The following is a 114,222-nucleotide window of genomic DNA, read 5'->3' on the forward strand; positions in this document are numbered from 1 at the left end:
CCGGGACGCGAACGGCTACATCACCTACATCGGCCGCACCGACGACGTGTTCAAATCCTCCGACTACAAGGTCTCGCCGTTCGAGTTGGAGAGCGTGCTCATCGAGCATCCGGCCGTGGTGGAGGCCGCCGTGGTCCCGCAACCGGACGACACGCGGCTTGCCGTGCCGAAGGCATACGTTTCGCTGGCGGCGGGATGGGAACCCAACGCCGAAACCGCCCGCGCCATCCTCGAATACGCCCGCGACCACCTGGCCCCCTACCTGCGTGTCCGCCGGGTGGAGTTCACCGAACTGCCGAAGACCATCTCCGGCAAGATCCGCCGCGTGGACCTGCGCCACCGCGAGGAACAGGCGCACGCGGAAGGCTTCACCATCCCCACCGAGTACCGCTACGAGGACGTACTGACCGACACCACCCGCTGAACCCGCTCCACCCCGACCACCCGCCCTGCCCCTGCGACAGATCGGAACACCCGTGTCCCACACCGTGGAATCCGCGACCGCCTACGTCATCGCCGCCCTGGAGGCCAAGGGAACCGCCTCCCGTGACGACTTCGACGTGTCCGGGATCGTCAGCGCCACCCACAACATCACGCAGACATGGGATTTCCGCGCGGTCGCCCGCGAGCGCTTCTGGGGCATCGCCGCCACCTTCATCAGAGCCTGACGAGCGGGCTGCCTCACAGTTCCGCGAATTCCGGGTTTCCGGCCCGGAATTGCCCTCACCATTGGCACGTGCACACCTCCGACTCCGTGTTGCTGCCCCGCTTCGTGTTGTCGCGCGCCCGCACCGCGGGCGTGGATCCGGCCCGCCTGGCGCGGGCCGCGGGCATTCCGGGCTGGCTGCTGGCCGACGATGCCGCGAGGGTGCCGAGCCACTACTTCCCCCGGTTGTGGGAGCTGCTCGAACGCGAGCTGGACAACCCCGACGCGACCCTGCGCGCCACCGGCAGCTACCGGCTGGGCGAGTTCGGGCTGATCGACTATCTGATCTCCACCGCGGACACCGTCGGGGCCGGCCTGACCGTGCTGGGCCCGTTCATCGGGTCCATCTCCACCAACTTCCGGATCGATCCCGGCGAGCAGACCGAGACCGAGTCGACCTTCGACGTGCACACCGTCAACGCCGAGGGCCGCGGCCGCGAGCTGTCGGTGCAGATGGCGCTGTCCTCCCTGGTCTCGCGCATGCGCCAGATGACCGGGCAGCCGATGGATCCGGTGAGCATCGAGTTCCGCGAGCGCGCGCCGCGGGATCTGGACGCGTTCACCGAGCAGTTCGGCACGGCCCGCCTGGAATTCGGCGCGCCGGTCGACCGCATCACCTACCGCAACACCGACTTCGAGCGGCCGCAGATCACCGCGGACCCCATGCTGGCTGCGGTGCTGCGCCGCCATGCCGCCACCATGCCGCCGCCGCCCCCGCGCGCCACCGAATGGCCCGACCGGGTGGCCACGGCGCTGGCCGAGGTGCTCGACGGCACCGACGCGCTGCTCGAACACGTCGCGCGGCGGCTCTACACCAGCCCCCGCACCCTCCAGCGCCGCCTCGCCGAATCCGGCACCACCTGGCGGCTGGAGGTGGACCGGGCCCGCAAGCGGCACTTCGAAGGCCCCGAACCTGAGACGCCGCCCCCGGACGACGCGCTATGACGCCCGGGATCGGCTGCGGTGCAGGATCTCCAGGCTCCGAGGTGGATGGGTGACCGGACCGGACAGCGTGCTGCTGGCGCGCTTCGTACTCACCCGGGCTCGGGCCGTGGGTGTGGATCCGGTGGCGTTGGCGCGGGCGGCGGGGATCGGGCCGAGCGCGCTGGACGCTTCGACGGGAAGTGTTCCGGGTCAGTGTTATCCCCGCTTGTGGGAGTTGTTCGAGCGCAGGGTGGATGTGCCGCACGTGGGACTGCGGGCGGCCGAACGACATGGAATGGGGGAACTGGGGATGATGGATTACCTGCTCGCGACCGCGCCGACGGTCGGTGAAGGCTTCCGGGCCGTAGGGGAATTCGGGTCGCGGCTGTCGGGCAGCCGGCGGGTGGCCGTGGTCGCCGAGACCGATCGGCAGGTCACGTTCGCGGCGGAGACGGCGGCGCGGGGCCGGGGCACGGAGGTCGCCGCACAGGCGAGTTTCGCCTTCCTCACCGGCCGGGCCCGGCTGGCCACGCGGGCGCGGATCACGCCGGTGGCGGTCACCCTGCGGGAACGCGCGCCCCGACGGCACGGTCCCTACCGGGAGTTCTTCGGCACGGCGGCAGTGGATTTCGGGGCCGAGGTCGACAGCCTGACGCTGCGCCGCACGGACCTCGACCGGCCTCAGCATTCCGCCGATCCGGGCCTGGCCGCCGTCCTACGGCGCGGCGCGGCGGTCGCCACCCTGTCCACGCCGCCCGCGCGGGCCTGGGTCGATCTGCTTGCGGCCGAACTCGATTCACTGAGCGATCCGGCCCCACCCGGTCCGGACAGCGACACCGCGGACTTCCGCGCGACGGTATCCCTCGACACCGTCTCACTATCCGATATCGCGCGACGGCTGGATACCAGCCCGCGCACCGTGCAGCGGCGGCTGGCCGCGGCCGGAACCAGTTGGAGTCGGGAGCTGGCGAACGCTCGCCGCCGGGCCACGTGGTGACGGTCGGCCGTGAACACTCGATCCGATTGTCACGACAGCATTCTCATGGCCCGGTTCGCGTTGCAGCGGGCGGCGCGGGCCGGACTCGACGCCGACCGGATCGCCCGGACGGCGGGCGTACCCGCCTGGCGCGAAGGCGGTGAGGGCACCCGGGTGTCGTCCCGGTACTGCCTGCGGGTGTGGGAGCTGATCGAGCGCGAGACCGGGGATCCCGATATCGCGCTGCGCGTGTCCGACGAGAGCACCACCGGCGAGTTCGGGCTGCTCGAATATCTGTTCCTGTCCGCGGCCACGCTCGGCGACGCGCTCGAGGCGTGCGTGCGCCATACCGGCAGTCTCAGCACGAGTTACGGCTTCCGCGTCGCGCGCCGCGACGAACAGGAGGTCTGCTACGAGGTGCGGTCGGCCATGGAGGACTGCCGGGGCCGGGAACTGTTGATACAGGCCACTTTCGCGCTGCTCGTGGGGCGGGCCCGCGCAGCCACCCGCAGCCCGGTGGTGCCGGCGCGGGTGAGTTTCCGGCAGTCCGCGCCCGCCGATCTCGCCACCTTCACCGAGCTGTTCGGTACCCGCGCAATCGATTTCGACGCCCCGGCGGATGCGCTGACGCTGCGGGCCGCGGATCTGGCGCTGCCGATGAAGTCGGCCGATCCGGAACTGACGGCGGTGCTGCTGACCTACGCGGCCACCCTGCCCGCCACCCCGGAGGTCGGGGTGACCTGGCTCGAGCAGCTCGGCGACGCCATCGATCTGGCTCTCGCCAATGGCGCGGCGACCCTGGAAGTGGTTGCGCGGCGGCTGCTGACATCGCCGAGATCACTCCAACGCCGGCTCGCCGAGGCCGGAACCACTTGGCGGCGTGAGGTGGATCACGCGCGTCGCCGCAGATTGCAACGCGCCGAACACCTTCCACGCGCCCAGCAGGCGGAACTCCTGGGATACGCGGATCCGGCGAGCCTGCGGCGGGCGGTGCAACGGTGGCGGGACCGGGCCGATCCGGGACCCGAAGACCCGTGTTGAGGAGCCGAAATCGCACCTACCGTACGGTATTCCGGCTACCTCACAGCAAGGTTGGCGTGTCCCGGACCGGTTTGGCGCTTTCGGAACTCCCGCGCGGGGCGGACGGAAATCAGACTGGTCGGAAACGCCAGGACACTGTCACGCGTTCCCCCGGACCGGTACTCGATTGGAGCTTCCTCGTGCCCCACACCGCAGAAACCGCCACCGCCTACGTCGTCACCGCCGTAGAGGCCAAGGGCACCGCCACCCGGCACGACTTCGATATCAAGTCCATCGTGAGCACCACCCACAGCCTCACCGAGAGCTGGGATTTCCACACCGTGGACCCGAACATGTTCTGGAACATCGTCGCCACGTTCCTCGAGCACTGAGGCCGGTTCCCGCGCGCGTCAGATGCCGTCGACCGAGAGCGTCGCGTTCATCAGATTCATGGCCGCCGCGCACGGATCGGGCCGCGCGGTGTGATCGCGGTTTCGCACCCACCAGGTGACGGTACCGGTGTCGGCCACCGTCACCGCGCAACCACCCGGGTCCGCCGGATCCCGCCAGTACATGCCGCCGAAGTTCCGCACCACGAGCCGCTCCACGCGGTATCCGAACCGGTCGGCGATCCGCACCTCCCGCGCGAGCGTGTCGTCCCGCAGCCAGGCATAGGTGATGTCGACCGCGCCGCCACCGGGATTCGTGGCGGTCCAGTCGCACACCGTGGGCTCGCTCTGCCGCCGCATCCCGGTGACGCCGATGGCGGCGGCCAGCTTCTGATCCTCCAGTGGGCCACAGCCCGCCAGCAGGTTCGGATCGGCCGCCGGGCGGGCGTCGGCCTGCCGATCGCTGTGCGAACACCCGGACAGGGCGGCGATCAGCAAGGCCGCCACCGTGATTCGCACCCCCGGGCGCGCCATCAGCCCTGTCCCGCCTGCGTCAGGGTGGCCGCGGCCAGCTGCTCGATGCCCTGGCAGGCGCGTGCGCTCGACCGTTCGGACCAGTCGATGAAGTCGGTGTCGCCGAATGCCACTGCGACCTCGCAGGATTGCGCGCCCCGCCATTCGATGCCCGGCTGCCCGGCGATCCGGACGGTGGCGGGACTGCCGGTGGTGACCTGGTCGCGGCGGTCCTGCAGCGAGCTGCCCCGGAACCAGTGGAAGGTGACGGCGTAGTCGCCGCCCGTGGCGGGCTGCCAGGCGCAGCCGATCGGATTGGCCGAAATCCGTTGCACACCGGCCGATCCCGTGGCATCGACCACCTCGGCGTCGGACACGCCGCCGCACAGGCCGATGGTGTCGGGAGACGGTGCGGCCGCCTTGGGCGCGGCCGTCGGGGTCGCCGCGGCCCGCTGGTCCGAGGAGTTCCCGCACCCCGCGACCGCGAGCCCGATCAAGGCGATCCCCACCGCCGCGCGCATCGCTCTCGTCACGCGGACCAGACTAGGCGAATCGGCCCGATCGTGCGCGGACACACTTTGACAATTCATCGGGGCCTTACTACGTTCGATAACGCACCTCGATAGGCGAGGCTCCTGCACGAACACAGGCCACTGATCTCACGACGTCGAGAGACGCCCAAGGTTAGGACAGATTTCCCCGGATTAAGGGGTAATCCAAAGTGGCTTTCCGATTCGGAACACGTCGTGCAGTGCCGAAGCTCTGACGAGAGGGGTGTGCGTCCTCCCCGGATTCCCCGGGTCGATCTCCCTCGTGTGCGCTGATGAATCCGCGTATGAGCTGTATGAGGAGGTGCCGGTCGGATGACAGCTGATGACGACCCCGGACCTCCTGTCGCGCACTCGTAATTCCCCGATATTCGGCGACGCCACCATCACCCTTTCGCGTGATTCGGCGTGCGCCTATTTCCGCGCGCCCTTTTTCGATTAGATGCGGATTCATCCAATGACGCTCCAGATCACCATTCCCAACCGTCCCGAAACAGGGCAGCCGATGCCGCGTCCGCGAAATCGGCTGCGCGCCGTCGACTTTCTGGTACTCGGCATGGCCGTGTTCCTGATCGCCGTGGCGCTGCGGCTGTTCCGCGATATGTCGGTGCCGTGGACGCCGGGCTCCGGACCGGAAGCGGTGTCGACCGATCCCCGGGAACTGCCGTACTACGCGGCGCGCACCACGCTGCGGATGTTCCTGGGGCTGGCGGCCTCGATCCTGTTCACGATGGTCGTCGGCCAGTGGGCAGCGCATTCGCGGCGGGCGGAGAAGGTGCTGGTCCCGATGGTGGACGTACTGCAATCGGTGCCGGTGCTGGCGCTGGTCTCCATCACGGTGACCGCGTTCGTGGCGCTGTTCCGCGGCTCCTTCCTGGGCGCGGAGGCGGTGTGCGTGTTCGCCATCTTCACCGCGATGGCCTGGAACATGACCTTCGCCTACTACCAGGCCGTGCGCACCCTGCCGCGGGAGCTCGACGACGCAGCCCGCATGCTGCGGCTCACCCGCTGGCAGCGGTTGTGGCAGCTGGAGGTGCCGGCCGCCATGGTGCCGTTGATCTGGAACGGGATGATGAGCTTCGGCGGCGCGTGGTTCATGCTCGCCGCGTCCGAGGTCATCACCGTGTCCGGGCGGGAAGAGGCGCTGCCGGGCATGGGCAGCTTCATCGCGGCGGCCACCTCGCAGGGGCAGATGTCGCGACTGCTGCTGGGCGCGCTGGTCATGGTGGCCACCATCGTCGTCGTGAACGTGCTGTTCTGGCGGCCGCTCACGGCGTGGTCGGAGCGGTTCCGGGTGGAGCACACCGAAAGCGCCGAAGTACCACGCAGTCTCGTGCTGGACCTGCTGCGGCGCAGCACCGTGCCCGGGCGGCTGGCTCGCGTGAGCCGACCGGTCGGCGAGGGGATCGATCGCGTCATGCGAGTCTTCGGGCGCAGCACCCGGTCCGCCTACGACGACCGTCCCGGCAGCCGGGCCGGGGACGTGGTCTTCTTCGCGCTGCTGCTGGCGGCGCTGGCCTGGGGCACCTGGACCCTGGCCGCCTACTTCGAAAGGACCGTCGGGCTGGCCGAATTCGGGCCCGCCACGCTCATGGGCCTGGCGAGTCTGAGCCGGGTGATCGTGCTGCTAGTGGTATCCACCGTGGTGTGGGTGCCGGTCGGGGTGTGGATCGGGCTGAACCCGCGCGTGTGCCGGTTCGCGCAGCCGGTGGTGCAGGTGCTGGCCAGTTTCCCAGCACAGTTCCTGTTCATCTTCGTGATCGCGGCGCTCACCTGGACCGGCGTCTCGCTGAATATCGGCGGCATCGTGCTGATGGCGCTGGGCGCGCAGTGGTACGTGCTGTTCAACGTGATCGCCGCGGCCGGGCAGATCCCGACCGATCTGCGTGAGGCCATGGACGATCTCGGCGTGCACGGGTGGCTGCGGTGGAAGTCGTTGATCCTGCCCGCGATCGCCCCCGGCTATGTGGTCGGCGCGATCACCGCGTTCGGCGGGGCCTGGAACGCCACGCTGGTCGGCGAGGTGGTCGAGGCGGGCGGCACCCATCTGGAGGCGTACGGGCTGGGCGCGTACATCACCAATGCCACCGCGACGGACCTGTTTCCGAAGGTGCTGCTGGGCACCGTGGTGATGAGCGTCGTCACCGTGACCATCAACCGGCTGGTGTGGCGGCGACTGCAGCGCCGGGCCGAACAGCGTTTCTCGTTGAGCTGAAACAGTTTTCGAAAGGAGGACAGTCATGTCCGCCCCCATCATCATAGGACTCGATCAGTCCGCGCGGCGGGCGCGGGCGCGGCGTTTGCCTTCGTGCATGGCCTGCACCCGCGCCACCGGGATGGTGTGGCCCTCGGCGATGAGATCCGCCGGGAGCGTTTGCGGTTCGGGCATGGCCTCGGCCCACGGATCGCGGTCGCCGAGGATGGCGGCGGCGGTGCGCACGGTGAAATCGCGCGGATCGATCTCCGGCAGGTCGGCCCAGCTGACCGGGAACGACACCGTCGCGCCCGGCCGCACCCGCGGGCTGTACACCGACACCACCGTCGCCCCGCCCGCCTGGGTGGAGTCCAGGAAAACCCTGCCGCCCCGGTCTTCTCGAATGAAGGCCGTGGTGGCCAGGTCCGGGTCGAGCCGTTCGGCGCGCGCCGCGATGGCCCGGGTGGCGGCCGCCGCGTCCTCGATATCGACCCCCGCCCGCACCGGCACGAAGATGTGCACCCCCTTGGACCCGCTGGTCTTCACCGCCCCCGCCAGCCCGTCGTCGGCCAGCGCCCGCCGGATCAGCTCGGCCGCGGCCACCGCCTGCGAGAACGGCTGTCCCGGTTCGGGATCGATATCCAGCACGAGATGGGTTGGCCCACCGGAATAGTCGACCAGGTCCTCCGCGAGCAGCAGTGTCACGTGGTACTCCACCGCCCGCTGGTTCCCGAACCACAACAGTGTCCGCACGTCATCGCACAAGGCGTACGACACTTCCCGTTTCGAGCTCCCCGCCCACAAGGTCTTCCGCCGCACCCACTCCGGCGTGTACTTCGGCAGGTTCTTCTGCATGAACGGCTCCTGCCCCGGCCGCACCCGCACCACCGACAACGGCCGCTCCCGCAGCGCCCCCACCATCCGCTCCCCCACCGCCTCGAGATAGTCGATCAGCTCCCCCTTGGTGGCCCCCGCCCCGTCGAACAGGGGACTGTCCAGACTGGAGAACTTCAGACCGGCCCGCGCGTCTTCGCCCATCGGCCCACCATGCGCCCCCACCGCACCCCCGTCAACCACCCCGGCCGTGTCCGCGGTCACCGGCGGCGGGAGACCGAACCTAACACCGTGCGGATTCACCGGCGAGAGCAACAATCTGTCACCCTCGCGACGGTCTGCGGAAGGAGGCTCGTTCACTAGGGTCGGAAGCACCAGGCAGCGTCGCCGACTGAATCACCGGTCTGGCCGCACGTCGTCCACCCGAGCTCCGACACAGGAACGGTGGAGAATGCCCGAATCCCGTCGCAGTCCCCTCCTGATCGGACGGGCATCACAGCTTGCCGACCTTCGCGAGCTCGTCTTCGACCAGCGAATCCGGTTGCTCACCGTGACCGGGGGCGCTGGTGTCGGCAAGAGCCGGCTGGCCACCACCGCTCTGCAGGACGCCGAGAGTCGGGTCGTATCGGTCGATTTGGCCGAGGTGAGCGGCGGCGAACAGGCTTGGCGGACTATCCTGGACGCACTGGGTGGCACCGCGGAGCCGCACACCACCCCGCTCGGACCGGACACGGTGGCGACGCGAATCGGCCCGGAACCACTGATCATGCTGGCCGACAATTGCGATCTCGTCACCCGCGATCTCGCGGCCGGACTGTCCTCCGTGCTGGCCCGGTGCCCGGGACTGACCGTGGTCGCGACCAGCCGCCACGCGCTCGACCTGTATCAAGAGGTGCTCTACCTGGTTCCGCCGCTGTCCGTCGTATCCGACGGGTCCGCGCTCAGTCCCGCCGCGCAGCTGTTGTCGAACTGCATCGAAACCCGGTTCCGCGACGCGGCGACCGCCGCGGACCGGTCACAGCTCGAGCAGATCGCGGCCGAATTGAATGGCGTTCCAGTGGGATTGGAGCTCGCCGCGACCTCTCTCGGCCGGCTCGGCGTCGAACGAACACTGGAGCGAATCCGCTCCGGGCAACCGCTGCCGCCGTCCCCCTTCGTCGATATCCCGGTGCGGCACCGCAGTATTCGCGCGTGCGTGACATGGGGGCTCAGCGATCTCGACGAGATGAGCCTCTTCGTGCTGCTGCACGTCGCCGCTTCCGAGGTCCTCACCGATCTGGAGGAGGTACTGCTGCTCAGCGGCGAGCGGGGTGATCCGATCGCTGGCAAGCTGGCCGAGCTGGTGGACCGCAGCCTGCTCGATCACTCGGTCGCCGAGAACGGTCACTACACCTATGCGATCTCGGGCTTCACCCGGTCGTTCTGCCGTCAGTTGCTGTACGCGGATCGGGTACTCGCGGAACGAATACGCTTCCGACGCGCCGAAGGGCTCCGCCTGCTGGCCCGGGAGATCACTCGGCTGCTCGCCGAGCCGGACGGCCGCGCCGAGGGGCTACGCCTGGTCGACCGCTGGCTGCCGGACCTCTTCGCCACCGTCCGGTACCTGATCGACCACGACGCGTACCGGGACGCCATCGAGCTGCTGTCCGAGCTGGAGGACGTCTGGATCCAGCGGGCACTGCTCGCCGATGCCGAGGCCATCGTCGCCACCCTGCTGGCGGCGGTCGATTCCGGCGCCCACCCGCCCGCGGTGATGGCCGCGGGCCGCGAGCTCCTGGGCCGCTGGGCACTGCGATCCGGGCGTTTCCAGGACGCGAAACGACTGCTCGCGCCGGTCGCCTCCGTCCGGAACACCGAGACCCGCCGCACCGACCCCGTCCTGGTCCACCGGGCGGGCCGCGCCCTGGCCCAGGCCCACCACGAGACCGGAAAGCCCCAGCGGGCGCGCGCACTGCTCGCCCGATTCCCCGCGGCCACCGCCCCACCCGCCGAGCAGCCGGTCGCCGCGCTCATGGCAGCGGTGATCGAACTCGGCGACGGGCCGTTCGAGGACGACGAAACCTGGTCCGCCCTCCGTGATCACGCGGCCGCCCTGCCACGCCGTCGTGATCGGCTGACGGTCCTCAACGCGCTCGGCCGGACCCTGCTGCGCGCCCGGGCACCGCATCGCGCGCTGGAAGTCTTCCACCTCGTTCTGCGGACAACAGAACCGACGATGAGCCCGCTGGAAATGGTGACTGCGCTGGAGGGCTGTGCTCGGGCCTACGATGCCGCGGGCGGGGAGTATTCCGAACAGGTACACCGTCTTTCAGCGGCTTCGCATTGGATCCGGGCCGGCTGTTCGTTGCCCCGGCCCGCCGAGCATTCCGCCGATCCGGCGGTGAGCACGATCGGCTCGGTATCGGACATCGACGAGGCCGTCGCCTACGCACTGTCCATACCAGTGCTGTCGCGCGCTGATCTGGCGTCTCCGCTACTTTCCCGGCTGACCAGGCGGCAGCTGGAGACGGCGTTACTGGTCGCCGAGGGTATGACCAACCGCATGATCGCGAATCGCCTCGGGATCGCCGAGTGGACGGTGGTGAACCATCTGCGGCAAGTCATGACGAAGCTGGACTGCCCCAGCCGATTACATGTCGCCCTCGTCATCGAACGGGAGACCCAGCAGCCCGCGTGACGCGGCCACGGGTGGCGTTCGCGCGGGCCGCCGGCCGGAACATGGTGTTCTCCTCGATCACCGCAGCGTGCGGAACGTCGCCCGAATGTCCTCGATGACAGCGTCGGGGTTCTCCCACGGGGTGAAGTGGCCGCCGTGTTCGTGCGCGCCGATGTGGACCGGGTTGTACCAACCCTGGTGGCGCGCATCGTCGAGGAAGACCCGGGCGCGATTGCCCGTGGTCACACCGGGCGGATTCTCGAAGCCGAGGAAGGTGAATCCCGTGGGCGCTTCGATGATCGGCGTGCGGTCGTGGGCGGGCGTCCACGGGTAGCGGTTCGAATTGATGTAGGCGCGGATCGACGTGGTGATGGTGTTGCCGACCCACCACATGGTGGCATTGGCGAGCAGATGATCACGGGGGAAGACGCTTTCGACATCCCCGCCCGATTCACTCCATTCGGTCCAGCGCCGCAGGATCCACGACAGCATGCCGACCGGCGAGTCCGCCAAGCCGAACGACAGATTCTGGGAATCGAGGATGTGGACCGCGCTGTGGGAGGCGTAGCGGTACTGGAACGCGAGGATGCCGTCCCGGATCTCGTCGGAGACGCCCGGCGGAACCATGAACCCGCCGGTGCCGTCCCAGGGCCGTTCACCCTGGAACACGTCCAGGTGGACCGGATGCCCGAGCCAGATGCCGTGCAGGTCGGCGGCCCGCGCGTGGCCGAGCTGTGCGGTCACCAGCGCCCCATAGTCCGCGCCGCCGGCCGCGTACTTCCCGAACCCGAGATGCTCGGTCATCAGGCTGTGCCAGAGTTCGGACATCTTCCAGAAGTTCAGATCAGTCCGCCCGGTGGGCGCGGAGAACCCGAAGCCGGGCAGCGAGGGCACGATCACCTCGAACGCGTCGGCCGGATCGCCCCCGTAGGAACCGGGATCGGCCAGCTGCTTGACGACCCGCGTCCATTCGCGGAAGCTCCAGGGCCAGCCGTGCGTCACGATCAGCGGGATCGGTGCGGGGCCCCGGCCCGGTTCCCGGAGATAGTGGATCGGGACACCGTCGACGATCGCGCGGTAGTTGTCGTAGCTGTTGATCTCGGCTTCGGCCGCCCGCCAATTGAATTCGTCGATCCAGTAGGCGACGAGCTCCTTCATGTACGCGACGCTGGTGCCGTAGTAGGTCTCGTCCTCGGGGATATCGGTGGGCCAGCGGGTCGCGAGCAGGCGGGCCCTCAGGTCATCGAGCGTCTCCTGCGGAACCGAGACGACGAACTTCTCCGGCGCGGCCGCGATCACGGAAGCGGCCGTCCTGTCATCGGTTACGGTCACTTCACTCGCCGCCTGATGGTCATCGGCATGCCGCCCTCGGGCCCGAGCACCCCGCGCATCCGCCATTTCGGGGCGTAGCCGGGAACCCGCTCGGGAGCGAACAACCGGGCCAGCGTGACCAGCAGGATCTGCGCCTCCAGATAGGCGAAGCTCTTGCCGATGCACACCCGGGGTCCGGCCGAGAACGGGTGGAAGGCGAAGGGGTGCATGCTCTTCTCGGCATTGTCGGCCCAGCGATCCGGATCGAACCGCTCCGGGTCGGTCCAGAAATCGGGATGCCGATGGGTGAGATAGGGCGCGACCACCACGATCGAACCCGGTTGCGCCACATAGGGTCCGATGCGCACCGGCTCCACCACATCACGCAGGTACAGCGGCGCGGGGGGATGCAGACGCAGCGCCTCCTTGATCACACACAGCGAGTACGGCGCGCGGTCGAGGTCGTCGACGGTGAAATCGTCGGGCAGAGCGTCCACCTCGGCGCGCAGCCGGACGGCGGATTCGGGGTTGTTGGCCAGCAGGTACCACACGAAAGCCAGGGTGCGCGCGGTGGTTTCGTACCCGGCGATGAACATCGTGACGCACTGGTCGCGCAGGACCATATCGGCCCGATCCGCCGGGCCGAGCTTCGACTCGTTGGCGATCATCTTGGTGAGCAGGTCGTCGGGGCGGTCCTCGGCCGGCATCCGCCGACGTTCCGTGATCACCCCGAGAATGAACTCGTCGACCCGCTGCCGCGCCTGGTCGTAGCTGCGACGGCCCGACGTCGGAACCCATTCGGGCGCTTTGAACTTGTCGGTATTGCGCCCGGAGGTGTACGTGATCATGGTTTCCACCGCGCCCTTCAACTGGGCGATCACATCCCGGCCCGCGGTGCTGAACAGCGTCTTGAGCAGGATGGAGGCGGTCAGCGTCGCCATCTCCGGCACCATGTCCACCGGTTCGGCGCCCGCGGACTCCGGGGTCCAGCGGGTGCTGAACCACTGCACGTCCTCGAAGAACAACGGCACGTACTCACGCACCGACTTCGGGGTGAAGAAGGGCGCCAGCACCTGACGCTGCGACTTCCATTGCGCGCCGACACTGGTCGCGACGCCGTCGCCCATCCAGTACTTGCGCACCGGGTCGTAGCTTGCGCCCTTGGTGTACTTGTCCATCTGCTCGAGCGTCACCATCCGGACGTGATCGGGATGGGCCAACACGACCAGTCGGCGCGGACCGACCCGCAGCTCGGAGACATCGCCGTGTTCGCGCCAGAGCTGCTCGACCACCCCCAGCAGACCGTTCTTCTTGGTGTTCACCGCGGTGGCGAAGCCGTACTTGTCGCGGGTACCGGGCATGGGGAGTGTCTCGCCGTCGCCGCCCAGGACATTCAGTTGTGAATGATCCACAGGGCAGCCCTTGACCTCGGTCATGTGCTTTTCACCTCGATTGGCATAGAAGATTTCGAATGATCGGGAACTCAGGCAACGGCCCGAGTTTCTTTCTCCGGCTTGTCCGCCGACAGTTCGCGGATGAATTCCGCGGCAATCTCGGCGACCGGCTGCGGCGATTTCAACCACGACATGTGCCCCAGCCCCGCGTCGACGACCTCCCGCCGCAGCGGCGCCCGGCCGAATTTGCCCACGAGCAGATCCGTTTCACGAATCGAGACGCGCCGGTCGGCCGCGAAATTTATCGCGAGGAGCGGCGTCGCACTGCGGCTCATGGCAGCTTCGTAATCGAACTCCGCCCCGCGCGGCTCGAACTTCCCGGACAACACCATGTTCGCGATGTCGACAGTCAGGCCACGGGTCGGCCGCCCCAGTATCTTGGTGGCGGGCAGCCAGCCGATCCGGGCGATAGCGCCGAACAGCGCGCGGGCGCCCAGCCAGCGCCGCATCGACACCGCCCGCAGCTCCGACACCGGCGCCAACCCCGAGGCCACCAGGATCAGCCCGGCAATGCGCTGATCACGGGCGATATGACAGACAGCGAGCTGGCCACCGAAGCTGTGCGCCAAGACGTAGACCGGACGTCCGGCGGCGAGGCCACGCGCGTACTCGGTGGTCAGGTGGTAGTCGTAGATGACCTGGTCGTGCATGCCGTAGCGGCTCGAACGCCGCGGCCGGGGAAACGAATTCCCCTGACCGTGCAATTCGCCGACCACGACGGTGAAGCCTTGACGGCTGAGTTCCGTCGCCAATCCGGAATACAGTGCACCGGGCGCCGCGATACCGGGCCAGACGACGACAACCGGTGCTTCACTTGTGTGTTCGGCAGGGAATGTATTGACCACGGCGACAGTGCCGTCCGGAAAATCTATGGATCTTGTTGATTGCGTGTCGGACATAATCGGCAGCCCTTTCCGTTCTGGCATCCACTCGAATCCAGTTCTCGCGGATCGATGGCCAGAGATTAGAGGGATTCACTTTTCCCGGGCAATGCCGTGTTCAACCGCGTTCAACTGCGATTCGGTCGTCGGTTGCACGCGGGCTCGCAGCCAGTTCATCGGCGAATTTGCGCCAGCCCGCGGCACATTCGAGCGCGACCTGGGCGACCAGATCGGCGCAGTGTGGCGGTACGGTCATGACCAGTCGTTCGCGGGTGCGCTCGTCGAGCAGCGGCGAACTGAGCAGCCGCAGCAGTGAGCGGCCGGAGCCGGACATCCGCAGGGAGGGGTCGCGATACATCGCACGGAGCAGATCACCGGCGGTCTGCCCACGCACCTGGACCGGCTTCGGGGTGCGCCGGGCGCGCGACGGCACCGGGTCCTCACCGCGGTCCAGCCGAGCCCGGACATCCCGGACCGTGGCCGGGGATATCCCGGCGGCACTGGCGATCTCGCGCAGCGAGGCATCCGGTCGCGCGGCGAGCAATCGGCTGGCCCTGGCCCGGCCGGCGGCGGTGTCGACCGGCCTGACCTTGCCGTCGCGCCCGAGCCTGGCCTCCACCCGCGGGACGGCACCGCGGGAATCGGACCGCATCGCCGCGATCGTCTTCGCCGCGAGGCCGGTGACCGAGGCGAGCACGCGATCCGACCACTGCGGATGAGTCCGCAACAGGCGCAGCGCCGCCGCCGCACGGTCGGCCGACGACAGCGGCAGGCCGTGGTGGACGTTCGCCCGCACCGCCAGCGCGAAGGCGTCCGCCTCACCGCCGTCGAAATACACGATGTCGATCTGCGCATCGCCGCGCAGCTCGGCCGCCCGCAGCCGATGCGCCCCATCGATCACCCGCATGGTCGGGCGGTGCACCAGGATCGGCGGCAGCCGGTGCTGTGATTCCGCCAGCCGCTCGACATGTTCGGCATCGATACCGCCGATTCGCGGGTGATCCCCGATCCGCAGCGACGCCGTCGCGGCTCGGACCACCTCGCCGTGCCCCGTTCCCCCGATTGCCTGAACTTCCGTACCCGACATGGAACCGGCCGACAGCCGCACCAGAGGTCGATCGCTCGAGTTCATGGTTCCCCTTGTCTCTTAACGGATTTGATGGATGTCGAACACTGCCATCGGAGCCGAGATTAGAACTCGTTCACTCGCGGCGGCCACTGCTGTCACCCGCCGCCACCGGGTACGAACCGATCGGAAACCCATGCCTATTGTGTGCAAGATCTGTTGTGTAACAACAGCTTTCAATATTCATGAAGAACGGGCGTCCACTCTTCCCCGGATCGCACGTAGCAAGACCTTGCTGCAATAGAACTCGTTACAGTTTCGTTTCGGCGCTTCGCTCCGCGCTCCCGGGGACACTGCGCGGTGCCTCGAAACACCGCCGCGCCGGGATGGTTACTGCGTGTTTGGTTTTCCTCGAGGACCGCTCGAGCCGGGATTCACATACTCGGGACGCGAACAGCGACGTTCGGGATCTGACCCCGAGTAGCCACCGGCTACCTGCACGATTCGGAAGACACCATGAACGCCAATCTGATCGCGGCGGCCCAGCAGTTGGCCGCGCCGGGGGCACCGGACGGGCAACGACGGGTACTGGCCATGTTTCCCGGGCAGGGATCGCAGCGGGAGGGGATGGCCGCGCATTTGATCCGTGAGCATCCGGAGACCGCGGGGGCCGTGTTCGAGCGGGCCGACGAGTGCCTGGGGCTGCCGATGCGGGCGCTGTGCACGGAGGCGGACGCGGAGCAGTTGCGGGCCACCGAGGTGGCGCAGCCGGCGATTCTGGCCACGGCGCTGGCCACCTTCGAGGTGCTGCGGGCCGAGGGGTTCGCGCCCGATCTGGTCGCCGGGCACAGTCTCGGGGAGTTCGCGGCGCTGGCCGCGGCCGGGGTGCTCGATCTCGCCGACGCGTTGACGCTGGTGCGGTTGCGGGGTGAGCTGATGGCCGAGATCGCGGCGGCGGTGCCGGGCGCGATGACGGCCGTGTCCGGGGTGGACGCGGGGCGGATCGAGGAGATCTGCGCGGGCGTGGACGGGGTCGTCGAGCTCGCCAACTACAACGCGCCGGACCAGTCGGTCATCTCGGGGACGGCGGAGGCGGTCGCGGCCGCCACCGAGCTGCTGCGCGAAGCCGGGGCGGGCTCATTGGTCGCGCTGCGGGTCGGCGCGCCGTTCCACTGCTCGCTCATGGCGTCGCTCGAGGAGCGATTCGCCGCCGGGCTGCACCTGGCCGACTTCCGCGATCCCACCACCGCCGTCATCAGTTCCGTGACCGCACAACCGATTTCGAGCGGCAAAGAGGCGCGGGAACTGTTGCGCCGCCAGCTCACCGCCCCGGTCCGCTGGATCGAAGTGATCGGCACCGCCGCCGAACTCGGCTGCACCGACTACCTCGAGATCGGGCCCGGACGCGTGCTGTCGGGGCTCGCCAACCGCATGGTCGGCGACGCCACCGTGCGCAGCACCCAGGACGCTCGCCGCATCGCCGCGGCCGTCGCCGAATACGCCTGAGCCAGGCCGGATCCGGCCCGACTCCCCCCACCGATCACACCCCTGCGGCAGGCGCCGCAGGGGTCCCCGACCAACCCCTCACCCAGAAAGAAGGAATCACCATGCCCGAAACCACCACCGACTTCGCGCCTGCCGTCACCGACGCGATCGCCGACGCCCTCGGCATCGACCAGTCCGAGGTGACCCTCGACGCCACCCTGATCGACGAGCTCGGCGCGGAATCCATCGACCTGCTCGACATCCTGTTCCGCATCCACCGCGACACCGGCGTCAAGATCGCCGTCGCCGACGTGCAGGAACTGCTGCAGGGCGGTATCCCCGACGACGAGTTCGGCGACGAGAACGAGATCGTCTCCGAGATCGGGCTCGCCCACCTGGAGAAGGTGCTGCCGCAGTTCGACCGCAGCAAGCTCAACGGCCCGCTGCGCGGCGAGCAGGTGCTCGGCTTGGTCACCGTGCGCAACCTGGTCGACCTGGTCGCCCAGCGCGCCGCCGCACCGGCCGAGGCCGAAGAGGTCGCCTGATGCCGGAACAGGATTTCGCCGGCAAGGTCGCGCTGGTCACCGGCGCGTCCCGCGGCATCGGCCGGGCCGTCGCACTGACCCTGGCCCGGCGCGGCGCGGCGGTCGCGGTGAACTACCGCTCCCACAAGGACGAAGCCCTCGAGGTGGTCGCCGAGATCGCGGAGTTCGGCGGCCGCGCGGTCGCCATCGGCGCGGACGTGTCCGAGCTGGCGGCGGCCAAGGATCTGGTGGAGCAGACCCGGGATCAATTGGGCGGCTTGCACATTCTGGTCAACAACGCGGGCATCACCCGCGACGGTCTGCTGCACGACATGGATCCGGCCGAATGGTGGAAGGTCATCCAGGTCAACCTGGGCGGCGCCTTCAACTGCACGCACGCCGCGGCCGGGCACCTGATGTCCCAGGGCGAGGGGGCGATCGTGAACGTCTCGTCGATCATGGGCGAGAAGGGCCTCACCGGGCAGTCGAACTACTCCACCTCCAAGGGCGCGATGAACGCGCTCACCCTGGCCTGCGCGGTGGAGATGGCCCGGTTCGGGGTGCGGGTGAACGCCGTGCTGGGCGGCGTCATCCCCACCGATCTCATCGGCGACCTGCTGCAACGCGACAACGGGAAGGGCCGCACCCATGTCCCGATGCGCCGCTACGGCGATGTGGGACAGGTCGCGGAGGCGGTGGCCTGGCTTGCCAGTCCGGCCGCCGACTACGTCACCGGAGAACTGCTGCGCGTCGACGGCGGCCTCGCGGTGCAGCTCAGCAACGGCCGCCTGGTCTCCCGCTGAACACCCCGGCATCCCGCTGAATCGGAAAGGACGTGACTGCCATGCGATTTCATCTCATCGACCGAATCGAGTCCTGGGAACCGTTGCAGCACATCACGGCTCGCAAACTCACCTCGGTCTACGAGAACGTCTGGCAGCCGTCCGCCACCGGCCCCGTGCTGCCCTTCGGCCTGGCCCTCGAGGCGCTGTGCCAGGCCGGGGCCTGGCTCGTGCTGCTCAGCTCGGCGCACACCAAACGCGCCGCGCTGCTCACCGTCGGCGAAGTCACCATGCACCGCGACGCGGTACCCGGTGACGTGCTGCGGATGACGGCCCGGGTGGTGCACGCGACGCCGGAGGCGGCGGTGGTGGACGGCTGGATCGAGGTCGACGGCGAGCGGATCATGGACGCCCGCAACATCATGTGCGCCCTCATCGACGCCGACCGGCTCGACGACCCGGCCGACACCGAACGGATGGCGCGCCACCTGCTCGGCGAGGAGCTGGTCGGATGAGCACCCCGGCCGGACGCCGGCGGGTGGTGGTGACCGGCGTCGGCGCGGTCACGCCGCTCGGCGTGGACGCGCCGTCCACCTGGGACGGACTGGTGGCCGGGCGCAATGCCATCGGCCCGCTGACCACCTTCGACTGCACCACCTTCCCGGTCCGGATCGCCGGGCTGGTCCCGGACTCCTTCGATCCGGTCACCGCGATCCCGGCCGCCGCCGACCGGCGCTGGGTGTCCCGGCCCGGCCTGTTCGGGCTGGCGGCGGTCGGCGAGGCCCTGCGTTCCGCGGGCCTGGCCGACGAGCAGCCCTACCCGTCCTCGGATCGCGGGGTGGCCATGGGCGCGAGCGTGGGCCGGCCCGACCTGGAGATGGTGCTACGGGTCTCCGAATTGCGTTCCCGCACCGGGAAACCCGACGCGTTCGTGCGCCCCGCGCCGTCGGCCACCCTGACCGGCAATCAGAACCTGGCCCTCAACGCCATGGTCCGGCTGATCGGTGCGACCGGTCCGATGGTGGGCATCCACACCGCCTGCGCCGGATCCGGGCACGCCCTCGGCGAGGCCTTCCGGCTGATCCAGGAGGGCGACGCCCGCATGATGGTGGCCGGCGGCTACGACTCGCTCACCACCTGGGCCGACATCCTCGGCTTCGGGCTGCTGGGCGCGATGACCGACCGCTACAACGACAATCCCGCCGCCGCCTCCCGTCCCTTCGACGCCGACCGCAGCGGATTCGTGATCGGCGAGGGCGCGGTGTCCTTCGTCCTCGAGGACCACGACTCCGCGGTCGAGCGCGGCGCGCCGATCCTGGGCGAGCTGCTCGGCTACGGGTCCACCATGAACGCCTGGCGGATCACCGACTCGCCGCCGGACGGGGCGGGCGCGATCGAGGCGATGGAATCCGCGCTGACCGAATCCGATTTGGGCACCGCAGATATCGACTACATCGCGGCGCACGGCACCAGCACGCCCGGCAATGACGTCTCCGAGACCCGGGCCATCAAGAAGGTGTTCGGCGACGACGCCTACCGGTTGGTGGTGTCCTCGCCCAAATCCATGGCCGGGCATCTCACCGCCGGGGCCGCGGCCTTGAACCTGCTGGCGGCGCTGGGCGCGATCCGGGACGCGGTGGTGCCGCCCACCCTCAATCTCGATACCCCGGACCGGGCCCTGGATCTCGACTACGTCCCCCATCGCGCGCGCCGGATGCCGGTGCGCGCGGCCATGATCAACGCCCTCGCGTTCGGCGGTTCCAATACCTGCCTCGTGGTGGGCGCACCCCCGAACACCCCCGAACTCAGGGAGCAGCCATGACCGCGTCCCACCCCGCGCCCGCCGACCTCCCGGCGGCGGGCATCGGCACCCCGAGATTCGATCGAATCCTGTTGGTGGACCCCGGCGTTCGCGCCGAGGCCCTGCTGAACGTGACCGGCACCCTGCCGTTCTTCGACAGCCACTTCCCGCGCCGCCCCATCCTGCCCGGCGTACTGCTGACCGAGAGCCTGATCGCGCTGGCCGTCATGGCCGCCGGTGATCCGCTGCTGCGGCTGCGCGCCGCCGACGGGCTGCGCTTCCGGCGCTTCATCACGCCGGGCGATCAGGTGCACCTGACCGTCGAAAGCGTCAGCACCGGAACCGATCCGGACGAGTCGGTGTGGCGGGCGACCGCCACGGTGGACGGCAAGACCGCCGCCGCCATCAAGAACCTGCGCCTGGCGCGTCGGCCGATCGCCGCGGTGACCGGCGATTCCGCCGCGGCGATCGGCGACCCCGCCCAATCGACGCCGGTCGCGAACGGCCTTGCCGCCGAGGTGCAGTCGTGACCGCGCGCCGCGTGGTGATCACCGGCGTCGGCCTGGTCACGGCGCTCGGTGAGGGCGCCCGCGAGACCTGGGACGCGCTGGTGGCGGGCCGCACCGGCATCGCACCGCTGCGCGCCTACGACCCGTCGCCGCTGCGCACCCGGCTCGGTGCGGAGATCCCCGACTTCGATCCGGGCAAGTTCCTGTCGCTGCGCTCCATGCGCACCTCCACCCGCGGCGACCAGTACGGCGTCGCGGCCGCCACCCTCGCGCTGCGCGACGCCGGGCTCGAGCGCAGCGACCTCGGCCACCGCACCGGGCTGTATCTCGGTGGCAACAAGGACATCTGCCAGCGCGACGACTCCATCGCCGACATGGAGGCCATCCGCGGCGCGGACGGCGCGCCGGACATGCGCAAGCTGGGCGAACTGGCCCGGTCCATCGTGCCGCCGCTGGCGTACGTGGAGGGTTTGCAGAACGGCGGGACCTACCACATCTCCTCGCTGTTCGGCCTGCGCGGACCCAATGCCTTCTACGCGGGCGCGGCCGATTCCGGTGCGACCGCGATCGGGCGGGCCATGCGCGCCATCCGGCGCGGGGAGGCCGATCTGGCCGTGGCGGGCGGCTACGACGACGCCACCAACTGGTGGGCCATGGCCAAGCTCGACGGGCTCGGCGTGCTGTCACCGCGAAACGACCTGGACGCCAAGGCGTTCCGGCCGTTCGATCGCGAGCACACCGGCTCCGTGATCGGCGACGGCGCGGCCATCCTGGTGCTCGAGGACCGCGATCGGGCGCTGGGGCGCGGCGCGCACATCTACGCCGAACTCGCGGGCTACGGCATGGGCAACGACTGCGTGCGCCCGCCCGCCTCCGACCCCGACGGCCGCGGCCTGGTCCGGGCCATCACGGCGGCGCTGTCGGATGCCGATGCGGCGGGCCCGGATTGCGTGTTCTCCCACGGCTGCGCCACCACGCTCGGCGACACCAGCGAGGTGCGGGCGCTGCGCACCGCCCTCGGCGGGGCCGCCGACCGGGCGGCCGTGACCAGTGTCAAACCCCAGACCGGGCATCTGGTCGGCGGCGCGGGCGCGCTCAATGCCGCCCTGGCGGCGCTGGCCCTGGACTCCGGCGTGGTGCCCGCGACCGCCAATCACGAGAACCCGGCCCCCGGATGCGATCTCGACATCGTCACCGGTGCGGCCCGGCACGCACGACCGAGGGTCGCGCTGGCCCTGGCCCGCGGCCTGGAGGGCCAGGCCGTGGCGCTCACCCTCACCCAATCGAACTGATCGACAGGACTTTCGGCCATGCACGAAACCCATCGTCCGGCGCCCCGGCGCATCGTGATCACCTCGCTCGGCGCGATCACCGCCCACGGCGCCGGCGCGGAGGAACTGTGGCAGCGGGTGCGCGGCGGCGAGGTCGCCATCCGGCCGCTGCGCGACTTCGCCGTCGCCGGACTGCCCGCGGCCATCGGCGGCGAGATCCTCGACCCGCCGCGCCCCAAATACGACTACCTGGCCCCGCTCGGTCTCACCGACCCCGAACCGGCCATCGACTACGCGCTCATCGCCGCCGAGGAAGCCATGGCGGGCGCGGGATTGGGCGTGCTGGAGGCAGGTGCGGCGCCCCGCCCGGACGCGCTGCCCGCGCACCGGTGGGGTGTGGCCTTCGGCAGCTGCAACAGCGGGATCCGCAGCGCCGAGAAGGCGGTCCGCCGCGCGGTCGACGCCGGGCGCACGGTCGGCGCGGACGAACTGGGGCTCGGCGACGACCGGCACCTGCTGCTGGTGTCACCGCAGTTCTGCGCGGAAGCCCTCAGCGCGGCGTTCGGCTTGAAAGGCCCGGTGCTGTCGGTCAATACGGCCTGCGCGTCCAGTGCCCACGCCCTGGCCCACGCCGTCGAGCAGATCCGCGCCGGACGCGCGGACGCCATGCTGGTCGGCGGCAGCGACGCGCTCAGCGAGATGGCGTACTACGGCTTCAACAGCGTCGAATCGCTGTCCTCGCGACCGGCGCGGCCGTATTCCCGTGACCGCGACGGCCTCTCGCTCGGCGCGGGCGCGGGCATGATGGTGCTGACCTCCGCCGAGGTGGCCCTCGCGGCCGGGGCCCCGATCGTCGCCGAGGTGCTCGGCTACGGCATGTCCGCCGACGGCTACCACGCCACCGCACCGCATCCCCAGGGCGCGGGCGCGGCGCGGGCCATCCGCGCCGCCATCGACACCGCCGGGCTCACCCCCGCCGACGTGCCGTACATCAACGGGCACGGCACCGGGACCCCGAAGAACGACTCGGCCGAGAGCAACGCGGTCCGCGCCGCCCTCGGCGACGCCGCCCAGGACGTGGTGCTGAGCAGCACCAAATCCATGATCGGCCACCTGCTCGGCGCGGCCGGGGCCGTCGAAGCCATCGTCACCATCCTCGGCCTGCGCGACGAGATGATCCCGCCGACAGCCGGTTTCGCCGAGACCGACCCGGCGTGCGGACTGGATCCCGCGCCGAACCAGGCCCGGGCCCTGCCCATGCGGGTCGCCGCCTCGAACAATTTCGCCTTCGCCGGGGCCAACGCCTGTGTGGTGTACGGGCGGCCCGCCGAAACCCACGGCGAACTCATACCCGGCGCGGCCGGCGAGGTCGACGAGGTCGTCGTGACCGGGATCGGCGTGCTCATCGGTGAGGCGGCGGACGCCGAACAGCTCTGGGCCGCATGGCGGGCCGGGGCCGGAGTCGCCGAGTCGCACAACGGGTTGCGGGTGGTGCGAGTGGGCACCGATCCGGGGGCGACCATTCCGGCGAAGGCGCGGCGGCGGATGGACCGCCTCGGTCAATTGGCCGTGGCGACCAGCGAGCAGGCGCTCACGGCGGCCGGGCTCACCGCCGACGAGAGCGTGGGCGTGGTCCTCGGCACCGGTGTCGGGCCGATGAGCAGCATCTCCCGGTTCTTCGAGCCGACAGTGCTGGGCGGTCCGCTGCAAGGCAATCCGGCCATCTTCCCCAATACCGTCTTCAATGCCGCCGCCGGGCAGGTCGCGATGGCGCTGGGCGCGAAGGGACCGACCTCGACGCTCACCTCGGGTCACGCCGCCGGCGCCGCCGCGCTCGGCACCGCCTTCGACCTGCTGCGGGCCGGACGCGCCGACGCCGTCCTGTGCACCGGCGCGGACGAGCTCTCGCCCTACGCGCTCGACGCCTACCGGGGCGCGGGAGTGTTCACCGGTCGTCACGGCCGCGAATTCCAGCTCGCCGAGGGCAGCGTCACCCTGCTGCTGGAACGGGCCTCGACGGCGCGGGCCCGCGGGGCCACACCGCTGGCCGTGCTCGCGGGCTACGCCACCACCTGCGATGCGCTCGGCATCGCGCGCTGGGATCCACGCGGGCACGGGGTGGAGCGGGCCATGCGCGACGCCCTCGCCGCGTCCGGGGTGAAACCGGAAGACGTGACCGCGGTCTGGACCGGCGCGGCGGGGCTGCCCGCGGTGGACGGTCCCGAGCGCCGGGCCGTCGATCGGCTCGGCCTGAACCCGGCCTGTGCCCGGCACGAGCCGAAGCGGGTGCTCGGCGATCCCATCGGCGCGGGCGCGCAACTGGCCGCGGCGCTGGCCATCACCTCGTGGGCGCACGGCGCGAACCAGGGCCCGGTGCTGGTCAACGGCTCGTCGCTGGGCGGCACCCACACCAGCTTCGTGCTGACCCACCCCGCGGCCACACCGCGGTGACCCCACGCACCCACCCACTCGTGAACGCACACCTCGAATCGTGAACGGAGACAACATGCCGAACCTCGACACCCGCCACGTGTCGATCCTGTCCACCGGCTCCTACCTGCCCGGGGACCCGATCGACAATGCCACCCTCGAGCGCCTGTGCGGGCCCATGCCCGCCGAGGTGCTCGACAACATCCAAGTACGGCAACGGCATTGGATCATCGACCCCGCCACCGGCCGCCACACCACCGGCACCTCCGCCATGGCCACCACGGCGGCGCGGCGCGCGCTGGCCCGCGCCGACATCGACCCGGCGGAGGTGGACCTGCTGGTCATGTCCTCGGCCAGCCCGGAATACCAGCTGCCCGCCGTGGTCACCTACGTGCAGGAGCAGCTCGGACTCGCGCACTGCGCGTCCATCGAATTCCGCGCCGCCTGCACCGGTTTCGTACAGGGCCTCGACTACGCGCGCCGCCTGCTCGCGGACGGCACCTACAAGACAGCCGTGGTGATCGGCGCGGAATCCATTTCGCCGCTGCTGGTTCCGATGTACCTCGGCATGGACCCCGAACTGGTGCGCATGCGCGACCGGCTGGTCGTCAACTCCTTCGGCGACGGGGCCGGCGCGGTCGTGCTGCGCGCCGGCGAACCCGGCAGCGCCGACCCGAACGGCGAATTCCATTTCGCCACCGCCTGTCTCGGCGGCGACCGCAAGCCCGGCATGCAGATCGTCGGCGGCGGCACCCACGAGCCGGTGTTCGATCAGGCCAAGCGCAAGCGCCTGGTGGAGATGAAGCTCGACGTGAACGGGACCGCCACCTTCGGGCCGCAGGTGTTCGTGGCGGGCATGAAGGACATGCTGGCGCGCACCGGGCTCACCGTCGCCGAGATCGACGCCTGCGTGCTGCCCGAGGGCAATGCCGACTACTTCACCGCCGAATTCGACGCCGCCGGAGTCTCTCCCGAGGACCAGGCGGTGCTGGCCAAGAACATCGTCGAGAACCTCGCCACCGTCGGCGCGACCGGCTCGGCGGCGGTGCCGCTGGCCCTCGACGACGGCTGGGTCCAGGGCCGGGTCCGACCCGGCGACCAGGTGCTGCTGCTCGCCGTGGAGGCCAGCCGCTACCTCTACGCCGGTCTGTCGCTGCGCTGGGAAGCCCCGTTCGCCGAATCCGCCGAGGTGATCGACCATGTCGCCTGATCACGTGTTCACGGCCGAGGAGAACGCGCGCATCATCCGCCGCGTCTTCGACGAATTCGTCAACCAGGGCGACTTCTCGGTGGTCGACGAGATCTACTCCCCCGACATGGTCGACCACCAGCCGCTGCCCGGCGCGCCCGACGGCACCGCGGGGGTCAAGTACACCATCGCCGGTCTGCGCGATGGCTTTCCGGACCTGCACGTCACCATCGAGGCACTCAGCGCGCACGCCGACTACGTGGTCATCCACAACACCTGGCGCGGCACCTTCACCGGCGAATTCCTCGGCATGGACCCCACCGGGGAGGCCATCGAGTTCAAGGGCGTGGTGGTGTGGCGGCTGGCCGACGGCCTCATCCACGAACGCTGGGGCATCGGCGTGGAATCCGCCATGCTCGAGGCGCTCGGCCTGGGCTGGCTGATGTCGGGCGCGCTGGGACGCAAGGGCCGGCGCCGCAAGGGCGGCGGCATGGACCTCGCGGACCTGGCGGCCACCGTGTCGTCCTTGACGGAAGCGGCGGCCACGACCGAAGCGGGCCGGCCGTGACGCAGCGGCCACTGACGGTTCTCATCTCGGGCGGCGGCATCGGCGGCCTGGCCGCGGCCCTCGCGCTGCGACAGCGCGGCCTCCGCGTGCGGGTCTTCGAACGGGCCACCGAACTGCGCGACGGCGGTGCGGGACTGCACATCTGGACCAACGGCACCATCGCGCTGCAACGCCTCGGCGTGCTGCGCGAGGTGCTCGAGACCGCCCCCGTGCAGCAGATCACCCACTTCGGGACCTGGCGCGGGGACCTGTTCGGCGCGTGGCCGGTCGGCGGGTTCATCGAGAAGTACGGTTGCCCGACCATCGCGGTCGAGCGGTCGGTGCTGCACCGGATCCTCAGCGCGGCGGTCACCGCCACCGGCGAGGACGCCGAGATCCGCACGGGCGCAGCGGTCGTCGGCTTCGAACAGGACGACACCGGGGTCACCGTCGAACTGTCCGACGGCGAGCGGGTCCGCGGTGATGTCCTCATCGGCGCGGACGGCATCAACGGCATGGTCCGCAACGGACTGCTCGGCATGTCCCGGCCGCGCTACACCGGCTACATCGCCTGGCGCGGCAAAGCCGAACTGCGACACGAGAAGATCCCGACCGGCACCTTCTACGCGCTGTTCGGCCCCGGCACCCGATTCACCTTCTACGACGTCGCCCCCGGCGTCGTGCACTGGATGAGCGTGGCCAACGGCCAACCCGGCGGCCACGACGACGGCGACCCCAGAGAGATACTGGCGCAACGACATCGGGGCTGGATGGCCCCGGTCGAGGAGATCCTGGCCGCCACCCCGCCCGAGGCCATCATCCGCGGCGACGTCCTGGACCGGGCCCCCGACAAGCGCTGGGGCGCCGGCCGGGTCACGCTGCTCGGCGACGCCGCCCACCCGATCACCTTCAATATCGGCCAGGGCGCGTGCCAAGCCCTCGAGGACGCCCTCGTCCTGGCCGAGGAACTCGACACCACCGACCCCGCGACCGCGTTGCGCCGCTACGAGAAACAGCGCCGCGCCCGCACCGCCGGACTCCAGAAGGTGGCCTGGCGCATCGGCCGCCTCGGCGCGGTGGAGAACCCGCTGCTCATCCGGCTGCGCGAATTCGGCATGCGGCTGGTGTGGCCGTGGCTCGTCTTCCGCATCGCCGAACGCGACCAGATCGCCTACGCCACCCGCTGGCGCACCCCCGAACCGACCGCATCACTGCAGAAAGACGGTGTCTGACATGAAGCAATCCCAGACCGAGGCCGACTTCTTCGGCGACTTCGCCGAATCCTGGTGGGACGACGACTCCGCCATGAAGGGGCTCACCTCCTTCCAGCGCCCGCGCTTCGAGTACTTCGACAAGTACGTCCAGGACTGGGCGGGCAAGAAGGTGCTCGACGTCGGCTGCGGCGGCGGCTTCACCACCGAATACCTGGCCGGGCGCGGCGCCGAGGTGAGCGGGATGGACCCCTCCGCCCGGCTGGTCGCCGCTGCCCGCGCGCACGCCGAGTCGACCGGCAAGAACATCGAGTACTCCGTCGGACGGGCCGAGGCGCTGCCCTACGCGGACCACACCTTCGACGTCGTCACCTGCGTGGACGTGCTCGAGCACGTGGACGACCCGGCCATGGCGGTGCGGGAGATCGCGCGGGTGCTCGAGCCCGGCGGAATCTTCTGCTACGACACCATCAATCGGACCCTGCTGGCCCGCATCGTGATGATCTGGATCCCGGAGTACCTCACCGGCATGGTCGCCCGCGGCACCCACCATCACCACCAGTTCATCAAACCCGCCGAGCTGGCCCGCCACCTCGACGCCGCCGGGCTGAAGCCGCTGGCCAAGCAGCGCGGGCTGACCATCCTCGGCAAGAAGCGCGACGGCAACCTGATCATGTTCACCACCGCGGACCTGTCCTCCACCTATATCGGCGCGGCGGTGCGCTCGTGAAGGCGGTCTTCTACCGGCGCTACGGCGACGCGTCGGTCCTCGAATACGGTGAGCTGCCCATCCCGAAGATGGCGCTCGACGGGGTGCTGCTCGACGTGAAGGCCGCCGCGGTCAACCCGATCGACTGGAAGGCCCGCGAGGGCTACCTGGATCCGTTCGCCGACACCGTCTTCCCCATCGTCCCGGGCGCGGACGTGTCGGGCGTGGTGCGCGAGATCGGCATCGGCGTCAACGAATTCGCGGTCGGCGACGAGGTTGTGGGCTGCGTGCGCGAGGACTACCTGAGCCGCGGCAGCTTCGCCCAGGTGATGCCCGCGCCGGTGCGGGCGCTGGCGATCAAACCGCCGAACATGGGCTGGGCCGAGGCCGCCGCCATGCCGCTGGCCGCGCTCACCTCCTACCAGGCCCTGGTGCGGGTGCTCGACGTGCAGCGCGGGGAGACCGTGCTGGTGCACGGCGCGGCCGGTGGCGTCGGCAGCGTGGCTGTGCAGATCGCGGTGCACCTGGGCGCGCGGGTGATCGGCACCGCCAGCGAGCGCAATCACGACTTCCTGCGCGAACTGGGCGCGGAACCGGTGAATTACACGGTGGGGCTGGCCGATTCGGTCCGCGCACTCGCCCCCGACGGGATCGATGTGCTGCTCGACGCGGTCGGCAAACGTATCCAGCGCACCGTGCTGCCGCTGCTGGCCCCGCACGGCCGGTTCGCCTCCGTGGTCGATCCGAAGGCCCGCGAGCTCGGCGGCTCCTACGTCTTCACCCGGCCCGACACCGGCGACCTGCCTGTGGTCGCCGCGCTCGCCGCCAAGGGCGTGTTCCGGGTGCCGGTCGGCGCGGTCTTCCCACTGCCCGAGGCCGCCGGCGCGCATCTGCTCAGTCAGGGCGGACACGCCCGCGGAAAGGTCGTGGTCGCCGTGGACGAGGCCGCCTGCCGGGAGGAAAACCCTAACGATGAACGGTAATTCGATGCTAGCCCACCGCCGTGTGCAGGGCATGGTCCGGCAGATGGCCTGGTCGCAGGCGCTGGCCCGGATCGCCATCGGCACCGGCATGCTCACCCAGCCCGCCACGGTCTCCAAATCGTGGTCGGGCGAATACGACGACAACGCCTCCTCGCTGCCCACCCGCGCGTTCGGCACCCGCGACGTGGTGATCGGGCTGGGAACCGTGTGGTCACTGCGGCGCGGGCACCCCGTTCGCCACTGGTTCGTGCTCGGCGTCGCACTCGAACTGGTGGACGCCACGGTGACGCTGAACAAGCGCGGGCGCCTCGGCGTGACCGGGCCGCCCGACACCTGGGAGTTGCTCACAGCAGCGGGATTGGCCGGCGGAATTCTGGTAGCCGCGGCGTTGCGGGAGTAGCGAACCCCCTATCGCCCCATAACCGATCACAACGCACGCCGGGCGAGAACTGGCCATCGCCACAATCACATTTCGGTGAAATGTCTTGCACCACACGGTGCAACATAATGTTCACGACAATTTGCGACGATCACCACTACCGACGCCGAGGTGGAGAATCGGCGGTAGCCGTTCTCGCCCTTGGCCATTCGCCGAGGATTTGCTAATGGAAATTCTGTTCCAGTCAGCCATAGGTATTTCAATTCTGACGACCGCGGTCGTCTACGGCACCGATTTTTTCTGCGCCCTGGTGCTGCGGACGGCCTTCGCCCGCATCGACGACCGCGCCCTGGCCGCCGTCACCGGCCGGATCCACGAGGTCGCCGACAAGCGCATGCCGATCCCGGGCGCGGTCGGCGTGGTCGCCGCGGTCGTGGCCACCGGCCTGGCGTTTCTCGACGGCAAGACCGCCGCGGGGGGCTTCGCGGCACTGGCCGTCGCCGTGCTGGCCGTCTGGCTGGGCATCTACGCCCGGATCAGCGCGCCGGTCAACAAGCAGCTCACCGCCGCGGTCATCGCCGACCGCGTCCCCGCCGACGTCCGCGAGATGCAGCGCACCTGGGACAGCGTCATCGTCGTCCGCGTCGTCCTGCAGGGAATCGCCCTGGTCGCACTCTTTCTCGCGGCGCTGTCCATGTAATGGGCTGCGCCGCAACCAAACCAGGGGGGGAAGTTAGGCGTGACAATGATCCAGTTCAAGCTCCTGGGCCCGGTACAGCTCCACGTCCACGGCAAACCCGTCGACCTCGGGCCGCCCCGGCAGACCAGCCTGCTGGCGGCGCTGCTGGTGGATTCGGGCCGGCCGCTCTCCATCGACACGCTCATCGACCGCGTGTGGGGTGATTCCCCGCCGGTCGCAGCCCGCGACGCCGTCTACACCTACGTCGCGCGGCTGCGGGGGGTGCTCACCGAGGCCACCGCCGGGCACGGCGGCCCGCCCGTCCAGGTCAACCGCGGCTCGGGCGGCTACACCCTGTCCACCCCACCGGATTCCGTCGACCTGCGGCACTTCATGGACCTGGTGGACCGGGCCCGCGCCACCGACATCGACGACCCCGGCCGCGTCGAACAACTCGCCGCGGGGCTGAACCTGTGGAACGGCAGCGCCATGACCGGACTGGACAGCGAATGGGCCCGGCGACTCAGCGACTCGCTGCACCGGCTCAAGCACGAGGTCACCGCCGACTGGGCCGACGCCGAGATCCGGCGCGGCAACCATTCGCTGGTGATCAACCGGCTGCACACCGCCCTGCTCGAGGAACCACTCGTGGAAGGGTTGCAGGAGCGGCTGATCCGCGCCTACTTCCTCAATGGCGAGACCGCCCAGGCGCTGCGGCAGTACGAACTGGCGCGACGGCTCATCGCCGACGAGCTCGGCGCCGACCCCAGCCCCGGCATGCGGGACCTGCACTGCCAGATCCTGCGCGGCGACCCGCCCACCGTCACCCTCGGCATCGCGCCCGACATGGTGCCGCTGGCCCCGCTCGGATTCAGCGGGCGCGACGCCGAACTGGCCACCCTCACCGGCATGCTCACCGACGATCCCTCCCCGCGTCCCGTCCTGGTCACCGGCGGCGCGGGCGTCGGCAAGACCGCGCTCGTGCTGCAGGCCGCCGACTGCCTGCGCGACCGCTTCCCCGACGGGATGCTGTTCGCCGACCTGGCCGAAGGACCGAACACCACCCCGGAGACGGTGCTCGGCCGACTGCTCACCGCGCTCGGCATCCCCGCCGACGCCCTGCCCCCCACCCTCGCCGAACGCGCCAACCTCTACCGGGCGCGGCTGGCGCGGCGACGTGTCCTGGTGATCCTCGACAATGCCGTCACCGAATCGCAGATCATCCCGCTGCTGCCCGCGGGCGGATCCAGCACCGCGCTGATCACCAGCCGATTCGCCCTGGGGCTCACCACCGTCCGCACCTACGTCCTGCACGAGCTGTCCCGCACCCAGGGCCTGCAGATGCTGGTCGCCACCGTCGGGCGGGCCCGGGTGCTGCCCGAATGGGAGGACGCGGGCAGCGTCGCCGACCACTGCTCGGGCATCCCGCTGGCCCTGCGCGCCGTGGCCTGCCGCATGTCGGCGCGACCGCACTGGACCTTCGCCCGCATGCTGGCCCGGATCAGCGACGAACAACGCCGCCTCGAAGTCGTGTCCTACCAATCCCTCGACATCCGCGCCAGCCTCGACCTCACCTTCGACCGGCTCGACAGCACCGCCGCCGGCGTCTTCCGCGACCTCGGCCACCACACTTCCGCCGGAACCGAATTCATCGCCCCCGACCACCCCGAACTCAGCGCCGACGAGGTCGAGGACGCCCTGGACCGGCTCGTCGACGCCTACCTGCTCTCCGAGGTCGGCCGCGACGACGCCGACCGCGCCCTCTACCGAATGCTCGACATCCACCGCATCTACGCCAAGCACCTGGGAGACTGACCATGCCGCGTTCCGTGCAGCACACCACCCCGTACCCGTACAGCGACATCCAGTTCCACCGCGCCCTCGGCTCCCGCGACTACTGGGAACAGCGCATTCGCGAAATCGACGGCGCCGACGCCGAATTGGCCGCCTTCGAGGTCACCCCGAACCGCACCCTGGTCACCGTCAACACCGTCATCCCGGCCTCGTCCCTGCCCGGCCCGGCCGCCAGGTTCCGACCCGATGGCGTGCGCTACACCTACAGCGAAGCCTGGTCCGAGCCCGCCGACGGCCTCGCCCGCGGGCGAATGGACGGGCAGGTCGAGGGCATGACCATCAAGCTCGGGGCCGATCTGCTGCTGCGGCGCACCGACATCGGGTGCGAGTTCACCATGTCCGGCCAGATCGAGGCCCGGGTTCCCCTGATCGGCAGACTGATCGAGGCCGACATGGGCAAGACGTTCACCAGCACCGCGGCCGCCATCGACGAGTTCACGATGAAGTGGCTGGAGAACGCGGCATGAGCCTTCCCGTTCTCATCACCGGCGCGACCTCGGGGCTCGGCCTCGAAACCGCGAAAATCCTCGCCGCCAAGGGTGTTCCCCTGATCCTCGGATGCCGTGACACCGAGCGGGCGGAGGCCGCTCGGCAGCGGATCCGGGAACACGCGCCCACGGCGCGGGTGGAACTGCTGGAACTGGAACTGGCGTCCCTGGATTCGGTCGGGGCGGCGGTGGAAACCCTGCACCGCCGGGAACAGCCGCGACTCGGCGCGATCGTGTGCAATGCCGGACTCCAGATCGTGGACAAGGTGCGCAGCTCCGAGGACGGCTACGAATTGACCTTCGCCGTCAATCATCTCGGGCATTTCGCGCTCGTCACCGGATGCGCGGACCTGCTCGACACGGGGTCGCGGGTCCTCGTGGTGTCCAGCGACGTGCATCAGGGGCCGCGCAAATCGATGGGGTTCCCCGCGCCGCAGTGGCGCGCACCCCGCGAACTCGCCACTCCCGGTGACGGTTCCGGACGCGACGGGCGGGTCGCCTACGCGACCAGCAAGCTCGCCAATGTGTACTTCGCCTACGAGCTGGCCAACCGGTGGGGCGACCGCGGGATCACCGTCAACGCCTTCGATCCCGGGCTGATGCCGGAAACCGCTCTCTCCCGGGGCTATTCGGCACCCGCCCGCATCGGGTTCCGGCTGCTCGCGCCGGTGCTCATCCGGGTCATGCCCATCGCCCGCACCGTCGCCCGCTCGGCCGCCGACCTGGCCTGGCTGATCACCGGACCCGACCTCGCCGACACCACCGGCAAATACTTCACCGGCGCGACCGAAGTGCCCAGCGCGCCCGAGTCCTACGACCCCGAGCGGGCGGCGGAACTGTGGCAGGTCTCCGAGGACCTGGTCCGGACCGCGCGGCGGGTGCCGCCCGCCGAACGGCGGTGAGCCCGCGTGCTGCTCGCCATCGCCCACTTCGCCCAGCGTCGCGCGCGTGCCGTCCTGATGCTCGCGGGGCTCGCCGCCATCCTGTGCTACGCCATCGGATGGTCGGCGCCGATGCACCTGAAATCCGGCGGGTTCCAGGCACCGGACTCCGAATCCACCTGGGTCGACCGGTATCTCGAAGACCACTTCCCCGGCGCGGCGCCGAATGTCGTGCTGGTGCTCACCGCGCCCGACGGAATCGACACGCCCGCGGCCACCACGGTGGGGCAGCGGATCACCGATGAACTGAAGGCGAACCCGGATCTCCAAGGGGTGCAGTCGTATTGGAGCGTCCCCACCGAGATGCGCACCGCGCTCCGCAGCACCGACCGACACAGCGCGGTCCTGGTGGCCTACGCGCGCGGCGACGACACCGCCGCACCGAAACTCGCGGGCACCCTGGCCGACAAGTACAACGGCGGCCAGGACGGGGTCCGGGTCCGGGCCGGCGGTGAGGCCGTCGCGCTCGCGCAGATGAGCAAGCAGATCACCCTCGACCTGGTGCTCATCGAATCCATCGCGATCCCCCTGGCGGGCATCGCGCTGGTGCTGGTGTTCGGCAGCCTCGTCGCGTCCATGCTGCCGTTGCTGGTCGGCGTGGTCACCATCGGCGCGGCGCTGGCCGTGCTGCGGGTGCTGGCGGCGGTCGGCGACGTCTCCATCTTCGCGCTCAATATGACCACGGCACTGGGGTTCGCGGTCGCGCTGGACTCCAGCCTGTTCATGGTGAGCCGGTTCCGGGAGGAGATCGCGGCGGGCTCCGACACCGTCGACGCGGTGGCGCGGACCGTCCGCACCGCCGGGCGCACCGTACTGTATTCCGGTCTGACCGTGGCTCTTTCGCTCGCCGCGCTGCTGGTGTTCCCGCTGTACTTCCTGCGGTCGTTCGCCTACGCGGGGCTCGCGGTGCTCGCGGCGGCGGTGTTCACCACACTGCTGGTACTGCCCGCGGCGCTGGCGCTCATGGGCCATCGGGTCGAGGCGCTCGACGTGCGGCAGTGGCTGCGCCGGCGGCTCGGCCGCCCCGACCCCGCACCCCAGCCGGTGGAGCGGGACCGGTGGTATCGCTTCGCCATGGGCGTCATGAAGCGGCCGGTCCTCGCCATCGTGGCCGTCGTCGCGGCCTTGCTGCTGCTCGGGGCGCCGTTCCTCGGCGTGCGGTTCGGGTGGGCCGACGATCGGGTGCTGGCCTCCGGATCGAGCCGGGAGGTCGGCGACGCCTCCCGCACCGGGTTCTCCGAGAACCTGACCGCGGGCATCCTCGCCGTCCTGCCCGACACCCACGGGGACACCGCGCGCGTGGCCGACTACGCGCGTGCCCTGTCCCAGGTCCCGGGCGTGAGCTCGGTGCTGTCCAGCGGCGGCGTCTACGCCGGTGGCCTCCCCGTCGCCGGGCCGCAATCCGTCATGGCCGGGGACGCCGGAACCTACCTGCGCATCGGAACCCGACTCGACCCCTACTCCGCCGCCTCGACCGAGCAACTCGACCGCCTCCGGGCGGTTCCCGCCCCCGGACCGGTGAAGTTCGGCGGCCCCGCCGCCCGCAACGCCGACTCCGTCCACGCCCTCGGCGCACGAGTCCCGTTGGCACTGGCCCTGATCGCGATATCGATGTTCGTCGTCCTGCTGATCTTCACGCGCAGCGTCGTGCTCCCGATCAAGGCCCTGGTCCTCACCGTGCTCTCCCTGGCGGCCACCTTCGGAGCGATGGTCTGGATCTTCCAGGACGGCCACCTCTCCGGCGCCCTGGGCTTCACCCCCACCGGATACCTCGTCCCCACCATGCCGATCCTCATGTTCTGCCTGGCCTTCGGCGTATCCATGGACTACGAGGTGTTCCTGCTGTCCCGAATCCGAGAGGAATACCTCGAGTCCGGCGAGACCGGGCGTTCGGTCGCCGTCGGCATCGCGCGCACCGCACGTATCTTCACCGCGGCGGCGGCGCTGCTGGCCATCGCCTTCGTGGGCATGGTCTTCGCCCATGTCTCCTTCGTCCAGCTCTTCGGCCTGGGCCTCACCCTGGCCGTCCTGGTCGACGCGACCGTGATCCGCACCATCCTGGTCCCGGCCCTGATGCAGACCATGGGCCGCCTCAACTGGTGGGTGCCGGGAGGCGCGAAAACCGCTGCGCCCGAACCGGTATCCACCGACGCCCGCTGAGCCCGGCTGCCGGTCGCGCTCGGCGTGACCGGCAGCCCCCACGGGACTAGACCGTGGCCACCCGGCCGTGAAATAGGGTTGATGGCCGTGGGTAAGCCGAATCGCAAGCACCGAGCCGCCAAGTTGCGCGCGCAACTGGGTGACGTTCGCTTCCTGACCGGCGAGGCAGAGCAGCCGACCGCGCAGGAAGTCGGGAATGCCGTGCTGGCGGCCGCGATGACCGCGGCGCGGGTGGGCGCGGGGAGTAAGACGGCTCGGGGAGATTCCGGGATCGCGGGGCGGTTCGCCGACGAGGTCGCGGAGAGCGGGCTGCCGGATCACGTCGTCGGATCCGGGGTGCACCTGGCCGGGCGGCACGTCATTCGGCGGGTGTTTCAGCACGGGTGGCTGCCGGGGGATGTGCACGAGGCGGCCGCGCGGCGGGTGGACGAGTTCGCGACCGGGTTCCTGGTCGATGTGATGGCCGATCATGTGCGGCCCTTCACGGCCGAGACCATGGACGAGACGTGGGTCGAGCAACTCGACGCCATCGAGGCTCGGGTCTGGTGGTCGGACTCGGAACCGTTCTTCGGGCAGTGGGCAGCCAAGCACATGCTGACCTCGCGGGCTGCGATCACGACCGTGGTCGAGGCGCTCGCCCTGCTGCTTCTGCTGCCGGAATTGGAGCTCATCAGGCCGTTGCCGGGCAGTGCGCGGCCGCGGGCCGGGGTGCATCACCACGTCGACGAGAAGGTGCTCGGGCGGGTGCGGGGGTTGCTCGCGAAAGCCGAATCGACCTCCTTTCCCGAGGAGGCCGAGACCTTGTCGGCCAAGGCGCAGGAGTTGATGACCAAGTACGCGCTCGATCGGGTGCTGGTCGATGCCGACACCTCCGCTCCCGATCTGCCTGGGGCGCGGCGGATCTGGCTCGACACCCCTTATGTGGACGCGAAGGCGCTGCTGGTGGACGTGGTCGCCAAGGCCAATCGCAGTCGCGCCATCGTGGCCTCCGAGTGGGGGTTCGTCACCATCGTCGGGGACGACGCGGACCTCGAGGCGATCGAGCTGCTGACCACCTCGCTGCTGGTGCAGGCCACCCGGGCGATGATCGCGAGCGGGCAGGACACCCCCGACGACGGGGCGCGCAGCCGGATCTTCCGCAAATCGTTCCTGGTCGCCTACGCCACCCGCATCGGGGAGCGGCTCGCGGCGGCCACCGCGGCCACCATCGCCGAATCACCCGACTCCGAACGGCTGCTGCCGGTGCTGGCCTCGCATCAGCTCGCCGTCGACACGGCCTTCGACGCGCTGTTTCCGCAGGCCCGCAATCGCGGCATCACCATCCGCAGCGCCGAGGGCTGGGATGCGGGACGGGCCGCCGCGGACCGCGCGCAGCTCGACGCCCGGCGGCCGATCGGCCGGTGATCCGCCGCACGATCCTGCCGGTCGGTCTCGAATCCATGACGGCGCGAGCGAACATCGCAAGAACACGTTACAGTCCGGCCGTGAAATATCTTGTGGGATGCGCAATGGCCCTGTCGTTCGCAGCGACGGGTTCACCGGCAGCGCAGGCGGATTCCGCACCGACCTGTACCGACACCCCGAACTCGTACACCGCCGGCTGGCAGACCGGCTGGGCGTCGTACCAGGCCTCGGAGAAGAGCGGATCCTCCGGCTCCGCCTCGCGCACGGTCGACCTGCCGATCACCATCAACGCCCCGATCGACAAGGTGTGGACGGTCTACTCGAACCTGCGCAACGACATCGGCCGCCACCCCTTCCTCAAGGACATCATCACCCACCGCACCTGCACCGACGGCGTCAGCACGACCATCGATTTCACCGCGCTGGAGAACGTCCCGATGGGCTCGGTCGACTACCCCGCGAAAACCCAGGCCGAACAGCGCCTCTTCCCGGCCGACCGGTACTACCTCACCGACAGCTACGACACCCCCGGTGTCATCACGCATCAGAAGGTTACGTTCACCGACAACGGCAACGGCACCACCTCGGTGAACGAACACATCACCTTCAGCTCCAACCCCCTGCTGCTCAACTTCACCGTCAGCAACGGCGTCTCCTCCCACCAGGCGTACCAGGCTGCACTGAAGCGGGACATCGAGAACGGCACGCTCTGACCGCCACACGGCGTTGCCACCGGAAAGGCCCGGTCCTGCTGGACCGGGCCTTTCTCATGCGACGCCGCGGGACGCCTTTCTCCGAGCCTCTTCCTCAGAGGCACCAAACCAAGTCTGCGGATCCTGGCAACGGGAAGGTGAAACAGATGCCGACCGATCCATCCACTGGGGTAGCCTGCGGTTCGCTGGCAGACGCCGCCGACGCTCCGGCGAGGCCCAGCGACAGCATGATTGCAGTCGCGGCTACGGTCCCGGCGATTCTTGCTTTCATTTGATCAACTCCTTGCACCATTTTCCGAGGAAGGACTTCCTCTTCAAAGGTAGCTAGCAGTTTCCTCAGCCGTAACTGGTGGCACCGACCCTGAATAGTGGTGGACACTGGTCAGTACCTCCACTCGGGGTCACACGAAGCGACGGGCCACCCCGCCGCGACCGCGCACGGTTCAGTCACCCTGGAGCAAGAGCCTGGAGCAAGCTCACATCTGAGCGGGACGGGCACCGCGCCGCCGCGGCTGCATCCGGTGCAGGCGATACCAGGCCAGCGCCAGGAAGATCGCGGCGAGACCGGCGAGGACTCCCATATCGAGCAGCCAGGTGCCGATGGTGTGTTTCCACAGCGGGTCGGGCCCGCCCTCGTGCGGCGTGAGGGTATCGAGGTCGATACTGGCCGCCCCGGCGCCGTAGCCCCAACGGGACGGCGACACGAAGGACAGCTGTTGCAGAACGGGCGTGCCGGGCAGCCGGACCAGCCCGCCGGTGAGCACCAGTTGTGCCATTGACAGCACGATCAGCAGGGGCAGTGTCTTTTCCGAGGTGCTCACCGAAGCCGACACCAGCAAGCCCAACGTCAGCGACGCGATGCCCAGCATCGCCATCGCCAAGATCAACTCCAGCTGGACCGAAGTGAATATCCCGCTCGGCGGAAAGCTCGTACCGATAGTGCCGATCAAGAACAACACCACCGCCTGAAGGACGGTGATCACACCCAGGACCAGCACTTTCGACATCAAATAGACCCCGGCCGACAGTCCTGCCGCGCGTTCTCTGCGGTAGATGGTCTGTTCCTTGACGATCTCGCGAATCGCGTTGCCGGTGCCGACGAAGCAGGCACCGAAAACCAAGATCATCAGCTTGGTGGAGGCATCTTCGTTGGTTCCCGGCGCCCCGGTGAAACCCGCGCCCGCCGGCACCGCGGCGATCAAACCGCCCAGCAACAGCGGCATCACGCCGAGCAACGCCAGATAACTACGGTCCGAGGCGATTACCGCCAGATACCGCCGGCACAGTGTGCTGAGCTGGCTGAGCTTGGACTGCCGCGCGGGCGGCGGCGAAGCCGGTGCGTGTACTTCCGCCGGTCCGATGTCGTCGATCGGCCCGACATCGACGTAGTTCTCGAAGCGCGGGGACTTCCGGAACTCACCGGCCCAGTCGCGGTCCTCGTCCCGGTCGAATGCTTGGAACACCTCGGCCCAGGTGCGCTGTCCGAACTCCTGCAATCCCTCTGCGGGCGGTCCGTAATAAGCCAGCTTGCCGCCGGGCACCAGCACCAGGAGGCGGTCACAGGAATCGAGATTCGCCACGCTGTGGGTGACGACGATGACGGTCCGCCCGTCGTGGGCGAGTTCGGACAGCATTTCCATGACCGTCTTATCGAGGCCGGGATCCAGGCCGGAGGTCGGTTCGTCGAGGAACAACAGCGACGGTTTGGTCAGCAGTTCCAATGCGACGCTCACCCGTTTGCGCTGCCCGCCGGAGAGCCGATCGATGCGGGTGTCGGCATGCCGCGACAAGCCGAGTTCGTCGAGGACTTCGTCGACTCGCTGCTCGCGCTCCTCCCTGCGTGTGTCACCGGGGAAGCGCAGCTCGGCCGCGTAGAGCAGGGCGCGTCGCGTCGGGAGCTGGTTGTGCAGGATGTCCTCCTGCGGAACCAACCCGATCCGGTGTCTCAGCTCGTCGTAATCGGTGTACAGGTCGCGTCCGTCGTAGCGGACGGTCCCCTCGGTCGCGGGCCGCATCCCGGTGACCGCACCCAACAGCGTCGACTTGCCCGCTCCGCTGGGTCCGATGACCCCGACGAGTGAGCGCTGCGCGATGGGGAAGGTCACGTCGTCGAGCAGCACTTTGCCTTCCGGTGTCCGCACGATCAGGTTCTGGACACAGACCGAGATGTCACCGGTATCGACGGACTCGCGCAGTTCGTTGCCGACGAGCCGGTAGGTGGTGTGTCCCATGCCGATCAAGTCGGATTCGGACAGGTCCGCGGTCTCGATCCGGTGGCCGTTGACATAGGTGCCGTTGTGGCTGTCGAGGTCGACGACTCGATATTTGCCTTCGGCGATCACCTGTAGTTCGGCGTGATGGCGAGACACCATGAGGTCGGGCACGACGATGTCGTTGTCGGCGGCGCGTCCGAGCCGGAGCGTGCCCGAGACGATCCGCACCACCGCGGTGGGCTGGGTAGCCGGAGGCGAGGACCGCGACACTCGCCGCGGCAGGCCCGGCTCGAACAGGGTGACCGTGGCTTCATCGTCCAAGTCATAGCCAGGATTCGGCACGACCATCGTGTCCCCACCGAAGTCGTCATCGGGTTCGGGCTCGGGGGCGGGGTTGGGTGATTCCAGCGAGCAGGACACCTGCGCACCATCTTTGGCATGCCCCAGCTGGAACGTCTCGTCGTGGTCGATCAGCATCCGCTCGACGCGCTGACCGTCGAAGAAGGTGCCGTTCAGGCTGTGCGCATCCTCGATTTCCCAACCGTTCGATCCACGCTCCAGCACAGCGTGCACGGCCGAAACACGCGGATCGGTGACAACAACGTCGGCGGTCGGATCGCGGCCGATGTTGTACACACCCCCGGCGCGCAGCCGATAAACGTGTTCTCGCGTCTGCACCACGAGAACAGGCGACTCGGGGAATTCTGTGGAGGACCGCAAATCCGCCATAAGGGGAGTATACGACCCTGCCGAACTGCCGGGCCGAGTGCCGAGTACCGATGGGATCGGAAATACTCGAGCGAGTCGCGTCGTCCGGATGCAGAACCGCCTCACCGCCCGACAGCCGGATTTACCCATCGCTGCCGCGGTGTCTGTCCCCGGCCGCCCCGGCTGGAAACAGACACCGCGACAGCTTTGTTCAGCGGCTTCCGAGGCTGCCGGGCAGGGAGCTGCCGGTGCCGGTGCCGGTGCCTCCGGCGGGTGCGACCGTGATGGTGGCGGTGGTGGTGGACGCATTGACGGTGCCGTTGCCGGAGTAGTCGGCGGTGATGATGTGGCTACCGGCGGTGGTGGGGGTCCACGTGATGGTGGCGGTGCCGTCAGCGCCGACCTGGGCGGTGGTGCCGATGACGGTGCCACCGTCGGTGAAGGTGATGGTGCCGCCCGCGTTTGCGGGGTTGACCTTCGCCGTCAGGGTGATCGCGGTACCGACGGTGGCTCCTGTGACCGGGTTGACGGTCACGGTGGAATTGCTATCGGCCGCAGCGACGTTCGCCTGAGTTGTGGTGTTGGATCCGGTGACACCGTCACGCCCCGAGAAGGTCGCGGTCAGCGTGTGCGCACCAGCAGCCGAGGGCGTCCACTGGAAGGTCGAGGTACCGGTCGCGTCGACCTGCCCGGTCCCCAGAACGGTTGCGCCGTCAGCGAATTCGATGGTGCCTCCGGCCGCGGCAGGGGTCACCGTCGCGGTCAAGGTGGTCGCCGTGCCGACCTTCGCGCCCGTCACCGGGTTGAGAGTGGTGGTGGAAGCGACAGCGGCCGCGGCAACGTCCGCCTGTGCGGTGGTGTTGGATCCGGTAACACCGTCACGGCCCGAGAACGTCGCGGTCAGCGTGTGCGCCCCGGCCGCCGCAGGAGTCCACTGGAAGGTCGCGGTGCCCGTCGCGTCGACCTGCCCGGTCCCCAGAACGGTTGCGCCATCGGCGAACTGGACCGTGCCACCCGCCGCGGCGGGAGTCACCTTGGCTGTGAGGGTGGTCGCGGTACCGACTTTCGCGCCCGTCACCGGATTGAAGGTGGTGGTGGAAGCGACATCGGCTGCGGCAACGTCCGCCTGTGCGGTCGTGTTGGATCCGGTGACACCGTCACGCCCCGAGAACGTCGCGGTCAGCGTGTGCGCCCCGGCAGCCGAGGGCGTCCACTGGAGAGTGGCGGTCCCGGTCCCATCGACCTGACCGGTCCCCAGCACAGTTGCGCCATCGGCGAACTGGACCGTGCCACCCGCCGCTGCCGGAGTGACCGTCGCGGTCAAAGTGGTCGCGGTGCCCACCTTCGCACCCGCCACCGGGTTGAGGACGGTGGTGGAAGCGACATCGGCCGCGACAACCGACACCTGCCCGGTGGTATTGGACCCGGTGACACCGTCACGCCCCGAGAACGTCGCGGTCAGCGTGTGCGCACCAGCCGCGGAGGGCGTCCACTGGAAGGTGGCGGTCCCGGTCCCATCGACCTGACCGGTACCGAGAATGGTTGTGCCATCGGCGAACTCGACCGTGCCGCCGGCCGCGGCGGGACTCACCTTGGCCGTGAGGGTGGTCGCGGTTCCCACCTTCGCACCCGTCACCGGATTGAGGGTGGTGGTGGAAGCGACATCGGCCGCGACCACCGACACCTGCCCGGTGGTATTGGACCCGGTGACACCGTCACGCCCCGAGAACGTCGCGGTCAGCGTGTGCGCGCCGGCATCCGCGGGAGTCCACTGGTAGGTGGCAGTGCCGGTCCCATCGACCTGACCGGTCCCCAGCACGGTTGCGCCATCGGCGAACTGGACCGTGCCGCCGGCCGCGGCGGGAGTCACCTTGGCCGTGAGGGTGGTCGCGGTACCGACCTTCGCACCCGTCACCGGGTTGAGAGTGATGGTGGAAGCGACATCGGCCGGGGTGACGTTCACGGTCTGCGGTGCGGACTGCGATGCGTTGGCGGACGCGGTGCCTGGATACTGCGCGGTCAGGGTGCGGTTGCCGCTCGCCGTCGGTGTCCACTGGTAGGTCGCGGTACCGGTGGCGTCCAGGGCGCCGGTACCGATCTGGGTGCCGCCGTCGTAGAAACCGATCGTGTCACCGGCCGAGCCACCGGTCACCGTGGCCGTCAACGTGACCGGCTGGCCCGCGCGGGCGCCCGAGACCGGGGCCAGGGCGGTGGTCGTGGCGTTCTTGCCCACCGTGATCGACGGGCCCTGAGTGCCGTACGACCCCGAGCCGAGCGACCCGCCGTAATCCATGCCGGTGGTCAGAGCGGCCCCGCGGGCACAGCCGTGACCGACCTTGTACTGCACGCTGAAAGTCGGGGAGCTGTGGAAGCCCGGCCGGTTCTGGACCACCCAGGAGGTGCTGCCGAACGACGCTCGCACGTAGCCGCCACCGTTGCCCTCGTCGGCGACTACTTCGGGATTCGACACCGCGCCGCCACCCATGGTGGCCGAACCCGGTACATAGGTGGCACAGGCCGGGTGCCGGTCCTTGATGTTGTAGATGTACTCGTCGGTCCAGCTGTTACGGCTGAACTGGGTGGAGACCGTGATGGTGTCGCCCTCGGCCGGGGACACATTGCTGATGGTCCGGGTGAACTGCGAGGAGCCGTCGGACCACGTGATGTTCCCGGGGTTCGCATCCGCGGCACCGGTGCCGAACAGCGCCAGAGCGCTCGCGGCCGTGGTGGTCGCGGCAAGTTTGCGGGCGACATGTCGATTTGTCATTGTTATTCCTGGAGAAGAGAATTCGGCGCTTACTGATTTCTTCTGAGCGCTGGTATCCGGACAGGGAAAATCCAGCAATCATCAACAACATTCGATCGCTGAATCACGCAACGCCGGCGATCACGCAGACTCAGGGGTTTCAGCGGAGGCTACGACCGAGAGTTTCGGAAGCTGCGCTCTCGGCATTTGTTCTGATCCGTACTGCTGTGATCTCCTGTGATCTCGTCTGGGGCAAGCGCGCTCACCATAGGTGGCCACATTCGGAAATGTCAGCGTTTCACAAAGTTACCGGCGAGTTCGACACCGATTTTGGACATCTGCCCAGTTCGGCCGAAGGTAACGATCCAGGCACGTCGGCAAATACTCCGCTCGATTGCCCGGCAAGACAGCGAATGCGCCGTTCCCCCGACACCCCACTGGTCACTCCGCGCGCCGGGTACGGACCGTGGCCGGGCGGCCGACACCCGGGTCTGACCAGATTGCGGCCGGGTGGCTCCGGGAGCCGGCGACTGGCCACATCACCCGACACGACGGAACGATGAAGATTGCATCGAAACCGTGGGTAAGCGCGCGGGGTAGGCGGAACAAAAACAGGTCAGGCCCGGCACGAGACCGGGCCTGACCTGTATCAATGGGTGGAGCTAAGGGGACTCGAACCCCTGACCCCCACACTGCCAGTGTGGTGCGCTACCAGCTGCGCCATAGCCCCGTGTTCACTTTTCTGCCAGCCGGGCGTTGCCCCGCTTGCTTGAACGAAGTTACACGACCGGTGGCGAACAAACCAAATCGCCTGGACAAGAGCTGGCGGCGGCGATCTTTCGGAGGTAGTCTCGAACGCATGTTCGATAGCCGAGAGGTGGAGGCGATGGGCGAGGACGAGCTGGTCGACGCGCTGCGGCGGGCACACGGGGCGGCGGCATTCGCACAGGCGGCGGAAATCACAGCGGTGCGGGAGGTGTATCGCCGGCATCGAGCCGCGAACGCCGCACCGGGCGCCGGCGGGGTGCGGGCCGGGGAGTTCGCGGCGGCGGAGATCGCGGTAGCGGTGCAGGTCTCGGAGGGGGTGGCCGCGGCGCTCATCGACATCGGACTCGCGCTGGACTCGCTACCCCAGACCAAACTGGCGTTCGCGGCGGGACGGATCGATCTGTCCCGGGTGCAGGTGATCACGGACTGTCTGCGGGGGATGCCGCGGGAGATACGAGAAGTCCTCGAGCCCAAGCTGATCGACGCGGCGCTGCGGTCCGACCCGGTTCGGTTGCGGCAGACCGCGCAACGCTGGGTGACACGGCTGGATCCCGACGGCGAGACGCGGCGGCGCGAGGCTCGGGAACAGGATCGCGACGTCCGGATTCGCGCGGTGCAGGACGGGATGGCCGTGTTCGACGGGCTGCTGCCCGCCGCGGGAGCGCAGGCGCTCGCCATGCGGCTGCGGGAGATGAGTCTGCAAGTGTGCGAAGACGATCCGCGCACCATGTCGCAGCGCCGGGCCGACGCGCTCATCGCCCTCGCCGACGGTTCGGGCCGGCTGCGCTGCGAATGCGGCAAGGAACTCGACTGCCCCAAGGCCAGCACCCCCACCACGCCTCGCCGTCCACTCATCCAGGTCGGGGTGTCCGCCGAAACCCTCCTCGGCCTGCGCGACGACCCCGCCTTCCTCTCCGGCTACGGGCCCATCGACGCCGGACTGGCCCGCACGCTCGCCGAACACGCCCGGTTCCAGGTCATCCCCGAGTACTTCCCGGAGGACGCCACGCCGGGCCCGGGCGAGGACGACGCCCCTCCGTCGTCCTCGGCCGATCGGTCAGCGGAATCGACCCCTGGGAAAAACACTTCGGCGACAAAAGAATCCGTCACTGCGGGCGGTATTCCGAGCCCGCGCCGGACCCGGCGGACGCGGATCGCCGCCCAAGCCCCGTGGGAGCGAGCGGCCGCCGCCCACCTCCGCGAGCGCCGCGCGCCGGACGACACCCCCACCACACCCCGGGTGGATCGCGGCCGCCTCACCACCGACACCGACAGCCCTGCCGCACAGGATCGGCCCGCCAGGCCCACCGATCCGGCTCCCCCGTCCGCGCCACTGCGCAAACGCGCCAAAGTCGCTGCGGTGCGCCCCTTCTCAAACGCCCCGGCCCGCGAGGTGCGCGCCCTCGACGGATTCTGCCGCTTCCCCGGCTGCACCATGCCCGCCGCCGAGACCTCACTCATCCAGTTCGGCCCGCTCCCCCACCTCCCCGCGCAACCGAACTCCGGCTACCGCGCCGTGCTCTGCACGCACCACAACCGCTTGAAGTCCTTGGCGGACAAGGGAAAACACCCGTGGCGCGTCTACCTGGCCGACACCGACCGCATGCGCTGGATCGACCCGAGCGGTGAAACCCACGAGACCATCCGCGAGGGCGCCCGCTACCTCTTCCCGCACACGGACATCGACGCCCCCGCGAGGCCGCCGCGCCTCCGCCCGGTCCCCACCGAACCCGCCCCGGCCGGAAGCTATTTCACCACCGACCTGGCGTACCCCCTCGAATCCCATGTCCTGATCCACCCCCAGTTGTCGCGCACCACCGCCGACAACGACATCCCCGAATCCCCCACCCACCCGGTCCCCCACTGACCGTCCACCACCCCGAACCAAGGGACCGAGCCCCCGGCTCGGCCCCCTGCCCGGGGTGCGGCTCACCGTCCCCGTTCCCTTGATGGGCCGCACCCCACCCACTCGCAGCGGATGCCACCGCACGAGACAGGCCGGGCGGCCGACTCGCAGGAGTCGACCACCCGGCCTGAACCGGTTGTTCGAAGACCGCTGTTCCGCAGCCTATTTCGCGGCGCTGAGCACCCAGTCCGCGTTGCCGCGATCGACCTTCTTGCCGTCGAGGAAGACCGACGGGGTGGCGGCCGGGCCGTTCAGGGCGTCACCGAGGGCCTTGAGAGCGGCGGTGGCGTGGGCCCGCGCGGTGTCGGCGCGGTCGCCGGAGGTGATGCACTTGGCGACGGAGTCGCTCGCGCCCGCTTCCTTGGCGATGGCGGCGAGTTCCTTGTTGTCGTGGTCGGAGCCGCCTTCGGAGGGCTGCTTCGTGGTGAAGAGCAGCTCGTGGAACTTGGCGTACACCGGGCCGTTCCCGTCCTGTGCGACGCATTCGTTGGCGGCGACGGCGCGGGTGGAGTAGTCCTTGCTGCCCGAGCGGGAGTCGAGGAAGTTCACCAGCCGGTACCGCACCGCGAGCTTGCCCTCGTCGACCTGCTGGGCGATCTCCTGGCCGTTGACCTTCTCCATCTGGCCGCACGCCGGGCACAGCGGATCCTCGTAGATGTCAAGGGTTTTCGCCACCTTGGGCTTCCCCAGCACGATGGCCCCGTCGGAGTCCAGCGCCACCTCCACGGCCGGATCGTGCGCCGACCCGTACCCGTCGTTGCGCACCGCGTCCCCGCCACCGCGGTTCCACTGGAACACCGCGAACACGATCAGCAGGATCACCACCACCGCCACCCCGGCCAGCGCATAGGTGGTCTTGCTCGAGACCGGCTGCGGCGTGTGCTTCGAAGTCGGATTGCTCACCCGCACCACTCTGCCCGACACCCTCGCCCCACCGATACCCACCCCTAGCGGTCGACGGCGATGGCGGCTTCCTTGCGGCGCAGGGTCTCGGGCACGACCAGCCACACCGCGGAGGCGGAGGCGAGGAGGACGCCGGTGACGCCGAGCGCCACACCGTAGGAGACGCGGTCGGCGAGCAGGCCGATGGCGTAGGGGCCGAGGAAGGTGCCGAGGTCGGCGGACATCTGGTAGCCGGCGAGGACCGGGCCGCCACGGCGGCCGGGGCCGATGATGTCGGCGACCGCGGCTTGCAGGGCGGGCGTGAACATTCCTGATCCGATGCCCGCGAGGGCGGAGGCGGCGAGAAGCCAGGGCAGGGTCGAGGCGAGGCCGATGCCCGCGGTGCCTACGGCGCAGATCAAGGTGCCCGCGATGAGGAAGGGTCTGCGGCCCAGGGTGTCCGACCAGCGGCCGGAGAGGAACAGGACCGAGGCGTTGCCCAGCGCGAAAGCCGTGAGGGCTACGCCCGCCAGGGCGGCGTCCTGTTTCAGGACCTCGACGACGATCAGCGGGACCAAGGCCATCCGGACGCCGAAGACGGCGGCGCCGTTGCCGAAGTTCGCCCACAGGGCAGCGCGATAGGCGGGACGGGCGACCGCTTCGCGGAAGGACATGGTGGGCGCGCCGTCGGTCTTCTCCGGCAGCGCGAGAGGGGAATCGCGCAGGGCCACATAGACGATGAGGCTGGCGATCAGCAGGGCCACGCAGTAGATCAGGAAGGGGGCGCGCAGGCCCAGGAAGGACAGGGCGCCGCCGACCAGCGGGCCGCTGATGGACCCGATGAGGAAGCTGGTGGAGTAGACCCCGGAGACGCGGCCGCGTTCGGCGGGCGGGGACATGCGGATGACCAGGCCCAGGGAGGACACCGTGAACATGGTGGATCCGATGCCGCCCAGCGAACGCAGAACCAGGAGCTGCCAATAGCTTTGCGCGAGGGCGCACGCGCCGGTGGAGACCGCGACGATGAGCAGGCCGGTCAGGTAGACCGGGCGCTCGCCCAGTTTCTGCAGCAGCCGCCCGGCCATGGGGGCGAAGATCAAGCGCATCAACGCGAACGCGCTCACGATGAACGAGGCCGCCGCCACGCCGACGTCGAAGCTCCGCGCGAACTGCGGCAGGGCCGGTGCGACCAAACCGAATCCGATGGCGATGGTGAAGGCCGAGCCCACCAGCACCCAGATCTCCACGGGTAGCCGCCGCCGCGTCTCCAGCACCGATTCACTCACCGACCGCACACACCGATCCACTCATTCCGAACATCCGGCCGAACGCCGTACTACTTACCGGACAACGCGTGTCCGACGATCTCCTCCGCGGCCGCCTGCACCTGTACGAGGTGCTCGGGGCCCTCGAAGGATTCGGCGTAGATCTTGTACTTGTCCTCGGTCCCGGAGGGCCGGGCCGCGAACCACGCGTTCTCCGTGGTGATCTTGAGCCCGCCGAGGGCCGCGCCATTGCCGCGGGCGCGGGTCTGGATGCCGGTGATGGGTTCGCCGGCGATTTCGGTCGCGGTGATCATGTCCGGCGTCAACGCCGCGAGACGGGTCTTCTGTTCCGCGGTGGCGGTGGCGTCGACGCGAGCGTAGGCGGGTGAGCCGTAGCGCTTCTCGAGTTCGGTGTAGCGGGTGGACGGGCTCTGCCCGGTGACGGCGGTGATCTCCGCGGCCAGCAGGGCCAGCAGGATGCCGTCCTTGTCGGTGGTCCAGACGGTGCCGTCCATGCGCAGGAACGAGGCGCCCGCGGACTCCTCGCCGCCGAAAGCGAGGCTGCCGCTGAACAATCCGGGCACGAACCATTTGAACCCGACCGGCACCTCGTAGACGTCGCGCCCCAGCACCCCGACCACCCGGTCGATCATGGAGGACGTCACCACCGTCTTGCCGATCTTGGTCAGCGCGTCCCAGCCCATCCGGTTGGCGATCATGTACTCGATCGCCACCGCCAGGTAGTGGTTCGGATTCATCAGTCCCGCATCGGGAGTCACGATCCCGTGCCGGTCCGCGTCCGCGTCATTGCCGGTCGAAATGTCGTAATCGTCGCGAATCGCCACGAGTGAGGCCATGGCGTAGCGCGAGGACGGATCCATCCGGATCCGCCCGTCGGAGTCCAGCGTCATGAACCGCCACGTCGGGTCGACGAACGGGTTCACCACCTCGAGCTCGAGATCGTAGCGCTGGCCGATCTCCTCCCAGTAGTCCACGGAGGCCCCGCCCATGGGGTCCGCGCCCAGCCGAATCCCGGCGCCGCGAATGGCGTCCAGATTCAGCACGTTGGGTAGGTCCGAGATGTAGCGGTCCAGATAGTCGTAGCGCTCCACGTTGGTGGCCAGCGCGTGCGCCAGCGAGGTGCGCCTGACCTCGGAGAGCCCGGTGCGCAGCAGCTCGTTGGCGCGGGCGGCGATGGCGTCGGTGGCGATGGTGTCGGCCGGGCCGCCGTGCGGCGGGTTGTATTTGAAACCGCCGTCGCGGGGTGGATTGTGCGAGGGCGTCACCACGATGCCGTCGGCCTGATGCCGGGTGCCGCCCCGGTTGTGGCGCAGCACGGCGTGGCTCAAAGCCGGTGTGGGCGTGTACCTGTCGCGGGCGTCGATGACCGCGGTGACATCGTTGGCGGCGAGCACCTCCAGGGCGGTGGTCCAGGCGGGCTCGGACAGCGCGTGCGTGTCCCGCGCCAGGTACACCGGCCCGGTGATACCGCGCGAGGCCCGGTACTCCACGATGGCCTGCGTGATGGCCAGGATGTGCGCCTCGTTGAACGCGCAGTCCAGGCTGGATCCGCGATGCCCGGAGGTGCCGAAGGAGACCAGCTGCGCGGGGTCGGCCGGATCCGGGATGCGGCTGTAGTAGGCGGTGACCAGGTGCGCGATGTCCTCGAGGTCCGTGGCCCGCGCCGGTCGTCCGGCTCGATCGTGGGCCATGCTCGCGCCTCCCTTCCGTATCGCCTGCGCCCGGCTGGTCATCAGGATCACGGCCGTACCCACTGCCCGAGTTGGACACCGAGGTAGGCCGCGGCCAGGCTCGCGCCGACGCCGATCACGACGTTCGCCACCGCATAGCTGTAAGCGCCCTCCTCGGCCAATCGAACCGTTTCGTATCCGAACGTACTGAACGTGGTCAGTGCGCCGCAGAAGCCCGTTCCCGCGGCCGCGAAGAGCCAATGGTTTGCTCCCGCACCGATCAACGCGCCCAGCAACGCCGAACCGCCCATGTTCACCGTCAGTGTGCCCAGGGGGAGAACACTATCGAATCGAAGGGCCAACGCGCGATCCACCAGATATCGGGCGGGCGCACCGAGCAGCGCGCCGAGGATCACCGCCAGCGCGGTCACCGCCGCACCCCGTCGAAGACCTCGACGGGCGAGAGTGCGACGGTCAGTGAATCCAGCAGGTCCGCATTGGTTTCCACGAAAGAACGCAACCGGTCGGTGTCGTCGATGATCATCACCATCACCGGCAACCGCTCGGCCAGATCGAGCAGTCGGGTGGTGTGGATCTGGGAGGACACCCCGTACCCCTCGACGCCGCGCCACACGCTCGCCCCGACCAATCCGGCATCCCGGGCACGCCGCACGATCTCGTGGTAGCGGGGCCGATGCCGATAGGTGTCGTCCTCGCCGAGCAGCACCGTCAGCCGCGACGCCGGTATCCACCGCCGGACCGCGTCGGTGTCGGACTCCGTGCTCATCGTCCTGCCCCCAATCGTCGCGCCGTTCCCGATATCCATCGTGTCGCACCCACGCCCAGCACGACCGCGATCAGCCCGGTCACCACCGTCCCCCCGAGGTAGCCGAGCCCGTAGCCGATTCGGCCCGATTCGAGCAGTGTACGAACTTCCCCGGCGTATGTGGACATGGTGGTGAATCCGCCCAGCACACCGACCCCGAGGAACGGCCGCAACAGCCGGTGCGCCGCCCAGATCTCGGTGATGCAGACCATGAGTACCCCGATGAGCAAGCAACCGATCACGTTGACCGCCAAGGTGTGCCAGGGGATCGGACCGCGCTGCGGCAGCAGGAGGCCCACCCCGTAGCGCGCCTCCGCCCCGATCGCGCCGCCCAGGGCGATGACGCCGAGCAGGGCGACGTCGACGCCCGCGGTGTTCGCCGCCATCACCCTCCCTTCGATGTGCCTGGCCCAATCGCCGCTGTCTGGCGTGTTGCTGAGCCCGAACAACAGCCCGGAACTGCGAGGATAGTGCGGCTTGCCCGGAGTTGTCCCATCGGCCTCGAGGAGAGCCAAGTTGGCGGTGCGCCAGTCGATCGGAAAGATGCTGGTCCAGAGCTTCGGAATCGCCACGGTCCTGGTGGCCGTCATGGCGGCCGCGCCCGCGGCGCACGCCGGCGCGATCTTCCCCGTCCCAGATCCGGACGGGTTCTACTACGCCGCAGGGAATCTCGACGCCGCCCAGAACGGCGACGTGCTGAACTCCCGCCAGGTGCCCGTCCACCCGTTCCCCGGGGCGACGGTGTGGCAGATCCTGTTCCGCTCCACCAATTCCACCGGCGCGCCCATCGCCGCGGTGACCACGCTGATCTCCCCCGGCCCCGGGCCGCGCCCGCTGCTGTCGTATCAGCCGTTCGTGAATTCCCTGGGCCTGCAATGCGCGCCGTCGCACAGCCTGTTCGACGGGAGCCTGAGGGAGTCGTCGGCGTTCCCGCTGCTGCTGGCCAAGGGCTGGGCGATCGCGGTGCCCGATCATCTCGGGCCGGACAGCGCCTACGGCGCGGCCCGCATGGGCGGCCAGATCACCCTGGACGGGATCCGCGCGGTCCAGCGGTTCGCGCCCGCCGGCCTGGGCGTCGGACCGGTCGGCCTGGCCGGATACTCCGGCGGCGCGATGGCCACCGGATTCGCGGCCGCCCTCGCGCCCGACTACGCGCCGGAGCTGCCGATCGTCGGCGTCGCCACCGGTGGCGTACCGGTCAATCCGGGCAAGCCGGCCATCCAGGCCGGGAACACCCCGCAGCCGCTGTTCGGACTCGGCTTCGCGGTGGCCACGGGCATGGAACGCGAGTACCCCGACGAGATGCAGCTCGACAGCTCACTCACGCCGTACGGCTTCTGGATGCGTGACCGGATCGCCAATTCCTGTGCGGACGACATCATTTCGGTCGGCGCCAACCACAGCGTCGGCGAGGTCTTCAACCCGGGCCAGGAGAACGACCCGGCACTGATCCGCACCCTGCGCGAGAACGCGCTCGAGATCGTGCCCGAGCTGATCCGCCAGCCGCTCTACGAATGGCACGGCGGCAACGACCAGGTGCCTCTGGATCTGGCCCAGTACACCGCGGGCCGCTACTGCGCCGCCGGGACGCCGGTCCAGTTCGACGTCATCCCGGGCGCGGACCACGGCACCGCCATCTTCCCCGGCACGCTCAACGCCATGAACTATCTGTCCGACCGGTTCGCGGGCCTGGCCCCGCCCTCCAACTGCCGCTGATCGCGGTGAGTAAGGAAAACGAAGCGGCCCCGCTCGGATCGGCGAGCGGGGCCGCTTTCATGGTTGGACCACGATGTCCAGGGGTTCGGATCTCAGTGCGCGAGAACGGGTTCGCCCTCGGCGGGGACCGGTACCTTGTTCGGCATGATCAGCCCGGTGACCACCGCGCCGACCACGAAGATCGCGGCGGCCCACCAGAAGGTGGTGGTGTAGCTCTGCACGGCCGCCTCGGCCAGCACCCGCGGCGACGGCGGAACGTGCCCGGCCACATAGTCGTTGAACGAGGTCGCGGCCAGCGTGCTGAGCAGCGCGGTGCCGATCGAGCCGCCGACCTGCTGGCTGGTGTTCACCATGGCCGAGGCGACGCCGGCGTCGGCGTGCTCCACGCCGGCAGTCGCGCCGCTGAACGCGGTGGACATCGCCATACCCAGGCCCAGACCCATCAGCAGCAGGCTCGGCAGGATGTGGCTCGCGTAGCCGGTGTCCACGCCGATGCGGGTCAGCAGCGCCATTCCCAGTGTGGCGAGCAGGAATCCGGTCACCACGGTCACCTTCGGGCCCACCCGCGGGATGAGCAGCGCGGGCACGGTGGTGGAGGCGGCGACCATGCCCGCGACCATCGGCAGGAACGCGACGCCGGTGCGGATCGGCGAGTACCCCAGCTGCTGCTGCATGTAGTAGGTGAGGAACAGGAACATGGCGAACATGCCGATGCCGATGGTGAACACGGCGACGTAGGACGCGCCGCGGGTGCGGTCCAGCACCACGCGCAGCGGCAGCAGCGGGTGCGCGACGCGCTGTTCCAGCCACACGAACACGCCCAGCAGCGCGACGCCGCCGATCAGGAAGGCCAGGGTGACGCCGTTGGTCCAGCCGTCGGATTCGGCGTGCGAGAAGCCGTAGACGATGCCGAACAGCGCGGCGGTCACGGTCACCGTGCCGGGCAGGTCGAGCTTGGGGCGGGTGGTGGCGGTGTGCTTGGCCAGCAGCAGGATCGCGCCGACCAGCGCGACGGCCGCGAAGACCAGGTTCACGTACATCACCCAGCGCCACGAGGCCCATTCGGTGAGCGCGCCGCCCAGCAGCAGGCCGAGCGCGCCGCCCGCACCGGCGATGGCGCCGAAGATGCCGAATGCCTTTGCGCGCTCGGCGGGTTCGGTGAAGGTGACGGTCAGCAGCGAGAGCGCGGCGGGCGCGAGCAGCGCGGCGAACACGCCCTGCGCGACGCGGGAGCCGACCAGCACCTCGAAGTTGCCGGCCGCGCCGCCGACCGCGGAGGCGACCGCGAAGCCGATCAGACCGGTGATGAAGGTGGTGCGACGGCCGAACAGGTCGGAGAGCCGTCCGCCGAGCAGCAGCAGCGAGCCGAAGGCCAGCGCGTAGCCGGTGATGACCCACTGCCGGTCGCCGTTGGAGAAGCCGAGATCGGCCTGCGCGTGCGGGAGCGCGATGTTCACGACGGTCGCGTCGAGCACGACCATCAACTGGGCGACGCCGAGTACGGCGAGCACCCACCAGCGCAGGGCGTGCGATCCGCGCCGCTCCGCCTTGTCCTCGGTCGCAGCCGGCGCTGTGACCTCTTTCTCGAGCGCTGTAGTCATGGTTGGTGTCCTCGTCCCCTAAACTTAGTGGAGAAACCATCTCCGCTTTCCGATCAAGCTACCAGCTAAACGGAGATAACTCCTCCGGATAATCCCGATTGCTGATAGGATTAGCCTGTGAATCACGTCACCACCGCGCCCCCACCTCGGCGTCTGCGCGCGGACGCTGCCCGCAATCAGCAGCGCATCATCGCGGCCGCCCGCGAGCTGTTCGCCGATCGCGGGCTGGACGTCACCCTCGACGATGTGGCCGAGCGGGCGGGCGTCGGCGTCGGCACGGTCTACCGCCGCTTCGCCAACAAGCAGGAGCTCATCTCCGAGGTCTTCGAGCAGATGGTCACCGAATTGGCCGAGGCCGTGAACGTGGCGCTGCACCACCCGGATCCCTGGGCGGGCCTGACCGACCTGTTCGAGTACTCCTGCCGGCACGTCGCCGCCAACCGGGGTTTCAGCGAGGTGATCCTCGAACTGCACGACAGCATGGACCGCTTCGTGTGCATGAAGGATCAGATCCGGCCCGGCATGCAGGCGGTCATCGCGCGCGCCAAGGACGCGGGCGTGCTGCAGCCCGACATCGAACCGGCCGATTTCTTCGCCATGGTGAACATGGTCGACGGCATCGCGGGCTTCGCACGCCCGGTCAATCCCGAAGTGTGGGAGCGCTACATGGCGGTGATTCTCAATGGCGTGCGCGGCGACAGCGTGCCTCGCCTGCCGCTCACGCAGCCTCCGCTGTCCGAGGACGAGGTCGAGCGAGCGAAGGCGGCTGCCTTCAACCCGCGCAAACGGTAGCGCGCATCACACTGGCGGTTTAAAGTTGGTCGCATGACCAACTCTTGGGTGAACTGGGCCGGGGATCAGAGCTGTACCCCGGCGTCCATCGCCGAACCGAGCTCGCCCGAGGACGTCGCGGCAGTACTCGCTCAGGCCGAAGCGAACGGCCACACCGTCCGGGTCGCCGGATCCGGACATTCCTTCACCGAGACCGTGCTCACCGACGGCACGCTCATGCGGCTGAACCAGCTCGACAAGATCCTGCACGTGGACCGCGCCACCGGCCTGGTCCGCGCCGAGGCCGGCATCACCCTCAACGCCGCCAGCAACGCGCTGCACCCGCTGGGCCTGGCCTTCCCCAATCTCGGCGACATCGACGTGCAGTCGATCGCCGGCGCCACCGCGACCGGTACCCACGGGACCGGATCCAAGCTGCAGAACCTCTCCGCCGCACTGCATTCGGTGGAGCTCATGCTGGCCGACGGCAGCCGGGTCGAGCTCAACGAGCAGACCGACCCCGACGGCTGGCGCGCCGCGCGCGTGAATGTCGGTGCGCTGGGCGTGGTCACGGCCGTGACGCTGCAGATGGTGCCGTCGTTCGTGCTCGAGGGCGTCGAGCGGCCGGTCCCGGTCGAGGACGTGCTGGCCGATCTGGACACCTTCGTCGAGGGCAACGAGCACTTCGAGTTCTACATGTTCGCGCACAGCCCGCTGGCCATGACCAAGCGCAACAATCGGGTCGACCTGCCCGAGCAACCGCGCGGCAAGGCGGTCGACTGGTTCTCCGACATCCTCATGACCAACTACACCTTCGACGCGCTGTGCAAACTCACCCGGTGGCGCCCGAGCCTGATCCCGATGGTCCAGCGCAGCGCCGCCTACGCGGGCAGCTACCGCCGCCAGGTCGAACGCTCCTACAAGGTCTTCGCCAGCCCCCGCCTGTTCCGCTTCACCGAGATGGAATACGCCATCCCGCGCGAGCATTCGATCGACGCCATCCGCGAGATCAAGGAGGTGGCCAAGCATTTCGACACCCCGATGCCGATCGAGGTGCGCTGGGTCGCCCCCGACGACGCCTTCCTGTCCCCCGCCGGCGGCCGCGAGACCTGCTACATCGCGGTGCACCAGTACGAGGGCATGAACTACGAGCCGTATTTCCGCGCCTGCGAACGCGTTTTCGACCGCTACAACGGCCGCCCGCACTGGGGCAAGCGGCACTTCCAGACCGCCGAGACGCTGCGTGAGCGCTACCCGGAGTGGGACCGCTTCGCCGAGGTGCGCCGCCGTTTCGACCCCAAGGGCCGGTTCACCAACGCCTACATCGAACGCGTCCTGGGCCCGGTGAACTGAGTACGCCCCAGCCTAGGACAAACCGACTAGTATCGATTGCTGAAAGATCGCTGCTCTTCCGGGCGTGACCACCCACGTAGGAGGTTCCGATGAGTTCTTTCAGCGACGGCGACGAGCCGGGCGGCTTGACCGACAAGGTCAAGGGGATGCTCGACCGCGGATCGAAGTAGGGGTCCGATCATGCCGACCAACGACGATCTCGGCGACGGCGTGTCGAAGTTCGAGGACGCGACCGAACGCCTGGCAGACGACCTGCGCACCACCGCCGACGACCTGACCACCGATCTCGGGGTCACCGCCGCCGACCTGCGCGAGCGGGCCGGGGCGGCGACCGGGCAGCTGGCCGAACGGGCCAGCGGCGCCGCCGCCGAACTGGCCGATCGAGCTCAGACCGCGGCCGCCGACCTCGCCGATATGGCGAAGTCCTTCGCCGACAAGATCACCCCCGAGGACTTCCAGGCCACCCTCGAACAGGTGCGGGCCAACCTCGACCACGCCGCACAGGACGTGCTGGCCGCGGTCAACGAGATCGTCACCGCGCTGAAGAACAGGGCCGGAAAGTAGTTCAGTCACCCTCGGTTCCGGGCCACACGGCCCGGAACCGGGGGTGTTCGCATGTGTTCGGCAGGTAGATCGCAGCAGACGACGACCGCAGGGGGCACCCCAGGTGAGCACAACCCGCCATACCTCGACCGAGACGGTTCCGGCCCATCATCGAGTGGCGGTGGCTCCCCGGGTGTTCTGGCCCTCCGCGATCGTGGTGACCGCATTCACCGTGTACGCCATCGTCTTCCGTGACACCGCGGCCCGGCAGGCGAAAACGCTGCAGGACAATGTGATCGGCGGCTTCGGCTGGTACTACATCCTGATCGTGAGCCTGTTCGTGGTGTTCGCGATCTGGCTGGGACTGGGCCGGTTCGGCGACATCACCCTGGGTGAGGACGGCGAGAAGGCCGAATACTCCATCGGCGCTTGGCTTTCCATGCTGTTCGCGGCGGGCATGGGGATCGGCCTGGTGTTCTGGGGCGTGGCCGAACCGTTGTTCCACTACGAGGACCCGCGCCCCGGGGTCGGGTCCACCCCGGCGCAGCGCGCGGATTCGGCCATGGTGCAGACGTTCCTGCACTGGGGCATCCACCCGTGGGCCATCTACGTGGTGGTCGGGCTGGCCATCGCGTACTCGATCCACCGCAAGGGCCGGCCGGTGTCGATCCGCTGGTCGCTGGAATCGATCGCGGGCGACAAGGTCCGGGGCTGGCGCGGGGATGTCATCGACGTGGTGGCGGTGATCGGCACCGTCTTCGGTGTGGCGACCTCACTGGGGCTGGGCGTGCTGCAGATCTCGGCCGGGCTGAATCATCAGGGCTGGCTGCACGAACCGGGCAAGGGCCTGCAGGTGACGCTGGTCGTGGCGGTCACCGCGCTGGCCACGGTGTCGGTGGTGACCGGCGTGGACAAGGGCATCAAGCTGCTGTCCCAGCTCAATATGGGCGTGGCGGGCGCGCTGATGCTGTTCGTGCTGATCGTCGGGCCGACGCTGTTCATCGTCGACGCTTTGGTGCAGAACCTGGGCCAGTATCTGCAGTCGCTGCCGCGGATCAGCATGTACACCGGTGCGACCGAAGGCCCCACCGGGACGGCCTGGACCCGGCAGTGGACCGTCTTCTATTGGGGCTGGTGGATTTCCTGGGCCCCGTTCGTGGGCGTGTTCATCGCGCGCATCTCGCGCGGGCGCACGGTGCGGGAGTTCGTGGCCGGGGTGCTGCTGGTGCCGACGCTGCTGACCTTCGTGTGGTTCGCGGTGTTCGGCGGGGCGGGCCTGCACCGCGAGATGTTCGGCGGCGGCGGGCTGGTCGGGCCGGACGGGCCCGATCGCGACAGCGCGCTGTTCGAGCTGCTGAACACCCTGCCCGGCGGATCGATCACCGCTGGGCTGGCGATCCTGGTGATCGTGCTGTTCTTCGTCACCTCGGCGGATTCGGGGGCGCTGGTGGTGAACATGCTGTCCTCGGGCGGCAATCCGGAGCCCCCGACCTGGAGTCGCGCCTTCTGGACCACCGCGCAGGGCGCGGTGGCGGCGGCGCTGCTGGTGGCCAGCGGCACCGGCACGGCCGCGCTGACCACCTTGCAGACGGTGGCGATCCTGATCGCGTTGCCGTTCAGCGTGGTGTTGCTGGCCATGTGCGTGGCGCTGGTGAAGACCTTCCGGGCCGATCACGCGAGCTCGACGCCGGGTCGCGGGAGCTGATTCGGACCCTCCGATTTGCCGACTGTGTGCCAGCACCCTTCCGGCGAATCGGAGTGATGCGCGTCAAGGGGGGTGCGCCGTGTGCACACGAGGCCCCGACCAGCATTTAAACTCCCATCCGGAACATAACGAAAACGTCTCGGATTGGAACTGCGCGCATCATGCTCAAAGGCTTCAAAGACTTCCTGATGAGGGGCAATGTCATCGACCTCGCGGTCGCCGTGGTCATGGGCACCGCCTTCACCGCCATCGTCACCTCGGTGACCAAGGGCGTGATCGAGCCGCTGCTCGCCACCCTCGGCGGCAACAGGGAGTTCGGTCTGGGCTTCCAGCTGCTGGCCGACAAGCCGTCCACCTTCGTCGCCCTCGGGCCGATCATCAGCGCGGGCATCAACTTCCTGTGCGTCGCGGCGGTGCTCTACTTCGTGCTCATCCTGCCGATGAACACCCTCAAGAGCCGTTTCACGAAGGCCGAGGAGGAGAAGGTGGCGACCGAGCTGGAGCTGCTCACCGAGATCCGCGACCTGCTCGCCAAGCAGAACGCCGGCCGGTAGTTCCCACGGTCGAGCCAGGGTTCCACTCGGCGCCTCAACTAGGCTTAGCCAGGTTGTTGCCAACAACCAGACAGAGGTCTAGTCGAGGAGGCGGGAACCGTGGGCCGCATTCCACCCCGGGAACAGGCGAGGGATCTGGCGGACCCGGTGCGGCCCGCACCGGCGAGCCGGTGGGCCATGCTCGCCGTGCTCTGCGCGAGCCTGCTGCTGGTGGCGATGGACGCGACCATCCTCAATGTGGCGCTGCCCTCGCTCATCGATCACATGGCGCCCACGCCCATGGAGCAGCTGTGGATCGTCGACCTCTACGGCCTGGTGCTGGGCGGTCTGCTGATCACCTGCGGCGCGATCGGCGACCGGTACGGCCGGAGACTGCTGTTCCTGCTCGGCTTCCTGCTCTTCGGCGTCGCCTCGGTGATCGCGGCGACCGCGCACTCCCCCGCCCAGCTCATCGCGGGCCGCGCGCTGCTCGGCGTCGGCGGGGCCATGGTGATGCCGTCCACGCTCTCGCTGATCCGCAATATCTTCACCGATGACCACGAACGCACCATGGCCATCGGCATCTGGGCCTCGGTGGCCGGTGGCGGCGCGGCCATCGGCCCGCTGGTCGGCGGCCATCTGGTGGAAGCGTTCGGCTGGTCGGCCGCCTTCTGGCTCAATGTGCCCGTGGTGATCCTCACCGTGGCCGCGGGACTGTGGCTGCTGCCGGAGTACCGGGCCCCGCAGCAGGGCCGCCTGGACTGGGCCGGCGCGGTGCTGTCGGTGCTGGGCATCGTGGCGCTGGCGTGGGGCATCAAGCATGTGGCCCGGGGCAATCCGGCCCCGGTCGATCTGATCATCATGGTGTCGTCGGTGCTCCTGCTGGGGCTGTTCGCCTACCGGCAGTCGAAGTCGCCCGACCCGCTGCTGGATGTGCGGTTGTTCCGCAATCGCGCCTTCACCGCCGCGGCGCTCGCCACCCTGCTCGCCATGCTGGCGATCGGCGCGGCCCTGTTCCTGATCTCCTTGTGGCTGCAATACATTCACGGCTACTCGCCGTCGGAAGCCGGTATGCGCACCCTGCCCGCGGCGCTGGCCACCCTGTTCGGTTCGCTGGCCACCCCCTGGCTCATGCGGCGCGTGGGCGTGCGCGCGCTGATGGGTTTCGGGTTGGGCGCGCTGGCAGCGGGTTTCGCGGTGCTGGCCGCGATTCCCGACACCACCTACCCGATCGTCGCCCTGGTCCTGCTGTGCCTGGGCATCGGTGACGGCATCGCGATCACCACGGCCGCAGCGGTTCTGGTGGCCTCGGTGCCCGCCGAGCGCGCCGGGCAGGCGGGCGCGGTCGAGGAGACCAACTACGAGTTGGGCATCGGTCTGGGCGTGGCGCTGCTGGGCAGCATCCACGGCCGTTTGTTCACCGGCCACATGACCGGATTGCCGCTGCACGGCGACGATCTGACCGAGGCGCAGGGCTCGGTGGGCGGCGCGGCCCACGTCGCCGAGCGGATCGGGGGACCCGCCGGCGACGAGGTGCTGCGCATCGCCCAGCACGCCTACGACGCGGCGCTCACCACCACCTCCTGGATCTCCACGGGGCTGGTGGGCGCGGTCGCGGTGCTCACCGTGATCCTGGTTCCGCGCGGCTTCAAGGCGACCGCCGCGCACTGACCCCCTTCCCCCGGGCTGTATGCGGTTACGCCAGTGCGACTTTCAGTTGCGCGAGGCCGGAGCGGATGCGGGCCTTCACGGCGGGCAGGCCGATCCCCAGCCGGTCCGCGACCTGCGGGTAGGTGAGCCCGCCGTAGAACGCCAGCACCACCGACTCACGCTGATTGGGGGTGAGGGTGGACAGGCCGTGGCGGATTGCGCGCTGCTCCTGGCGGCGCAGGATCTCCTCGGCCACCACATCGATGGCGGGGCGGTAATCGCCGACGCCCCAGCGGTGTTCGTGCCCGGCCGCGCTGCGCTCGCGCCGGACCCGGTCCACCGCCTGATGGTGTGCCAGGGTGGTGAGCCAGGTCAGCGCATTGCCGCGGGCCGGGTCGAAGTTCGGGGCGCTGCGCCAGACCTGGAGGTAGACCTCGTGACAGGTTTCCTCGGCATATCCGGTGTCGTACAGGATGTTCAGGACGCGGGAGTAGATGAGGCCGCGGGTGCGGCGGTAGAGCTCCTCGTAGGCGGCGCGGTCGTGCTCGGCGATGCGGCGGACGAGGCTGTCGAACTCGCTGCCGCGCCGGGTGCGGCGGGCAGGGACGGTCGAGGGTCGGACGGGGTGGGCCGATGACGGACGGACTGCCGGGTGGGCAGCGGAACGATGTGGTGCACGTGACGAATTCACGATTGCCCCCAGGTCGACGAAGCGAGCGGATCGACGGTGTCCGGATACGGATATGTCGAAACGAGCCGTCGAGGACTGGGACGGCCAATGCGGAAACCGGCCGGGGACAGGGGCTTTCGGTTCCGCCAAGAATCCAGGCTACGCCCCGGGGGCCGATTCCCGCACCGATCCGATCAACCGGACGTCATCCCGGCAAACCCGGCCGAACCGGGAGCGGATCAGATCCGCAGCCCCAGTGCGACGATGCCGTGCGCGACCGCGTGCACCGTCACCCGATTGCGGCGGGCGTGCGCGCGGATCAACTCGAACGCCGCGTCGGGGGTGGTGTGGTGGGCGTGGGCGAGCACGCCCTTGGCCTGTTCCACCACGATGCGGGTGGTCAGCGCGTGCTGGAGCTGCTCGGTCACCCGCTGGTGGCGGCGCACCAGATTCGCGGTGACGATGTGCCCGGCGGCCATGCCCGCCAGCAGCGTCGCCACCGACAGGTCCTGGCCGGTCCAGTGCCGGGCCTCGCGCGAATACAGGCTCAGCACACCGGCTTCGGCGGCGTCCAGACGCATGGGGACGGCGGCGACCGAGGCGATCCGGTGCTGCCCGGCCAGGGTCGTGTACTCCGGCCACAGGTCGCCGTAGCTGCCGATGTCGGTGACGGTCACCGGCGCTCCGCAGGCGTGCGCGACGACGCCGGGTCCGCGGTCGTGGTCGCGCTGGCAGACCTCGAGGTCCAGGAGGTCCTCGGGGATACCGGTGAAGCGTTCGGACCGGTCGCCTCGTAGTGGGGCGGACAGCGCCACCGTCACCCCGCCCGGTTCCAGCACATCGATGGCGCTGCGCATCAACTCGTCCAGAATCTGGGGCAGTTCGCTCGCCGCCGGCAGCAGCCGCGCGAATCTGGCCAGCACCGTCACCAGCAACTCACTGTCGGACACCGCATTCACCCCGCATCAGCGAACGCCGGGCGCCCGCCACGAAAGTATTCCTGTGCCGCTCTTGCCGTCAGCCCATGGTATTTGCCGGGCGGGGTGTCGCGGAACAGTTGCGCTCATTCGGCCTCGATCCGAATGTTGCGCTCCACCACCCGCCGTGCCACCTCCACCAGCGAAAGTCCATGGGTGAAGGCGTATCCGCGCAGGCGGGCGTAGGCGTCGGGGATCTCGATGCCGAGTTGTGCGCTGGTCATGCCGGCCGCCTGGTGAATCCATCGGCTGGACAACGGCTGTGCCCACTGCTGGGCGTCGTCGCCGGTGGCCAGCACCAGGCTGGCGGTCACCAGATCGGCGATGTGCAGCGCCGCCGACAGCAGCCGCGGCCCGGGAGGCCCGACGGATTCGCGATACAGGTCGACCGCGCCGAGCCGAATCGCGCCCAGCCGCAAGGGCACCGCGAACAGCGAGCCCGATACCGGGGTACCGGAGAGGGCTTCGGCGAAGCCGGGCCAGTGCTCGCAGTCGGCGCTCAGATCGGTGACCACCACCGGCACCCCGTCGGCCACCGCCGTGACCGCCGGGCCCTCCCCCGCCGTCGCCTGCGCCCGCTCCACCCGTTCGGCGAATTCGTCACTGGCGCACCAGGGTTGCATGCCCGCGTCGCGTTCCTCGAGCACGATGGCGGCGCGGCGCACCGGTAGCACCCGGACGCACGCGGCGCACACCGCGTTCAATCCGCCGCCCGCGTCGCGCACAGCGCGCAGGAACTGTCCTGTCAGCTGATCGAACTGCGACGAAGCCATCACCATCGAACCGCCCCACAATCATCGCTCGGCGATGAGTTATTCGGTGCCCGAGGCCAGTATCTCCGTCACAGCTCGACAACGAACAGGGCCGAAAGTCACTGTGGGTCAGCGCTAACGGCGACCGCGACCGGCCGGTGCGGCACGCCGAGCCGGTACAGGCCGCGTAGGTCGTACAGGTGCGTGGCGACCGCGCCGAGCACCAGCCCGAAGGCCAGCCCGAACAGCGTCATCCAGATGCCGGTGCCGAGTCCGGCCTCGAGGTGGCCGTCGAAGAACAGGATGGCGCGCACCGACAGATAGATCTGGTGCATCGGCTCGAAGCTCGACAGGGAGGCGATCCAGCGCGGAATCGCTTCCACCGGAATCGAGCCCGAGGACGAGGGCAGGCCCAGCACCACGAACACGATCATATTGATCAGCAGGCCCGCGGTGCCGAAGGCGGCCAGCACCGACAGCCCGGTGACCGACACCGCGATGATGGCCAGCGTGCCGTAGAGGAACAGCGGCAGCGGTTGGTCGATGGGCATGCCGAATATCCGCGCGATGCCCATGAACATGCCGGAGAGGAACGGCGCGGTGATCGCGGCGATGGCCCACTTCACCAGCAGCGTGCGCCAGCGGCTGATCGCGGCGGGCTCGGGGGCGCGGAACCACGGGCCGTATTCGGCCGGGACGTAACCGAGCACATTGTCGATCATGGAGTGGATGATCATCGCGCCGCTGAAGCCCGCGAACAGCAGGACCAGGGTGTAGAAGAACGCGGACAGGCCCTGCCCGGTGCCCGCCGGGAGCGGCCGGTACGGGCTGGTGACCACGTCGATGGGCTGGGCCAGCTGCAACCGTGCCGCGCCGGACAATTCGGTGGCGGGCGCGCCCGGCTGCGGCGCGAGCTTGGCCTTCACCTGGTCGGTGAGCTGCGCGCCGACCGTCGAATTGACCTGTGCCATGGCCCGATCGGCGATGCGCTGGGTGATCGAGGAGGCGTAGGTGCCCGCGCGCGGATTGGTCTGCACGGTGATGACCGGCCGTTCCACGTCGCCGGGCACCACCGAGGCCGCGGCGAGGATCGACAACCGCTTGGTGAAGTCGCCGGGAATGATGATGGCGCCGTAGACCTGGCCGTTGCTCAGCTGCTGGCGGGCCTCGCCGATGCCGACCACGCGCAGGTCGATCTTGTCGGCGGGGATGCGCTCGGTGAGCGCGGCGGCGATCTGGTCGCCGATATTGACGGTGCGGCTGTCCATCACGTCGCCCACGTCCTGATTGACCAGGGCGACCGGGAAGTCGTGCAGGTTCTTCTCCGGGTCGGAGGTGTAGCCGAGGTACATGGTGCCGATCAGGGCCGCGAGCAGGCCGAGCACCACCATCGGGCCGATCCAGCCGCGCAGCGGCACGGCGCGCTGGACCGGGTTCTCATTAGCCATGGGCACGAATGTAGGCAGCGACAACAAAGTAGTCAACGCCAACATCCCCGAGTGTGTCCGATATCCTGCTCTCACCATGAGCATCACCAAGCGCAAGGCCCGGGAGGTGGTCGAGCGCGCCCGTTCCTACCACCACGGGGACCTGCGCGCCGAACTCCTCCGCCGCGCCGAGGAGACCCTGCGCGGCGGCGGGATCGAACGCCTGTCGCTGCGGCAGCTGGCCCGCGACACCGGGGTCAGCCACGCCGCGCCCGCCCGGCACTTCCGCGACAAGCAGGCGCTGCTGGACGCGCTGACGGTCGCCGGATTCGAGCGGCTCGGCGCGGAATTCGAGAAGGCGGCGGCCGCGGGCACCTTCCTGGAACGCCTGCGCGCCATGGCCCACGCCTATCTGCGGTTCGCCATCGACAATCCGGAACTGCTGGCGCTCATGTTCGCCCGCAAGAACAGCCCGACCCCGGCCATCGGGAAGGCCGCGGAACGCGCGTTCACCGTGCCGATCGAGATGGTCACCGACGCGCAGGCGCTCGGGGAGGTGGTGCCGGGCGAGCCGCGGCGCATCTGCCTGTCGGCGGTGGCGGCGCTGCAGGGGCTGGCCTCGATCCTCGGGTCGGGGCTGGTCGACGCCGCGGAGGCGGACGGACTCTTCGACGAGATGGTCACCCACATGCTGAACGGTTTGCGTCCGCGACGCTGAAATATTTGCGTCCGCGACGCTGACGCGCGGTTCACCGAACTCGGCACCGCGCCGCCGCCCCCGAAATCGGTGGCCTCCGCACCCGTAACCTTTCAGGCGTGACGATCGAGAAACGACAGTGACGATCGAAGGCAGGCAGTACGGCGGACGCGCCGTGACCGAACGAAAAGCCGAGCGCCGGCAGCGTTTCCTCGACGCGGCCATCCGAATCTTCGGCGAGCGCGGCTACGCCAACTGTTCGCTGGCCGATGTGTGCGCCGCGGCCGGACTGTCCAAACGGCAGTTCTACGAGGAATTCCAGACCCGTGAGGACGTACTGGTCGCGGCCTACGACCAGATCCAGGACCAGTCGGCGGCCGCCCTCGCCACCGCGTTGAGCGCCATGGGCCCCGACCCGGACCCGACCGAGACCGTGACCCAGGCCCTGTCGGCCTTCCTCGACTCCATCGGCGCCGACCCGTTCCGCGCCAAGGTGGCCTTCGTCGAGGTCGTCGGCGTCAGCGAACGCATGGAACAGCACCGCCGCGCCCGCCGCCACCTGTGGGGCGACACCCTGCGCCTGGCCGTGCAGCCCCTGGCCGGGGACTCCGCCTCCCTCCGCGGCACCCCCGAACTCGCCACCAGCGCCCTCATCGGCGCGATCAACGGCCTCGCCCACGAATGGCTGCTGTCGGACCCCCGCCCGCCCGTCCGGTCCCTGGTGGAGGTTCTGGTCCCCATGACGGTCGCCCTCATCGCCCGCGACGCGGACTAACGATCACACCGCGGGCGCGGAAGTTCGCGCCGCGGGGCACGGGGATCTGTCGGTGTCGGGCGGCAAGATCTCCGGCATGACCGACGAGGAGCGGCACTGGGCCGATCCGCACGCGACCGAGGCTGTGCGCAAACTGTTGCGGCGGCATCGGCGGGCGGTGGAGACGGTGCTGACGGCCGCGCGGGTGGATGGGCTGGATCAACTCGCCGATGCCGCAGCCGGATACGTGGCGGCGCCGGAGCGGGCGGGGACGGCGGCGGGGGCGGCGGTGGCGTTCGCCATCGCGCAGTACGCGGCGGTCGCCTATCGCACGGGGGTGCGGCGGGAGCAGGAGTTCATCGATCGGTTCGTCGACAGCTGGATGGTCGAATTCGGGCACGCGTTCGCGACCGAGGTCGCGGAGGCCCGATGCGGGGTGCGGGTCGAGGAACCCGATCCGCGTGCGGGACGGATGACGGCCTGGCTGCGGGTGACCGAGCCCGGGGAAGAAGTCGAGCCCGCCGCCGAGGCGCTGCGCGTCCGGGTGCGGGAACGTCTGGGGAGCGCGTCCGAGGGAGCGGCACGGGTCGCGCTGGAGCCGAAGTCGGTGACGACCGACCAGATTCGGCGGCTCGAGGCGGCCATGGTGGACGGCAGGCGGTGGCGGCCCGCCGCGCATCGGCGCTTGGTGCTCGAGGATCCCGCGCTCGGGCCGGCCGCGCGGCTGCTGGTGTGGGCGGTCTTCGATGCCCGCGGCGAGGTGACGGGGGCGTTCCGGGTGGACGAGGACCGCGTGCCGCGCACCGTCGAGGGCGAGCCGGTCGAACTGGCGGATCAAGCGTTGGTGGGCGTGGCTCACCCGATCCAGCTCGGTGCGACGCTCGCGGCCTGGCGGGACCTGTTCGACGACAATCGGTTACGGCAGCCGTTCGAGCAGCTGGAACGGCCGATCAACCTGCTCACGACGGAGGACGCGGAGTCGAATCGCCTGTCCCGCTTCAGCGATCGGTCGATTCGCACGGATCGGGTGTTCGGTCTGCAACAGCTGGGCTGGCAGGTGTCGCGGGAGGTCCTCACCCGCCGGTTCGGACCGGTCCGGGAGGTGATCGTCACGCTGGATCCCGGGCTCGAAGGCGGTTTCCGCGACGAGCCCGAGCTGCAGCGGGTGCTCTCGGTGGAGCTCCGGGGCGGCACGTTCGATGCGCTCGACGCCGTGACCGCCTCGGAGCTGATCCGTCAGTTGGAGCGGCTGGCGGCGTGACGTCCGGCGCGGCGGCCGAAGAACGAGCCCGCGCCGAGCTGGGTGCCGCTGGAGTAGCCCTTGCCGTCCTGGGCCAGGGTGGAGGCGGTCGCGCCCGCCGCGTACAGGCCGGGGATGGGTGATCCGTTGTCCCGCAGCACCTCCGAGTCGACCGAGGTGCGCAGCCCGCCGAGGGTGAAGCCCGCGTAGAGCGCCTTGCCGAGGGTCAGGTCGAAGGCCGCCCACGGCCCCTGGTCCTGCGGTTGCAGCCATTCGGCGGCCTTGTGGAAGTCCGGGTCCTCGCCGCGGGCCGCGTTCTCGTTGTACCGGTCGAGCGTGGATCGCAGTGTCTCGGCGGGGATTCCGAGCGCGGCGGCCATCTCGTCCACGGTCTCCCAGCCGTCGATGAACGGCGCGAGCGGGAACATGGGCCGTTCCATGTGCTCGGAGTCGACGATCAGGTAGGCGACCGCGCCGGGCTGATCGAGCACGTACGCGGAGGTGCGCGCGTGGTAGGAGTCCTCGGCGACGAACCGTTCGCCCTTGTGGTTCACCACGATTCCGGTCAGCAGCTTCGACGGCGGATACACCGGCGCGGTGACGAACGCCTGGTCCATCATGCGGGTCACGCCGCCCGCCGACACTCCGAGCCGGATGCCCAGCCCGTCGTCGAACGGCGTCCCGAGCACGAACGGCTTCTCGGTCAGCCACGGCACGTGCTCGGCCACCATGCCGGTGTTCATGACGAAGCCACCGGCGGCCAGCACCACCGACTTCGCTTTCACCGCACCGGTTTTGCCGAGGCTCTTCCACTCCACCCCGACCACCGCGCCGTCCGCGTCGGTGATCAGGTTGGTCACGCCGGTCTCGTAACGCACCTCGACCTCGAGCGTGGCGGCCCGCTTCACCAGCAGGTCGATGATCATGGCCGCGCCCTGGGTGTCGCCGGGCACCGGAACCTTGTGCCCCCGGGGCGCGGGCACGGCCTGTTCCCGGTAGGGCCATACCTTTTCGTTGCCGGTGTACATCAGCCCCTGCGTACCGGGCTGGATGACCGCCTTCTCCGGGTAGTAGCTGCGCTCGAACTCGAATCCGAGGCTCTCCAGCCAGTCGAAGTGCTCGACGCTGCCTTCGCAGTAGGCGCGGATCTTCTCCGGTTCCGGATCCCGCGCCACCGACAGCAGGTACTTGTACATTTCCTCGACCGAGTCCTCGTGCCCGGTCGCCCGCTGCACGGCGGTGCCGCCGCCCAGGTAGAAGTGCCCGCCGGCGAGCGCCGTGGTCCCGCCCGCGACCCCGGCGCGTTCCAGCACCAGCACGCGGGCCCCGCGCGCGGCCGCCTCGACCGCCGCGCACCCACCCGCGATGCCGAATCCGGCGACCACCACGTCGACCTCGTCGGACCATTCGGTAACGGACTCCGCCGCGACGGTTTCCGGAATCTGCGTGCTCACTGCGCACCCTTCTTGATCTGCTCGAAGAACGCCCGCATATTCGGCCCGATCTCCGCGAGTTCGATGTACGGCACGCCCGAGTCCGCGCCGTCGAGGTAGGCGAACCGCATCTGCCCGCCCATATCGCCTTGTTGTACCACCGGAATCCCCCGGGCCTCGGCGTCTTTCAGCGCGGCGTCGAAGTCCTGGGGCTCCAGGCAGACGTGGTGCAGCCCCGCTCCCCCGCGTTCGAGGAATTCGGTGTAGATGGAGCGCCCGTTCACCGGCTGGATGAGTTCGAGCTGCATATCCCCGCTGTACCCGAGCGAGATGTGCGCGGTGAAGTCGGCGGGCTCGCCGCGATACACGCATTTCTCGGGCCCGAAGTGGACGTCGGGCATCCGCATCCAGCCCTTCACGCCCATGGTCGTCGTCAGGAACCGTTCCCCGGCCTCGATGTCCTCGACCACCCACGCGATCTGGGTGACGGGCCCATCGGCCACGCTCGTGCTGTCCACTTCGGCAGTTAATCACAATCGCTTAATTTGGCAAGGGCTACTCGTCGTCCGGATCGGCTTCCGACGGCGCGGTCCACCCCTTGTTGCTCAGCCCGTAGAACGTCGCGACCAGCAGATACAGCACCAACGCCGCGATCGGCGAGAGGAATCCGACCCCGATGCAGGCCGCGTAGACCAGAATTCCCGGCCAGGCCCGCCAGCTCTCCCGCCGCGCGTAATCCGCCCCCAACCCGGACTTCAGCATCTCCGGCCGCTTCGCCAGCCGCCACCACATGGGCGCCCACGGCACGGTCATCAGCACCCCGACGATCCCGTACAGCGCCACCGCCACCACCGCGTCCCGATGCGTCCCGTGCACGACGTTCTCGGCCACCACCATGGTCGGGAACGGCACCAGCGAAATCCCCAGCAGCAGAAGCAGATTCCACCAGCGCAACACATGGTCGATCCGCCGTAACCGCCCGAAGAAGGTGTGGTGGTTCATCCACACCACCCCGATCGTCATGAACGACGCCAGATACGCCACATACGACGGCCAGATGTGCCCGAGCGCCTGCAGCAAGCGCCCCGGCTCGTGCTCGGGCACCCGGATCTCCAAAATCAACAGGGTGATGGCAATCGCCATCACCCCGTCGCTGAAAGCTTCCACCCGAGCGGTTCCCGCGAGCGTGCGTTCCGGAACCGATCCCTCACTCATGCATCGCAGCGTAGACCGGTTCGGCGGTCGGCTCGATTCGCTTGACGCGCTTGACCGTTCGCACGGTGATGATGGCCATGACGGCGGTGACGCCGATCATCAGGACGCTCGACAGCCAGGTCATGGTGTGGATGGGCAGGCGGTAGACGAGCACCACCCGCAGGGCCGATTCGCCCATCAGGCCGACACCCCACATGACGGCGATCCGGTTCAGCAGGCGACGGACCACGGGGTTGGTGCGGAACTTGTGGTCCAGCTGGGCCAGTCGCTCGGGGGCTCCGGCGAGGCCCTTGCGGGCGGCGACGTAGGTGAGGGGCTTGCCGAGCAGGGCGCTGATCAGGAAGGCCAGGCCGATCGCGGCGGTGGTGACCGAGTCGCGGACGATGATCATCCGGGCATCGCCGCTGATCACCGAGGATCCGATGCCGAAGGCGAAGCCCACGAGGATGAGCGCGGCCAGGGCGTCGATCTTGCGGGCCCGGATCACGCCGACCAGGACCACGGCGCCGGAGAACAGCGCTCCCGCCAGCAGGGCGATGAAGTCGGAGTACCCGGCGGCGTGCAGGGCGTAGTAGGCGGCGAGCGGCACCGCGATGTCGCGGAGGGTGGGGGCCAGCATGCGGAGCACATTCGGCCGGGCGGCGGGCGCGGCGAGCGTGTTGTCAGCCATGATGCGAACTCCTGTAATCGGTTTCTGCGCTACAGGAATGACGCTACGGAGACCGCCGCCGCACCGAATCTGCCAACCATCACCTCCCGGCCATGACAGTTGTCATGCCGCGACCATGGCCGCCGCTTCCAGATCGCGCCCCTTGGTCTCGGGCGCGCCCCACAGGCAGATCAGGAAACCGACGGCGGTGACCACCGCGGCGAACAGGAACGTCGGCCCCATCCCGAGATGGTCCAGCGGATGTCCCTCCGCGCCCGCCTCGACCAGGGTGGCCGGATCGACCCGTACGTGCAGGTACTGCTCGATCATGGCGGCGGCCTTGTCCTGTTTGCCGTGCTGGGCCAGCCACCGTGGTGATTCGGGCGCGGTGCTCTGCCGGATGATCAGGAAGAACGCGCACAGCACCGCGCCGCTCGCGAGCTGCCAGCGCCAGCTGCCGTTGCCGCCGAAGGTCAGCAGCAGATAGCCGACCACATAGGCCAGCACCGAGCCCAGGTACCAGGCCACGATCTGGAATCCGAGCAGCGTCCCGCGCTGTGAGCACGCCGAACAGCGCGCCGCCGACGAACATCCCGATCAGGGCGGCGGCCCCGATCAGCTGGGTGTCGCGGGTGGTCAGGTCCAGCTCGGCGTTCATGCCGATGAGCGCGGTGCCCACGATGCTGAGGATGTAGCCGTCGAGCAGCGGCCCGCCCGAGCACGCCACCGCGAGCCGTGCGTGGAAGGAGGTGAAGGGCGCGTCATCGATGACCGAACTCATGCGGCCTCCTACCCGGATCGATGACCGAAGCAAATGAGCGGCAAGCACATCGAACGTACCCGCGGGCGTCGACCGTCGTCCCGGCTGACACGCCGTTTCCCGCCATCCCCGCCTCGCGCGGGAGCGGCGGCGATGATTTCCGGTGCCGAACGTCGTCTCCATTCGCAGCGGCCGAAACACCGAGCGAACACCGATTCGAGGAGTTGACCATGTCGTACACAACGCAGCCCGGCGATCCGATCTGGACCGATATCTTCACCACCGACCCCGAGGGCGCGATCGCCTTCTACGGCGAATTGCTCGGCTGGACGGCCGAGATCGCGCCGGAGCACGGGAACTACATCACCTTCCGCAAGGACGGCAAGGCCGTGGCGGGCGGGATGGCCAGTGACGGCTCGAGCGGCCCGAGCCAGTGGATGGTGTACCTGGCCAGCACCGATGCCGAGAAGACGGCCGAGAAGGTGACCGCGGCGGGCGGCATGACCGTGGTGCCGGTGATGCCGGTGTCCGACCTCGGGAAGTTCGGGGTGTTCGGCGACAACGGCGGCGTCGGCATCGGCGTGTGGGAGCCGGGCGCCATGACCGGTTTCGAGCAGCGCGGCCTCGTCGGCGACGGGCACTGGGAGGGCCATGTGGGTGCGCCGTCGTGGTTCGAACTGCACACCCGCGGCTATGACGACGCGCTGAAGTTCTACCGCGAGGCGTTCGGCTGGCAGGACCCGTTCACGATCGCCGACACCCCCGAATTCCGCTATACCACCATCCATTCCGTGAGCCCGATGCTGGGTGGCGTGATGGATTCCTCGGGCTTCCTGCCGCCGAGCGTGCCCGGCTATTGGACGGTCTACTTCGGTGTCGAGGATGTGGACGCGTCGGTGCGGAAGGTGCAGGAGCTGGGCGGCAGCGTGGTGCGCCCGCCGGAGGACACCCCGTACGGCCGGCTGGCGGCGGTCGCCGATCCGGCGGGTGTGCGATTCAGCCTGGGCGGCAACAAGTCCTGACCCGGAAAGGCCGAACGGCCCGGTCTCCACAGCGACCGGGCCGTTCGAATCATCCCGTGGCGACGTGGTCAGCGCCCCAGCAGCGCGTCCGGCGTCGTCGCGGGAAGTCTGTCACCGCAGCGGGTTCAGCCGCGCACCCCGGTGGCGAGGGTCTGCTGCCGGCCCAGTCCGGCCACCTCCACGACGACGACATCGCCGTCGCGCAGATAGGGTTTCGGCTCCGGGCGGCCGACCGCGACGCCCGCGGGCGTGCCGGTGAGCACCAGATCGCCGGGTTCCAGGGTCATCAGCGTGCTCAGGTAACGCAGCACCTCGCCGACCCCGGCCACCATGTCGCCGGTCGAACCCGCCTGCCGCTGTTCACCGTTCACCCACAACTGCAGGCTCAGCGCCTGCGGCTCGGCGATCTCGTCGGGTGTGACCAGCCACGGCCCGATGGGGGTGAAGGTGTCGAAGGACTTGCCCTTCACCCAGGTCGGTTCGCCCGCGATGCCATCGCGTTCGGTGACGTCGTTGGCGGTGACGTAGCCGCCCACCGCCCCCAGCGCGGTGGCGGCGTCGGGGCAGTCGCGCAGGCGGCGGCCGATCACCACGCCCAGCTCCACCTCGTGGTCGGTGGTGGCGCTGTCACGCGGCAGTTCGATGGCGTCGTAGGGACCGCTCACCGTGGTGCCGGGCTTGAGGAAGACGACGGGCCGTTCCGGGATGGCCGCGCCGATGGCGGCGGCGTGGTCGGTGTAGTTGAGGCCGACGCCGATCACCTTGCCGGGCCGGGTGATCGGCGCCCCGATACGCGCGGCGGGGTCCACCTCGGGCAGCGTGCCGGAGGCCAGCGCCCCGAGGATCGCACCGAGCGCGACCGGATCGCCCAGCAGCGCCCCGTCGACGTCGGCGGTCACCGCGGACACGTCGCGCAGCACGCCGTGATCATCGATGGCCGCGGGCCGCTCGGACCCCTTGGGTCCTACTCGCAGGAGTTTCACGCGTCGCCTCCGGACTGCTCGGATACCGTGGCGGTCACGCGGCGGCCGCCCGGCAGATATTCGTCCGCGATGCGAACGCCCAACTGCTGCAACAACATCAACCCGGCGCTCAGGCAGCGCTGCTCGTCGGGCTCGATCTCGAGCAGCGAGTACACCGCGGCGAAACCGGCCGCGTGAAAACGCTCCGGCGGCAAGGTGTTCCGGCCGCACACCGCGATCACGGGCACCCCCGCGGCCCGCGCGGCCGCGGCGACGCCGGCGGGCGCCTTGCCGTGCAGGGTCTGCTCGTCGAGCTTGCCCTCACCGGTGACGACCAGGTCCACCCCGGCCAGCCGTTCGTCGAAACCGACCAGTTCCAGCATCAATTCGATGCCGGGCCGCAGGGTCGCGCCGAGCACCGCGAGCGCGGCGAATCCGACGCCCCCCGCGGCGCCGGCCCCCGCCACGTCGCGCCGATCCGACCCGAGTTCGTCGGCCAGCCGTCGCGCCCACTGCCCGAGCGCGGCGTCCAACTCGGCGACCTGGGCCGGATCGGCGCCCTTCTGCGGTCCGTAGACCGCGGCGGCCCCGGAGGGCCCGGTGAGCGGATTGTCGACGTCGCAGGCCACGATGACCTCGACGCCGTCCATCCGCTCACGCAGGGCGGTCAGGTCGATGGAGTGCACCCGGGTGAGCGCCGCCCCGCCGTCGCCGATGGGTCGCCCCTCGTCGTCCAGCAGCAGGGCGCCGAGCGCCTCCAACAGTCCTGCGCCGCCGTCGGTTCCGGCGCTGCCGCCGATCCCGAGCACGATGCGGCGGCAGCCGGCCGCCACCGCCGCCGCCATCACCTCGCCGGTGCCCCGGCTGGTGGCGGTCATGGGGTGCGGACGGCCTTCGGGCAGCCGCACCAGTCCCGACACGTCGGCCATTTCCACGACGGCGAGATCGCCGCGGCGGGCGTAGGCCGTCAGCACCGGTTCCCCGGTCGGGCCCGACGCGGTCAGCGGGACCGCGTCGAACCCGGCCGCGAGGGCGGCGGCGACGGTGCCGTCACCGCCGTCGGCGACGGGCACCACCGCCACCGAGGCGTCGGGTCGCCCGCGCCGGATTCCGGCTCGCACGGCGGCCCCGACCTGCGCCGCGGTCAGCGAGCCCTTGAACTTGTCGGAGGCGATCAGCACACGAGCCATGGGAATCCTCTAGTCCAGCGGAACGGTGGCGGTCGGGGCGTCCGCGAAGGCGGAGGCCAGTTCCTCGAACTCCGTGATCGCGTCGATCCCGGCCGCGCCCATGGACACATTGGTGACCCGCTCGAGAATGCACTCGACCACGACGGGCACCTTGTACTCGGCCATCAGCGATTTGGCCTTCTCGAACGCGGGACCGATGTCCTGCGGCTCGAAGACGCGAATCGCTTTGCAGCCCAGGCCTTCCGCGACCTTGACGTGGTCTACGCCGTAGCCGTTGACCTCGGGCGAGTTGATGTTCTCGAAGTCCAGCTGCACGTAGTAGTCCATGTCGAACGCCCGCTGCGCCTGACGGATCAGGCCCAGGTACGAGTTGTTCACCAGCACATGGATGTACGGGATGTTGAACTGCGCGCCGACGGCCAATTCCTCGATCAGGAACTGGAAGTCGTAGTCGCCCGAGAGCGCCACCACCGGCTCGTCCCCGACCGCGGTGGCCACACCCAGCGCGGCGGGCAGGGTCCAGCCCAGCGGCCCGGCCTGACCGGCGTTGATCCAGTGCCGCGGCTTGTACACGTGCAGCATCTGCGACGCCTGGATCTGCGACAGACCGATGGTGGTGACGTAGCGGGTCTCTGGGCCGAAGGCCTTGTTCATCTCCTCGTACACGCGCGCCGGCTTCAGCGGCACGTTCTCGAAGTGCGTCTTGCGCTGACCGGTCGCGCGCTTGGCGCGCACCTGCCCGACCCACGCGCTGTGGTCGGTCAGACCGCCCACCTGGTCGAGGGATTCGGCGACCGCGATGAACTGCTCCAGCGCGGCGCCGGCATCGGAGACGACCCCGTAGTCGGGCGCGAAGACCCGGCCGATCTGGGTCGGCTCGATGTCGACGTGCACGAAGGTGCGGTCCTTGGTGTAGACGTCGAGCGCACCGGTGTGGCGGTTGGCCCACCGATTGCCGATGCCCAGCACGAAGTCCGCGGCCAGCAGCGACTCGTTGCCGTAGATGTGGGAGGTCTGCAGACCCACCATGCCCGCGTTCAGCTCGTGGTCGTCCGGAATCGAGCCCCAGCCCATCAGGGTCGGGACCACCGGAACACCGGTCAGCTCGGCGAACTTCACCAGCAGCGCGTCGGCGTCGGCATTGATGACGCCGCCGCCCGCGATGATCAGCGGACGCTGCGCGGCGTTGAGCATCGCCAGCACCTTGGCGGCCTGCGCCGGGGTGGCGGCGGGGCGCACGACCGGCAGCGGCTCGTAGGTCTCGATGTCGAACTCGATCTCGGCCAGCTGCACGTCGATCGGCAGGTCCAGCAGCACCGGGCCCGGACGGCCTTCGCGCATGAGCCAGAACGCCTTCTGGAACGCGCCCGGCACCTGCGCGGGCTCGAGCACCGTGTGCGCCCACTTGGCCAGCGGCTTGGCGATGGAGGCGATGTCGACGGCCTGGAAGTCCTCCTTGTGCAGCTTGGCCACGGGCGCCTGGCCCGTGATGCACAGGATCGGAATGGAATCCGCGGAGGCGGCGTACAGGCCGGTCACCATGTCGGTGCCCGCGGGCCCCGAGGTGCCGATGCAGACACCGATATTGCCGGGCCGGGCCCGGGTGTAGCCCTCGGCCATGTGCGAGGCGGCCTCGACGTGGCGGGCCAGCACGTGCTTGATCCCGCCGTGCGCCTTCATGGCGCTGTAGAAGGGGTTGATCGCGGCGCCGGGCAGGCCGAAAGCCTGTGTGGCCCCTTCCTTCTCCAGGATCAGGACCGCCGCGTCGACGGTGCGCATGCGCGCCATGCTCAGTTCTCCTTGTCCAGGGCGCCGCTCAGGCGCTCCACGCCGCGCAGCAGGGCAGAGTGGTCCAGGTGGCCGTCGCCGTTGGCGCGGGCCGAGGCGACCAGCTGCGCGATCAGCGAGCCGGCCGGGGTCACCAGACCGGCCTCGCGGGCGGCGGTGGTGAAGATGCCCATGTCCTTGTGGTGCAGGTCGATGCGGAAGCCGGGCGCGAACTCGCGGTTGATCATCTTGTCGCGCTTCTGGTTCAGCACGGCCGAACCGGCCAGGCCGCCGCCGAGCACGTCCAGCGCCGGGCCCAGCTCGACGCCGTAGGCCTCGAGGAAGACCACGGCCTCGGCCACGGCCTGGATATTGGTGGCCACGATCAGCTGGTTGGCAGCCTTCACGGTCTGGCCCGCGCCATTTGTGCCCACGTGCACGACGGTCTTGCCGACCTTGTCGAAAAGCGGCTGGGCGGAGGCGAAGTCCTCGGCCGAACCGCCGACCATGATGGACAGGGTGGCGTTGACCGCGCCCGGCTCACCACCGGAGACGGGGGCGTCGAGCAGCCGGAAGCCGCGCTCGGCGGCCTGCTTGGCCAGCTCCTGGGTGACGTCCGGGCGGATGGACGAGAAGTCGATGATCAGCGCGCCGGGCTCGGCGGTCTCGAAAACGCCCTTCTCCCCGGCCAGGACTTCCTGCACGTGCGGGGAGTCCGGCACCATCACGGCGATGACGTCCGCGCCGCGCACGGCGTCGGCGATGGAGGTGACGGCCCGGCCGCCCGCGTCCACCAGCGGCTGCGCCTGGGCCGGGTTGCGGTCGAAGCCCTTGACGGCGTGGCCGGCGTTCTGCAGGTGGACGGCCATCGGGCTGCCCATGATGCCGAGGCCGATGAAAGCGATGTTGGTCATGATCTGTTCCCTAAGTCGGTGAATGTCAAAAGTTTTCGGTCTACTTGGCGGCGCGGCGCTCGCGCGGCAGCCATTCGAAGGCGTCCTCGGAACGGCCGGAAGGCTTGTACTCGAGGCCGACCCAGCCCCGGTAGCCGCGCGACGCGAGGTCGGTGAGCTGGAGCTCGAGCTGGAGTTCACCGGTGCCGGGCTCGTTGCGGCCCGGGTTGTCGGCGATCTGCACGTGGGCGATGCGGTCGGTGTGCTCGGTGATCACCTTGTCCACGTCGTCGCCGTTGACGGCGAGGTGGTAGAGGTCGGCGAGCAGGCCGATGTTCGATACCCCGGAATGCGCCTGCACCTTGTCGATGACGGCGAGACCGTCGGCGGCGGTCAGCAGCGGGTAACGCGGTGCGCCGGAGGCGGGTTCGACCAGCACGGTGGCCCCGATGCGGGCGGCGGCCAGCGCTGCGGCGGAGAGGTTCTCGACAGCCAGCTCGTCCTGCTGCTCGGCGGTGGCGGCTTCGACGCGGTTGCCGTAGAGAGCGTTGAAAGCCTTGGTGCCCAGGCGTTCTCCGATGCCCACGGTGACGTCGATGTTGTCCTTGAACTCCGCCGCGCGAGCCGGCCAGGAGACCAGGCCGCGGTCGCCGCCCGGCATGTCACCGGCGAAGAAGTTCAGGCCGATCAGCTGCACGCCCGCGTTCTGGACCGCGGTCACGAAGGCGTCCACATCCTTGTCGGACGGGACCGCCTCGGCGAACGGCCACCAGAACTCGATGGCGTCGAATCCGGCCTGGCGCACGGCTTCCGGGCGCTCCAGGACGGGCAGCTCGGTGAACAGCAGCGAGCAGTTCACGGCGTAGTTCAGCGTGTGGGTCATCAGGAATCCCTCCAGTCGTTCCCGCAGGTTCTCCGCTGTTTTCCATAATGCGGAAATATTTTTTCGGGATATGAAAATGCTAGAGCTCCCGGAACAAGCCCGTCAAGAGAGTTCCGGGAGCTACCGGCCGGTAGAGCGGGAAATATACGAAGTTGCGGAATCGAGCGCGGATCCCACTCGACTCAGTCGCGGATGTCGTCGTCCAGGCGTTCGCCCAGATCGTCCTTCCGATCCTCGACCGCGGCGAATACCGAAGCGCCCGCCTTGTTTCCGCGCGTGATCTCGTTGAACACCAGGTTCAACACGATCGCCACCACGGCGGTGGCACTGATCCCGGAGTGCATGATCACCCCGAGCCAGGTCGGGAACTTGTCCCAGAACGTCGGCGCCGCAATGGGAATCAGGCCGACACCCAGGGCCACCGCGACGATGACCATGTTCAGGTTGTCGGTGAAATCCACCCGCGCCAGCGTGCGGATACCGCTCGCCGCCACCGATCCGAACAGCACGATGCCCGCGCCGCCCAGCACCGGATACGGAATCCCGGCCACCACCGCGCCCACCACCGGGAACAGGCCCAGCAGCACCAGCACCAAACCGCCTGCGGCGACCACGAATCGGCTCTTGATGCCGGTCAGCGCCACCAGCCCCACGTTCTGCGCGAAGGCGCTGCACGGGAAGCTGCCGAACACCGGCGCGACCGTGGTGGACAGCATGTCGGCCCGCAGGCCGGCCGCCACCCGCGCCGAATCCACCTCGGTGCCGACGATCTCGCCGATGGCGAGGATGTCGGCGGTGGTCTCGGTCATGATCACCAGCACCACGATGGTCATGGACACGATCGCCCCGACCTCGAAGGTCGGCCCGCCGAAGTGCAGGATCGGCGGCAGCGCGACGATTTTCGCCGTGCTCACCGCACCGAAGTCGGCGTGATGGGTGAGCAGGGCGAGGACCGTGCCGACCGCCAGACCCAGCAGGATCGACAGCCGCGAGATCGCGCCCTGGAACACCCGGCTGATCACCAGGATGATGAGCAGCGTGAGCCCGGCGAAGCCGATATTGCCCACCGATCCGTAGTCGGCGGCCTTCGGATTGTTGCCCATCGCCCACCGGAACGCGGTGGGCAGCAACGAGAGTCCGATCACCGTGATGATCGTCCCGGTCACCACCGCCGGGAACAGGCGCACCAGCTTGGCGAAGAAGCTGGACAACACCAGGCCGATCAAGCCGGCGACTATGATCGCCCCGAACACCGGCCGGAGTCCGCCGTCGCTCGCGATGGTCACCATCGTCGAGACGCTCGCGAACGAAATGCCTTGCACAATGGGCAATCTGGAGCCGATCGGCCCGATGCCCAGGGTCTGGAGCAGGGTCGCCAGGCCGGAGACGAACAGGCCCGCTGTCACCAGCAGCGCCATGTCCGACACCGAGAGCCCGGCCGCACCGCCGACGATCAGCGGCGGCGCGATCACTCCGCCGTACATCGTGAGAATGTGTTGAGTTCCGTAGATCGCCAACTGCCCCACCGAATGTCGCGCATCCTCGGGTCGGGTGACGGTCACTGACACGCGGCTCTGGTCATCACCCATCGCCGCACCTCCTAGATCAGGAAGAGGGGAATCAGGCTCTGCCTGGTCAGCAAAAGCCGGGGGTGGCGAGCCAGGCGTTGCCGGACTCACGAGCGTCGTCGCGCTCGACGGTGGCCTCGATGAGGCCGTAAGGGCGATCCGCGGCGATGAAGACCTCGCCCGGGTTCTCGACATTGAACGGGCTCAGGTCCACCAGGAAGTGGTGCTTGTTCGGTGCGGAGAAACGGATCTCGGCGACCTCGGTGAACTGCTCGAGCACGGCGCGGCCCATGGAGTACAGGGTCTGCTGCAGCGCGAGGGAGTGCACCACGGCGAACTGCCGCAGGATGGTCTTGAGGATGGCGTCGTAGGTCTTGTCCCAGTCGACGTCGGTGTGGTTGTAGCGCCACTTGGCCACCAGCGAGGTCGCCATGATGCGGTCGTTGGTCGGCCGCAGGGTGGTGTACTTGTCCTTGAAGAAGCCGTGGAACTCCGAGCCCGTGGTCTTGAGCAGGGTCAGGTCGCGGACGCCGGATACCACGTGCGCCACCCGATCCGGGCCGACGCCGTCGACGTTCACCACGGTGGTGCGGATGCCCTGACCGGACTTCACGAACGAGTGGTCGTGGCCGGAGCCGTCGACCTCGATGCGGTCCCAGGCGTATTCCTCGATCTCGACGCGCGCGCCGGTGGCGGTGGGGGCGCGGGAGATGAAGTGGTCGGCGAGGGTGAGACCGAACTCCTCGATGGAGTGCACGCCCTTCTCCTTGGCGAAGGAGAAGGCGGTGTTCTTCTGGGTGTCGGTCGGCAGTACGTCGCCCTGATCGCCGGTGATGTGGGCGTCGGCGAAGTCGCCGCGCAGCGCCGAGGAGACGTTCAGGTCGCGGATCTGGTGGCGCGGAGTGTCGCGGTAGACGCGCACGACCCGGTTCTCGGCCTTGCCGTACTGGTTCTGTCCCAGCTTGATTGCCATAGGGGTTCAGCTTCCTCGATAGGTGGAATAGGCGAAGGGGCTCATCAGCAGGGGCACGTGGTAGTGCTCGCCCGGCTCGCCCGCCACGGTGAACGTGATCGACACCGTGGGATAGAAGTAGGTCTGTCGGGTTGCGGCGGAATAGGACTCGATGTCGAAGGTGAGCCGGTAGTTCCCCGCCTCCAGCCCCTCGGGGCCGAGGTCGCGGACGCGGCCGTCGTCATCGGTCTTGCCCTCGGCCAGCACCCGGGTCTCGGGGCCGAGGTGTTCCAGCCGGACCGGGACGCCCGCGGCGGGCTTGCCGAGCGCGGAATCCAGGATGTGCGTCGTAATGGTGCTCATTGTTCGAAGACCTTTCGCAGGCGCAGGACGGCGATCTTGCGCAATTCTCCGGCCACCACGGCCGCCTCGGCGGCATCGTCGTTGGCGAGGCGCTCGTGCAGGTTCGTGAGGATCTGCTCGGCCGACAGGCCGGTAGCGCAGATCAGGAAGACCCGGCCGAATCGCTTCTCGTAGGCGCGGTTTCCGTCCAGCAGCTGAGCGGCGACGGCCACGTCCTGCCCGACCCCGGCCTGTTCCTGGCGCGACCACGCCGATCCGGTGCCGGTGCCGGCGACCCGCTCGCCGATCCGGGGGTGCGCGGCCAGGGCATGGTCCACGTCGGCGCCGGACAGTCCGGCGGCCAGTTCGTCGGCTCGGGCGAGCACGCCGTCGATATCGGCGTAGGGCCGGTCCGCCAGCACGGCGTCGGCCCATTCGGGCACGTCGCAGCAGGTCAGCAGATCCGGCCGGAGTCGTTCACCGGCTGTCGAATTGAATTCGCTCAACGTCACCATCGGCGCTACCTCTCTCGGATGACGGAAGGGTGATTCCGCCACTCGAGAAGAGTGTCACGGGCCACAACAACTCGTCAACAGTTTGTTGAATATATACACGGGCCGCAGGTCAGAGCACTGGTTCGGCTCAGGCCGAGGGGGCCAGAGCGGGGGTCGTGCGCGAGCGGAACAGCTGATGCAGCACCAGGGCCGTCAGGCAGCCCGCGCTGATTCCGGACGCCATGATGATCGACACCGGACCCGGCAGACCGGCATAGAACGAAGGGGCGACCGTCGGGGTCATCCCGACGAACAGCGAGACGCCCACGATGAGCGAATTGATCGGGTCGCCGAGATCGGCCTTGGCGAGGGTACGGATGCCACTGGCCGCCACGGTCCCGAACAACACCAGTCCCGTCCCGCCCAGCGCCGGTTTGGGCACCAGCTCGACCACCGCGCTCGCCACCGGGAAGAGCCCGAGCAGCACCAGCAGCGCACCGCTGGCGGCCACCACGAAACGGCTGTACATCCTGGTCAGCGCGACCAGACCGACGTTCTGCGCGAAAGCGCCGCACGCGAATCCGCCCATCACCGAGGCCAGCACGGTGCCCAGTCCGGCGGCCCGCAGACCGCCCGCTATGTGGTGCTCCTCCGCGGGCCGGTCCACGATCTCGCCGAGCGCCATCATGGTCGCGGTCGATTCGGTCATCACCACGAGCATGACGATGCACAGCGAGACGATCGCGCCGATCTGGAACTGCGGAACGCCGAAATGCCAAGGCGGAATGAAGCCGACCAGCGCGCTGGAGCGCACCGGGCCCGTATCCAGCAGTCCCAGTGGCCATCCCGCCAAGGACCCGGCGACCAACCCGATCAGCAGAGCGAGCTGCCGACCGAACCCTTTCAGGAATCGATGACACAACAGCACCACGACCAGGGCGATCGCGGCGACGAGGAGGTTCTTCAACGGCACGTGCGCCTCCCCCATCGCACCCTCCCCCGCGCCGCTGATCCAGCCCAGCGCGACCGGCAGCAGCGACAACCCGATCAGCGAGATGACGGTTCCGCCCACGATCGGCGGGAAGAACCGGTGCAGCCGTGAGAAATACGGCGCGGCGAACACCGCCAGCATGCCCGCCACCAGGGTCGCGCCGAAGATCACCGGCAGCGCCTCCCCCGGCGCGGCGTCCTTGGCGATGGCCAGGATCGGGCCGACCGCGGCGAAGGAGCCGCCATTGATCAGCGGCAGCCGCGCGCCGAACTTCCACCAGCCCAGCGACTGCAGCAGGGTGGCCAGGCCCGCGGTGAACAGGCTCGCGGTGATGAGCAGGACCGTGTCGCTGGTCCCCAGCCCGACGGCCGCGCCGACGATCAGCGGGGGCGCCACGACTCCGGCGACCATGGCGGCGATGTGCTGCAGGCCGCCGGCGACCAGCTGCCAGGGCGGCGGGATGACGTCGACCGGATGTCGTTCTGGCGCTTCTGTTTCCATGGGAACGCAGCCTCTCTCGGATCGCGGAAGGGTCATTCCGCTAGCCGAGAAGAGTGGCATGGGCCACACTGGTCGTCAACAGTTCGTTGAAGATATACAGAGATCCCCGGTCAGCGCCATGACCCGAGCCGCGGGACCGGTCAGGCGCGCTCGCGGTTGAGGTAGTTGTAGACGGTGAAGCGGGTGACGCCCAGCGCCGCCGCCACGGTCTCCGCGGACTTGCGGAAGGTGAACGCGCCGCGCTCCTCAAGCAATCGCACGGCACGCTGCTTCTCGGCGCGCGGCAGCCCGGCGAGCGGGCCGCCCAATTCACCGGCCACCTCGTCGAGCAGCCGTTCCAGGCCGCCCAGGGTGTCGGCCTCCGGCTGACCGAAACGCACGCAGGCCAGCGTCTCGCCCTGCCAGACCAGCGGGACGTCGTCGGCGGCGGCCTCACCGGCGGACACCAGACGGCCGCCGGTCTTCTCCAGCAGGGGCGCGAGGGTCACCAGGACCGGGTGCGACGCGTCCACGGGCGAATGTTCAGTCATCCTGCTCGACCTGCATGGTCACCCGGGTGGCGCCGTGCGCGAAGGCGGTCACCATGATCTCGCCCAGCACCGGCAGCAGCCGCTCGTCCGACCCGGCCACCGAGGTGCCGAGCGGACCGAAATCGCATTCCAGACCGGCCGATTCGGCGAGCTCGAGCGCCGCCAGGGCATGCGGCGGGGCCTCCCCTTCGCCGTGGAACGGTTCGGTCGTGAACTCCGCGCGTAGCCGCATGCGCCCCAGGCTACTATTCCGGCATTCGGAAAAACTAAGGAGGACCGGGGTGCCCGCAGCGAAGCAGCCGAAGGGCAGTTCCGGGGGTGTGCAATCCATCGAGCGCGCGTTCGGGCTGCTGGAACTCATGGCCGACGAGGGCGGCATGATGGGCCTGTCCCAGCTGGCCACCGAATCCGGGCTGCCGCTGCCCACCATCCACCGCCTGGTCCGCACCCTGGTCGATCTGGGCTACCTGCACCAGGAGCCGTCCCGCAAATACGTGCTCGGACCCAAGCTGATCAAACTCGGCGAGAGCTCCTCCCAGATGCTGTCCGTCCTCGCGCGCCCGCACCTGGCGCGGCTGGTCGACGAGCTCGGCGAATCCGCGAACATGGCCATGCTCGACGGCGACCAGATCGTCTATGTGGCACAGGTACAGTCGCGCCACTCCATGCGCATGTTCACCGAGGTGGGCCGCCGCGTCCTCCCCCATTGCACCGCGGTCGGCAAGGCGATCCTGGCCGGATCCCCGCCGGACCTGACCCGGGAGTTGTTGCGGCGCACCGGAATGCCCCGCTACACCGACACCACCATCACCGACCCGGAGGAGTTCGCCCGCCAGCTCGACCAGGCCGCCCGAACCGGCTACGCCATGGACGAAGGCGAGCAGGAACTGGGAGTGCGGTGCGTGGCGGTCGCCGTCCCGAAAGCCCCCGCCCGACTCGCCATTTCGGTATCGGGCCCCGTCGGCCGAATGACCGAAGAACTCGTCGAGCGCGCCGCGCCGCTGCTGGCGGAGGTCGCCGCCGCCCTGTCGGACGATCTCCAGTAAGCGCGACGCCGCCGGCCAACCACCCCGGGCAGTGCGAGCTGCGCGCAACTATCCAGCGGCCCATCCGCATTCGCCGAATCCGCGTGGGCCGGACCGGCGGCCGCGCAGACCGCGACCAGTGCCGATCCATCCCGCAGCAGGCTCCGGGCAATCTTCCCCCGCAACGGATCCTCATTCGCTCGTCACGCAGGTGATTCAGACCAACGAATTCAGGACCGTACTAGCCGGTTCGGTGCGGGCGCGTTATTGCACGGTGAATGTCGCGAATCCGGGGGTGTAAGTGCCGCCGGGCGCGAGCATCAGGGCCACCCGGCCGGGGCCGGTGTCGATCGTTGCGGCCGACGGGATTCCGTTCAGGCCGTCGGACAGCATCGCCACCCCGGTCGCCCCCGTCGACAGGTTGATCCAGTTGACCGGCGTGGACACGAAGCAGCCCCAGCCACCGGACTTGGCGCCGGTGACCACCACGGCCCCGGGCTGTCCGCCGAGCACCGCCGCGCAGCGGGCGGGGAAGGCGTCGAAACTGCCGTTCGGGTTTCCGTAGGGCGCGGCGTCGATCTGGAAGGGAATGGTGACGGTGTCGGCCGCGGCCGTCCCGATGGCCGCCAATCCACAGGCGGCGAGCACCGTTCCGGCAACGGCCGACCGACGAGCGAATTTCATATCCGAATCTCCTACGCAGTAATCGACGACGTTCTGACCAGGCGAATTCGAATTCGATTCTGCCATGCCCATTCCCGGATTGCCGGGTTCACCCCGAAGCCCGCTGGCATATCTTCAGCAAATTGGGGCAGAGACATATCCGAACCGGCTCCGGCTTCGAATCCTGATGCGACAGACATCGATGCATCGGAATGAGGTTTCTTATGGGCCTTCATCAGGCCAAAAGTCCGGTTCGTCCGGCATTTCGGCGCGCGGCCGCCTATGCCGTCGCCGGAGCACTTCCCCTGTCCCTGTCCCTGCTGAGTACCGCACCCGCTCTCGCCGAAGAGCCGGCCCCGGCCGTCCAACCCGTCACCCCCATCCCGGATTCGTCGATCCGGATCGGCACCATGAAGCTCGACCAGCCCTTCTTCCTCACGCCCGAGCAGACCCAGCAGATCAACGACACCTCGGCGAGCGCGGAATCGGTGCTGACGCAAGCCCTGGAAGCGGCCGGAGTCGACCATGCCCGGGCCACGCACACGGCGAAGACCGTGATCACCGACTCCCTCATCGGCGCGAGCGTCGGCGCCACCGCCGTGAGCCCGATCGCCGCGACCGGCGCGCTCATCGGGGTGGTCGCGGGTCTGGTCGCCGGCTTGCCGTTCGCACCGATCGGTCTGGTGATCGTTCCGGTGTTCGGCGCGGCGGTCGGCTACGCCATGGTCGCCGCACCGTTCGCGGCGCTGGGCGCAGGGGTCGGCGCCGCGGTCGGAGCGGCGGAGGGCCTGCTCACCGCACCTCCGGCGACACCGGCGAGCTGAATGCGGCCGCGGTGCCGTCGATTCCGGCGGCACCGCCCGGCTGAAGCTCGGAACAGCCGGATCCTATTGAGACGCTACAAGTTCCAGAAGCGCGTACAGCTCACGCCACTGCCGGTCGTCCAGCACGGCCAGAGCGGGGACCGAGCCGAAGACCTCCTCGTCGAGCTGTGCGCGCCGCGTCTCCCCCGCGAGGGTCGGCGTGTGCTGCCGCTGGTCCGGGTGCCCGTGGGCGGCCAACTGAGCGCGCGACCGGGAACACCCTTCGGTTTCCTCGAAACGGTGTGATCAGCGGATAGGCTGGCGGAGATCACCCGGGGCTCGACGCAGGTCGGCCGAGAGGAGTTCACGATGAGCGCCGAGGAAGCCGCCACCGTACCGGCCTGGGCCGGCGACCTGACGGGCATCGTCGGGCAGCACCTGATCTACACGTACGAGAACGGCTGGAAGTACGAGCTGTACGTCCGTAATCCCCAGACCGTCGCGTTCCGGTGCCTGATGGGTCCCATGTTCGGCCGCTGGTCCACCGCGCAACCGGCGAAGATCGTCCAGCTCGGCGACGACCTGTTCAAACTCGCCTGGGTGGAACCGACCGGTACGGTCACCGTGGTCATCGCCTGGCTCACCGAGCGCCGGGTCCACACCACCATCTGCTACCCGCAGTGGATGCTCGACTACCCCGAATTCACCCTGGGCCGCTACGAGGACAACATCCCGGAGATCACCGCCGCCCGTAACCGCGGGCCCGCCTACCCCCAGACCATGGTCGCGGCCACCGGGCACATCACGTTTCTGGAGGCCCGCAGCCCCGATGACGACACCGTCATCGACCGCCCCCCGGGCAGACTCCCCCACGATTACGCCAACCGCTCCAACTGACTTCGGCCACACCGATGAATTCCGCGCGCTGATCCCGTCCTCACTGTCAGCACGCAATCTGTGAGCCGGTCAGGAGGACCTCCGTGAGCACCCAGCCCTTGCCACCGATCGTCGACGCCGCCACCTGGCGCAAAGAACTCGAAGCCCTGCGCATCCGCGAGAAGGCCACCACCCGTGAGCTGGACGCCATCGCCGCCCAGCGCCGCCACCTCCCCATGGTCGAACTCCCGACCTACACCCTCGAAGGCGAGGACGGCCCGATCACCCTCGCCGAGATCTTCGACGGCAGATCCCAGCTGATCGTGTACAACCACATGTGGTTCGAGGGCAAGGAATGGCACTGCCCCGGCTGCACCGGATTCACCGCCCAGTTCACCCGCTTCAACTTCCTCGACAACTACGACGCCCGCTTCGTCATCATCACCCAGGGCCCGATCGACGAGGCGCTCGCCTACAAGCGCCGGGTCGGCAACCAGATGCCTTGGTACTCAACGGCGAACAGCACCTTCGGCAGCGACGTCGACGCACCGCCCGGCGGCGGCTTCGGCGTGAATGTCTTTCTGCGCGACGGCGATACCGTCTACCGCACCTGGCACACCAATGGCCGCGGGGTGGAACAGATCGCCCATACCTTCCCCCTCATCGACCTGCTCCCCTACGGACGCCGGGAAGAGTGGCAGGACTCGCCGGCCGGGTGGCCGCAGTCCCCGACCTATTCCGGCTGGGTCTCCTCCGAGGACATCGCCGCCGCCTACGGCGACCCGAATCCCTAGGACTCCGCCGCGGCCGTGATCGAATGTGGTCATGTTGTTCCGGCAGCTCGAGTACTTCGTCGCCCTCGCCCGGGAGCGTCATTTCGCGCGAGCCGCCGCCGCCTGCTACGTGTCGCAACCGGCATTGTCGGAGGCGATCCGCAAGCTCGAGCATGAGCTGAAGGTGCCGCTGGTCAAGCGGGCGCGCACCTTCGAGGGGCTCACTCCCGAAGGGGAGCGGCTGGTGCTGTGGGCCCGCCGGATCCTGGCCGATCGCGATGCGCTGCAGCAGGAGGTCGTGGCCCTGCAGACCGGTCTGACCGGTGAGCTGCGGCTGGGGGTGATTCCCGCGGCCGCGGCCACCGTCGCCCGGCTCACCGATCCGTTCTGCGCGGACAACCCGCTGGTGCGGGTGCGGGTGGACACCGGCTTGGAGTCGGCCGACATCGTCGACCGGCTGCGGCGCTTCGAGCTCGATGCGGGACTGGTCTATCCCGACGGCCGAGATTCGCCGGACGTGACCGTGACGCCGTTGTACTCCGAGGACCATGTCGTGCTCGCCGCGGAGGGACTGCTGACCGGTGCGACCGCATCGGTCGACTGGGCCGAGGTGGTGGAACTGCCGCTGTGCCTGCTGCGTCCGGGGATGCGCGGGCGCGAGCTGATCGACGACGCGCTGGCCGGTCACGGGCTCACGGCCGACCCGCGACTGGAGACCGATTCGGTGGCGACCCTGTTCGGTCAGGTCGCCACCGGACGCTGGGCCACGATCGTGCCCGAGTCCTGGCTGCGCGCGACGCGGCCACCGGCGGGTGCGCGGGTACTGCGGCCGCGCGATCCGGTGACCGCGACCATCGCGCTGGTCACCTTGGCGACCGAGCCGGTGCCGCTGATCATCCGCGCCTTCACCGAAACCTCGCGACTCGTCCGTCTAGACGCCGGACCAGGCCTCGACCTCGGTTGATCGGCCGCACCTATCAGCCGGTAGCAGCCACGTCTTGGACGCCGGACCCCTCCGCGCCGAACACTTGATCTCTACATCCGCCGGACTCGATCGCCGCGGGTACCGAGCGAGAGGCGGAGTGGGAACGTGCGTGCGGTGCTGGCGGTCCGCGAGGCGGCGACGGGGTTGTTCACCGTCGGGCCCTCCGCCGACCACACCCGGCACGCGCTGCGCGTCGCGACGGGACTGGTGATCCCCGGGTCGGTGCTGCTGGTCCTGGGCCGGACCGACTTGCTGATCTTCGCCATGTTCGGCTCGTTCGTCGGCATGTACGGACGCGGCAGTTCGCGGCGCGAGCGGGGGCGGCATCAGCGGTCGGCGGCCCTGCTCATCGGCGGCGGTGTCGGGATCGGCGTGCTGCTGGCGGCGACCGGTGTCGCGCCGGTCGTGCTGGTGGTGGTCGAGAGCGGATTCGCGGCCGCGGCCTCGCTGCTGGCCGATCGCCGCGGGATCCGGCCCGCGGGCCCGTTCTACGCGATCTTCGCGCTCGGGGCGGTCTCGTTGACACCGGCGGGTCTGGCGAAACCCCTTCCGGCGCTGGTGGTGTTCACGGTGACCGCGGTGCTGTGCATGGTGCTCGCCGTCCTCGACAGCGAAACCGTCGACGCGACAACCGCATCCGTACGGCCGGGTGCGCATTTCGGTGCACGGCACGCGACGCGCTACGCCGTCGCGGTCTCCGGCGCCGGTCTGGCGGGTCTGGGATTGGGTGTGGGCCATGCGAATTGGGCCATGGCGTCCGCCGCAGTCCCGCTGGCGGCCCTCGACGCCGGCGCTCACCTCTCGCGGGGGCTGCACCGGGTCGCGGGGACCTTCCTGGGGCTCGGGTTGTCGGCGGTCCTGCTGATCCCCGGCCCGCGCCCGGTGCTCACCGGCGCCCTGGTGCTGGCGCTGCTGTTCCCGACCGAGCTGTACATGGCCCGCAACTACGCGCTGGCGCTCGGATTCTTCACACCGCTGATCATGTTGATGACCAGTCTGTCGGTCGTGACCAGCCCGGAGCGGCTGCTGATCGATCGCGGCGTGGACACGGTTCTGGGTGTTGCTGTCGGTGTGCTGGTGGCCGTCGGCCCTGAACATCTACGCTGGCTATCACCGACTGGATCCGCACCACACCGACCGCAGGCACGTTGTCGAAGGGATCTGTGATGGCCATCGATCACACCAACCGGACCGAGTCCGACGGCGGGCCGAGTTTCCACCCGTACGACCATCCCGCTGCCGGCTGGGGTGCCGCCAAGTCCGTCACCGAGTTCATGATCGGCCAGGAGCGCGAGCCGATCCTGGGCACGCGCGCGATCCTGAAGATGAATCACGAGAACGACGGTTTCGACTGTCCGGGCTGCGCCTGGCCGGATTCCATCAAGGGCATTCATCTCGACATCTGCGAGAACGGGATCAAGCACGTCACCTGGGAGATGACCCACAAGCGGGTCGACCGGGACTTCTTCGCCGCCCACACCGTGACCGAGCTGTCCGGCTGGAGCGACCACGACCTGGAGAACCAGGGCCGCCTCACCGAGCCCATGACCTACGACCCGGAAACCGACCGCTATGTCCCGATCGGGTGGGAGGAGGCGTTCGAGCTGGTCGGACGCACCCTGCGCGAGCTGGACGACCCGAACCGGGCCGCGTTCTACACCTCCGGCCGCCTCGGCAACGAGGCCACCTTCCTGTACCAGCTGATGGCCCGCGAGCTGGGCACCAACAATTTGCCGGACTGCTCGAACATGTGCCATGAGGCAAGCGGCCGCGCCCTGCAGGCCGCGCTCGGCACCGGCAAGGGCACCTGCGACCTGGCGGACTGGGAGACCACCGACGCCCTGTTCATCATGGGCGTCAACGCGGCCTCCAACGCCCCGCGCATGCTCACCGCGCTCGCCGAGGCCGATCGTCGTGGCGCCCAGATCGTGCACATCAATCCGCTGATCGAGGCCGGTTCGCGGCGCACCATCATCCCGCACGAGTTCCTGCACATGGCGACCTTCCATGCCACTCCCACCGGCACCCTGAATCTGCAGACCCGCATCGGCGGCGACTTCGCGGTGATCCGCGGTATCGCCAAAGCTGTTCTGGAACAGTCGAAGACCGATCCGAAGGCGCTGGATCATCGGTTCATCGAATGCCACACCACTGGATTCGAGGCCTATCGCGCCAAGGTGGAAGCCACCCCGTGGGCCGAGATCGAGGAGCAGTCGGCGCTCACCGAGGCCGAATTGCGCCGTGCCGCAAAGATTTACCGGGAGGCGGACCGCTCGATCATCAGCTGGTGCCTGGGTGTGACCCAGCACGAGCACGGCGTCGATACCATCCGCGAGATCGTGAATCTCCTACTGCTGCGCGGCAATCTGGGCCGCGAGGGCGCGGGCCCGTCCCCGGTCCGCGGGCACAGCAATGTCCAGGGCAACCGGACCTGCGGCATCGACCATCGTCCGAAACCGGAGTTCCTGGATCGCCTGGCGGAGGTGTGCGGCATCGATCCGCCCCGCGCGCACGGCCTCGACACCGTCGGCACCATCGAGGCGATGCAGGCGGGCAAGGTCACCGTATTCGTCGGCATGGGCGGCAATTTCGCCCTGGCCGCCCCCGACACCGCCTACACCTCCGAGGCGCTGCGCCGCTGCTCCCTGACCGTCCAGGTCAGCACCAAACTCAACCGCAGCCACCTGGTCCACGGCGCCCGCGCCGTCATCCTCCCCTGCCTGGGCCGTACCGAACGCGACGAACAGCGCGCCGGCCTGCAGCAGACCTCCGTCGAGGACGCGATGGCCATGGTCCACCTGTCCAAGGGCATGAAGAAGCCCGCCTCCCCGCACCTGCTCTCCGAGCCCGCCATCATCGCCGGTGTAGCGAAAGCCGCTCTCCCCCGGACGAATACCCCCTGGGACCACTACGTCGACGACTACGACCGCATCCGCGACACCATGGCCGAGGTCATCGACGGCTTCGAGGACTTCAACCGCCGAGTCCGCCTCCCCCTCGGCTTCCGCATCAAACAACCCGCCCGAGAATTGGTCTTCCTCACCTCCTCCGGCCGAGCCGAATTCTCCACCGCCGACCTCCCCGACCTCACCCCCGCCCCCGGCACCCTCACCCTCGCCACCATGCGCTCCCACGACCAGTGGAACACCACCATCTACTCCCACGACGACCGCTACCGAGGCATCAAGAACCTCCGCACCTTGGTCCTCATGAACCCCGACGACATGCGCGACCGCAACCTGAAGCTGTTCGACGAAGTCGACATCACCAGCATCGCCCGCAATGGCACCACCCGAACAGTCCACCGCTACAAGGCAATCCCCTACGACATCCCCCGCGGCTGCGCCGCCGGCTACATGCCCGAACTCAACGTCCTCTGCGCCATCGGCGACTACAGCACCCAAAGCGACCAGCCGATCATGAAGAACGTAAACGTCACCATCGAACGCTCCGGCTGACAGCCCGCCCGCGAGGAAACCTCCCTGGCCTAGTCCACCCCCACCGCTTTCACCTGGTCGGCAAGGTCAGCGAAATCAACTGCGCGCGAGGTATCCACCACGACGACGGGCGACAGCCCGAGCGGCGCCGCATCCGCCACCTAGTCGTCCCAATCCTCGACCAACCGCTGCCGATCCCGATGAATGGGGTCACGCCGCCGCGCCACATACCGCGCCCTCGCAACCTCCGCCGAAACATCACACCAAACCTCACACCCCCAACGAACTCCGCCAACGCCTCCTTGACGACGTCCTTGGACAAGAACAACGCTTCCAGTTCCTCGGCCAACCCGCGCCCCAAACTCGTCTTCCCCGCACCCGGAAGCCCATTGACCAGCACCAGAAGTCGGTTCATCCCTCAATAGTCACCTGTCACGATCACTCCAGATCGTCGTCCCACCTGATGATGAAACTCCAGGTCGCGCTGTCCTCGTTGCCTGGGTAGCCATACATTGTTCCAGCATTGAAGCAAGGCACAGGCCGCCACTGGATCACAGCGTCCGTCCGGCCTTCGGCGGCCGCGCGGGCATCCGCCACCGACTCGTATTTGCCGATCTCGTACATTTCGCCGCCGCAGCCGTAGAAGGCGCAAGGGTGATACTCGAACAAGGTCTGCTGATTCACGGCAACCACTTCCGGCCGCATCGGGCCGGAAGTGGTCATCGGGTCATGCGGCGTCGAGGGCCGCGGCGATCTTGCGGGCCATGGCGGTCACCGCCGGGCTGGGATCGCCCTTGGCCTGGGCGGTGGCCTCGACCGCGACCAGCACGGTGTCGCGGAAGTTGGCCGCCTCGGCCGGGTCCTGCGCGCCGAGCAGGGTGATCGCCGCGGTCAGCGCGGGCAGCACCTGATCGGCCAGCTCGGCGACGTTCTTGCCGTCCAATTGGATGTCACGTGCCCGGGTGGAGAGCACGTGTCCGACCACGCCGGTCGCCGAGGTGAGGGCGATGGAGCCCTGGCTGCTGCCCTTGTGCGGCGCCCCGGCGGCGGACAACAGGGCGAGCGCGCCGAACGCGGCGGTGCGGATGGTGCTCTTGTCCTGGTCGGTCAGGGTGATGGACATGTCGTGTCTCCTTCGAATCTCTGTTGATCCCAACCGGTTCGGTCCCGGTCGTTTGTTCGATGGACACACTGTGGCCGCGCAGACTGACAGCGACCTGACGGCAACCTGACATGTCTACTGACATGGAGGGATGTTGTCCGGTCGTGAACGACTCGCTGCGTGAAAATGATCGAAAGCTCACCGAGGGCACGGTTTCCCCACGTCGCCGTGACGCCTGTGAAGACCTGGTTTCAGATAGCGGTATACCGCTGCTGGGCATGACAGGGTGGCGGCATACGCCGCTGACCCAGGAGCCTTCGATGACACCGATCATGAGCAAATCCGCTGCCGCAGTATTTGTTACGGCGGCCCGCATTCGCGGCGGGCACAGCTGGGCCGAGCTGGCGGCGGCGATGGACGCCCCGCTCGTCTGGGCCACGGCGGCGCTGCTCGGGCGGCACGCGCTCAGCGCCCAGCAGGCCGAGATCATCTGCGAATTGCTCGCGCTGGACGACTCGGTGGCCGAGGCGCTGCGCCAACAGCCCACGCGCACAGCCGATCCCGCGATCATGTCGGACCCCACGGTTTACCGGTTCGTCGAGGCCATCAATGTGTACGGCCCCACGCTCAAAGAGCTGATCCACGAGGAATTCGGCGACGGCATCATGAGCGCGATCAACTTCCAGATGGACATCAGCCGGCGTCCGGATCCTGACGGTGACCGGGTCGTGGTCACCTTCGACGGGAAGTTCCTCGACTATCGCTGGTGACGCGGGCGGACCACGGCGCCTGACCAGACGAGTTCGACACCACCACAAAGGATCTCGATGACCCGCACCCTGTTCCGCGTGTTGTCCGCGCTACTGCTCGCGGTGACCACCATCGTCGGCCTCACCGCGTGCATCTCCACCCCCGACGACACAGGCGGTAGTCCGAATACCGTCCGGATCGGCACGTTGCGGGGGCAACCCCATTTGTACGCACCGTATTTCATGCAGCGTTTCGCACCTTCGGCGACCAATTACGAGATCGTTTTGTTCGCGAGTTCCCCGGATATCAAGAACGCACTGGCCTCGGGCGCCATCGACTTCGGCGTGCTCGGAGCCCCCTCGATCCTGGCGGGCGTGGCAGCCGACCAGGACGTGCGAATCATCGCCTCGGCCGCCGACGGCGGGTCGGGATTCGTCGGTCGTCCCGACCTTCGCACACCGAATGATCTGCGCGGCAAGAAGGTCGGATACCCAGCCGGTTCGTCGCAGGAGATCCTGCTCAAACTCACCCTGCGCGCCAACGGGATGGATCCGGCCAAGGATGTCGACCTGGTGAACCTGCCGTATTCGGATATGGCCAACGCCTACCGATCCGGGCAGATCGACGCATTCCTGAGCGCGGAGACCGCCCCCTCGATCGCCAAACAGGCGGGGGCCCACCAGATCACCTCGCCGTACGAAACCCCGATCGGCGGCGTGAACATCGTCTTCGCCACCCGGGGTCGATTGATCGAGCAGGATCGGCCACGGGTCCAGGAGACAGTCCAAGCCTTCACCCGGTCGATCGATTACATGAAGTCCGATCGGGCCGCGTGGGCGGAAGGCCTGGTCTCCACCTTCGGCCTGGACCGCACCATCACCGATACGGCGATCGAGAACGTCACGCTGCGTTGGGCACTCGACGATCCGTATCGGCAGCGCGTGAAGACGCTGGCCGAACAGATGGTGGCCTTCGACCAGCTGCCCAAGGCGCCCGACATGGGCAAGGTTTTCGATACCGGCTTCCTCGACTCCCTGGCGGCACCGCGATGACCACGACCCGGACCCCCGCGCCGGCCGCCGAAGTTTCCCCGGGGCCGGTCCAGGCGGCGCGACGCCGCGTGGGCACGCGCGTACTGGCAACACTGTGGGCATTGCCGGTGCCGATCCTGCTGATCCTGTTGTGGGACCGTGGTGTCAACGGCGGCTGGACGCTGCCGTTCGGCATCCAGATGCGGTTCGTGCCGACGCCGTACGAGGTCGCGCGGCGGTTGGCCGACCTCGCGTTCGGCGGCGTCATCGGCGACTCCTACAGCGGCACACTGTGGCGGCACCTGTACGCCAGCACGGTGCGCGTCGTGCAGGGCTTCGGCTTCGCGGCGGCCGTGGCCATTCCACTGGGCATCGTGATGGGACGGTCCCGCATCGCCTATCGGATGCTCGAACCGACCATCAATCTGGTCCGTCCGATCCCGGTGACCGCTTGGGCTCCGCTGGCGCTGCTGATCATCGGATTCGGTGATCGCTCGACGATATTCCTGGTGTTCCTGGCGGCTGTCTTCTCGATTCTGCTCAACACCATCGCCGGAGTGCAGGCCGTGCCGGCCCGGCTGTTCGAAGCCGCCGCGATGCTGGGTACGCCACCGGCGCAGACCCTCTACAAGGTGGTGCTGCCCGCCTCGATCCCGAATATCGTCGCGGGCTTGCGCATCGCGCTCGGGCTGTCGTGGGTGATCCTCGTCGTCGGTGAAACCGTCGGTATCCGAGTCGGTTTGGGTGCGCTCATCACCCAGGCGCGCGAACAGTCGCGCACCGATCTGATCGTCGCGGTGATGATCGTCATCGGCCTCGCCGGATTCCTCGCCGACCGCATCCTGCTGCTGGCCGTCCGCGCGGCGGCCGGACGGCGACCGCTCCTGCCCACGACAAGGTGACCGCGATGAAGATCTACTCGACCCGCCGTCGTCCGCACGCGCCGGCCCGTATCGTCATGGACGGCATCGGCAAGCGGTATCCCGGCGCGGACGGATTCGCCGTCCACGGCGTCGACCTCGATATCGCCCCGGGTGAATTCGTGTGCGTCGTCGGCGCCAGCGGCTGCGGAAAGTCGACCCTGCTGCGCATTCTCGCGGGCTTCGAATCCCCCTCCGCGGGCCGGATCACCGTGGGCGACGAACCGATTCTCGGACCCGGACCCGATCGGGGCGTGGTGTTCCAGGACTACGGACTGTTCCCTTGGCTCACCGTCGCCGAGAACATCGCCTACGGCCCGAAGCAGGCCCGTGTGCTGCGGGCCGAAGTCCGCGAGATCACCGACCGCTGTATGGCCACCGTCGGTCTGGCCAGCGTGCGAAAGTCGTTCCCGCACCAGCTGTCCGGCGGCATGCAGCAACGCGTGGCCATTGCCCGGGCCCTCGCGAACCGGCCCGCGGTCCTGCTCATGGACGAACCCTTCGGCGCGCTCGACGCCCTGACCCGATCGGTGCTGCAAACCGAACTCAAACGCATCCACCATGAGACCGGTGTGACCGTCGTGTTCATCACCCACAGCATCGACGAAGCCGTCTACCTGGCGGATCGGGTAGTCGTGATGGCAGGCGGCTCCGCGCACGGCAGCAGCGGGCACCTGCGCGAGACCGTCACCATCGATCTTCCCGTCGAACGAGACCCGACCACCGCGGTGTTCAACGATTACAAACGACGCATCGACGCTCTCGTCCACGAGCGCGACGTCGATGCGCATCCGGGTGCACGGTAGCCGCCCACACTGTCCGGATGCGTCCGGCTAGGCTTCCCCGCTGACCAGCCGCATCGAATTGCGCTGCGGCGGACGCTGGCGGGTGCGGGTGGCGCTGATCGGATCTATGGCGGGCATGGACCACTGCTGGGACAGGGCGATGCTGGGTTCCCGTCCGGAAGCGACGTGGCGGTAGGCGATTTCGGCGGCGGCGGTCGGATCATGTTCCGCGATGGCGTTGTAGAGGAGTTCGTGTTCCTCGCACTGGGCGCCGGGGTCACGCTCCTTGGTCAGGTGGAAGAGCCACTGGACGCGAGATTCCAAGGGGCGCAACAGGGATTGCAGGAGCGGGTTGCCGGAGATCTCGACGATCATGGCGTGGAAGCCGGCATTGGCGGCGGCGATCTCGGGCTGCTCGCCGCGGGCGGTCGCCTCGCGGGCCGCGGTCAGTTGGTCGCGGAGGGCGGCGAGGTCGGCGTCGGTGGCGCGCTCGGCGGCGAGCCGGGCCGCCAGGACTTCGAGGCTCTCGCGAACATCGAACAGGTCGCGGACGTCGGCGACGGTGAACGGGGCGACGATCGCGCCCTGACGCGGCACGATCACCACCAGCCCTTCACGTTCCAGCATCTGCAAAGCTTCCCGCAGGGGGATGCGGGAGATCTCCAGCTCGGCGGCCAGGTCACGTTCGACGAGCCGCTGGCCGGGGCTCATCCGCAGATCGATGATCCGGTCCCGCAGTTCCTCATAGGCCCGATCCCGTAGCGACTTCTTCGCCGGTTCCACCGCCGCGACACCGTCCTTCCGCTCCCGCACGCCTCCCACGGTAACCGGCCGGGAGGCGGGTCACGATTTCTTACGTTTCGGTAATCCGCACGTCACATGGGGAAAGCACCCTCATCATCTAATGGTATACCGCTAAGTCGGCGGATCGTTCGAGCAAGGAGTCTCCCCGTGCACAAGTCCACTCGACGCGCGATCGCGTTCGGCTCGGCCGCACTCGCCGCCGCCGCTGTCCTGTCGGCCTGCGGCTCCGCCGACACCGCCGGCTCCGGCGGCAAATTGAAGGTCGGGGTGTTCTTCCCCGGTTCGCTGTCGGACACCGGCTTCATGCAGTCGGGCTATCTGGGCTACCAGCGGATCGCAAGCGCTCTGGGCGACAAGGTCGAACTGAGCAAGGTCGAGCAGGTCGCGGCCGCGGACTATCAGCAGGCGCTGGTGCGCTTCGCCTCGTCGAACGATCTGGTGATCTCGCTCGGCGGGCAGACCGACGCCGACGTGCGCAAGGTGGCCCCGCAGTTCCCGAACGTGAAGTTCGTCGAGATCGGCGGTCCCGCCGACGCCAAGCCGCTGTCCAACCTCGCGTACTACGACCCGCAGCAGGCCGAGGCCGAATTCCTCAGCGGCGCGGTGTCGGCGGCGGGTTCGAAGACCGGCGCGGTCGCCTTCGTCGGCGGCGTCGAACTCCCGGCGATCGTCAATGCCGCGACGGCGTACGGCAATGGCGCACGCTTCACCAAGCCCGACATCAGGGTGCTGACCCCGCAGTACGTCGGCGATTTCAATGATCCGGCCAAGGCGAAGCAGGCCGCACTGGCCGATTACGGCGCCGGCGCGGGTGCGCTCGGACAGATCGTCAACCTGGGCAAAGCGGGTATGGAACAGGCGGCGGCCCAGTCGAATACGGCGATGATCGGGGGCCCGATCCCCGGCGACTGCACCAACCCCGCCTACCTCGGCTACGTGCACACCGACATCGGCGCCGAGGTCGAATACGCCGTCAATGCCGCCGTGAACGGGACCTGGAAGGCCGAGAACGTGAAGTTCGGGCTCACCTCCCCCAACCACGGCACGGATTTCAAGCTGTGCGACCAGAGCGCCGCCGACGCGCTGGCCAAGGCCAAGACGGCGCTGTCGACCGGCGCGGTCAAGCCGTACTGAGATGAGCGCTCCGGCATTGGCCCTGCAGGGCCTCGGTAAGAGTTTCGGCGCGGTCCGGGCGCTGCACGGGGTCGATGTCACCGTCGAGAAGGGCACCGTGCATTGCGTTCTCGGCGAGAACGGCGCGGGCAAGTCGACGCTGTGCAATCTGGTGTTCGGCGGCTATCGCCCCGATGCCGGTTGCATGTCGCTCGGCGGCAACCCTTTTCGACCCGACTCGCCTGCCGCCGCCATGGCCGCGGGGGTAGCGATGGTGCACCAGCACTTCAGCCTGGTGACCACGATGACCGTCGGGGAGAACCTCACCCTCACCCAGAGCGGATGGCGGATGCGCCGCGCGGATCTCACCGCGCGGCTGGACGACATCGCCGCGCGCTACCGCCTGCGCGTCGATCCCGATCAGCGGGTCGCCACCATGCCGGTGGGCGCGCGGCAGAAGGTGGAGATCGTCAAAGCGCTGCTGCGCGATCCGTCGCTCATCCTGCTCGACGAGCCGACCGGGGTGCTGGATCCGGCCGAGATCGACGCCTTGATCGACACCTGTCGCGCGATCGCCGCCGACGGCAAGGCGGTCGTGCTGGTGACCCACAAGCTCGGCGAGGTCGCCCGGGTCGCCGATGCCGCGACGGTATTGCGCCACGGCACGGTGGCGGGCGGCGGGCCGATGTCGAACACCTCGGTGTCCGACCTGCTGACGGCGATGGTAGGCCGCAGTCCCGCCGACCTCGACCCGACCGTCGCCGCCACGCTCGGAATCGAGAGCGTTCCGGGTCCCACTGCCCGACAGGATCATTCGACCGCACTGGAAGCCCGGCCCGCGGTGCTCGACGTGACCGCGCTGACCGTGGCACGCCCCGACGGCCGCACCGCGCTCGTCGACGTCCAGCTGGCGGTGCGGCCCGGCGAGATCGTCGGCATCGCGGGCGTCGAGGGCAATGGCCAGAGCGAACTGGTGAGCGTGCTGTCCGGCGCGACCACGGCGGACAGCGGACGAATCACCCTGGACGGCAAGGACATCACTACCGCCACCCCGGCCCGAAGAACCCGGATCGGACTCGGCGTCGTCCCCGAGGACCGCCACCGCGACGCGATGATCGCCGACATGTCCATCGCCGAAAACCTGTTCCTGGGCAGGCTGGACCGCTTCCGACGCTTCGGCCTGCTCGACAAGCGGGCGATGGGCCGGGCCGCGCAAACCGAACTCGAGCACTTCGATGTGCGGGCCTCGGGGCCGTGGGTGCGGATGGGGTCGCTCTCCGGCGGCAATCAGCAGAAGGTCGTGCTCGCGCGGGAGCTGTCGACGGCGAACCTACGCTGCCTGGTCGCCGCGCAGCCGACGCGGGGGCTCGACATCGGGGCGGTCGATTTCGTGCTGACCCGGCTGCGGCGCGCGGCGGCCGACGGTTGCGGCGTGCTGGTCGTGTCCAGCGAGGTGCCGGAACTGCTGGCGCTGTGCGATCGGGTGTTCGTCGCCTACCGTGGCGCGCTCACCGGGCCGGTATCGACCGCCGATCCCACTGCGGCACAACAGATCAGTGAACTGATGATGGGAGTTGCGCGATGAGCGTCACGGCCTACCGGCCGAATGTCACGGCATACCGGCCGGTCGTGGCCGCCGCCGCGGCCACGGTCGCCGCCGGGCTGATCGGGCTGGCGCTGGCGGCAGCGGCCGGTGCGGCGCCCGCTACCGCCGTACAGGCGTTGTGGGAGGGGATGTTCGGCAGCAACTACGCGATCGGCGCATCGCTGAATGTCGCGGCCACCCTGATGCTGGTCGCGGTCGGTTTCACCATCGCGCATCGGGCGGGCCTGGTGAATGTCGGCGGGGAGGGCCAGATCTGCGCGGGCGGTATCGCCGCCACCGCGATCGGCACCACCCTCACCGGCGCGCCCGCCGCGGTGACGCTGCCCGCGGTGCTGGCGGGCGCGGCGGCCGCCGGGTGGGCGTGGGCGGCCATCGCCGCGTATCTGCGGGTGCGGCGCGGGACCAGCGAGATCATCACCACGCTGCTGCTGAACTTCGTCGGCCTGGCCCTGGTGTTGCTGGTCGTGCACGAGCCCGCGCTGCTGCGCCAGCCGGTCACCTCGTCCGAGACGCTGCCACAATCCGAACCGCTCACGGCCGCAGCGCATCTGCCGTTGCTGGGCATCCAGCGCTCGCCCGCGACCATCGCGCTGTGGATCGCGTTGGCGGCCGCGGTCGGGACCGCGATCATGGTGCGCCACACCGCGGTCGGCACCCGGTTGCGCGCGGTCGGCCGCAACCCCGATGCCGCGGCACGCCTCGGCCTGCCGGTCGACCGGCTGCGTTTCCTCAGCCTGTCGGGGGCGGGGGCGTTCTCGGGCCTGGCGGGCGGGTTGCTGGTCGCGACCGCGCCTTTCGTCCTGGCCGAGGGATTCTCCTCCGGCTACGGGTTCTCGGGACTCGTGGTCGGACTGCTGGCCCGCGGCTCGCTGACCGCCGTCGCCGCGGTGTCGATGCTGCTGGGATTCCTGGTCTCGGGCGGCATCAATCTGCAGTTGGCGGCGAACGTGCCCGCCTCGACGGTCTCGGTCGTGGAGTCGTTGATGATCGTGTTCATCGCGGGCGCGGCCGTCTGGACCACGCGACGGCCGAAGGTCGACACGACCGACCCACAGGAAGCTCCGACCCCGGAGCTGACGGGAGCGATGCGATGAGCCTGGACACGGTCACCGACATCGCCACCAGCGGCATCGGTTTCACGCTCCCCATCCTGGTGGCGGCCAGTGGCGAGCTGGTCAGCGAACGCGCCGGTGTGCTCAATCTGAGTCTCGAGGCGATGATGCTGACCGGCGCGTTCGCCGGCGTCCTCGGCGCGGTCTCCACCGGTTCGCCGGTGCTCGGAACGCTCGCGGCCGTCGCGGCGGCGGCGATTTTCGGTGTGGTGCAAGCGGTGTGGAGTGTCGCGTTGCGGGCCGACCAGATCGTCGTCGGAATCGCGAGCAATGCGCTGGCGCTGGGCGCGACCACCTACGGTGCACGATTGCTGCTCGCCGACGGCAAGGGGCACAGCGCTCCAGGTTTCGACCCGCTGCCCATTCCGCTGCTGCACCGCGTCCCGGTCGTCGGGCCCGCGTTGTTCGGGCAGACCGCGCTCGGCTATCTGTGCATGGCGCTGGTCGCCGTACTCGCGGTGGTGTTCGCCCGCCGCACCAAGCTCGGTCTGGTGGTCGACGCCATCGGCGAGGATGCCGTGGCGGCGGATCGCACCGGGCTTCCGGTGCGCGCGGTCCGCTATGGCTGCGTCCTGCTGGCCGCGGTGGCCGCCGGTCTGGGCGGCGCGCAGCTCGCGCTGTCGGAGGTGCATTCCTTCAGCGACAACATGACCGGCGGCATCGGCTATCTGGCCGTGGTAGCGGTGATCGCGGGACGGTGGCGGGCGCTCGGAGTGGTCCTGGCCTCGGTGTTCTTCGGCATCGCCCAGGCGCTGCAATTCGCGCTCCCCGCGCTCGGCCTGCACGTGCCGTTCGCACTGCTGGTGATGCTGCCCTATCTGATCGCGATCGTCGCCGTGAGCGGGTTGGTCGGCAACAGCCGCTCCCCACGCGACCTGACCGTCGCCTTCGCCCGAACCTTCTGACCCGCAAACGTTCTCGAGGAGCACCGTTGACTCTGATCCTGTCGCATTCCGATGTGCGCGCCGTGCTCGACCGCGGCGAGGTGCTCGCGGCGGTGGAACGCGCACACGCCGACCTCGCCCGCGGCACCGCGGTAGTCCCCGCCCCACCCGCCATGTCCTTGGGCCGGGCCGCCTTCATCCCGATGGCCGCCGCCGCCGAATCCGCGAACGCGGCCGCCGTGAAACTGCTGGCCGATCTGCCGGACAACCGGGCCCGCGGGCTTCCGGTGCAGCGCTCGGTGATCGTGGTGACCTCGGCCGAGCACGGCGGCTGCGAGGCCCTCATCGACGGCCGGCTGGTCACTGCCGTACGCACCGCGGCCGCCACCGCGGTCGCGACGAAATACCTGGCCCGCCAGGCCAGTTCGACCCTCGGCCTGATCGGCGCGGGCAACCTGGCCGTCGAGCACACCCGCGCGATCGCCCGCGTCCGCAACCTCGACACCGTCTACGTCTGGTCCCGCACCGCCGCCACCGTCAGCGAATTCCGCACCGCCGTAGCCGATCTCGACCTCACCATCGAGGCCCTCGACTCCCCCGAGGCAGTCACCAGGGCCGCGGATATCCTCTGCACCCTGACCCCGTCCCGCGACCCGATCGTGCACGGCGCGTGGTTCACCCCCGGCCTCCACGTCAACGCGGTAGGCGCGCCGCCACGCAACGACCACCGCGAGATCGACGGCGAGGCCATGCGCCGCTCCCGCGTCATAGTCGACTCGATCGCCACCACCCTCACCAAATCCGGCGACACCCTCCTCGCCATCGCCGAGGGCGCGATCCCCGACTCCGCGGTCACCACCGAACTCGGCGACGTCATCACCGGAACCTCCCCCGGCCGCACCGCCGACACCGACATCACCCTCTACAACTCCGTTGGCATCGGCCTCCAGGACCTGGCCACCGCCCGCCTGCTCATCGACAAGGCCCGAGCCAACGGCATCGGCACCGAAGTCGACCTCAGCGCCTGACCGTTTTCGCTCAGGCGGTGGATCGCGTTCGGGGGAAGGACGGGGGGAAGAGGTCGTCGGGGTCGCGTCGCAGATAGTCCCTGTCGGAGTATGCCTGGCGCATGCGGTCGAACAGGGATTGGGCGCGGCGGGCCATGGCGGGCAGGTCGATGCCGGGCACGTCGCCGTCTCGCATGACGATGCGCCCGGCGATCATCGAGAAGGTCGCCGCGCGGGCCGTGCTGTTCATGCAGATGGTGCGGATCGGATCGTCGAGGACGCCGTCACGGATATCGCCGAGCCGGAAGGCGACCAGATCAGCGGTGGCGCCCGCCGCGATTCGACCGAGGTCGGGGCGTCCGAGGGCCGCAGCCCCGCCCAGCGTCGCGGCGGTCAGATAGTCGCCGTAGCCGGCCGCGTCGAGGCGGTGCGCGGCGACCTTGGCGATATTGACTCCGGTGTCGATACCCCGGATCAGATCGGGCGGAAAGGAGTCGGTGCCGAGCGCGAGACCGACTCCGGCCGCCCGATAGCGCTCGAAACTGTCCAGGGCCGCGCCGTAGCGGGCCGAGGTGAGCGGGCAGTGCACGATCGTGACGCCCGCGGCGGCCAGCGTCGCGACGTCGATATCGGTGCCGACACCGACGAGCGGATGCGAGTCGACGTAGATCCCGTGCGGCAGCAGCAGTTTCGGGCCGAGCAGACCTGTGCGCTCCAAGACCCGCAGCGGCGGCGCACCGAACTTCTCCAGCACGAGACTGCGTTCGGTGAGCCCCTGCAGCGCATGCAGTCGGACCAGCACCCCGGCTTCGGCAGCCAGCTTCGCGGTCCGCCGCAGCAGATCTTCGCTGAGTGTCTCTATGCGGCAGGGCAATAGGACGCCGTGAACGAGATCGGAGGTGTTGTTCCGGGCCCACGCGAGGAACCGCTCGGCCCCGTCGAATCCTTCGAGACCCAGCGCCTCGTTCCAATACAGCGAGCGAGTGCCGTCGTCATCCACCACGTTCACTCCGGACCGGTAGCTCGGCCCGAGGTAGACCCGCAGTCCGAGCCGCTCGGCGGTCTCGGCCATGGCCACCGCGTCCTCGAACGTCTCCGCCCAGTCGCTGTGCACCTCCGAGGCGATGGGCATGGCGGTGGTCACGCCGTGCAGCAGCAGTTGGACGAACCCGTATTCGCGGATGAAAGCCCTTTCCGCGCTGTCGAATACGGCTCGCCGTCGCTGTTCGGCGTAGTCGCGGGACCATTGCAGACCGAGTCCAAGTTCGGGTGGCTGCCAGGAGTCGATCAGGGCGTGGTCGATATCGGTCAGCGCGTCGAGATCGATGAATCCCGGCGTCAACAGGGCCTCGCCCAGGTCGACCACGTCGTCCACCGCCGCCGCGCCGTGCGGCCCGACGGCGAGGATGCGCGTCCCGTCGACCACGACCTCCGCATGGTCCAGCAGCACATGCCCGTCCCCCGAATAGGCGAGCACATGCGCTGCCCGGATGGCGCGACGCACGCTCACCTCCCCGTCCCGCCGGGCCACTCGAAACCCTCGAGGGCAGTGTCGACGTCGATGACCGCCCCGCGATGCACGACCGTCCGGCGAGCGGGCCGATCCATCACGGTGTCGGTCGGGCTGGGCGCATCGACCAGCAGGAATTCGGCGGGATCGCCAGCCTCGAACCCGGGGTGCAGCCCGAGCCGATCCAGCACGCTCAGGCGGCGATCGATCACGCCCGCACCGCCCCAGGTGGCGATGGCGAGCGCGTGCTCGATCTCCGCATCGCTGGAGAACCCGTTGGTGAAGGCGAGTTGCCAGGCCCGATCGAGCATGTCGCCGTTGCCGTACGGGGACCAGAAGTCGCGCTGACCGTCCATGCCGACCCCGACTCGCACACCCGCGGCCGCCAATTCGAGCAGCGGCAGCTCCCAGCCGTTTCCGCCCGCGGCGTGCGTGATCGCCACCTCGTTCGCCGCGAGGCGGGCGATCGCCTCGGCGACGCCGGGCAGCCCGCTCGCGAGACACCGGGCATGCGAGATCGTCACCTGCCCTCGCATGCCGAGCGCCTCGACCCGTTCGAGGATCAGCGACAGGGTGAACAGGCCCAGCTCACCGGCCTCGTGCAGGTGGATGTCGACGCCGACCTGATGCCGTTCGGCGAGCAGGAAGACGGCATCGAGGTGCCGCACCGGGTCCCGGTCGATCTCGCACGGGTCGATGCCGCCGATGAGGTCCGCGCCCGCGCGCAGCGCCGCGTCGAGCAGATCCACGACGCCGGGTTCGCGCAGGATCCCGACCTGGGGGAAGGCGACGATCTGCACGTCGGCGACATCGGCATACCGTTCCCGCGCCGCCAGCACGCCCTCGAGCTTGTCCAACCGGGAGTCGGCGTCCACCTGAGCATGGGTGCGGATACGGGTCGCGCCATTGGCAACAGCCACGGCGAGGGTGAACGACGCCCGTTCTGTGACAGTGCGTTCCGCCGATCGCCAGTGCTCCCGATCGTTCATGATCCGGCCCCAGCGCCCGCGCCCACCCGTGTAGGGGCGGACGGGGAGGCCGAGACAGCTGGAGTCCAGGTGCAGGTGGACATCGGAGAGCGCGGGCAGGATGAGCCGGCCGCCGCCGTCGAGGTAGCTACCGGAGGGAGTCGCAGGGGCGACCGGTATTACTGTCGTCGCCTCGGAAACCTTGGCCACTACCCCGTTTTCGATGACCAGCTCGACCGGCTTCCCGCCCCACGGGTGAACGTTGCCGATGACCAGGTCGTTCATGCGGCGTTCCTGAAGGTCGCGGTGTGCGCGGTGATCATGCCGTCGGCCCGCGGCGTCCAATTCAGCTTGGGGTTCACCGCGTAGTTCGTGTCGGGCGTGTACAGACCGATGAGCAAGGCCCGAGCATCGTTGAACTGGAACAGCTCTCGATAGGCGTTGATCCGGGCCGGGCCACTGACCGTCCGTGTCTTGGCGACCAGCGCGGCGGTGGCGGGCACCATGGCGTAGTCGTTCTGCTGGCCGCCGAACATGGAGGACACCGGTGCGTCACCGTCCAGCGTCGAGGGCGCGTAGGTGTTCAGGTACAGGCCCTTCGCGGTCTTCGTCCCGTAGATGATCTGTGAGAAGCTGCCCTGATCGGTGCCCTGCAACGCGACCTTGATGCCGACCTTGGCGAGGTCACCCTGAATCGCCTGCGCGATTTCGGAACTCAGCGGGATGCGGCCGTTGGTGGCGTACTGGAACGGGATCTCCTGACCGGTGTAGCCGGACTCGGCGACCAGCTGCTTGGCCTTGGCCGGGTCATAGACGGCGCGTGGGTAGGTCGGATCGTAGCCGCCCACATTCGCGGCGATGAGCTGATTGTCGACGGTCGCCTTCCCGGCGAGCACGTTCTTCACGATGCTCTCGCGATCGATCGCCACCGAGATGGCCTGGCGCACCTTCTCATTCGCCAGCGGTCCGCCCGTCGAATTCATGCCCAGGAAGGTGACGCCATTGGACACCTTGGACTTGACGGTGACATTCGACGAACCTGTCAGTGCGGAAACCTGATTCGGTGCCATCAGTGCCACGTCCAGGCTTCCGGACTGGACCCCGTTGAGGCGGGCATCGGCGTCGCCCACCGTCTTGAAGGTCACCTTGTCGACTGCCGGCGCCGCTCCCCAGTAGTTCGGATTGCGTTTGACCACGTACTCGACGCCGCGGGTGTAGTGATCGAATTGGAACGGACCCGAGCCGACCGGCGCGGCGGCGAAACCGGCGGAACCCAGTTTCGTGTACACGCTTTCGGGCACGATCGAGACGCCGGTGACGATGCTCGGCCACGCCGAGTACGAGGCGTTCAGGGTGAACACCACCGTGTTCTGCGGGCCCACCGCCGCGGATTCGAACATCTCCATGTAGGAGGCCGGGTCGCCGGACGGCGTCGCCTTGATCGTGTTGTAGGTGAAGGCGATATCGGACGGCTTCACCGGCTCACCATTGTGGAACTTGGCGTTGTCGCGAATCGTGAACGTCCACTTCGTGAAGTCGGCGTTCGGCTCCCAGCTGGTGGCGAGCAACGGGGTGAGCTTGCCGTCCTCGTCGAAGCGGGCCAGCTGGTCGAAGGCGGCGAAGTAGTAGTTGTAGCCCGCCAGCGAGCCGTCGACGATCGGGTCGGGAACATGCTCGGGCTCGGCGACCGCACCCACCACGATCGCGTTGCCCGAGGTGCCGGAGCTACCGGCGGGAGCACAGCCGGTCAGTGCCACGGAGGCGGCCAGGACGGTCAGCGCGGCCATGGCGGCGGGGATCTTGTATCTCACAAATGTTCCTAATCACTGAGGAGGGAAAGGGATTTCGGAGGCCGGGTCGGCAACGCGGGGTAATGGCAGGCGACCGAGTGACCCGTGCGGCCGATCAGATCGAGCGCGTCGGCCGGGTCGAGCGGTATGAGCGGGGGTTCGCGTTCGGCGCAGTCGTCTCTCGTGTCGGGGCATCGGGTGCGGAAGGTGCACCCGCTCGGTGGATTCGAGGCATCGGGCATCTCGCCACGCACGAGTACCGCGGCATCACGGCCGCGCCGATGGGGATCGGGGATGGGCGCGGAGGCGATCAACGCGCGGGTATAGGGATGGCCGGGATCGGTGAAAACCGCTTCGGTCTCGCCGATTTCGACCAGCTTTCCCAGATGCAGCACCCCGACCCTGTCCGCCATGTGCCGCACCACCGAAAGGTCGTGCGCGATGAACAGATAGGAGAGTCCGAGCCGCTCCTGCAGGTCCTGCAGCAGATTGATCACCTGCGCCTGCACCGAGGCGTCGAGCGCGGAGACCGGTTCGTCGAGCACGAGCACCTCCGGTTCCAGTGCGAGCGCGCGTGCGATACCGAGGCGTTGCCGTTGCCCGCCGGAGAATTCGGCGGGGCGACGCGGCAGCGCGTCCGCGGTGAGGCCGACCTGGTCCAGGAGCTCCACGACCCGCTCCCGGGTGTATCCGCCAACGATGCGCAGGGGTTCGGCCACGATGTCGTGCGCGGTCATGCGCGGGTCGAGCGAGGAGTACGGGTCCTGGAAGACCAGTTGCACCCGGTTCCGCAGTGCCCGCCGCGCCCGTGGCGTCAGGGTCCTCAGGTCACGCCCGAGAATCCAGACGCGCCCCGCGGTCGGGGTGTTGATCCCGAACAGGGTGCGCACCAGCGTGGATTTGCCGCCTCCGGATTCGCCAACCAGACCGAAGGTTTCGCCGCGCCGGACCTCGAAGGTGATCCCGTCGAGTGCGCGCAGTGTCCGTGATCGGCGCAGTCCTCGACGGATATCGAAACTCACCGCGAGGTCTTCGACCCGGATGACCGCTTCGGGAACAGCTGTCGGATTCATGACGAGGCCTCCTGTCCGGCGAGGGCGTGAGCGGGCGGGCAGGCGATGGCGTGATCAGCGCTCAACTGGGCGAGCACCGGTGTGGCCGTCTCGCATTCGCCGTTCTTGCCCGGGAATTCGCAGCGTGGGGCGAACCGGCAGCCCGGCGGCCGATCGGTCGGAGCGGGCGGCGATCCCGGGATGGCGTAGGCGCGGCCTTGCGCCTCGGCCCGCGCCTCGCCGAGCAGACTTCGCTGTAGTCCGCGGGTGTACGGGTGGGTGGCGTCGTCGAACACCTGCCACACCGTGCCCGTCTCGACGACCCGGCCCGCGTACATGATCGCCACGCGATCGGCGTGCTGGGCGACGAGTCCGAGGTCGTGGGTGATGAGCACCATGCCCGCGCCACCGCGTGCCCGGGCGGTCGCCAGCACATCCATCAGCTGGGCCTGAATGGTCACGTCCAGGGCCGTGGTCGGCTCGTCGGCGATGAGCACCGCCGGATCGTTCGCCATCGCCATGGCGATGACCGCGCGCTGCCGCATGCCGCCCGACCACTCGTGCGGATAGGCGCGGGAGCGCTGCTCGGGCTGCGGGATACCCACTTCGCCCAGCAGTTCGACGACTCGTCGGCGGCGGGCCCTGGCATCGAGACGCTGATGGATCGCGAGCGCCCGCTCGATTTGCGTCCCGACCCGCCGCACCGGATTGAGCGAGGTCATCGGATCCTGGAACACCATCCCCAATTCCGCCCCGCGCAGCCGCCGCATCGTGGCCTCGTCCGCCCCGACCAGCTCGCGCCCGCGGAACTTCACGCTGCCGGAGAAGATCGTCAGCGGCGGGGTGAGCAGACCCAGCACGGCGAGCATGGTCACCGACTTACCGGAGCCGGATTCGCCTACGAGACAGAGCACTTCTCCCGCTTCGAGGCGAAGGCAGACCGAGTCGACGAGCACTACCCGTTCACCGGACGCGGTGAAGTAGCCGATGGTGAGGTCGGTGACCTCGAGCAGTGGGACACGGTCGTGGGATCGGTCGCCGCTCATGCCGTCACCGCCTTCCGGAACGGCGCGCGAGCGCCCGTCGCCCGGCGCGATCCAAGGCCCTCGCCGGTGAATCGCTGACTGATCAGCAGGGTTCCGGCAATGACGAGCAGCAGCGCGACCGCTGGGACCAGCGTGAGGAACGGCGCTTGGCGCACATATTTCTGCCCGTCGGTGATCATCAGTCCCCAACTGGGAGTGGGTGGTTGAACACCGAGCCCGAGATAGTCGAACGACGAGATCATGATCATGACGTTCCCCAGATCGGCGGCCGCCAGAATGCCCACCGGCACGAGCACGTGCGGCACGATGTGCTTGCGCATCACCCAGATCGAACTGGCTCCCAGCAGCCGCGGCGCGATGACGAAGTCGCGCGTGGACAGACCCAGCGCCACCGAACGGCCGACCCGGGCGTACCCCACCCAGAAGGTGAGTCCCAGAATCGTGGCCATGAGCCCGACACTCGGTCCGCGCACCGCGGACAGCGCCATGATGACCAGGCTCATCGGAACCGCGAGCTGCACATCGGCATACCCCATCAGCAGGCTGTCCAGGGCGCCGCGGAAATAGCCCGAGACGGTGCCGATGATGACGCCGATGACCGAGTTGACCACCACGATGACCACGACCAGGCCCAGGGTGATCCGGCCCGCCAGCGCCAGGCGGCTGGCCAGATCGCGGCCCAGCGAGTCGGTGCCGAGCGGATACCGCGCCGTGGTGAACGGCCGCGTGAACGCGTCAGCCAACTCCTGCGAGTACGGACTGTAACCGTCGGTGAGGGGATACAGCAGCGAGAACAGCACGACCAGGAGAACCATGGCGACGCCGAGCAATGCGGCGATATCGCGAGCGGACCTGATGCGGGCGAAGGCGGTTCTGATCATCGGACTCTCGCTCTCGGATCGACGAAGCCGTACAGGATGTCGACGGCGAGATTGACGACGACGAAGATGGTCGCGATGACGACCAGCCCGGACTGCACGACCGGAAAGTCCCGGCTGAACACCGAGGTGAGCATCAACTGGCCCAGACCCGGCCAGGCGAAAACGCTTTCAACGATCACCAGCCCGCCCAGCAGCGTGCCGAAATTGATGCCCGAAACCGTGAGGACCGGTAGGAGCGCGTTCGGCAGCACTTCGCGCAGCACCACGGTCGAGCGGCGCTCGCCGCGGGCATACGCGGTGCGCACATAGTCCTGTGCGCTCTCGGTGGTCAGCGAATTGTCGAGCAGCCGGGCGTACACGACGAACTGCGCGGTCGCGATGGTGACCGCCGGCATCACGATGGACAGCGGATTCGCGCTAGCCAGCGACGGCAGCCAACCCAGGGTCACCGAGAACATCAGCACCAACAGCAGACCGAACAAGAAGTCCGGCACCGCGAGTCGCGCCGCACCAAGCGCGAGCAGTACGCCGCGCAGTGACCGGATTCCGGTCAGATGCACCGTGAGCACCGCGAGGAAGGCGAGCAGGATTCCGAGCACGAATCCGGCCGTCCCGAGCTGCAGCGAGGCCGGCAGCCGCTCTCCGACGATCGCCATCGACGAGGTGCCCTGCTGCCGGTAGGAATCGCCGAAATCCCCGGCGATTACTCCGCGCAGATAGTCGACGTACTGGGTGAGCGGTGGCTTGTCGAACCCCAGCTTCGCGTCGAGCGCCGCGATATCGGCCTCGCTCGCCGTCTCCGGCAGCAGGGTGGCCGCCGGGCTACCGGTCAGCCGTCCGAGCGCGAAGGCCAGCGAAACCACCACGAACACCGTGATCACCGCCTGCAGCAAGCGGCGCAGTAGATAGACGACCAAGCTCAACTCTTCTCATCCGGACACGCGGCCTACAGAATTGGATGGGCCGGTATCCACGTCGTCATCCGGGCGTTTCGCAGCCGTGAACGATGAGATATACGAAATGACCTGCGAATTGCGATGTTTCGAAACATTCGGGCACATCGAACACAGGAATCGAACGCCGCCACTCGAACACGAAAAGGTCCCCTCACCCATGGTGAGGGGACCTCGTTCAGCGCACGACGTCGTAGACGATTTGGGTGACGCCGAATGACTCGGTATTCAACTGTCCGGCAACCACTTCCGACCGAATGAGGTCGGCGTGGCCTGGCCGAACATAGGGGGCTGTGGGTTACACGGCGTCGAGAGCAACGGCGATCTTGCCGGCCATGGCGGTCACCGCCGGGCCCGGATCGCCCTTGGCCTGCGCGGTGGCCTCGACCGCGACCAACACGGTGGCACGGAAGTTGGCGGCCTCGACCGGATCCTGCGCACCGAGCAACGTGATCGCCGCCGTCAGCGCGGACAGCACCTGATCAGCCAGCTCGGCAACGTTCTTGCCGTCCAGGTGGATGTCACGGGCCCGGGTGGACAGCACATGCCCGACCACCCCTGTCGCCGAGGTGAGGGCAATCGAGCCCTGGCTGCTGCCCTTGTGCGGCGCCCCGGCGGCGGAGAGCAGCGCGACCGCGCCGTAGGCGGCGGTGCGGATGGTGCTCTTGTCCTGGTCGGTCAGGGTGATGGACATGTCGTGTTCTCCTTCGAATCTCTGGTGATCCCAACCGGTTCGGTCCCGGTCGTTCTGTTCGATGGACACACTTTCGCCGGGCAGACTGACAGCGCCCTGACAACAACCTGACACGTCTACTGACATGGAGCGCACCGCCGTGAACCGACTTCTGGTGCTGGTCAACGGACTTCCAGGCTCGGGGAAGACAACCTTGGGCGCCGAACTGGCGCTCAATCTGAATGCCTCGTTCCTATCCAAGGACATCGTCAAAGAAGGGCTGGCGGAAAGTACGGGCGGAGCTGTCGGCGGGGCGAAGCTTGGTGGGATCGCTATGGACACGGTGTGGGCGCTGGCGAGAGAGTCATCAACCGACGTGGTGATCGATTCGTGGTGGTTCAGGCCGCGCGATCTGGGCTTCGCGAGGTCGGGGATCGAAAGGTCCGGTGTACGCAGGGTGGTGGAGATCTGGTGCGATGTTCCTCCGGAGATCGCCAGAGCTCGGTACGCGTCGAGACAGCGTGCGGCTGTTCACCAGGACCTGCTGAGCTTGTCCGAGAACTGGGATGACTGGGCCACGAAGGCTGCCCCGCTGGGACTGACTCCCGTGATCGTCGTCGATACCACGCGCACAGTCGATTTCGCTGACCTTGCACAGCGAGTGCGCTGCACTCAGAGCCGGTCGTCGAAGTAGCTCCGTATCCCGATGATCAGGACGGAGCCGGGCGGGCGTGGTGGGTGCGGCTAGCGTCCGGCGGATGAGTGATGCGACAGAAGTCATCGGACTACTGCACCGATACGCGGACGCCCTGGACCGGCGGGACTGGGCAGCGCTGGATACCGTGTTCAGCCCGGATGTCTCGGCCGATTACGCGGGTAGTGAGATCGTCTCGGGCCGAGACAATCTGGCCGGGATGATTCGCGGGTATCTCGACGGCTGCGGGCCGACGCAGCACCTCATGGGCAACGAGTCGGCCGCCATCGACGGCGAAACAGGTACTGTGACAGCCAAAATGCGGGTTCACCACATCGGACAGGGGCGGCCGGATCTGCAATACGAGGTGTTCGGCTGGTATCACGCCACGGTGCGGCGCGGCCCGGAAGGCTGGCGCATCGTGTCCTGGCGTCAGGAGGTCACCCACGAGCTCGGCACGTATGAGGTGTTCGGCCGCGGCTAGGGAGGCATGAAAAAGGCTCCCGACCTGGGATCAGGTCGGGAGCCTCGAGGTGGAGCTGCCGGGAATCGAACCCGGGTCCTCCGCCGCATCTCCAGGGCTTCTCCGTGTGCAGTTCGCTATGCCTCTGCTCGGATCTCCCGGTCACGCGAACAAGCCGAGATGACGATCCCAGTCGCTGTTGGATGTCCCATCCGACGCCGCGACCGCGCCGGACGGTAGAGCCCTCTAGCTGATGCCAGGGACCGGGTCGAGGGCGAACCCGGGCTGACAGACACGCTTCGTTGCTTAGGCAGCGAGAGCGTAGTCGCGCTGATGAGAATCGGCGCTTATAGGGTTACAGCGACGCTTATACGGTGGTCTCCTGCCTGCACCGACACGCTTCCCCTGAATCAACGTACGCAGTCGAAACCGTTCAGCCCCGTCTGTGTTCACCGATTCAGATGAACTTCCCGGCTCTCACCGGGCTACCTATCCTAACACCGCACAAACCTTGGTTCATTCCATTAACGCGCGGGCCGATCGGTCAGCCGCGCATGCCCTTGATGCGGCGGCCGAGTTCGCGGGTGACTTCGCGTTCGGCGTCGCGTCGGGCCAGGTCCTGGCGCTTGTCGTAGTCCTGCTTACCCTTGGCGAGAGCCAGTTCGACCTTGACCTTGCCGTCGGAGAAGTACATGGACAGCGGGACCAGGGTGAGGCTGGACTCCTTGGTCTTGCCGAGCAGCTTGTCGATCTCGCGACGGTGCAGCAGCAACTTGCGGGTGCGACGCGGGGCGTGATTGGTCCAGGTGCCGTGACCGTATTCGGGCACGTGCAGGCCGCGCAGCCACACCTCGCCATCGTCGATGGAGGCGTAGGCATCGACCAGCGAGGCCTTACCCTCGCGCAGGCTCTTCACCTCGGTGCCGACCAGCGCCACGCCGGCCTCGAACGTCTCGAGGATCGCGTAGTTGTGCCTCGCCTTCTTGTTGCTGGCGATGACCTTGCGCCCCTTTTCCTTCATGTCTCCTCTATCGTCCCGTCGCCGGTCGGAATTCCCAACCAGCTTACGGATGGTCTCGCCGGGTTCCGGTGGCCGGGACGCGCCCAGTCCGGACCGGGCGGCCCGGTGTTACTCATGAAACCGGTGCTGGCGTGAGCCAGTTCACAGCGACTCTCCTCGAAAGGACCTCCGTGCATACGGCTTTCATCCGCATCAAGGTCGATCCCGCCGCCGCCGACCAGGTCGCGCAGGCCATGCTGACGCTCACCGCACCCACCCTGGCCGAGCCCGGCTGTCACACCTACGAGTTCTACCGCGACAACGACGACCCGTCGCTGTTCCTGTGCTTCGAGCACTGGGATTCCCGCCAGGCCCTCGACGATCACGGCTCGACCCCGCACGTGCAGGCCTTCCTCAGCGAGTTCGGCCCGCACATCCA

111 protein-coding genes, 1 tRNA gene, 1 other RNA gene, 1 pseudogene and 1 riboswitch (2 of these 115 only partly in view) are annotated in these 114,222 nt (G+C 68.8%); of the genes and pseudogenes, 60 read left to right on the forward strand and 54 right to left on the reverse strand.

The window, feature by feature from the left end; translation table 11 throughout:
• The 6 genes from ACQP06_RS27135 to ACQP06_RS27160 form a co-directional block, all read left to right on the forward strand.
• A protein-coding gene (locus ACQP06_RS27135) for an AMP-binding protein (protein WP_433667260.1) crosses the window boundary here: on the forward strand, positions 1–424 show its end. It extends 1,283 nt beyond the left edge of the window; the window shows 424 of its 1,707 coding nt (coding positions 1,284–1,707); the start codon falls outside the window, past its left edge; the stop codon is at positions 422–424.
• Positions 425–476: 52 nt separating this feature from the next.
• Positions 477–668: a hypothetical protein gene (locus ACQP06_RS27140; protein WP_433667262.1), complete on the forward strand. Its 192-nt coding sequence runs from the start codon at positions 477–479 to the stop codon at positions 666–668.
• Between the two features lie 68 nt (positions 669–736).
• Positions 737–1,651, forward strand: a complete 915-nt coding sequence (locus ACQP06_RS27145; protein WP_433667263.1) for an AraC family transcriptional regulator ligand-binding domain-containing protein — start codon at positions 737–739, stop codon at positions 1,649–1,651.
• A gap of 49 nt (positions 1,652–1,700) precedes the next feature.
• On the forward strand, positions 1,701–2,627 hold the full coding sequence (locus ACQP06_RS27150) for an AraC family transcriptional regulator ligand-binding domain-containing protein (RefSeq protein WP_433667265.1): 927 nt from the start codon (positions 1,701–1,703) through the stop codon (positions 2,625–2,627).
• Between the two features lie 45 nt (positions 2,628–2,672).
• Positions 2,673–3,647, forward strand: a complete 975-nt coding sequence (locus tag ACQP06_RS27155; RefSeq protein ID WP_433667267.1) for an AraC family transcriptional regulator ligand-binding domain-containing protein — start codon at positions 2,673–2,675, stop codon at positions 3,645–3,647.
• 179 nt (positions 3,648–3,826) lie between these two features.
• The gene (locus ACQP06_RS27160; protein WP_379275014.1) at positions 3,827–4,018 is read left to right on the forward strand and encodes a hypothetical protein; all 192 of its coding nucleotides are present in this window, start codon (positions 3,827–3,829) and stop codon (positions 4,016–4,018) included.
• An 18-nt stretch (positions 4,019–4,036) separates the two neighbouring features.
• Here the strand turns inward: ACQP06_RS27160 and ACQP06_RS27165 are convergent, their stop codons facing one another.
• Positions 4,037–4,549, reverse strand: a complete 513-nt coding sequence (locus ACQP06_RS27165) for a DUF3558 family protein (protein ID WP_433667269.1) — start codon at positions 4,547–4,549, stop codon at positions 4,037–4,039.
• Complete coding sequence (locus ACQP06_RS27170) at positions 4,549–5,061, reverse strand: DUF3558 family protein (protein WP_433667270.1); 513 nt, start codon at positions 5,059–5,061, stop codon at positions 4,549–4,551. The genes ACQP06_RS27165 and ACQP06_RS27170 overlap by 1 nt, the downstream gene beginning before the upstream one ends.
• Positions 5,062–5,139: 78 nt before the next feature.
• A riboswitch (M-box (ykoK) riboswitch) is annotated at positions 5,140–5,309 on the forward strand.
• Positions 5,310–5,533: 224 nt separating this feature from the next.
• On the opposite strand from ACQP06_RS27170, the gene ACQP06_RS27175 reads away from it, so the two are divergent.
• The gene (locus ACQP06_RS27175; protein ID WP_433667272.1) at positions 5,534–7,291 is read left to right on the forward strand and encodes an ABC transporter permease; all 1,758 of its coding nucleotides are present in this window, start codon (positions 5,534–5,536) and stop codon (positions 7,289–7,291) included.
• 54 nt (positions 7,292–7,345) lie between these two features.
• On the opposite strand, the gene ACQP06_RS27180 is transcribed toward ACQP06_RS27175, so the two are convergent.
• Positions 7,346–8,308, reverse strand: a complete 963-nt coding sequence (locus tag ACQP06_RS27180; RefSeq protein ID WP_433667274.1) for a DNA polymerase domain-containing protein — start codon at positions 8,306–8,308, stop codon at positions 7,346–7,348.
• Positions 8,309–8,654: 346 nt separating this feature from the next.
• Here ACQP06_RS27180 and ACQP06_RS27185 point away from each other — a divergent pair, with 346 nt between their 5' ends.
• A complete protein-coding gene (locus ACQP06_RS27185) occupies positions 8,655–10,781 on the forward strand; it encodes a LuxR C-terminal-related transcriptional regulator (protein ID WP_433667276.1) in 2,127 nt (708 codons plus the stop codon).
• 57 nt (positions 10,782–10,838) lie between these two features.
• Here the strand turns inward: ACQP06_RS27185 and ACQP06_RS27190 are convergent, their stop codons facing one another.
• The 4 genes from ACQP06_RS27190 to ACQP06_RS27205 all read right to left on the reverse strand — a co-directional run bounded on the left by ACQP06_RS27190 (position 10,839) and on the right by ACQP06_RS27205 (position 15,538).
• Positions 10,839–12,059 (reverse strand): epoxide hydrolase family protein, encoded by a 1,221-nt coding sequence (locus ACQP06_RS27190; protein ID WP_433667278.1) that lies wholly within the window; start codon positions 12,057–12,059, stop codon positions 10,839–10,841.
• Positions 12,060–12,088: 29 nt separating this feature from the next.
• Entirely contained in the window at positions 12,089–13,507 is a 1,419-nt protein-coding gene (locus tag ACQP06_RS27195; RefSeq protein ID WP_433667280.1) for a cytochrome P450, read from the reverse strand.
• A gap of 47 nt (positions 13,508–13,554) precedes the next feature.
• Positions 13,555–14,424 carry an alpha/beta fold hydrolase gene (locus ACQP06_RS27200; RefSeq protein ID WP_433667282.1) on the reverse strand — a complete coding sequence of 290 codons (870 nt, stop codon included), beginning with the start codon at positions 14,422–14,424 and terminating at the stop codon, positions 13,555–13,557.
• Between the two features lie 100 nt (positions 14,425–14,524).
• Positions 14,525–15,538: a ParB N-terminal domain-containing protein gene (locus ACQP06_RS27205; protein WP_433667283.1), complete on the reverse strand. Its 1,014-nt coding sequence runs from the start codon at positions 15,536–15,538 to the stop codon at positions 14,525–14,527.
• Between the two features lie 450 nt (positions 15,539–15,988).
• Between ACQP06_RS27205 and fabD the strand changes: the two genes are divergently transcribed.
• The 21 genes from fabD (at position 15,989) to ACQP06_RS27310 (ending at position 37,531) form a co-directional block, all read left to right on the forward strand.
• Entirely contained in the window at positions 15,989–16,978 is a 990-nt protein-coding gene (fabD, locus tag ACQP06_RS27210; protein ID WP_433667285.1) for an ACP S-malonyltransferase, read from the forward strand.
• A 101-nt stretch (positions 16,979–17,079) separates the two neighbouring features.
• Positions 17,080–17,502 (forward strand): acyl carrier protein, encoded by a 423-nt coding sequence (locus ACQP06_RS27215; protein WP_357086477.1) that lies wholly within the window; start codon positions 17,080–17,082, stop codon positions 17,500–17,502.
• Positions 17,502–18,284, forward strand: coding sequence for an SDR family NAD(P)-dependent oxidoreductase (locus ACQP06_RS27220; protein ID WP_357086479.1), 783 nt, complete (start codon positions 17,502–17,504; stop codon positions 18,282–18,284). The genes ACQP06_RS27215 and ACQP06_RS27220 overlap by 1 nt, the downstream gene beginning before the upstream one ends.
• Before the next feature lie 41 nt (positions 18,285–18,325).
• Positions 18,326–18,778 carry a hypothetical protein gene (locus ACQP06_RS27225; RefSeq protein WP_357086481.1) on the forward strand — a complete coding sequence of 151 codons (453 nt, stop codon included), beginning with the start codon at positions 18,326–18,328 and terminating at the stop codon, positions 18,776–18,778.
• Entirely contained in the window at positions 18,775–20,085 is a 1,311-nt protein-coding gene (locus ACQP06_RS27230) for a beta-ketoacyl-[acyl-carrier-protein] synthase family protein (protein WP_433667288.1), read from the forward strand. The genes ACQP06_RS27225 and ACQP06_RS27230 overlap by 4 nt, the downstream gene beginning before the upstream one ends.
• A complete protein-coding gene (locus ACQP06_RS27235) occupies positions 20,082–20,594 on the forward strand; it encodes a 3-hydroxyacyl-ACP dehydratase FabZ family protein (protein ID WP_433667290.1) in 513 nt (170 codons plus the stop codon). Before ACQP06_RS27230 ends, ACQP06_RS27235 begins: the two co-directional genes overlap by 4 nt.
• Positions 20,591–21,865: a beta-ketoacyl-[acyl-carrier-protein] synthase family protein gene (locus tag ACQP06_RS27240; protein ID WP_433667292.1), complete on the forward strand. Its 1,275-nt coding sequence runs from the start codon at positions 20,591–20,593 to the stop codon at positions 21,863–21,865. Before ACQP06_RS27235 ends, ACQP06_RS27240 begins: the two co-directional genes overlap by 4 nt.
• An 18-nt stretch (positions 21,866–21,883) precedes the next feature.
• Entirely contained in the window at positions 21,884–24,295 is a 2,412-nt protein-coding gene (locus tag ACQP06_RS27245) for a beta-ketoacyl synthase N-terminal-like domain-containing protein (protein WP_433667294.1), read from the forward strand.
• 55 nt (positions 24,296–24,350) lie between these two features.
• Positions 24,351–25,484, forward strand: coding sequence for a 3-oxoacyl-ACP synthase III family protein (locus ACQP06_RS27250; protein WP_433667296.1), 1,134 nt, complete (start codon positions 24,351–24,353; stop codon positions 25,482–25,484).
• A complete protein-coding gene (locus tag ACQP06_RS27255) occupies positions 25,474–26,031 on the forward strand; it encodes an ester cyclase (RefSeq protein WP_433667298.1) in 558 nt (185 codons plus the stop codon). The genes ACQP06_RS27250 and ACQP06_RS27255 overlap by 11 nt, the downstream gene beginning before the upstream one ends.
• The gene (locus ACQP06_RS27260) at positions 26,028–27,242 is read left to right on the forward strand and encodes an FAD-dependent monooxygenase (protein WP_433667300.1); all 1,215 of its coding nucleotides are present in this window, start codon (positions 26,028–26,030) and stop codon (positions 27,240–27,242) included. Before ACQP06_RS27255 ends, ACQP06_RS27260 begins: the two co-directional genes overlap by 4 nt.
• Before the next feature lies 1 nt (position 27,243).
• Complete coding sequence (gene ubiG / locus ACQP06_RS27265; protein WP_433667302.1) at positions 27,244–27,951, forward strand: bifunctional 2-polyprenyl-6-hydroxyphenol methylase/3-demethylubiquinol 3-O-methyltransferase UbiG; 708 nt, start codon at positions 27,244–27,246, stop codon at positions 27,949–27,951.
• The gene (locus tag ACQP06_RS27270) at positions 27,948–28,913 is read left to right on the forward strand and encodes an NADP-dependent oxidoreductase (RefSeq protein WP_433667303.1); all 966 of its coding nucleotides are present in this window, start codon (positions 27,948–27,950) and stop codon (positions 28,911–28,913) included. The genes ubiG and ACQP06_RS27270 overlap by 4 nt, the downstream gene beginning before the upstream one ends.
• A 4-nt stretch (positions 28,914–28,917) precedes the next feature.
• Entirely contained in the window at positions 28,918–29,313 is a 396-nt protein-coding gene (locus ACQP06_RS27275; protein ID WP_357278846.1) for a hypothetical protein, read from the forward strand.
• A gap of 205 nt (positions 29,314–29,518) precedes the next feature.
• Positions 29,519–29,992 carry a DUF1772 domain-containing protein gene (locus ACQP06_RS27280; RefSeq protein ID WP_357086503.1) on the forward strand — a complete coding sequence of 158 codons (474 nt, stop codon included), beginning with the start codon at positions 29,519–29,521 and terminating at the stop codon, positions 29,990–29,992.
• 45 nt (positions 29,993–30,037) lie between these two features.
• Positions 30,038–31,786, forward strand: coding sequence for a BTAD domain-containing putative transcriptional regulator (locus ACQP06_RS27285; protein ID WP_433673440.1), 1,749 nt, complete (start codon positions 30,038–30,040; stop codon positions 31,784–31,786).
• A 2-nt stretch (positions 31,787–31,788) separates the two neighbouring features.
• Positions 31,789–32,292, forward strand: coding sequence for a DUF2505 domain-containing protein (locus ACQP06_RS27290; protein ID WP_433667305.1), 504 nt, complete (start codon positions 31,789–31,791; stop codon positions 32,290–32,292).
• Positions 32,289–33,215 carry an SDR family NAD(P)-dependent oxidoreductase gene (locus ACQP06_RS27295; RefSeq protein WP_433667307.1) on the forward strand — a complete coding sequence of 309 codons (927 nt, stop codon included), beginning with the start codon at positions 32,289–32,291 and terminating at the stop codon, positions 33,213–33,215. Before ACQP06_RS27290 ends, ACQP06_RS27295 begins: the two co-directional genes overlap by 4 nt.
• A 6-nt stretch (positions 33,216–33,221) precedes the next feature.
• Positions 33,222–35,414: an MMPL family transporter gene (locus tag ACQP06_RS27300; RefSeq protein WP_433667309.1), complete on the forward strand. Its 2,193-nt coding sequence runs from the start codon at positions 33,222–33,224 to the stop codon at positions 35,412–35,414.
• An 87-nt stretch (positions 35,415–35,501) separates the two neighbouring features.
• On the forward strand, positions 35,502–36,818 hold the full coding sequence (locus ACQP06_RS27305; protein WP_433667311.1) for a DUF2786 domain-containing protein: 1,317 nt from the start codon (positions 35,502–35,504) through the stop codon (positions 36,816–36,818).
• An 80-nt stretch (positions 36,819–36,898) separates the two neighbouring features.
• Positions 36,899–37,531, forward strand: coding sequence for a hypothetical protein (locus ACQP06_RS27310; RefSeq protein ID WP_433667313.1), 633 nt, complete (start codon positions 36,899–36,901; stop codon positions 37,529–37,531).
• Positions 37,532–38,007: 476 nt separating this feature from the next.
• On the opposite strand, the gene ACQP06_RS27315 is transcribed toward ACQP06_RS27310, so the two are convergent.
• The 3 genes from ACQP06_RS27315 to ACQP06_RS27325 all read right to left on the reverse strand — a co-directional run bounded on the left by ACQP06_RS27315 (position 38,008) and on the right by ACQP06_RS27325 (position 43,928).
• Complete coding sequence (locus ACQP06_RS27315) at positions 38,008–40,473, reverse strand: FHA domain-containing protein (protein ID WP_433667314.1); 2,466 nt, start codon at positions 40,471–40,473, stop codon at positions 38,008–38,010.
• 190 nt (positions 40,474–40,663) lie between these two features.
• Positions 40,664–43,219 (reverse strand): beta strand repeat-containing protein, encoded by a 2,556-nt coding sequence (locus ACQP06_RS27320; RefSeq protein WP_433667316.1) that lies wholly within the window; start codon positions 43,217–43,219, stop codon positions 40,664–40,666.
• A gap of 636 nt (positions 43,220–43,855) precedes the next feature.
• Positions 43,856–43,928 (reverse strand) — tRNA-Ala (locus ACQP06_RS27325).
• Between the two features lie 129 nt (positions 43,929–44,057).
• Here ACQP06_RS27325 and ACQP06_RS27330 point away from each other — a divergent pair.
• Positions 44,058–45,833 (forward strand): DUF222 domain-containing protein, encoded by a 1,776-nt coding sequence (locus ACQP06_RS27330; RefSeq protein ID WP_433667317.1) that lies wholly within the window; start codon positions 44,058–44,060, stop codon positions 45,831–45,833.
• A gap of 201 nt (positions 45,834–46,034) precedes the next feature.
• On the opposite strand, the gene ACQP06_RS27335 is transcribed toward ACQP06_RS27330, so the two are convergent.
• The 6 genes from ACQP06_RS27335 to ACQP06_RS27360 are packed head-to-tail and all read right to left on the reverse strand — an operon-like array spanning position 46,035 to position 50,922.
• Positions 46,035–46,775: a DsbA family protein gene (locus tag ACQP06_RS27335; protein WP_433667319.1), complete on the reverse strand. Its 741-nt coding sequence runs from the start codon at positions 46,773–46,775 to the stop codon at positions 46,035–46,037.
• Positions 46,776–46,819: 44 nt separating this feature from the next.
• The gene (locus ACQP06_RS27340) at positions 46,820–48,049 is read right to left on the reverse strand and encodes an MFS transporter (RefSeq protein ID WP_433667321.1); all 1,230 of its coding nucleotides are present in this window, start codon (positions 48,047–48,049) and stop codon (positions 46,820–46,822) included.
• Between the two features lie 41 nt (positions 48,050–48,090).
• On the reverse strand, positions 48,091–49,731 hold the full coding sequence (gene pgm, locus ACQP06_RS27345) for a phosphoglucomutase (alpha-D-glucose-1,6-bisphosphate-dependent) (protein ID WP_433667323.1): 1,641 nt from the start codon (positions 49,729–49,731) through the stop codon (positions 48,091–48,093).
• A gap of 47 nt (positions 49,732–49,778) precedes the next feature.
• Entirely contained in the window at positions 49,779–50,141 is a 363-nt protein-coding gene (crcB, locus tag ACQP06_RS27350) for a fluoride efflux transporter CrcB (RefSeq protein WP_357086534.1), read from the reverse strand.
• Positions 50,138–50,497 (reverse strand): DUF190 domain-containing protein, encoded by a 360-nt coding sequence (locus tag ACQP06_RS27355; RefSeq protein ID WP_433667325.1) that lies wholly within the window; start codon positions 50,495–50,497, stop codon positions 50,138–50,140. Before ACQP06_RS27355 ends, crcB begins: the two co-directional genes overlap by 4 nt.
• Entirely contained in the window at positions 50,494–50,922 is a 429-nt protein-coding gene (locus ACQP06_RS27360) for a fluoride efflux transporter FluC (protein ID WP_433667327.1), read from the reverse strand. The genes ACQP06_RS27355 and ACQP06_RS27360 overlap by 4 nt, the downstream gene beginning before the upstream one ends.
• A gap of 157 nt (positions 50,923–51,079) precedes the next feature.
• On the opposite strand from ACQP06_RS27360, the gene ACQP06_RS27365 reads away from it, so the two are divergent.
• Complete coding sequence (locus tag ACQP06_RS27365; protein WP_433673441.1) at positions 51,080–52,252, forward strand: lipase family protein; 1,173 nt, start codon at positions 51,080–51,082, stop codon at positions 52,250–52,252.
• A 92-nt stretch (positions 52,253–52,344) separates the two neighbouring features.
• Here ACQP06_RS27365 and ACQP06_RS27370 read toward each other — a convergent pair whose 3' ends face one another.
• Positions 52,345–53,853, reverse strand: a complete 1,509-nt coding sequence (locus ACQP06_RS27370) for an MFS transporter (protein WP_433667329.1) — start codon at positions 53,851–53,853, stop codon at positions 52,345–52,347.
• Between the two features lie 117 nt (positions 53,854–53,970).
• Between ACQP06_RS27370 and ACQP06_RS27375 the strand changes: the two genes are divergently transcribed.
• The 6 genes from ACQP06_RS27375 to ACQP06_RS27400 all read left to right on the forward strand — a co-directional run bounded on the left by ACQP06_RS27375 (position 53,971) and on the right by ACQP06_RS27400 (position 60,429).
• Positions 53,971–54,645 carry a TetR/AcrR family transcriptional regulator gene (locus ACQP06_RS27375; RefSeq protein ID WP_433667331.1) on the forward strand — a complete coding sequence of 225 codons (675 nt, stop codon included), beginning with the start codon at positions 53,971–53,973 and terminating at the stop codon, positions 54,643–54,645.
• Between the two features lie 33 nt (positions 54,646–54,678).
• Entirely contained in the window at positions 54,679–55,977 is a 1,299-nt protein-coding gene (locus tag ACQP06_RS27380; RefSeq protein WP_433667333.1) for a D-arabinono-1,4-lactone oxidase, read from the forward strand.
• Between the two features lie 180 nt (positions 55,978–56,157).
• On the forward strand, positions 56,158–56,541 hold the full coding sequence (locus ACQP06_RS27385) for a hypothetical protein (RefSeq protein ID WP_433667335.1): 384 nt from the start codon (positions 56,158–56,160) through the stop codon (positions 56,539–56,541).
• A 103-nt stretch (positions 56,542–56,644) separates the two neighbouring features.
• A complete protein-coding gene (locus ACQP06_RS27390) occupies positions 56,645–58,225 on the forward strand; it encodes a BCCT family transporter (RefSeq protein ID WP_433667336.1) in 1,581 nt (526 codons plus the stop codon).
• Positions 58,226–58,386: 161 nt separating this feature from the next.
• Entirely contained in the window at positions 58,387–58,779 is a 393-nt protein-coding gene (gene mscL / locus ACQP06_RS27395; protein WP_433667338.1) for a large conductance mechanosensitive channel protein MscL, read from the forward strand.
• Between the two features lie 99 nt (positions 58,780–58,878).
• Positions 58,879–60,429 carry an MFS transporter gene (locus ACQP06_RS27400; RefSeq protein ID WP_433667340.1) on the forward strand — a complete coding sequence of 517 codons (1,551 nt, stop codon included), beginning with the start codon at positions 58,879–58,881 and terminating at the stop codon, positions 60,427–60,429.
• Positions 60,430–60,454: 25 nt separating this feature from the next.
• On the opposite strand, the gene ACQP06_RS27405 is transcribed toward ACQP06_RS27400, so the two are convergent.
• From ACQP06_RS27405 to ACQP06_RS27420, 4 genes are all read right to left on the reverse strand, one after another.
• A complete protein-coding gene (locus ACQP06_RS27405; protein ID WP_433667341.1) occupies positions 60,455–61,099 on the reverse strand; it encodes a sigma-70 family RNA polymerase sigma factor in 645 nt (214 codons plus the stop codon).
• Positions 61,100–61,317: 218 nt separating this feature from the next.
• Positions 61,318–62,028: a GAF and ANTAR domain-containing protein gene (locus ACQP06_RS27410; protein ID WP_433667343.1), complete on the reverse strand. Its 711-nt coding sequence runs from the start codon at positions 62,026–62,028 to the stop codon at positions 61,318–61,320.
• 113 nt (positions 62,029–62,141) lie between these two features.
• Positions 62,142–62,828 carry a GAF and ANTAR domain-containing protein gene (locus tag ACQP06_RS27415; RefSeq protein ID WP_433667345.1) on the reverse strand — a complete coding sequence of 229 codons (687 nt, stop codon included), beginning with the start codon at positions 62,826–62,828 and terminating at the stop codon, positions 62,142–62,144.
• 98 nt (positions 62,829–62,926) lie between these two features.
• Entirely contained in the window at positions 62,927–64,255 is a 1,329-nt protein-coding gene (locus tag ACQP06_RS27420; RefSeq protein WP_433667347.1) for a DUF3533 domain-containing protein, read from the reverse strand.
• A 76-nt stretch (positions 64,256–64,331) separates the two neighbouring features.
• Between ACQP06_RS27420 and ACQP06_RS27425 the strand changes: the two genes are divergently transcribed.
• The 3 genes from ACQP06_RS27425 to ACQP06_RS27435 all read left to right on the forward strand — a co-directional run bounded on the left by ACQP06_RS27425 (position 64,332) and on the right by ACQP06_RS27435 (position 66,946).
• A complete protein-coding gene (locus ACQP06_RS27425) occupies positions 64,332–64,952 on the forward strand; it encodes a TetR/AcrR family transcriptional regulator (RefSeq protein WP_433667349.1) in 621 nt (206 codons plus the stop codon).
• 154 nt (positions 64,953–65,106) lie between these two features.
• Positions 65,107–65,706, forward strand: a complete 600-nt coding sequence (locus ACQP06_RS27430; RefSeq protein WP_433667351.1) for a TetR/AcrR family transcriptional regulator — start codon at positions 65,107–65,109, stop codon at positions 65,704–65,706.
• A gap of 52 nt (positions 65,707–65,758) precedes the next feature.
• Positions 65,759–66,946 (forward strand): DUF4132 domain-containing protein, encoded by a 1,188-nt coding sequence (locus ACQP06_RS27435; RefSeq protein ID WP_433667353.1) that lies wholly within the window; start codon positions 65,759–65,761, stop codon positions 66,944–66,946.
• On the opposite strand, the gene ACQP06_RS27440 is transcribed toward ACQP06_RS27435, so the two are convergent.
• The 5 genes from ACQP06_RS27440 to ACQP06_RS27460 all read right to left on the reverse strand — a co-directional run bounded on the left by ACQP06_RS27440 (position 66,922) and on the right by ACQP06_RS27460 (position 70,768).
• Positions 66,922–68,379: an FAD-binding protein gene (locus ACQP06_RS27440; RefSeq protein WP_433667355.1), complete on the reverse strand. Its 1,458-nt coding sequence runs from the start codon at positions 68,377–68,379 to the stop codon at positions 66,922–66,924. The genes ACQP06_RS27435 and ACQP06_RS27440 overlap by 25 nt on opposite strands.
• The gene (locus ACQP06_RS27445) at positions 68,376–68,876 is read right to left on the reverse strand and encodes a VOC family protein (protein WP_433667357.1); all 501 of its coding nucleotides are present in this window, start codon (positions 68,874–68,876) and stop codon (positions 68,376–68,378) included. The genes ACQP06_RS27440 and ACQP06_RS27445 overlap by 4 nt, the downstream gene beginning before the upstream one ends.
• A 37-nt stretch (positions 68,877–68,913) precedes the next feature.
• Complete coding sequence (locus ACQP06_RS27450) at positions 68,914–69,573, reverse strand: TMEM175 family protein (protein WP_357278928.1); 660 nt, start codon at positions 69,571–69,573, stop codon at positions 68,914–68,916.
• Positions 69,566–70,243 carry a VC0807 family protein gene (locus ACQP06_RS27455; RefSeq protein ID WP_433667359.1) on the reverse strand — a complete coding sequence of 226 codons (678 nt, stop codon included), beginning with the start codon at positions 70,241–70,243 and terminating at the stop codon, positions 69,566–69,568. The genes ACQP06_RS27450 and ACQP06_RS27455 overlap by 8 nt, the downstream gene beginning before the upstream one ends.
• 102 nt (positions 70,244–70,345) lie before the next feature.
• Entirely contained in the window at positions 70,346–70,768 is a 423-nt protein-coding gene (locus ACQP06_RS27460; protein ID WP_433673442.1) for an MFS transporter, read from the reverse strand.
• Positions 70,769–71,212: 444 nt separating this feature from the next.
• Between ACQP06_RS27460 and ACQP06_RS27465 the strand changes: the two genes are divergently transcribed.
• Positions 71,213–72,004: a VOC family protein gene (locus ACQP06_RS27465; protein WP_433667361.1), complete on the forward strand. Its 792-nt coding sequence runs from the start codon at positions 71,213–71,215 to the stop codon at positions 72,002–72,004.
• A 125-nt stretch (positions 72,005–72,129) separates the two neighbouring features.
• Here the strand turns inward: ACQP06_RS27465 and ACQP06_RS27470 are convergent, their stop codons facing one another.
• The 12 genes from ACQP06_RS27470 to ACQP06_RS27525 form a co-directional block, all read right to left on the reverse strand.
• Positions 72,130–72,987 carry a fumarylacetoacetate hydrolase family protein gene (locus ACQP06_RS27470; RefSeq protein ID WP_433667363.1) on the reverse strand — a complete coding sequence of 286 codons (858 nt, stop codon included), beginning with the start codon at positions 72,985–72,987 and terminating at the stop codon, positions 72,130–72,132.
• Entirely contained in the window at positions 72,984–74,156 is a 1,173-nt protein-coding gene (locus tag ACQP06_RS27475) for a glycerate kinase (RefSeq protein WP_433667365.1), read from the reverse strand. The genes ACQP06_RS27470 and ACQP06_RS27475 overlap by 4 nt, the downstream gene beginning before the upstream one ends.
• 9 nt (positions 74,157–74,165) lie before the next feature.
• On the reverse strand, positions 74,166–75,944 hold the full coding sequence (gcl, locus tag ACQP06_RS27480; protein ID WP_433667367.1) for a glyoxylate carboligase: 1,779 nt from the start codon (positions 75,942–75,944) through the stop codon (positions 74,166–74,168).
• A gap of 2 nt (positions 75,945–75,946) precedes the next feature.
• Positions 75,947–76,837 carry a 2-hydroxy-3-oxopropionate reductase gene (locus ACQP06_RS27485; RefSeq protein ID WP_433667369.1) on the reverse strand — a complete coding sequence of 297 codons (891 nt, stop codon included), beginning with the start codon at positions 76,835–76,837 and terminating at the stop codon, positions 75,947–75,949.
• Positions 76,838–76,877: 40 nt separating this feature from the next.
• On the reverse strand, positions 76,878–77,699 hold the full coding sequence (locus ACQP06_RS27490; RefSeq protein ID WP_433667370.1) for a hydroxypyruvate isomerase family protein: 822 nt from the start codon (positions 77,697–77,699) through the stop codon (positions 76,878–76,880).
• Positions 77,700–77,881: 182 nt separating this feature from the next.
• Positions 77,882–79,288 (reverse strand): nucleobase:cation symporter-2 family protein, encoded by a 1,407-nt coding sequence (locus ACQP06_RS27495; protein ID WP_433667372.1) that lies wholly within the window; start codon positions 79,286–79,288, stop codon positions 77,882–77,884.
• A 46-nt stretch (positions 79,289–79,334) separates the two neighbouring features.
• Positions 79,335–80,240, reverse strand: a complete 906-nt coding sequence (gene pucL, locus ACQP06_RS27500) for a factor-independent urate hydroxylase (RefSeq protein WP_433667374.1) — start codon at positions 80,238–80,240, stop codon at positions 79,335–79,337.
• Between the two features lie 6 nt (positions 80,241–80,246).
• Entirely contained in the window at positions 80,247–80,582 is a 336-nt protein-coding gene (gene uraH, locus ACQP06_RS27505) for a hydroxyisourate hydrolase (protein ID WP_433667376.1), read from the reverse strand.
• A complete protein-coding gene (gene uraD / locus ACQP06_RS27510; protein ID WP_433667378.1) occupies positions 80,579–81,076 on the reverse strand; it encodes a 2-oxo-4-hydroxy-4-carboxy-5-ureidoimidazoline decarboxylase in 498 nt (165 codons plus the stop codon). The genes uraH and uraD overlap by 4 nt, the downstream gene beginning before the upstream one ends.
• Before the next feature lie 127 nt (positions 81,077–81,203).
• A complete protein-coding gene (locus ACQP06_RS27515) occupies positions 81,204–82,547 on the reverse strand; it encodes a nucleobase:cation symporter-2 family protein (protein WP_433667379.1) in 1,344 nt (447 codons plus the stop codon).
• A gap of 140 nt (positions 82,548–82,687) precedes the next feature.
• Positions 82,688–83,077, reverse strand: a complete 390-nt coding sequence (locus tag ACQP06_RS27520) for a helix-turn-helix domain-containing protein (protein WP_433667381.1) — start codon at positions 83,075–83,077, stop codon at positions 82,688–82,690.
• Entirely contained in the window at positions 83,070–83,309 is a 240-nt protein-coding gene (locus ACQP06_RS27525) for a thiamine-binding protein (protein WP_213559929.1), read from the reverse strand. Before ACQP06_RS27525 ends, ACQP06_RS27520 begins: the two co-directional genes overlap by 8 nt.
• 49 nt (positions 83,310–83,358) lie before the next feature.
• Between ACQP06_RS27525 and ACQP06_RS27530 the strand changes: the two genes are divergently transcribed.
• Complete coding sequence (locus ACQP06_RS27530; RefSeq protein WP_433667383.1) at positions 83,359–84,123, forward strand: IclR family transcriptional regulator; 765 nt, start codon at positions 83,359–83,361, stop codon at positions 84,121–84,123.
• Positions 84,124–84,366: 243 nt separating this feature from the next.
• On the opposite strand, the gene ACQP06_RS27535 is transcribed toward ACQP06_RS27530, so the two are convergent.
• Positions 84,367–84,786 (reverse strand): hypothetical protein, encoded by a 420-nt coding sequence (locus ACQP06_RS27535; protein WP_433667385.1) that lies wholly within the window; start codon positions 84,784–84,786, stop codon positions 84,367–84,369.
• A 203-nt stretch (positions 84,787–84,989) separates the two neighbouring features.
• On the opposite strand from ACQP06_RS27535, the gene ACQP06_RS27540 reads away from it, so the two are divergent.
• A complete protein-coding gene (locus ACQP06_RS27540) occupies positions 84,990–85,589 on the forward strand; it encodes a hypothetical protein (protein WP_433667387.1) in 600 nt (199 codons plus the stop codon).
• 63 nt (positions 85,590–85,652) lie between these two features.
• Here ACQP06_RS27540 and ACQP06_RS27545 read toward each other — a convergent pair whose 3' ends face one another.
• The gene (locus ACQP06_RS27545) at positions 85,653–85,826 is read right to left on the reverse strand and encodes a hypothetical protein (RefSeq protein WP_433667389.1); all 174 of its coding nucleotides are present in this window, start codon (positions 85,824–85,826) and stop codon (positions 85,653–85,655) included.
• A 111-nt stretch (positions 85,827–85,937) separates the two neighbouring features.
• Between ACQP06_RS27545 and ACQP06_RS27550 the strand changes: the two genes are divergently transcribed.
• From ACQP06_RS27550 to ACQP06_RS27570, 5 genes are all read left to right on the forward strand, one after another.
• Positions 85,938–86,465 (forward strand): phenolic acid decarboxylase, encoded by a 528-nt coding sequence (locus tag ACQP06_RS27550; RefSeq protein WP_433667391.1) that lies wholly within the window; start codon positions 85,938–85,940, stop codon positions 86,463–86,465.
• 83 nt (positions 86,466–86,548) lie between these two features.
• Complete coding sequence (locus ACQP06_RS27555) at positions 86,549–87,238, forward strand: DUF899 domain-containing protein (RefSeq protein ID WP_433667393.1); 690 nt, start codon at positions 86,549–86,551, stop codon at positions 87,236–87,238.
• A 31-nt stretch (positions 87,239–87,269) separates the two neighbouring features.
• Complete coding sequence (locus tag ACQP06_RS27560) at positions 87,270–88,181, forward strand: LysR family transcriptional regulator (protein ID WP_433667395.1); 912 nt, start codon at positions 87,270–87,272, stop codon at positions 88,179–88,181.
• Positions 88,182–88,307: 126 nt separating this feature from the next.
• Positions 88,308–89,369 (forward strand): FUSC family protein, encoded by a 1,062-nt coding sequence (locus ACQP06_RS27565; RefSeq protein ID WP_433667397.1) that lies wholly within the window; start codon positions 88,308–88,310, stop codon positions 89,367–89,369.
• Entirely contained in the window at positions 89,369–91,660 is a 2,292-nt protein-coding gene (locus ACQP06_RS27570) for an FdhF/YdeP family oxidoreductase (protein WP_433667399.1), read from the forward strand. Before ACQP06_RS27565 ends, ACQP06_RS27570 begins: the two co-directional genes overlap by 1 nt.
• A gap of 280 nt (positions 91,661–91,940) precedes the next feature.
• On the opposite strand, the pseudogene ACQP06_RS27575 reads toward ACQP06_RS27570, so the two are convergent.
• The 3 genes and pseudogenes from ACQP06_RS27575 to ACQP06_RS27585 form a co-directional block, all read right to left on the reverse strand.
• Positions 91,941–92,054: pseudogene (locus ACQP06_RS27575) on the reverse strand (AAA family ATPase); the annotation flags it as partial.
• Positions 92,055–92,077: 23 nt separating this feature from the next.
• Positions 92,078–92,362 (reverse strand): hypothetical protein, encoded by a 285-nt coding sequence (locus ACQP06_RS27580; RefSeq protein ID WP_433667401.1) that lies wholly within the window; start codon positions 92,360–92,362, stop codon positions 92,078–92,080.
• Between the two features lie 4 nt (positions 92,363–92,366).
• The gene (locus ACQP06_RS27585; RefSeq protein WP_433667403.1) at positions 92,367–92,762 is read right to left on the reverse strand and encodes a hypothetical protein; all 396 of its coding nucleotides are present in this window, start codon (positions 92,760–92,762) and stop codon (positions 92,367–92,369) included.
• Positions 92,763–93,061: 299 nt separating this feature from the next.
• On the opposite strand from ACQP06_RS27585, the gene cynS reads away from it, so the two are divergent.
• Genes cynS through ACQP06_RS27605 form a run of 4 tightly spaced genes read left to right on the forward strand, consistent with a single transcriptional unit; the run spans position 93,062 to position 96,248 of the window.
• Positions 93,062–93,511: a cyanase gene (gene cynS / locus ACQP06_RS27590; protein ID WP_433673443.1), complete on the forward strand. Its 450-nt coding sequence runs from the start codon at positions 93,062–93,064 to the stop codon at positions 93,509–93,511.
• A gap of 57 nt (positions 93,512–93,568) precedes the next feature.
• Complete coding sequence (locus ACQP06_RS27595) at positions 93,569–94,543, forward strand: ABC transporter substrate-binding protein (protein ID WP_433667405.1); 975 nt, start codon at positions 93,569–93,571, stop codon at positions 94,541–94,543.
• On the forward strand, positions 94,540–95,424 hold the full coding sequence (locus ACQP06_RS27600) for an ABC transporter permease (RefSeq protein ID WP_433667406.1): 885 nt from the start codon (positions 94,540–94,542) through the stop codon (positions 95,422–95,424). The genes ACQP06_RS27595 and ACQP06_RS27600 overlap by 4 nt, the downstream gene beginning before the upstream one ends.
• Before the next feature lie 5 nt (positions 95,425–95,429).
• Positions 95,430–96,248 carry an ABC transporter ATP-binding protein gene (locus tag ACQP06_RS27605; RefSeq protein ID WP_433667408.1) on the forward strand — a complete coding sequence of 273 codons (819 nt, stop codon included), beginning with the start codon at positions 95,430–95,432 and terminating at the stop codon, positions 96,246–96,248.
• 27 nt (positions 96,249–96,275) lie between these two features.
• Here ACQP06_RS27605 and ACQP06_RS27610 read toward each other — a convergent pair whose 3' ends face one another.
• Positions 96,276–97,040: a GntR family transcriptional regulator gene (locus ACQP06_RS27610; RefSeq protein WP_433667410.1), complete on the reverse strand. Its 765-nt coding sequence runs from the start codon at positions 97,038–97,040 to the stop codon at positions 96,276–96,278.
• 138 nt (positions 97,041–97,178) lie between these two features.
• Between ACQP06_RS27610 and ACQP06_RS27615 the strand changes: the two genes are divergently transcribed.
• From ACQP06_RS27615 to ACQP06_RS27635, 5 genes are read left to right on the forward strand one after another with little or no spacing between them, the layout of a single operon-like run.
• On the forward strand, positions 97,179–98,165 hold the full coding sequence (locus ACQP06_RS27615) for a BMP family protein (RefSeq protein ID WP_433667411.1): 987 nt from the start codon (positions 97,179–97,181) through the stop codon (positions 98,163–98,165).
• Position 98,166: 1 nt separating this feature from the next.
• Entirely contained in the window at positions 98,167–99,729 is a 1,563-nt protein-coding gene (locus ACQP06_RS27620) for an ABC transporter ATP-binding protein (protein WP_433667413.1), read from the forward strand.
• The gene (locus tag ACQP06_RS27625) at positions 99,726–100,844 is read left to right on the forward strand and encodes an ABC transporter permease (RefSeq protein WP_433667415.1); all 1,119 of its coding nucleotides are present in this window, start codon (positions 99,726–99,728) and stop codon (positions 100,842–100,844) included. Before ACQP06_RS27620 ends, ACQP06_RS27625 begins: the two co-directional genes overlap by 4 nt.
• Positions 100,841–101,767 (forward strand): ABC transporter permease, encoded by a 927-nt coding sequence (locus ACQP06_RS27630; RefSeq protein WP_433667417.1) that lies wholly within the window; start codon positions 100,841–100,843, stop codon positions 101,765–101,767. Before ACQP06_RS27625 ends, ACQP06_RS27630 begins: the two co-directional genes overlap by 4 nt.
• 26 nt (positions 101,768–101,793) lie before the next feature.
• On the forward strand, positions 101,794–102,774 hold the full coding sequence (locus tag ACQP06_RS27635; protein WP_433667419.1) for an ornithine cyclodeaminase family protein: 981 nt from the start codon (positions 101,794–101,796) through the stop codon (positions 102,772–102,774).
• A gap of 10 nt (positions 102,775–102,784) precedes the next feature.
• On the opposite strand, the gene ACQP06_RS27640 is transcribed toward ACQP06_RS27635, so the two are convergent.
• The 8 genes from ACQP06_RS27640 to ACQP06_RS27675 form a co-directional block, all read right to left on the reverse strand.
• A complete protein-coding gene (locus tag ACQP06_RS27640) occupies positions 102,785–104,257 on the reverse strand; it encodes a chlorohydrolase family protein (RefSeq protein ID WP_433667421.1) in 1,473 nt (490 codons plus the stop codon).
• A 2-nt stretch (positions 104,258–104,259) separates the two neighbouring features.
• Positions 104,260–105,516 (reverse strand): amidohydrolase family protein, encoded by a 1,257-nt coding sequence (locus tag ACQP06_RS27645; protein ID WP_433667423.1) that lies wholly within the window; start codon positions 105,514–105,516, stop codon positions 104,260–104,262.
• On the reverse strand, positions 105,513–107,042 hold the full coding sequence (locus tag ACQP06_RS27650; protein ID WP_433667425.1) for an ABC transporter substrate-binding protein: 1,530 nt from the start codon (positions 107,040–107,042) through the stop codon (positions 105,513–105,515). Before ACQP06_RS27650 ends, ACQP06_RS27645 begins: the two co-directional genes overlap by 4 nt.
• An 8-nt stretch (positions 107,043–107,050) precedes the next feature.
• Positions 107,051–108,094, reverse strand: a complete 1,044-nt coding sequence (locus ACQP06_RS27655) for an ABC transporter ATP-binding protein (protein WP_433667427.1) — start codon at positions 108,092–108,094, stop codon at positions 107,051–107,053.
• The gene (locus tag ACQP06_RS27660; protein ID WP_433667429.1) at positions 108,091–109,119 is read right to left on the reverse strand and encodes an ABC transporter ATP-binding protein; all 1,029 of its coding nucleotides are present in this window, start codon (positions 109,117–109,119) and stop codon (positions 108,091–108,093) included. Before ACQP06_RS27660 ends, ACQP06_RS27655 begins: the two co-directional genes overlap by 4 nt.
• A complete protein-coding gene (locus ACQP06_RS27665; RefSeq protein WP_433667430.1) occupies positions 109,116–110,000 on the reverse strand; it encodes an ABC transporter permease in 885 nt (294 codons plus the stop codon). Before ACQP06_RS27665 ends, ACQP06_RS27660 begins: the two co-directional genes overlap by 4 nt.
• Positions 109,997–110,923, reverse strand: a complete 927-nt coding sequence (locus tag ACQP06_RS27670; RefSeq protein WP_433667432.1) for an ABC transporter permease — start codon at positions 110,921–110,923, stop codon at positions 109,997–109,999. The genes ACQP06_RS27665 and ACQP06_RS27670 overlap by 4 nt, the downstream gene beginning before the upstream one ends.
• Positions 110,924–111,251: 328 nt before the next feature.
• Positions 111,252–111,647: a hypothetical protein gene (locus ACQP06_RS27675; RefSeq protein WP_433667434.1), complete on the reverse strand. Its 396-nt coding sequence runs from the start codon at positions 111,645–111,647 to the stop codon at positions 111,252–111,254.
• Positions 111,648–111,771: 124 nt separating this feature from the next.
• Between ACQP06_RS27675 and ACQP06_RS27680 the strand changes: the two genes are divergently transcribed.
• Positions 111,772–112,320, forward strand: a complete 549-nt coding sequence (locus ACQP06_RS27680; protein ID WP_433667436.1) for an AAA family ATPase — start codon at positions 111,772–111,774, stop codon at positions 112,318–112,320.
• Positions 112,321–112,384: 64 nt separating this feature from the next.
• Entirely contained in the window at positions 112,385–112,804 is a 420-nt protein-coding gene (locus ACQP06_RS27685; protein ID WP_433667438.1) for a nuclear transport factor 2 family protein, read from the forward strand.
• Positions 112,805–112,851: 47 nt separating this feature from the next.
• Here the strand turns inward: ACQP06_RS27685 and ssrA are convergent.
• Both ssrA and smpB read right to left on the reverse strand, forming a co-directional pair.
• Positions 112,852–113,224: a transfer-messenger RNA gene (gene ssrA, locus ACQP06_RS27690) on the reverse strand.
• Positions 113,225–113,327: 103 nt separating this feature from the next.
• The gene (gene smpB, locus ACQP06_RS27695) at positions 113,328–113,804 is read right to left on the reverse strand and encodes an SsrA-binding protein SmpB (RefSeq protein ID WP_040860814.1); all 477 of its coding nucleotides are present in this window, start codon (positions 113,802–113,804) and stop codon (positions 113,328–113,330) included.
• Between the two features lie 170 nt (positions 113,805–113,974).
• On the opposite strand from smpB, the gene ACQP06_RS27700 reads away from it, so the two are divergent.
• Positions 113,975–114,222 carry the 5' portion of a putative quinol monooxygenase gene (locus ACQP06_RS27700; RefSeq protein WP_357086616.1) on the forward strand. It continues 37 nt past the right edge of the window, so only the first 248 of its 285 coding nucleotides appear in the window; the start codon lies at positions 113,975–113,977; the stop codon falls past the right edge of the window.

Origin of the sequence: Nocardia sp. CA-136227 (genome assembly GCF_050955695.1) — a bacterium.
GTDB lineage: Bacteria > Actinomycetota > Actinomycetes > Mycobacteriales > Mycobacteriaceae > Nocardia.

Bases quoted from the DNA above. Each gene is read 5' to 3' on its own strand.
- ACQP06_RS27420 (WP_433667347.1), bottom strand. From the start codon at position 64,255: ATGGCTAATGAGAACCCGGTCCAGCGCGCCGTGCCGCTGCGCGGCTGG.
- ACQP06_RS27415 (WP_433667345.1), bottom strand. From the start codon at position 62,828: ATGGCTTCGTCGCAGTTCGATCAGCTGACAGGACAGTTCCTGCGCGCT.
- ACQP06_RS27290 (WP_433667305.1), top strand. From the start codon at position 31,789: ATGCCGCGTTCCGTGCAGCACACCACCCCGTACCCGTACAGCGACATC.
- fabD (WP_433667285.1), top strand. From the start codon at position 15,989: ATGAACGCCAATCTGATCGCGGCGGCCCAGCAGTTGGCCGCGCCGGGG.
- ACQP06_RS27605 (WP_433667408.1), top strand. From the start codon at position 95,430: ATGAAGATCTACTCGACCCGCCGTCGTCCGCACGCGCCGGCCCGTATC.
- ACQP06_RS27175 (WP_433667272.1), top strand. From the start codon at position 5,534: ATGACGCTCCAGATCACCATTCCCAACCGTCCCGAAACAGGGCAGCCG.
- ACQP06_RS27285 (WP_433673440.1), top strand. From the start codon at position 30,038: ATGATCCAGTTCAAGCTCCTGGGCCCGGTACAGCTCCACGTCCACGGC.
- ACQP06_RS27180 (WP_433667274.1), bottom strand. From the start codon at position 8,308: ATGGGCGAAGACGCGCGGGCCGGTCTGAAGTTCTCCAGTCTGGACAGT.
- pucL (WP_433667374.1), bottom strand. From the start codon at position 80,240: ATGGCAATCAAGCTGGGACAGAACCAGTACGGCAAGGCCGAGAACCGG.
- ACQP06_RS27220 (WP_357086479.1), top strand. From the start codon at position 17,502: ATGCCGGAACAGGATTTCGCCGGCAAGGTCGCGCTGGTCACCGGCGCG.
- ubiG (WP_433667302.1), top strand. From the start codon at position 27,244: ATGAAGCAATCCCAGACCGAGGCCGACTTCTTCGGCGACTTCGCCGAA.
- ACQP06_RS27485 (WP_433667369.1), bottom strand. From the start codon at position 76,837: ATGACCAACATCGCTTTCATCGGCCTCGGCATCATGGGCAGCCCGATG.
- ACQP06_RS27540 (WP_433667387.1), top strand. From the start codon at position 84,990: ATGGGCCTTCATCAGGCCAAAAGTCCGGTTCGTCCGGCATTTCGGCGC.
- ACQP06_RS27355 (WP_433667325.1), bottom strand. From the start codon at position 50,497: ATGAGCACGGAGTCCGACACCGACGCGGTCCGGCGGTGGATACCGGCG.
- ACQP06_RS27425 (WP_433667349.1), top strand. From the start codon at position 64,332: ATGAGCATCACCAAGCGCAAGGCCCGGGAGGTGGTCGAGCGCGCCCGT.
- ACQP06_RS27680 (WP_433667436.1), top strand. From the start codon at position 111,772: ATGGAGCGCACCGCCGTGAACCGACTTCTGGTGCTGGTCAACGGACTT.
- ACQP06_RS27655 (WP_433667427.1), bottom strand. From the start codon at position 108,094: ATGAATCCGACAGCTGTTCCCGAAGCGGTCATCCGGGTCGAAGACCTC.
- ACQP06_RS27205 (WP_433667283.1), bottom strand. From the start codon at position 15,538: ATGAACTCGAGCGATCGACCTCTGGTGCGGCTGTCGGCCGGTTCCATG.
- ACQP06_RS27250 (WP_433667296.1), top strand. From the start codon at position 24,351: ATGCCGAACCTCGACACCCGCCACGTGTCGATCCTGTCCACCGGCTCC.
- ACQP06_RS27320 (WP_433667316.1), bottom strand. From the start codon at position 43,219: ATGACAAATCGACATGTCGCCCGCAAACTTGCCGCGACCACCACGGCC.
- ACQP06_RS27560 (WP_433667395.1), top strand. From the start codon at position 87,270: ATGTTGTTCCGGCAGCTCGAGTACTTCGTCGCCCTCGCCCGGGAGCGT.
- uraH (WP_433667376.1), bottom strand. From the start codon at position 80,582: ATGAGCACCATTACGACGCACATCCTGGATTCCGCGCTCGGCAAGCCC.
- ACQP06_RS27455 (WP_433667359.1), bottom strand. From the start codon at position 70,243: ATGGCTGACAACACGCTCGCCGCGCCCGCCGCCCGGCCGAATGTGCTC.
- ACQP06_RS27370 (WP_433667329.1), bottom strand. From the start codon at position 53,853: ATGACTACAGCGCTCGAGAAAGAGGTCACAGCGCCGGCTGCGACCGAG.
- ACQP06_RS27495 (WP_433667372.1), bottom strand. From the start codon at position 79,288: ATGGGTGATGACCAGAGCCGCGTGTCAGTGACCGTCACCCGACCCGAG.
- ACQP06_RS27665 (WP_433667430.1), bottom strand. From the start codon at position 110,000: ATGATCAGAACCGCCTTCGCCCGCATCAGGTCCGCTCGCGATATCGCC.
- ACQP06_RS27280 (WP_357086503.1), top strand. From the start codon at position 29,519: ATGGAAATTCTGTTCCAGTCAGCCATAGGTATTTCAATTCTGACGACC.
- ACQP06_RS27630 (WP_433667417.1), top strand. From the start codon at position 100,841: ATGAGCCTGGACACGGTCACCGACATCGCCACCAGCGGCATCGGTTTC.
- ACQP06_RS27600 (WP_433667406.1), top strand. From the start codon at position 94,540: ATGACCACGACCCGGACCCCCGCGCCGGCCGCCGAAGTTTCCCCGGGG.
- ACQP06_RS27315 (WP_433667314.1), bottom strand. From the start codon at position 40,473: ATGGCGGATTTGCGGTCCTCCACAGAATTCCCCGAGTCGCCTGTTCTC.
- ACQP06_RS27645 (WP_433667423.1), bottom strand. From the start codon at position 105,516: ATGAACGACCTGGTCATCGGCAACGTTCACCCGTGGGGCGGGAAGCCG.
- ACQP06_RS27620 (WP_433667413.1), top strand. From the start codon at position 98,167: ATGAGCGCTCCGGCATTGGCCCTGCAGGGCCTCGGTAAGAGTTTCGGC.
- ACQP06_RS27230 (WP_433667288.1), top strand. From the start codon at position 18,775: ATGAGCACCCCGGCCGGACGCCGGCGGGTGGTGGTGACCGGCGTCGGC.
- ACQP06_RS27360 (WP_433667327.1), bottom strand. From the start codon at position 50,922: ATGGCGGCGAACACCGCGGGCGTCGACGTCGCCCTGCTCGGCGTCATC.
- ACQP06_RS27155 (WP_433667267.1), top strand. From the start codon at position 2,673: ATGGCCCGGTTCGCGTTGCAGCGGGCGGCGCGGGCCGGACTCGACGCC.
- ACQP06_RS27520 (WP_433667381.1), bottom strand. From the start codon at position 83,077: ATGACTGAACATTCGCCCGTGGACGCGTCGCACCCGGTCCTGGTGACC.
- ACQP06_RS27585 (WP_433667403.1), bottom strand. From the start codon at position 92,762: ATGTCCATCACCCTGACCGACCAGGACAAGAGCACCATCCGCACCGCC.
- ACQP06_RS27475 (WP_433667365.1), bottom strand. From the start codon at position 74,156: ATGGCTCGTGTGCTGATCGCCTCCGACAAGTTCAAGGGCTCGCTGACC.
- ACQP06_RS27525 (WP_213559929.1), bottom strand. From the start codon at position 83,309: ATGCGGCTACGCGCGGAGTTCACGACCGAACCGTTCCACGGCGAAGGG.
- pgm (WP_433667323.1), bottom strand. From the start codon at position 49,731: ATGGCCCACGATCGAGCCGGACGACCGGCGCGGGCCACGGACCTCGAG.
- uraD (WP_433667378.1), bottom strand. From the start codon at position 81,076: ATGGTGACGTTGAGCGAATTCAATTCGACAGCCGGTGAACGACTCCGG.
- ACQP06_RS27675 (WP_433667434.1), bottom strand. From the start codon at position 111,647: ATGTCCATCACCCTGACCGACCAGGACAAGAGCACCATCCGCACCGCC.
- ACQP06_RS27380 (WP_433667333.1), top strand. From the start codon at position 54,679: ATGACCAACTCTTGGGTGAACTGGGCCGGGGATCAGAGCTGTACCCCG.
- ACQP06_RS27195 (WP_433667280.1), bottom strand. From the start codon at position 13,507: ATGACCGAGGTCAAGGGCTGCCCTGTGGATCATTCACAACTGAATGTC.
- mscL (WP_433667338.1), top strand. From the start codon at position 58,387: ATGCTCAAAGGCTTCAAAGACTTCCTGATGAGGGGCAATGTCATCGAC.
- ACQP06_RS27225 (WP_357086481.1), top strand. From the start codon at position 18,326: ATGCGATTTCATCTCATCGACCGAATCGAGTCCTGGGAACCGTTGCAG.
- ACQP06_RS27165 (WP_433667269.1), bottom strand. From the start codon at position 4,549: ATGGCGCGCCCGGGGGTGCGAATCACGGTGGCGGCCTTGCTGATCGCC.
- ACQP06_RS27535 (WP_433667385.1), bottom strand. From the start codon at position 84,786: ATGAAATTCGCTCGTCGGTCGGCCGTTGCCGGAACGGTGCTCGCCGCC.
- ACQP06_RS27245 (WP_433667294.1), top strand. From the start codon at position 21,884: ATGCACGAAACCCATCGTCCGGCGCCCCGGCGCATCGTGATCACCTCG.
- cynS (WP_433673443.1), top strand. From the start codon at position 93,062: ATGACACCGATCATGAGCAAATCCGCTGCCGCAGTATTTGTTACGGCG.
- ACQP06_RS27595 (WP_433667405.1), top strand. From the start codon at position 93,569: ATGACCCGCACCCTGTTCCGCGTGTTGTCCGCGCTACTGCTCGCGGTG.
- ACQP06_RS27330 (WP_433667317.1), top strand. From the start codon at position 44,058: ATGTTCGATAGCCGAGAGGTGGAGGCGATGGGCGAGGACGAGCTGGTC.
- gcl (WP_433667367.1), bottom strand. From the start codon at position 75,944: ATGGCGCGCATGCGCACCGTCGACGCGGCGGTCCTGATCCTGGAGAAG.
- ACQP06_RS27215 (WP_357086477.1), top strand. From the start codon at position 17,080: ATGCCCGAAACCACCACCGACTTCGCGCCTGCCGTCACCGACGCGATC.
- ACQP06_RS27660 (WP_433667429.1), bottom strand. From the start codon at position 109,119: ATGAGCGGCGACCGATCCCACGACCGTGTCCCACTGCTCGAGGTCACC.
- ACQP06_RS27515 (WP_433667379.1), bottom strand. From the start codon at position 82,547: ATGGAAACAGAAGCGCCAGAACGACATCCGGTCGACGTCATCCCGCCG.
- ACQP06_RS27685 (WP_433667438.1), top strand. From the start codon at position 112,385: ATGAGTGATGCGACAGAAGTCATCGGACTACTGCACCGATACGCGGAC.
- ACQP06_RS27625 (WP_433667415.1), top strand. From the start codon at position 99,726: ATGAGCGTCACGGCCTACCGGCCGAATGTCACGGCATACCGGCCGGTC.
- ACQP06_RS27255 (WP_433667298.1), top strand. From the start codon at position 25,474: ATGTCGCCTGATCACGTGTTCACGGCCGAGGAGAACGCGCGCATCATC.
- ACQP06_RS27295 (WP_433667307.1), top strand. From the start codon at position 32,289: ATGAGCCTTCCCGTTCTCATCACCGGCGCGACCTCGGGGCTCGGCCTC.
- ACQP06_RS27450 (WP_357278928.1), bottom strand. From the start codon at position 69,573: ATGAGTGAGGGATCGGTTCCGGAACGCACGCTCGCGGGAACCGCTCGG.
- ACQP06_RS27275 (WP_357278846.1), top strand. From the start codon at position 28,918: ATGCTAGCCCACCGCCGTGTGCAGGGCATGGTCCGGCAGATGGCCTGG.
- ACQP06_RS27570 (WP_433667399.1), top strand. From the start codon at position 89,369: ATGGCCATCGATCACACCAACCGGACCGAGTCCGACGGCGGGCCGAGT.
- ACQP06_RS27385 (WP_433667335.1), top strand. From the start codon at position 56,158: ATGCCGACCAACGACGATCTCGGCGACGGCGTGTCGAAGTTCGAGGAC.
- ACQP06_RS27365 (WP_433673441.1), top strand. From the start codon at position 51,080: ATGCTGGTCCAGAGCTTCGGAATCGCCACGGTCCTGGTGGCCGTCATG.
- smpB (WP_040860814.1), bottom strand. From the start codon at position 113,804: ATGAAGGAAAAGGGGCGCAAGGTCATCGCCAGCAACAAGAAGGCGAGG.
- ACQP06_RS27465 (WP_433667361.1), top strand. From the start codon at position 71,213: ATGTCGTACACAACGCAGCCCGGCGATCCGATCTGGACCGATATCTTC.
- ACQP06_RS27580 (WP_433667401.1), bottom strand. From the start codon at position 92,362: ATGACCACTTCCGGCCCGATGCGGCCGGAAGTGGTTGCCGTGAATCAG.
- ACQP06_RS27200 (WP_433667282.1), bottom strand. From the start codon at position 14,424: ATGTCCGACACGCAATCAACAAGATCCATAGATTTTCCGGACGGCACT.
- ACQP06_RS27550 (WP_433667391.1), top strand. From the start codon at position 85,938: ATGAGCGCCGAGGAAGCCGCCACCGTACCGGCCTGGGCCGGCGACCTG.
- ACQP06_RS27235 (WP_433667290.1), top strand. From the start codon at position 20,082: ATGACCGCGTCCCACCCCGCGCCCGCCGACCTCCCGGCGGCGGGCATC.
- ACQP06_RS27490 (WP_433667370.1), bottom strand. From the start codon at position 77,699: ATGACCCACACGCTGAACTACGCCGTGAACTGCTCGCTGCTGTTCACC.